Here is a 95,514-nt window from a genome sequence, read left to right on the forward strand (position 1 = left end):
TGGCATGCCTGCAGCGGCGAGCGGCGCCTGGCCAGCGCGCCGGTCGCCATCCTCGCCACCGCCGCCGAGGTGCGCGCCTTCCCCGGCGCGGCCGGCCTGCCGCTCAAGCGCATCCGCGGGCAGATCAGCCGCCTGCCGGCCACCGCCGCCAGCGCGGCGCTGCGCACCGTGGTCTGCGCCGAGGGCTACGTCGCCCCGCCGCGCCTGGGCGAGCACACCCTGGGCGCCAGCTTCGACTTCCACAGCGACGACCTGCAGCCCACCGTCGCCGAGCACCAGGGCAACCTCGACCTGCTGCGGGAAATCTCCCCCGACCTGCTGCAGCGCCTGGGCCCGCAGGACCCGGCGGCCCTCGAAGGCCGCGCCGCGTTCCGCTGCACCACCCCGGACTACCTGCCGCTGATCGGCCCGCTGGCCGCGCGCGACGCCTTCGCCGAGGCCTACGCCGTGCTGGCCAAGGATGCCCGCCAGGTGCCGGCCACTCCCTGCCCCTGGCTCGACGGCCTGTACCTGAACAGCGCCCACGGCTCCCGCGGGCTGATCAGCGCGCCGCTGTCCGGCGAACTGCTGGCGGCCTGGCTGGACGACGAGCCGCTGCCCCTGCCCCGTGCCGTGGCCGAGGCCTGCCATCCCAACCGCTTCTTCCTGCGCGAGCTGGTGCGCGGCCAGAAGGCCTGAGCGACGGCGCCTCTGCGTCATGGTCGGGCCTGACGCAGGGCGCATAACGCCTACGGCGTTATCCGCCGTTTGACCGTGACCTTCGACGGCTCGGGGTTGAGCTGGGCATTGGCCGTGGCCCCTCACTCCTCTTCTTCCTCCTCCGGCAACTCGAACAGTTCCGCCGCCCGCAGCAGCCCCGCCAGCACCGAGTAGCGCTCCCACTCGGGCAGCTCGGCGAAGCGCGCCAGCACGTATTCCGGCAGCAGCGGCGGCGCCGACTGCAGCGCGTCGCGGCCGGCGTCTTCCAGCAGCAGCCACTGCTTGCGCCTGTCCTGCTCGTCGCGCCGGCGGGCCAGCAGGCCGCGGCTCTCCAGGCGGTCGAGGACGCCGGAGAGCGAGGCCTGGGACAGGCTCACGCGCTTGGCCAGGCGGCTGGCGGTGATCTCCCGCTCCACCAGCAGCACCTGCAGGATCAGCAGTTGCAGCGGCGTCAGCCCGCCGTAGCGGCCCAGGCGCTTGGCATGCACCTCGCTACCCTGCTGCAGCCGCCGCAGGGCCTGGAACATGGACAGCGCGTAGGCGTCCTCCGTGGACACATTCCTTTCAGCCATAATCAATTATCCGAACTCATCAGGCATTTTTTCATAAAAAAATCATAGAACTACTTTCACATGAAACAGTCTTTCTGTTAACACGAAAAAAGGGCCCCGGCCTGACCCCCCATTCATCCCCAACGGAGAACCGGTAAGGAAAATGTGCGGCATAGCAGGAGAACTACGTTTCGACGAGCAACCGGCCGACCTCGCGGCGGTCGAACGCATCACCCACCATCTCGCCCCCCGCGGCCCGGACGCCTGGGGGTTCCACAGCGAAGGGCCGGTGGCCCTCGGCCACCGCCGGCTGAAGATCATGGACCTGGCCGAAGCCTCCGGCCAGCCGATGATCGACACCACCCTGGGCCTGTCCCTGGTGTTCAACGGCGCCATCTACAACTACCCCGAGCTGCGCAAGGAACTGGAAGCGCTGGGCTACCGCTTCTTCTCCGGCGGCGACACCGAGGTGCTGCTCAAGGGATACCACGCCTGGGGCAAGGACCTGTTGCCCAGGCTCAATGGCATGTTCGCCTTCGCCATCTGGGAGCGTGACGCCCGCCGGCTGTTCATCGCCCGCGACCGCCTGGGCATCAAGCCGCTGTACCTCGCCCGCGACGGCCAGCGCCTGCGCTTCGCCTCCAGCCTGCCGGCGCTGCTGCAGGGCGGCGGCGTCGACACCCGCCTGGATGCCGAGGCGCTCAACCTCTACCTGAACTTCCACGCCGTGGTGCCCGCCCCGCGCACCCTCCTCAACGGCGTGCGCAAGCTGCCGCCGGCGACCTGGATGAGCATCGACGCCGACGGCCGCAGCGAGCAGCACTGCTGGTGGCGCCTGGAATACGGCTGCCGCGAGGACGAGCGCGAACTGCGCCTGGAGGACTGGGAAGACCGCGTGCTGGACAGCCTGCGCGAAGCCGTCGGCATCCGCCAGCGCGCGGCCCGCGAGGTGGGCGTGCTGCTCTCCGGCGGGGTGGACTCCAGCCTGCTGGTCGGCCTGCTGCACGAGGCCGGGGTGGAAGACCTGCTGACCTTCTCCATCGGCTTCGAGGACGCCGGCGGCGAGCGCGGCGACGAGTTCCACTACTCCGACCTCATCGCCCGCCGCTACGGCACGCGCCACCACCAGTTGCGCATCGCCGAGCACGAGGTGATCGAGCAGTTGCCGGCGGCCTTCCGCGCCATGAGCGAGCCCATGGTCAGCCACGACTGCATCGCCTTCTACCTGCTCGCCCGCGAGGTGTCGAAGCACTGCAAGGTGGTGCAGAGCGGCCAGGGCGCCGACGAGCTCTTCGCCGGCTACCACTGGTACCCGCCCATGGTCGGCGCCGCCTCGCCGCTGCACGCCTACCGCGAGGCCTTCTTCGACCGCAGCCATGGCGAATACGAAAACACCGTGCGCCCGGCCATGCGCGTGGAGGACGTGGCCCAGGCCTTCGTCGCCGAGCACTTCGCCATGCCCGGCGCCAGCGACGCGGTGGACAAGGCGCTGCGCCTGGACAGCACCATCATGCTGGTGGACGACCCGGTCAAGCGCGTCGACAACATGACCATGGCCTGGGGCCTGGAAGCCCGCGTGCCCTTCCTCGACTACCGCCTGGCCGAGCTCTCGGCGCGCATCCCGGCGCGCTTCAAGCTCGGCGACGGCGGCAAGCAGGTGCTCAAGGCCGCGGCGCGGCGGGTGATCCCGAGCGAGGTGATCGACCGGCCCAAGGGCTACTTCCCGGTGCCGGGGCTCAAACACCTGCAGGGCAACACCCGGGCCTGGGTCAGCGAGCTGCTGCTGGACCCCAGCCAGGACCGCGGCCTGTTCGAGCCGGCGCAGATCGACCGCCTGCTCGGCAGCCCGCAGGACGACCTCACCCCGTTGCGCGGCTCCAAGCTCTGGCAGCTGGCCGCCCTCAATCTCTGGCTGACCGAACAGGGAATCTGACCCAGCCAGCAGCGCGGGCCGCCGGCACCGTACCGGCGGCCCGCCCACCAGGGAGCGAACCATGAAAAGCCATTTCAACCTGCCCCATCCGCACAACCAGCGCCTGCTGCGCGGCCAGGTGCCGACCTACCAGCGCCTGCAGGCGCGCTTCGCCGAGGACCACGAGCAGCCCGGCTGCGAGCCCCACAGCCTGCACTGCGGCTGGGGCCGGCTGCTGATCGGGCACACCTTCGCCGAACCCGACGCGCTGGCCGCCGAGCTGCTCAACGAGCGCCCCGGCGAGCGCGACATCGCGCTCTACGTGGCGGCGCCGCAGCAGGTGCTGGCCCATGCCCCGCAGCAGCTGTTCCTCGACCCCTCCGACACCCTGCGCCTGTGGTTCACCGACTACCGGCCGGCGCACCGCTCCTTCCGCGGCTTCCGCATCCGCCGGGTGCACGGCGAGGACGACTGGGCGGCGGTCAACCGCCTGTACCTGGCGCGGGGCATGCTGCCGGTGGACGCCGAGCGGCTCACCCCGCACTACCAGGGCGGCCCCACCTATTGGCTGGCCGAGGACAGCGCCACCGGCAACGCCGTGGGCGCGGTCATGGGCCTGAACCACACCAAGGCCTTCCACGACCCCGAGCGCGGCTCCAGCCTCTGGTGCCTGGCGGTGGACCCGCAGTGCAGCCGCCCGGGCGTCGGCGAGGCGCTGGTGCGCCACCTGATCGAGCACTTCATGAGCCGCGAGCTGGCCTACCTCGACCTGTCGGTGCTGCACAGCAACCAGCAGGCGAAGGCGCTGTACCGCAAGCTCGGCTTCCGCGAGCTGGCGACCTTCGCCATCAAGCGCAAGAACGGCATCAACCAGCCGCTGTTCCTCGGCCCCGGCCCCGAGCAGGGCCTGAACCCCTACGCCCGGATCATCGTCGACGAGGCCCATCGCCGCGGCATCGAGGTGCAGGTGCAGGACGCCGCCGCCGGCCTCTTCAGCCTGACCCAGGGCGGCCGGCGCATCCGCTGCCGCGAGTCGCTGTGCGACCTGACCAGCGCGGTGAGCATGACCCTCTGCCAGGACAAGCGCCTGACCCACCGTGCCCTCGCCCGCGCCGGGCTGGAGCAGCCGCAGCAGCGCCTGGCCGGCGGCACCGGGGACAACGCCGCGTTCCTCGCCGAGCACGGAGCGCTGGTGGTCAAGCCGGTGGACGGCGAACAGGGCCAGGGCGTGGCGGTGAACCTGACGACGATCGAGGAGGTCGAGGTGGCCATCGAGCATGCCCGCCAGTTCGACGGCCGCGTGCTGCTGGAGAGCTACCACCCCGGCCTGGACCTGCGCGTGCTGGTGATCGGCTACGAAGTGGTGGCCGCGGCGGTGCGCCACCCGGCCACGGTGATCGGCGACGGCCGCCACAGCATCCGCCAGTTGATCGAGGCGCAGAGCCGCCGGCGCCAGGCCGCCACCGGCGGCGAAAGCCGCATCCCGCTGGACGGCGAGACCGAGCGCACCCTGCACGCCGCCGGCTTCGGCTACGACGACGTGCTGCCCGAAGGTCGCAGCCTGGCCGTGCGCGGCACCGCCAACCTGCACACCGGCGGCACCCTGGAAGACGTCACCGACAAGCTCCACCCGGCCCTGCGCGAGGCCGCCATCCGCGCCGCGCGGGCGCTGGAGATCCCGGTCACCGGGCTGGACCTGCTGGTGCCCGACGTGGAAGGCGAGGCCTACGTGATCATCGAGGCCAACGAGCGCCCGGGCCTGGCCAACCACGAGCCGCAACCCACCGCCGAGCGCTTCCTCGACCTGCTCTTCCCGCTCAGCCGCGACCCCCTGGAACGCGAGGTGCCCGCATGAGCCGACTGCCGCAACCGGACCTCAACTACCTGCAGCGGGTGCTGCTGGAGATGCTCGCCATCCCCAGCCCCACCGGCTTCACCGACACCATCGTGCGCTACGTGGCCGAGCGCCTGGAGGAGATCGGCATCCCCTTCGAGATGACCCGCCGCGGAACCATCCGCGCGACCCTCGCCGGCCGGCGCAACAGCCCGGACCGCGCGGTCTCGGCGCACCTGGACACCATCGGCGCCATCGTCCGCGAGATCAAGCCCAACGGCCGCCTGGCCCTGGCCCCGGTGGGCTGCTGGTCGAGCCGCTTCGCCGAGGGCAGCCGCGTCACCGTGTTCTGCGACAACGGCGTGCTGCGCGGCAGCGTGCTGCCGCTGATGGCCTCCGGGCACGCCTTCAACACCGCGGTGGACAGCCTGCCGATCAGCTGGGACCACGTCGAGCTGCGCCTGGACGCCTACAGCGTGAGCCCGGCCGACAGCGCCGCGCTGGGCGTGTCCATCGGCGACTTCGTGGCCTTCGACCCGCTGCCGGAGTTCACCGACAGCGGCCACATCAGCGCCCGCCACCTGGACGACAAGGCCGGCGTGGCGGCGCTGCTGGCGGCGCTCAAGGCGGTGGTGGAAAGCGGCCAGGAACCGCCCATCGACTGCCACCCGCTGTTCACCATCACCGAGGAGATCGGCTCCGGCGCGGCCGGCGCCCTGCCCTGGGACGTCAGCGAGTTCGTCGGCATCGACATCGCCCCGGTGGCCGAGGGGCAGAACTCCAGCGAGCACGCGGTGAGCGTGGCCCTGCAGGACTCCGGCGGCCCCTACGACTACCACCTCTCCCGGCACCTGCTGCGCCTGGCCGAGCGCCACGAGGTGGCGGTGCGCCGCGACCTGTTCCGCTACTACCACAGCGATGCCCAGTCGGCGATCGAGGCCGGCCACGACATCCGCACCGCCCTGCTGGCCTTCGGCTGCGACGCCACCCACGGCTACGAGCGCACCCACATCGACAGCCTGGCCAACCTGGCCCGGCTGCTCTGCGCCTACCTGCTCAGCCCGCCGGTGTTCGACAGCGACGCCGAGCCCCAGGAAGGCGCCATCGAGCGCTTCAGCAAGCAGCTGGAACACCCGGTGCACATGGAGAGCACCACCCACGTGCAACCGGTGGGCGAACTGCTGGACAACGGCAAGGACGACGAAAAGGGGCGCCACTGAGGCGCCCCGGGCTCGCCGGCAAGCCCACGCGCGACTAGAATCGCCGCCTGTTCCGCCGAGTGCCTGCCATGCTGATCCCCCACGACCTGCTCGAAGCCGAGACCCTCAACAACCTGCTGGAAGACTTCGTCACCCGCGAAGGCACCGACAACGGCGACGACACGCCCCTGGCCACCCGCGTCGAACGCGCCCGCCACGCGCTCAGGCGCGGCGAGGCGGTGATCGTGTTCGATCCGGAGAGCCAGCAGTGCCAGCTGATGCTCAAGGTGGAAGTGCCCAAGGAGTGGCTGGAGGATTGAGGGGGGCTGCTTTTCGTAGGAGCGAGCTTGCTCGCGAACCTGGCTCCTGGTGCTCAGCTGACCCTTGCAACCCTCTCCCCCCGCCCTCTCCCTGAAGGGAGAGGGAGCTATCCGTGCATACCGAAACGACAGTGCTTGCCGGCAACTCCAGCATTGCCGGCGGGCATAGAAACCACCCCAGACACCGAACGGCCCCCTCTCCCTTCAGGGAGAGGGCTGGGGAGAGGGTGCTCTAAAGCCCAGCACCTGAAATCCCCAGCAAACACCATTCGCGAGCAAGCTCGCTCCTACGAAAAGCCAGCCTCCATCAAGGCGCCAGCTTCGGCCCCAGCAGCACCACGCTCGCCCCCACGATGCACAGCGCCACACCCAGCCAATCGCTCCACAGCGGCCGGCTCTTCTCCACATACGCCAGCCAGAACAGCGACGCGGCCACGTAGATGCCGCCGTAGGCCGCGTAGGAGCGCCCGGCATAGGCCGCCTCGACGCGGGTCAGCAGCAGGGCGAAGCACAGCAGGCTGAACAAGCCGGGGATTATCCACAGGGGCGTGCGGTCCAGGCGCAGCCAAAGGTAGAAGGCGTAGCAGCCGGCGATCTCGCAGAAGGCGGCGAGGAGGAACCAGAGGTAGTTGAGCATCTCGCTTTCCTTGGGGCTCAGCCGCGCAGGCCGCCCTCGCGTTCCCAGGCGCAGCGTACCCGCAGGTCGCCTTCCCGGGGGCTGTGGAAGCCGCGTTCGGATTCCCAGCGGAAGGTGTGGCAGCCGTTGAGTTCGGTTTCCAGGTGGACCACCGCGCTGGCCCAGTACAGGCGCTTGAGCAGCGCCTCGAACTGTTCCACCCACAGGTTCCATTCGTATTCGATGGCCGGGTAGCTGGCGCCGAAGTGGATCACCTGCGACTGGTACAGGCCGGCGCCTTCCTGCTCGCAGCGGCTGAACATCTCGCGGCCGAGGAACGGCCAGGCCTCGCCCACCGGCAGGCTGTCCAGCACCTTGCGGTTGGCCGCGCGGCGCAGGCGCCGCTCCATGGAGTCGCCGGGCCAGTCGCGGATGCAACCATAGACGATGGATTCGGACTGCAAGACGCTGAGACTCCCCTGTGGACGACGCTGCCTTCTAGCACAGGCGCCGGCGCCGGGAAAGCAGCAGGCGGCAATGTTGCGTGGCCGGCCCGGAAAAGCGAAAGCCCCGCGATGGAGGCGGGGCTTTCACTGGGGTCCAACATACATCGGCAGGCAGGCCGGTGAAGCAAAACTACGCTTTTGCACCGCCCTGGGCAAGCGCTGTTTTCGCTTGCACCGAAGCGGTGCGGAAACTCAGGCCAGGCTGCGCTGCTTGGCCTTCATCTTCTGCGCCATGCGCGTCATCTCGTCGTAGATCGCCTGCGGGTTCTGCTGCTTGACCTGCCAGGCGAGGCGGCCCTGCTCGTGGGGCAGGATCATGAAGCTGCCGCGCCCGACTTCCTGGTGGATGTAGTCGGCGATGTCGGCGGCGCTGATCGGCGAGCCTTCCAGCAGCTTGCCCACCTGGCTCTTCATTTCCGGGCTGGGGCCGCGGAAGGAATCCAGCAGGTTGGTCTGGAAGAACGACGGGCAGACCACGTGGACCTTCACGTCCACCAGGCTCAGCTCGGCCAGCAGGCTCTCCGAGAGCGCCACCACGCCGGCCTTGGCCACGTTGTAGTTGCTCATCGCCGGACCCTGCATCAGCGCCGCCATCGAGGCGATGTTGACGATCCGCCCGTGGCTGCGCTCCAGCAGCGGCAGGAAGGCCTTGCAGCCCTTGACCACGCCCATCAGGTTGATGGAGATCTGCCAGTCCCAGTCCTCCAGCGACAGCTCCTCGAAGAAGCCGCCGGAGGCCACGCCGGCGTTGTTGACGATGATGTCGATGCCGCCGAGCTTCTCGTCGCAGGCCTGGGCCAGGGCGGTGAGCTGGCTGTAGTCGCGCACGTCGCAGCGCTGGGTGAAGCCGTCGCCGCCGGCCTCGCGCACCAGGCGCAGGGTTTCGGCCAGGCCTTCGTCGTTGATGTCGGCCAGGGCCAGGCGCCAGCCTTCGCGGGCCCAGCGCAGGGCGATTTCGCGGCCCAGGCCGGAACCGGCGCCGGTGATCATCATGCGGTTTTGCATAGGGGGTTGCCTTGTCTTGTCCGGGGAATTGTCCGGCAGTGTAGCCAAGGGCCCACCCGTACTGCGCTTTAATCAGGCTGCTGAATGGCGCCGGCAAACCGGCGCCACAGCCAGGGCGGACGCGGCCTTCAGAACAATGGAAGAAGCAGGCAGGAAAGCTTCCCGAGGACCAGGGCGACGCCCGCGAAGATCAGCAGGAAGGTCGCGCAATTGACCTTCTCGCGGCGCAGGCCGGCGAACGAGTGCACGCGGTAGCGCAGCAGGAAGGCCCCCAGCGCCAGCAACAGGGCGGGGGCGAAGTAGACGAACTGCCAGTAGCGTTGCGGATCGCTCTCCCGCGCCAGCCAGTCCGCCGCCGGCAGCGCCACCAGGCCGCTGAACAACTGGCCGAGCAGCCACAGGCTGCCCAGGGCGACCAGTACGACTCCGAGCATTCCCTTTCCCCCGTCCCCCAAAAGGCCATCATGGTAGGACGTGGAGGAATGCCCGGCTGTGTCCTGGATCACTTTGCGCCCCACCGGCCTGCGGTGAACCGCGAAGGGTTCACGCTACACGTAGCCCAGCAACAGCATGACCAGCAACACCACCAGGACCACGCCGAGAATCCCCGAGGGCCCGTAGCCCCAGCTGCGTGAATAGGGATACACCGGCAGGCCGCCGATGAGCAGAAGGATGAGGATGACCAGCAGAATGGTTCCCATGGTGCGCCTCCCGTAGGCAGTCGGGCGGCGGGCCTGCGCTGCTGGCCCGCGTCCGCGGAACGGGCAGCGCACGGGGCTGCCCACCTGCTATTGGGACTGGCGCCGCTGCGCCGGGATTCAGTTTTTCTGCGCCGCGGGCCCGGCGCTCAGTGCTGCAGGTCGGGCAGCGAGCCCTTGCGCAGGCGCAGGAACATCAGCGCCACGCTGCGCGCATCGCCCAGCGCCGTATGGCGGCCTTCCACGGGGATGCCCAGGGTGCGCGCCAGGGTGTCGAAGCGCAGGTCCAGGTGCAGGTCCGGGTAGCGCCGCGCCATCTTGCGCTGGTACAGCGCGGAAACCTCGATGCGCGGGTTGACCAGGGCCTCGCCCAGGCGCTCGCGCAGGTGGCGGCGCAGCACGGCGACGTCGAACGACAGGTAGTAGCCCAGCAGCGGGCGGTCGCCGATGAAGGCCTGCGTCCGGCGCAGCGCCTCGTCCAGCGGCAACTGGCCTTCGAGGTCGGCGCGGCGCAGCTTGTGGATGCGGATCGATTCGCCGTCGAGGCTGGCCGGCGGCTCCACCAGCAGTTCCAGGCGCTCGCCGAGCACCAGCTTGCCGCGGCGGATGAGCACCGCGCCTATGCTCAGGATGTCCGCCTTGCGCGGGTCGAGGCTGGTGGTCTCCAGGTCCAGGGAGACGATTTCCTCGGCCTCCTCCGGGGCATGCAGGTACCAGTACAGCCGGCGGCGCCAGCCGGACCAGTGCTGGTCGGGAATCTTCACCAGGGCGTTCATCGGCTCTCCAGGTGGAACTGCCTTTCCAGGCTCTGCTTGAATTTCTTCACCGCGTGCAGGCCGAAGCGCAGCATGTCGCGCTCGTGGCGGCTCAGGCGGGCCACGTCCAGGCCCTGCTGGCGGCCGTCGCGCTCGCCGGCCAGTTGCTGGGTCAGGCGCAGTTGCAGGAACAGTTCGAAGGCCTCGGCGAGATTCTCCGCCAGGCCCTCGTCGAGCACCCCGCGCGCCTGCAGCGCCTCCAGCCGGGCCAGGCTGCCGCGGACCTCCAGGCCCTCGCGCAGGGCCAGCACGCGGCAGCCATGGACGATGGGGAAGATGCCGCCGCGCTTGATGTCCAGGTGTTCCTCGCGGGTCTTCAACTGGCCGAGGAAGGTCAGCGGCGTGTCGAACTGCAGGGCCGCCACGGCGATGTCCGCCAGCCAGCGCTCGCCGTCCGCGGCGAAGCCCAGCAGGCCCTGGCGCAGGCTCTCGAACAGTTGGCGGTTGCCGGCCACCGGCCAGGCGTCGGCGAGGATCGACAGGCGCAGCAATTGCTCCGGGCGCCCCTCCAGGGCCGCGGTGTTCAGCTCGCGCTGCCAGGCCGCCAGCGGCTTGCACCAGTCCGCATGGCTGGCCATGACGCCGCCGGGGCACGGCGGGTAGCCGCAGGCCAGCAGGGCATCGCTGAAGCGCTGCATCAGCGCCAGGGCCTGCTCCCGGGGGAAGTCGTCGGCGAGGATCAGGGCGTTGTCCTGGTCGGTCTTGAGCAACTGCTCGCCGCGGCCTTCGCTGCCCATCACCACCAGGCAGCAGCGGCTGCGCAACGGCGGCGGTATCAATAGTTCGAAGAGACGTTCGAGCAACTGCTCGTTGAGCGCACCGACCAGCTGCATGATGAAGCGCAGGCGGATGCCGTTGCCGGCCAGGGTGGCGATCAGGGTGTGCAGGGTCTCGGCGGCGGCGCGCAGCTCCTCCTCGGTCTCGGCGCGGGCGATGCGCAGCGCCAGCACGTGGGAGTGGGTGGAGAACAGGCTGAGCACCTGGGTCAGGTGCAGCAGGCCGACCACCTCGCCGTCCTCGCGCACCGCGACGCGCTCGATGCGCAGGCGCGTCATGAGGATCATGGCGTCGAACAGGAAGTCGCCCAGCTCGACGCTGGCCAGCGGGCCGTGGGCGAGCGGGCCTATGGCCTCGTCCTCGGCGCGGCCGTCGCGGAAGTGCGCGCGCATCAGGTCGGTGCGGGTGACGATGCCCAGCTCGCCGGCGCTGCGCACCAGCAGGGCGTCGGCGCCGTGGCTGAGCTGCAGGCGCGCGGCGTCGCCCAGGGGCAGCCCGGCGTCCACCTCGAGGGCCGGCAGCAGGTGCTCGCGGGCGATGCGGGTGAGGATGAATTCGGCCAGGTTCTGCCCGTCGCGCCGCGCCAGCTGGCGCTTGGCCGCGAGGTCGGCCTGGAAGAAGCGGGCGAAGCCGGGGTTGTCGCCGCACAGCTGGTGGAAGGTGCTGGCCGGCAGTTCGTAGAGGATGCTCTCCTCCACCGCGCGGTAGGCGTGCTTGCTGCTGCCGGAGAACAGCCCGCGGATGTCGAAGAGGTCGTCGCCGGCGTACTGGGCGAACAGCTTGCCGTCCTCGCCGCGTTCCTCCACCACGCCCTTGAGCACGATGAACAGGCAGGGCACCGCGGCGCCGGCTTCGAGCACGGTCTCGCCACTGGTGTAGTAGGCGACGCTCAGGGCCTCGGCGAAGGCCTGGCGCTCGCTCGCGCGCAGCTGGTCGAACGGCGGCGCGGAGAAGTTGAAGCTCTCGGGCATCGCGAGCCCCTTGTGGCAGTGCGTAAAAGGCGAAGCCGGAGGCGGGCCTCCGGCTTCGTCAGGGTCAGCCGCGAGGCATCAGTGGGCTACCGCGCCACTGGCGCCCAGGCCGGTCTGCGAGCGGATGAACTGCGGGAAGAAGCGTGCGCGCTCCTCGTCCGCCGCCGCCGACTTGTCGGTGATGGAGAAGAACCAGATGCCGACGAAGGCCACGGCCATGGAGAACAGCGCCGGGTATTCGAACGGGTAGATGGGCTTCTCGTGGCCGAGGATCTGCACCCAGATGGTCGGGCCGAGGATCATCAGCACCACCGCGGTGATCAGTCCCATCCAGCCGCCGATCATGGCGCCGCGGGTGGTCAGCTTCTTCCAGTACATCGAGAGCAGCAGCACCGGGAAATTGCAGCTGGCGGCGATGGAGAAGGCCAGGCCGACCATGAAGGCGATGTTCTGCTTCTCGAACAGCACGCCGAGGACGATCGCGACCACGCCCAGGGCGACGGTGGTGATCTTCGACACGCGCAACTCGTCCTTCTCGTTGGCCTTGCCGCCCTTGATCACGCTGGCGTACAGGTCGTGGGACACCGCCGAGGCACCGGCCAGGGTCAGGCCGGCGACCACCGCGAGGATGGTGGCGAAGGCCACCGCGGAGATGAAGCCCAGGAACAGGCTGCCGCCCACGGCGTCGGCCAGGTGCACGGCGGCCATGTTGTTGCCGCCGATCAGGGCGCCGGCGGCGTCCTTGAAGGCCGGGTTGGTGCTCACCAGCACGATGGCGCCGAAGCCGATGATGAAGGTCAGGATGTAGAAGTAGCCGATGAAGCCGGTGGCGAAGAACACCGACTTGCGGGCTTCCTTGGCGTCACTGACGGTGAAGAAGCGCATCAGGATGTGCGGCAGGCCGGCGGTGCCGAACATCAGCGCGAAGCCCAGGGAGAAGGCCGAGATCGGGTCCTTCACCAGGCCGCCGGGGCTCATGATGGCCTCGCCCTTGGGGTGCACCTTGATGGCTTCGGAGAACAGCGCGCTGATGTCGAAGTTGACGTGCTTGAGCACCATGATCGCCATGAAGGAGGCGCCGCACAGCAGCAGCACGGCCTTGATGATCTGTACCCAGGTGGTGGCGAGCATGCCGCCGAACAGCACGTAGAGCACCATCAGGATGCCGACCAGGACCACCGCGACGTGATAGTTCAGGCCGAACAGCAGCTCGATCAGCTTGCCGGCGCCGACCATCTGCGCGATCAGGTAGAAGGCCACCACCACCAGCGAGCCGCAGGCGGACAGGGTGCGGATGTCCTTCTGCTTCAGGCGGTAGGACGCCACGTCGGCGAAGGTGTACTTGCCGAGGTTGCGCAGGCGCTCGGCGATCAGGAAGAGGATGATCGGCCAGCCCACGAGGAAGCCGATGGAGTAGATCAGGCCGTCGTAGCCCGAGGCGAACACCAGCGCGGAAATCCCCAGGAAGGACGCGGCGGACATGTAGTCGCCGGCGATCGCCAGGCCGTTCTGGAAGCCGGTGATGCTGCCGCCGGCGGTGTAGAAGTCGGCAGCCGACTTGCTGCGCTTGGACGCCCAGTAGGTGATGCACAGGGTCAGGCCGACGAAGGCGACGAACATGACGATCGCCGAGACGTTGATCGGCTGGCGCTGCACGTCGCCGGTCAGGGCGTCGGCCCAGAGGGCGGGGGCGAAGGCGGCCAGGCCGAGGGCCGCGAACAGGCGGGCGATCATTGCTGGATCTCCTTCAGGACTTCCTGGTTCAGGCGGTCGAACTCGCCATTGGCGCGGCGCACGTAGATGCCGGTGAGGACGAAGGCGGACACGATCAGCCCGACGCCGATGGGAATGCCCCAGGTCACCGAGGAATCGGGGCTCACCTTGGCGCCCAGCACTTGCGGTTCGAATGCGATCAGCAGGATGAAGGCCACGTACAGGCCCAGCATGATCAGTGAGAGCAGCCAGGCGAATCGCTCGCGTTTGGCCACCAGTTCCTTGAAGCGCGGATTGGTATCAATCCGCTGGTAGATGCTGTCGTTCATTTTGTTCTTGTCCTCACAGCGGGGGATGACGCGGATGTCGTCGATCCCCACTTTAGGACTCTGGTGCAAGGCCTCCAGACGACTTTAGTCGTAGCGGGCTGGAAGGTGCGGGATAGAGCCTTCGGCCACGGCGCGAAGGCAATGTCGGACAGGTAGGGCGCATAACGCCTACGGCGTTATCCGCCATTGCCCTCGACTCCGGCGCTGGAGCCTGCGGCGGATAACCGCGAACGGTTATTCGCCCTACGGTCGGGTGCAGGCGTAGGAGCAACTGTCTTGCCGGCTGCGCCGATGTGCTCTTCGTAGGAGCGAGCAGTGCCCCCCGGCAGGGTAGGACTCCGTCCGCGATTGGACTCACCGGCCGCGCCGAACGCCCAGACAGAAAAGCCGCTTCCCCCTTGGAGGAAAGCGGCTTTCGTCATACCCCGGATCGAACCGGGCAACAGCCCCGGAACGACCCGCGCCAGCTTACTGCGTCCACTCCTTGACCCGTTCCGGGTTGCTGGCCACCCACTGCTTGGCAGCCTCCTCGGGCTTGGCGCCGTCCTGGATGGCGAGCATCACCTGGCCGATCTCGGCGCCGTCCTTCCACTGCAGTTTCTTCAGCAGCGCCCAGACTTCCGGGGCCTTCTTCTCCAGTGCCGGGTTGGCCACGCTGTCGACGTGCTCCTCCTCGCCGTAGACCTTCTTCGGGTCCTCGAGGAACTTCAGCTTCCACTTGGCGAACATCCAGTGCGGGATCCAGCCGGTCACCGCCACCGCCTTCTTGTCGTTCTCGGCGCGGGTCAGCTCGGCGATCATGCCGCTGCCGGAGCTGGCCACCAGCTTGTAGTCCAGGCCGTAGTCCTTGATCGCCTGGTCGGTCTTGAGCATCACCCCGGCGCCGGCGTCGATGCCGACGATGCGGCCGCCGAAGTCGTCCTTCATCGCCTTGAGGTCTTCGATGCTGTTGGCCTTGACGTACTCCGGCACGATCAGGCCGATCTTCGCCCCCGGGTAGTTCACGCCCAGGTCGACCACCTGGTCCTTCATCTTCGCGTAGTAGGCGCCGTGGGTCACCGGCAGCCAGGCCGAGAGCATGGCGTCGAGCTTGCCGCGGGCCACGCCCTGCCACATGATCCCGGCCGCCACCGGCATCAGCTTGACCGGGTAGCCGAGCTTCTCGCGGATCACCTCGGCGGCCACATGGGTGGTGGCCACGCTGTCCGACCAGCCATCGACGTAGCCGATGGTGATCTCCGGCTTGGCCGCCGCACCGGCCAGGCCCGCTGCCGCCGACAGCACGAGCCCCGCACCCAGGCCCAACAGTCGTCGCATCATTCGCATAAAGAGTCTCCCCTTGTTCTAGGTTCACCGGAACGAGCGCTCCGGGACGGTCTTGGCCGCCCCTCCATCATCTGCGCGAGGGGCCGGCGGGCTGCTCCGAGAACGACGCGCAACCTGCCGGTACGCGACAACGACTGCCTGATTGCGACAACCACGGAGCATTTGCGACATGCTCGCGTCCACCCTTGATGCCAGAGAGCCATCCCACGCTCGTCTGCGCAGACGCCGGAGCCGGGGCATTGCTAAGATGCGCGACCTGCTCGAAAGCACCGCGCCCATGCCCAGATTCCAGCGCCATCCTTTTTCAGCCTACTGTCTCGGCCTGCTCCTGGCCACCCTGGCCCTCTGCGCCACCTGGTACCTGCAGGGCCGCGCCATCGTCCTGCCCGACGCGGCCGGCCCCGCGCACAAGCTGCAGTGCGCCTCCTACAGCCCCTTCGGCAAGGACCAGTCGCCCTTCGACCAGCCCTTCACCCTGCGCCCGGCGCAGATGGACGCCGACCTGGCGCTGCTGGCGACGCGTTTCGGCTGCGTGCGCACCTATTCCATGAGCGGCCTGGAAGGCATTCCCGAACTGGCGCGCAAGCACGGCCTGAAGCTGATCCTCGGCGCCTGGATCAACGCCATCCCCGCCGACAGCGAGCGCGAGGTGCAGAAGCTGGTGGCGGCGGCCAACGCCTACCCCGACGTGGTCCAGGCGGTGATCGTCGGCAACGAGACGCTGCTGCGCCAGGAGGTCACCAGCAGGTACCTCGAGGGCCTGCTGGCGCGGGTGAAGAGCCAGGTGCGCCAGCCGGTGTCCTATGCCGAGGTCTGGGAGTACTGGCTGAAGCACCCGCAGCTGGCCGCCGGCGTCGACTTCATCACCCTGCACCTGCTGCCCTACTGGGACAACCAGCCCAGCGGCATCGACGGCGCCCTGGAGCACGTCGCGGACATCCGCCGGCGCTTCGACCACGCCTTCCCCGGCAAGGCCATCCTGATCGGCGAGACCGGCTGGCCCAGCGAGGGCCGCCAGCGCCAGACCGCCCTGCCCAGCCGCGTCAACGAGGCCCGTTACATCCGCGGCTTCGTGCGCCTGGCCGAGGAGCACGGCTGGCGCTACAACCTGATCGAGGCCTTCGACCAGCCGTGGAAGCGCCGCATCGAGGGCGCGGTGGGCGGCTACTGGGGCCTGTTCGACGCCGACCGGCAGGACAAGAACGTGCTCGCCGGGCCGGTTTCCAACCAGCCGGACTGGCCGCGCTGGCTGGGCCTGTCGCTGGCCCTGTGGGGCGCCGCGCTGTTGCTCGGCGGCCGCCCGGCCCGCGCCCGCGACGCCCTGCTGCAGCCCCTGGCCGCCGCCCTCGGCGCCGCCTGCGTCGGCCTGTGGGGCGCCCAGGCCCAGGTGATCTGCACCTTCCTCGACGAGTGGCTGTGGGCGGCCTACCTGGCGCTGCTCAACCTGCTGGTGCTGGCGCACCTCTCCCTGGCGCTGGGCGCCGGCGCCGGCTGGCGTGCACGCCTGCAGGCCTGGCTGGAGGCGCGCGGCGGCTGGTGGTTGCTGGCCAGCGGCTTCGCCGGCGCGGTGTGGATGCTGGCCCTGGTGTTCGACGCGCGCTACCGCAACTTCCCCAACGCGGCGCTGCTGTTCCCGGCGCTGGTCTACCTCTGCCGCCCCGTGGCGGCGGCGCGCCGCGAGGCCGGCCTGCTGGCGCTGCTGGTAGTCGCCGGCATCGTCCCGCAGCTGCTGCTGGAAGGGCTGGACAACCGCCAGGCGCTGACCTGGGCGGGGGTCGCGCTGCTGCTCGGCGCGGCCCTGTGGCGCGGCCTGCGCCAGGAAAACACCCTGGCCGCCGCGGCCCCGGCACCGGCCGCCTGATTCAGGCCCGCGCCGGGCGCGGCTGGCGCACCAGGCGCAGCCCGGCGAGCACCACGGCGAACACCGCCATGCTCACGCTGTAGAACACCAGCGCCAGCAGGCCGACGAACAGCGCCAGCGCCGCCAGCCACCAACCGATGCGCCCGGGAACCAGGAAGGCCGGCACCGACGCCGCCAGCGCCGCCTGGCCGAACACCCCGAAATGAATCAGCAGGCCCAGCCCGGAGCGCGCCTGGCAGGCCCGCAGCGACGCGTCCTCGGCGCACACGTCCACCCAGCCGGCGTTCTCCAGCAGGCCGAAGCGCACGCCATAGCAGGCGGCCAGCCAGAGGGCGGCGAGGCAGAGCAGGATCAGCGACGAACGATGGGGCATGGCGCCACTTCCGCAGGCGAAGGGCGCCCAGCATAACCAGCGCGGGGGCCGATGCAAGGGGCGCGGGGCATGCCGCCGCGAGGGCGGCGGCGGCGGTTCCTGCGAGCGGGCGCGGGCCGAGCGGTTGCGCAGCGACGGCCGCCGAGGTTGCCAGCCCCCCGGCCGGCACGGCATGCTCGGCGGTCCGCTTCACCAGGAGATGAGCATGCCCCGCATCCAGCTGCGCCCCGCCCGCCCCGACGACGTCCCGCTGATCCTCGAGCTGATCGCCGAGCTGGCCGACTACGAGCGCCTGTCCCACGAGAACAAGGCCGACGCCGGGCGCATGCACGAACACCTGTTCGGCCCGCGCCCCTACGCCGAGGTGCTGATCGGCGAGGTGGACGGCGTCGGCGCCGGCTTCGCGCTGTTCTTCCACAACTACTCCACCTGGCTCAGCCAGCCCGGCATCTACCTCGAAGACCTCTACGTGCGCCCCAGCGCCCGCGGCCTGGGCCTGGGCAAGGCGCTGCTGAGCGAGCTGGCGCGCCTGGCGGTGGAGCGCAAGTGCGGGCGCCTGGAGTGGTCGGTGCTGGACTGGAACGAACCGGCCATCGGCTTCTACCGCAGCCTGGGCGCCGAGCCCATGGACGAATGGACCGTCTACCGCCTGGCCGGTGACGCCCTCGCCCGCCTCGGCCGGCGCGACTGAACGACCGCCGGAGTGGATTTCTGACTCGTCCTACAGCACTTGAAGCACTTGCGCTTGTCAGAGTGCTCGGTTTCACTGCATTTCGCGTCCCCCTGAAAGGAATCCACCCCATGCCTCTGCTTACGCGCGTGGCTGCCCTGCTCGGCAGCCTCGTCATGGGCTTCGCAGGCCCGGCGCTCGCCAGGGATGTCGACCCGGCCAGCTACGGCTACCCCCTGGGCAACCCCTTCGAAGCGACCATCGCCACCACCCCGGTGGAGCTGCGCCCGCAGCTGCCGGACCCCGCCGACATCGACCAGCAGGACTACGCCCTCAAGCTGCGCCCGGAGCGCGAGTTCGAGCTGCCGGACAACTTCTGGCCGGTGAAGAAGCTGCACTACCGGCTGGCCCGCCAGGACCACCCGGCGCCGCTGGTGTTCATCATCGCCGGCACCGGCGCCAGCTACCTCAGCAACACGCCCGAGTACCTCAAGCGCCTGTTCTACGGCGCCGGCTACCACGTGGTGCAGATTTCCTCGCCGACCAGCTGGGACTTCATGGCCGGCGCCTCGATGCGCGCCACCCCCGGCTACAGCCCCGACGACGCCGACGACCTGTACCGGGTGATGCAGGCGGTGCGCGCCCAGCACCCGAGCCTGCCGGTGACCGACTACTACCTCACCGGCTACAGCCTCGGCGCCCTGCACGCGGCCTTCGTCAGCCACCTCGACGAAACCCGCCGCAGCTTCAACTTCAAGCGCGTGCTGCTGCTCAACCCGCCAGTGAACCTCTACACCTCGGTGAGCAACCTGGACCGCCTGGTGCAGACCCAGGTCAAGGGCATCACCGACTCCCGGACCTACTACCAGCTGGTGCTCGGCAAGCTGACGCGCTATTTCCAGCAGAAGGGCTACATCGACCTCAACGATGCCTTCCTCTACGACTTCCAGCACTCCAGGCAACACCTGACCAACGAAGAGATGGCCATGCTGATCGGCACGGTGTTCCGCTTCTCCTCGGCCGACATCGCCTTCACCTCGGACCTGATCAACCAGCGCGGGCTGGTCACCCCGCCGCACTACCCGATCAACGAGGGCACCAGCCTGGAGCCCTTCTTCAAGCGCGCCCTGCAATGCGACTTCGACTGCTACATGGTCGAGCAGCTGATCCCCATGTGGCGCAAGCGCCATGGCGGCGGCAGCCTGCCGCAGCTGATCCAGCAGACCAGCCTGTACGCCCTGCAGCAGTACCTGCACGACAGCCCGAAGATCGCCGTGATGCACAACGCCGACGACGTCATCCTCGGCCCCGGCGACATCGGCTTCCTGCGCCGCACCTTCGGCGACCGGCTGACGCTGTACCCGCTGGGCGGCCACTGCGGCAACCTCAACTACCGGGTCAACGCCCAGGACATGCTGAACTTCTTCCGCGGCCAGGACGCCACGCTGCAGGCCGCCGCCGACACAGGAAAGCGCTAGATGACCCGCCGATCCCCCTGGCTGCTCGCCCTGCTGCTGGGCTGCGGCCTGGCCCACGCCGACAACGCCTCCGACCTCGGCCCGGCGCCCGCCGTGCCGCCCTCGGCCGCCAAGCAGGTGCAGCTGGCGCCCGACGACGACGGCTTCAAGCACCCGCTGGACGCCCTCAAGTTCAACCCCGGCCTGGACCAGCGCGAGTTCGAGCGCGCCACCCTCAGCGCACTCAACGTCTACGACCCCTGGGAGTCGTGGAACCGCCGCGTCTACCACTTCAACTACCGCTTCGACGAGTGGGTGTTCCTGCCCGTGGTGCACGGCTACGAATACGTCACCCCGCGCTTCGTGCGCAGCGGCGTGAGCAACTTCTTCAGCAACATCGCCGAGGTGCCGAGCCTGCTCAACAGCCTGCTGCAGCTCAAGGGCAAGCGGGCGATGAACACCACCGCGCGGCTGCTGTTCAACACCACCTTCGGCGTGCTCGGCCTGTGGGACCCGGCCACCCGCATGGGCCTGCCCAGGCAGACCGAGGACTTCGGCCAGACCCTCGGCTTCTACGGCGTGCCCGCCGGCCCCTACCTGATGCTGCCGATCCTCGGCCCGTCCAACCTGCGCGACACCGGCGGGCTGGTCACCGACTTCGTCGCCGGCCAGCAGGTGGACTACCTGGGCGTGGCCAGCGCCAGCGGCGACTACTGGGAAATCCCCACCCTGCAGGTCATCGACCGGCGCTACAGCAACAGCTTCCGCTACGGGCAGATGAACACCCCCTTCGAGTACGAGAAGCTGCGCTACTTCTATACCGAGTCGCGCAAGCTGCAGATCGGCGAATGAGCACGCGGGTTGAATATCGAACAATTCGATATTCAACCCGCAAAACTCGCAACCATCCATCCAGTTCCTGGGACTATCATGGCCTCCATGCCTGAACGAGGAGGTCCACCATGACCCAGCTGCGCAACCTGATCGACCTGCACATCGGCCGCCCCGCTTCCGACGGCGCCGGCGTGCGCCTGACCCGCGTGATCGGCGGCCCGGGCATCGAACGCTTCGATCCCTTCCTGATGCTCGACCAGTTCGACACCCAGAACCCCGACGATTACATCGCCGGCTTCCCCGACCACCCGCACCGCGGCTTCGAGACGGTGACCTACATGCTCGAAGGGCGCATGCGCCACCGCGACCACCTGGGCAACGAGGGCCTGCTCAAGCCCGGCGGCGTGCAGTGGATGACCGCCGCCCACGGCATCATCCACAGCGAGATGCCCGAGCAGGAGCAAGGCGCCATGCGCGGCTTCCAGCTGTGGCTGAACCTGCCCGGCAAGCGCAAGCTCGGCCCGGCCGGCTACCGCGACATCGAGCCGGAAGACGTCCCGCGCACCACCACCGCCGGCGGCGTGGAAGCGACCGTGATCGCCGGGCGCTTCGACGATGGCCAGGTGCAGCTCGACGGCGCCGTGCAGCGCCCGGACACCGAGCCGCACTACTACGACCTGAAGCTGCCGGCCGGCGCCGACATCGGCCTCAACCTGCCGGGCAGCCACCAGGCGCTGCTGTACGTCTACGAAGGCAGCCTGCAGGTGCAGGCCGAGCGCGGCGGCGAAGTCGGTACCAACCGCCTGGCGCGCCTGGGCGAGGGCGACGCGGTGAAGCTGCACAGCGAGCAGGGCGCGCGCGTGCTGGTGCTGGCCGGCAAGCCGCTGCGCGAACCCATCGTGCAGTACGGGCCCTTCGTGATGAACAGCCGCGAGGAAATCGAACAGGCCCTGCGCGATTACCGCGACGGGGTGCTGGCGGTCTGAGCCGCGGGATAGCGGATGGAATCCGCGCCCTGCGACGGCGTTTCTCCTGCACCTTGTAGGCGGGTCGTGCCGAGGTGCTCTTCGTAGGAGCGAGCTTGCTCGCGAACCCTGGCTCCCCGCGTTCGCAATAGTTCGTAGGGCGCATAACGCCTACGGCGTTATCCGCCATGATCGCAGACAAAGTCCGCTCCTACGGTTCCAGGAAGCACCGTCGTAGGAGCGGACTCCGTCCGCGATTGGATTCACCGGCCACGCCGGACGCCCCAGTAGCACGGCCAACGGCGGATAACCGCGAACGGTTATTCGCCCTACGGTCGGGCACGCTCGCAGGAGCGGACTCCGTCCGCGATCCTCCCTTACAGGCAATGCTCCTCCAGCCCGAGGAAGCGCACCAGCTCCGCCCGCTTGTCCATGGCGTCCTTGTAGCCCAGGCGGATCAGCTCGTGGCAATAGCCGCGCTCGAACAGCAGGTAGCTCAGCACCCCCGCCCCGCTCGCCCGCGTCGCGCCCGGGCCGCGCAGGAACAGGCGCACCGCCCAGGGCAGCTCCTTGCGGTGGCGGGCGGCGATCTCGTCCAGCGGCCGCGACGGCGATACCAGCAGCACCTCCACCTCGCGCAGCCCGGCCTCGTGGCAGCGGCGCTCCTGCGGCACCAGCGAGCCCAGGTAATTGACGCGCTGCAGCACCTCGATATCCCCTTCCAGGCTGTCGATGAAGGTGCTGTTGAGCAGGTGGATGCCCATCTGCGCCAGGCTCGGCGGGCGCTCGCTGCCCTCGCCGACGGCGCTTTCGTCGGGCCCGTTGCGCGCCGGGTTGCCGCTGACGCCGATCACCAGCACGCGGTTGGCGCCCAGGTGCAGCGCCGGGCTGATCGGCGCCTGCTGGCGCACCGCGCCATCGCCGTAATACTCGCGCTTGATGCGCACCGGGGCGAACAGCAGCGGGATCGCCGAGCTGGCCAGCAGGTGCTCCAGGTGCAGCCGCGTCGGCACCCCGATGCGCCGGTGGCGTAGCCAGGGCTCGATGGTGGCGCGGCCCTGGTAGAAGGTCACCGCCTGCCCGGAGTCGTAGCCGAAGGCGGTCACCGCCACGGCGCGCAGCTTGCGCTGCTGCAGGGCGGCGCTGATGCCGGAGAAGTCCATCTCGCGGGCCAGCAGGTGGCGCAGCGGGGTGCTGTCGAGCAGCGCCACCGGCCGCCGCCGGCCCAGGCCCAGCAGGCTGTGGCCAAGGAAGCGCAGGGCCTGGCCCAGCACCCCGGTGAAGTCGGCGCGGTACACCTGGCCGGTGTGGAAGCCCTTCCACACCCGCGTCAGGCTGTGGATGGCCTCGCGGAAGGACAGCGCGCCGCAGGCCAGGCCCACGGCGTTGATGGCCCCGGCCGAGGTGCCGACGATGACCGGGAAGGGATTGGCCGCCCCCTCCGGCAGCAGTTCGGCGATGGCCGCCAGCACGCCCACCTGGTAGGCGGCGCGGGCACCGCCGCCGGAGAGGATGAGGCCGGTGATGGCACGGTCGGTGCGGGGGTTCGGTTGCGGCTCGGCGGATTCAGTCACGACGGGAGTCCTGGATGCGTCCTGCGCTTTTCAGTATGCAGCGCCGGCCGCCGCGGTAAAGCCCGCCGCCGCACTCAGCGCTTGTCGTAGAGCTTCGGCGCGCCTTCCGGGCGGCTCTTGAAGCGTCGGTGGGCCCACAGGTACTGCTCGGGCTGCTGGCGGATCTCCGCCTCCACCCACCGGTTGATGCGCAGGCAATCGGCCTCCTCGCTCTCGCCGGGGAAGTCCCGCAGCGGCGGGTGGACCACCAGGCGGTAGCCGGAGCCGTCGGCCAGGCGCGTCTGGGTGAACGGCAGGACCTGCGCGCGGCCCAGGCGGGCGAACTTGGTGGTGGCGGTGACGGTGGCGGCCTGGATGCCGAACAGCGGCACGAACAGGCTCTGCTTGGCGCCGTAGTCCTGGTCCGGGGCGTACCAGATGGCGCGCCCGGCGCGCAGCACCTTGAGCATGGCGCGCACGTCCTCGCGCTCGATGGCGGTGGCGTCCAGGTTGTGCCGCTCGCGGCCGCGGCGCTGCACGTAGTCGAACACCGGGTTGTCGTGCTCGCGGTACATGCCGTCGATGGTCTGCACCTGGCCCAGCAGCGCCGCGCCTATCTCCAGGGTGGTGAAGTGCATGGCCATGAGGATCACGCCCTTGCCTTCGGCCTGGGCCTGGCGCAGGTGCTCCAGGCCTTCCATATGGGCGAGCTTCGCCAGGCGCGCCCGCGGCCACCACCAGCTCATGGCCATCTCGAAGAAGGCGATGCCGGTGGAGGCGAAGTTGGCCTTGAGCAGCCGGGTGCGCTCGGCGGCGGACAACTCGGGGAAGCACAGCTCCAGGTTGCGCGCGGCGATCGCCCGGCGGCTGCCGACCACGCGGTACATCACCGCGCCCAGGCCGCGCCCCAGCGCCAGCAGCGCCGGATAGGGCAGCTGCACCACCAGCCACAGCGCGCCCAGGCCCAGCCACAGCGGCCAGTGGCGCGGATGGAGGAAGGCGGTGCGAAAGCGGGGACGGTCCATGAACGATTCCGGAAATGACGGGCAAAGGCGGCATTCTACCGCGAGCGCCGCCTTTGCGCCGCCGCCCCGGTGCCACTATCGCACCTGGCCCCGCGCCAGGCTTGCGGCTGCCGGGAGGGTTCGCTATAAGTCGAGGCCATTTAGCGATGCAGTGCGACCATGAGCCAAGCCGACCTCCTCGACCAAGATCCCGTTTTCCAGCTCAAGGGCAGCATGCTCGCCGTCACCGTGCTGGAACTGGCGCACAACGACCTGTCGCGCCTGGACCGTCAGCTCGCCGACAAGGTCGCCCAGGCTCCCAACTTCTTCCGCGACACCCCCCTGGTCCTGGCCCTGGACAAGCTGCCCGGCGGCGAAGGCCAGCTCGACCTGCAGGGCGTGCTGGACATCTGCCGCCGCCACGGCCTGCGTACCCTGGCCATCCGCGCCAACCGCGAGGAAGACCTGCGCCTGGCGACCATGCTGGACATCCCGGTGCTGCCGCCGTCCGGCTCCCGCGACCGCCCGCTGGAGCCGAAGGACGCCGCCGCTGCCGCCCCGGCCGAGGGCATAGTGCGCCGCCCGCGCAGCGAGAAGCTGGCCGAACCGGTGGTCGAGAAAGCCATCGACAAGGCCAGCGAAAAGACGGCGGACAAGGCGCCTGAAAAAGCCCCTGAAAAGCCTGCCGAGCCCTCCGTCCCGGCCGTCCGTCCGACTAAGCTGGTGACCACCCCGGTGCGCGGCGGCGTGCAGATCTACGCCGCCGGCGGCGACCTCATCGTCCTGGCCCCCGTGAGCCCCGGTGCGGAACTTCTGGCCGACGGCAACATCCACGTATACGGTCCGATGCGCGGCCGTGCCCTGGCCGGCGTCAAGGGCGACACCAGCGCGCGAATCTTCTGTCAGCAGTTGGGCGCCGAACTGGTCTCGATCGCCGGGAATTACAAGGTTGCAGAAGACCTTAGGCGCAGTCCGCAATGGGGGCAGGCGGTACACGTCAGCCTGTCGGGAGACGTGTTGAACATCACCCGCCTTTAACGGATACTGCCGCGAATTTCAGGGACCAGAACTCTTCGTTTTTTCTTTGGGGTGAATCACCTTGGCCAAGATCCTCGTAGTCACTTCCGGTAAGGGTGGCGTCGGTAAAACCACCACCAGCGCCGCCATCGGCACCGGCCTGGCCCTGCGCGGCCACAAGACCGTCATCGTCGACTTCGACGTGGGCCTGCGTAACCTCGACCTGATCATGGGCTGCGAACGCCGCGTGGTTTACGACTTCGTCAACGTCATCAACGGCGAAGCCACGCTGACCCAGGCCCTCATCAAGGACAAGCGCCTCGAGAACCTGTTCGTCCTGGCCGCCAGCCAGACCCGTGACAAGGACGCCCTGACCCAGGAAGGCGTCGGCAAGGTCATGGAAGAACTCAAGCAGAACTTCGAATACATCATCTGCGACTCCCCGGCCGGCATCGAGAAGGGTGCCCACCTGGCCATGTACTTCGCCGACGAGGCGATAGTCGTGACCAACCCGGAAGTCTCCTCGGTACGCGACTCCGACCGCATGCTCGGCCTGCTGGCCAGCAAGTCGGCGCGCTCCGAGAAGGGCGAGGAGCCGATCAAGGAACACCTGCTGCTGACCCGCTACAACCCCGAGCGCGTCACCAAGGGCGAGATGCTCGGCGTGGAAGACGTCGAGGAAATCCTGGCGATCCGCCTGCTGGGCGTGATCCCCGAGTCCCAGGCCGTGCTCAAGGCCTCGAACCAGGGCGTGCCGGTCATCCTCGACGAGCAGAGCGACGCCGGCCAGGCCTACAGCGACGCGGTCGACCGCCTGCTGGGCAAAGAGATGCCACATCGGTTCCTCGATGTGCAGAAGAAAGGATTCCTGCAACGACTGTTCGGAGGACGTGAATGAGCCTTTTAGACTTCTTTCGCAGCCGGAAAGCGCCGAACAGCGCTTCCATCGCGAAGGAAAGACTCCAGATCATAGTCGCCCACGAGCGCGGCAACCGCTCGCAACCGGATTACCTCCCGCAGCTGCAGAAAGACCTGCTGGAAGTCATCCGCAAGTACGTGCCGATCGACCAGGAACAGGTCCAGGTGGAACTGGCCAACCAGGGCAGCTGCTCGATCCTGGAACTCAACATCACGCTGCCGGAACGCTGATCGTTCCGGAGCGAACTGCGGCGGCCTCGGCCGCCGCAGTCATTTCCAGCCGCTGCCGAGGCCCCATGCCGCTGTCGAACATCCAGATCGTCCACCAGGACGCCGCCCTGCTGGTGGTGAACAAGCCCACCCTGCTGCTCTCGGTGCCCGGCCGCGCCGAGGACAACAAGGACTGCCTGGTCACCCGCCTGCAGGACAACGGCTACCCGGAAGCGCGCATCGTCCATCGCCTGGACTGGGAAACCTCCGGCCTGATGGTCCTGGCCCGCGACGCCGACAGCCACCGCGAGCTGTCCCGGCAGTTCCACGACCGCGAGACCGAAAAGGCCTACACCGCGCTGTGCTGGGGCGAGCCGGAGCTGGACAGCGGGCGCATCGAACTGCCGCTGCGCTACGACCCGGAGAACAAGCCGCGGCACATCGTCGACCACGAGCACGGCCGCCACGCCCTGACCTTCTGGCGCGTGGTGGAACGCTGCGGCCAGTACGCCCGGATGGAGCTGACGCCAATCACCGGCCGCTCGCACCAACTGCGCGTGCACATGCTGTCCATCGGCCACCCCCTGCTCGGCGACCGCCTCTACGCCGAAGGCGAAGCCCTCACCCTGCGCGACCGCCTGTGCCTGCACGCCAGCCTGCTGTGCCTGACCCACCCGCAGACCGGCGAGCGCCTGCGCTTCGAGTCGCTGGCGCCTTTCTGAGCAAGGGCAGCCATGGACCGGCAAGACTTCCACCAGGCAACCCGCGGCGCCCCGCCCCATCCGTCGCTGATGCAAGCGTTGGAGCATTGGCACGACGCACCCGGCCTGGCCCTCGACCTGGGTTGCGGCTCCGGGCGCGACACCCATGAACTGCTGCGTCGGGGCTGGCGGGTGCAGGCGGTCGACTGCAACGCCGACGGCCTGCGGCACCTAATGGACGGTTTATCCACAGGCCAGACCGAACGCCTGCAAACCCGCTGCGAACGTTTCCAGGACATCGCCCTGCCCACGGCACAACTGATCAACAGCAGCTTCGCCCTGCCCTTCTGCCCGCCCGCCGATTTTCCGCGCCTGTGGCAAGGCATCGAGGCCGCCCTGGGGCGTGGCGGGTTGTTCGCCGGCCACTTCTTCGGCGAGCGCGACCAGTGGCATGGCCGCGATGGCATGAGCTTCCACACCCGCGCAGCCGCGCATGCCCTTTTCGAAGGCTGGGAAACGCTGCGCTTCGAGGAACACGAGTGGCAAGGCAGGACCGCCGTCGGTGGCGTCAAGCATTGGCATATCTTCGCGGTGGTGGCACAGCGCCCGTAGGAGCGGACTCCGTCCGCGATAGCCGGAGGTTCCGGCGCGGTTCGCGGATAAGATCCGCGCCTACGCTGCCCACCCACACCATTCCCCATGTAGGAGCGCGCCCTGCGCGCGAAATCGCGGGCAGGGCCCGCTCCTACAGTCCGCTGGGATGCACGGCATTTCCCCGTAGGACCTTGTCCGCGATAGCCGGACGTATCAGCACAATTCGCGGATGAGATCCGCTCGCCACCCCACCCACACCATTCCCCTGTAGGAGCGCGCCCTGCGCGCGAATCGCGGACGGAGTCCGCGATGAATCCCCGCTGGCATTGCCACAACCCCGCCGCCCCCACCATTTGCGATAAACTTCCGCCATCGTTGTCCGGAGTTTCCCATGCGTGCAGATCTCAACCAGGGCCTGATCGATTTCCTCGCGGCCTCGCCGACGCCGTTCCACGCCACCGCCAGCCTCGCCCGGCGCCTCGAGGAGGGCGGCTTCCAGCGCCTCGACGAGCGTGACGCCTGGCGCACCGAGGCCGGTGGGCGCTACTACGTGACGCGCAACGACTCCTCGCTGATCGCCTTCAAGCTCGGCCGCAACGCGCCGCTGGAGCATGGCCTGCGCCTGGTCGGCGCGCACACCGACAGCCCCTGCCTGCGCGTCAAGCCGAACCCGGAACTGGCCCGCAAGGGCTACTGGCAGCTGGGCGTCGAGGTCTACGGCGGCGCCCTGTTCGCGCCCTGGTTCGACCGCGACCTGTCCCTGGCCGGCCGCGTCACCTTCCGCCTGGCCGGCAAGGTGGAAAGCCGCCTGGTCGACTTCCGCGCGCCCATCGCGGTGATCCCCAACCTGGCCATCCACCTCAACCGCGAGGCCAACATGGGCTGGGCGATCAACGCCCAGACCGAACTGCCGCCGATCCTTGCCCAACTGGCCGCCGGCGAAACCCGCGACTTCCGCGACCTGCTCGGCGAGCAGTTGCAGAACGAGCACGGCATCATCGCCGACGCCATCCTCGACTACGAACTGAGCTTCTACGACACCCAGCGCGCCGCGGTGGTGGGCCTGGGCGGCGAGTTCATCGCCGGCGCCCGACTGGACAACCTGCTGTCCTGCTACGCCGGCCTGGAGGCCCTGCTGGCCAGCGGCGACGAGCAGAGCGCGGTGCTGGTCTGCACCGACCACGAGGAGGTCGGCTCCTGCTCGGCCTGTGGCGCCGACGGCCCCTTCCTGGAACAGGTGCTGCGCCGCCTGCTGCCCGACGGCGACGCCTTCGTGCGGGTGATCCAGCGCTCGTTGCTGGTCTCCGCCGACAACGCCCACGGCGTGCACCCCAACTACGCCGACAAGCACGATGGCAACCACGGCCCGCTGCTCAACGGCGGCCCGGTGATCAAGGTCAACAGCAACCAGCGCTACGCCACCAGCAGCGAGACCGCCGGCTACTTCCGCCACTTGTGCCTGGAGAACGAGGTGCCGGTGCAGAGCTTCGTGACCCGCAGCGACATGGGCTGCGGCTCCACCATCGGCCCGATCACCGCCAGCCAGCTGGGCGTGCGCACCGTCGACATCGGCCTGCCGACCTTCGCCATGCACAGCATCCGCGAGCTGGCCGGCAGCCATGACCTGCGCTACCTGGCCAAGGTGCTGGGGGCTTTCTATGGCAGTGCCGAGCTGCCTTGAGGAAAAAACCATGAGCCTGAAAGGCAGTTGCCTGTGCGGAGCCATTGGCTACGAGGTCGATGGCCTGGACATGCCGATCGCGCATTGCCACTGCCGTACCTGCCAGAAGGCCCACGCGGCGGCCTACGCCACTACTGCCGGAGTCCTGCGCGAACACTTCCGCTGGACCCGCGGGGAGGAACTGGTCGCCGCCTACGAATCCTCCCCCGGCAAGCTGCGACGCTTCTGCCCGCGCTGCGGCAGCCAACTGGTCGCCGAGCGCGCCGGCCAGCCCCATGTCATCCTCCGGGTAGGCACCCTCGACGACGACCCGGGCGCACAACCGGCCCGGCACATCTGGACCTCCCACGACCGTCCCTGGCTGACCGACAGCGCGGAGGTCCCGGCCTATCCGGAGTGGAATCCGGAACGCCAGGGCTGACTTTGGTTCTTCGTAGGAGCGAGCTTGCTCGCTCCTACGAAGAGCCCTTCCCTCAATCCGGCACCTCCACGCTCACGTGAATGGCATCGTGCCGCCAGAACTCCAGGTCGCAGTCGATCACCCGGCCGTGCTGGTCGCGGTTGATGCGGGTGATGCGCAGTGCCGGGCTGCCCTCGGCCACCCGCAGGGCGCTGGCCGCTTCGCCGTGCAGGGCGGTGGGCACCATGTCGAAGCGCACGCGGCCGTAGCGGATGTCATAGCGGCTGGCGTAGAGGTCGGTCAGCGACTGGCGCAGGTCGCAGTCGAGGATGCCGGGGAAGTAGGCCGGGTTCAGGTAGTGCTCCACGTACAGCACCAGGCGCCCGTCCACCCGCCGGGCGCGGCGGATCTGGTAGACGCTGGACAGCGCCGGCAGCTCCAGGTGCGCGCAGATCGCCGGGCTGGCCGGCAACTGGCGCGCCGACAGCACCTCGGTGGCCGGCACCCGGTCCTGGCCGGCGACCATGGCGTGGAAGTGGCTGCGCACCAGCGGGTTGTACAGCAGCCGCGGCGGCGAGACGAACCAGCCGCGGCGCTCCTCGCGGTAGATCAGGCCCTGGGCCTCCAGCTGCGTCAGCGCCTCGCGCAGGGTGATGCGCGTGGTGTCGAACAGCTCGCTCAGGCGCCGCTCCGCCGGCAGCTTGCCGCCGGCCGGCAGCAGGCCGCTGTCGATCTGTTCCAGCAGCGCCCGGCAGATCGCCGTCACCGTCGGTAGCGCCTCGTCGCGCATGCTGTTTCCCTCTCTTGGACTAGACCAGCCCCAACCTGGGGCACTTCACCGCAACCGGTAACCCTTTCCACTGTAGGAATCCACGGTGACCGTCCGGTGACAGTGCCATGGCAAGCAGGCCCCATGCCAGCTCCGCGCCACAGCATAGCCCAGCCGCATCAAGGTCTTGTGCATGGTCTAGGCTGTATCCGGGTGCTGCCTGCCGACCCGCATGCCGGCGCCCGGACACGAAATTGTCATGCCCGCTTCGTAGATTGGCCTGGGTCTTGCTGATCTAGACCAGCGACGCGCCACGCCCGACCGGGGCGCGGCCCCCAATGCCAGAACCCGATGACCGAAGGAGCACCGAATGAAACGCTTGCTTGCTTCACTGCTGGGAACCGCGATTGCCCTGGGCAGCGCGACGACCATGGCCGCCGAGGCCGACCTGCAGGCGCTGGAACAGGCCGCGCGCAAGGAAGGCCAGGTGAACAGCGTGGGCATGCCCGACAGCTGGGCGAACTGGAAGGACACCTGGAAGGACCTGGAGAGCAAGTACGGGCTCAAGCACATGGACACCGACATGAGCTCGGCCCAGGAACTGGCCAAGTTCAAGGCCGAGGGCGAGAACGCCAGCGCCGACATCGGCGACGTCGGCGCCGCCTTCGGCCCCATCGCCGTGCAGCAGGACGTCAGCCAGCCCTACAAGCCCAGCACCTGGGACCAGGTCCCGGAGTGGGCCAGGGACAAGGACGGCCACTGGGCCCTGGCCTACACCGGGACCATCGCCTTCATCGTCAACAAGCAGCTGGTCAAGGACGTGCCGCGCAGCTGGGCCGACCTGCTCAAGGGCAAGTACAAGGTCACCATCGGCGACGTCAGCAGCGCGGCCCAGGCGGTCAACGGCGTGCTCGCCGCGGCCATCGCCAACGGCGGCGACGAGAAGAACGTCAAGCCGGGCCTGGAGTTCTTCGCCCAGCTGGCCAAGCAGGGCCGCCTGTCGCTGACCAACCCGGTGATCAACACCCTGGAGAAGGGCGAGGTGGAAGTCGGCATCGTCTGGGACTTCAACGGCCTGAGCTACCGCGACCAGATCGACCCCGGCCGCTTCGAGGTGCTGATCCCCTCCGACGGCTCGGTGATCTCCGGCTACACCACCATCATCAACAAGTACGCCAGGCACCCCAACGCCGCCAAGCTGGCCCGCGAGTACATCTTCAGCGACGCCGGGCAGATCAACCTGGCCAAGGGCAATGCCCGGCCGATCCGCGCCGAGCACCTGGACCTGCCGGCCGAGGTCAAGGCCAAGCTGCTGCCCAACGAGCAGTACGCCAAGGCCCAGCCGATCAGGGACGGCCAGGCCTGGGAAGCGACCTCCAAGCGCCTGCCGCGCATGTGGCAGGAGAGCGTGATCATCAACATGCAGTGACGCGGCGCCGCCCCCGGCCATGGCCGGGGGCGCCCGTTCCGGTTTCCCCCAGCACAGGCAGCTACGATGTCCCGTCCCGTCATCCTGGTCCTCCTCGACGGCCTCAACTACGGCGTCGCCCATGACTGCATGGGCCACCTGCAGGCGCTCTGCAACGCCGGCCGCGGCCGCCTCTACCGCCTGCAGTGCGAGCTGCCGTCGCTGTCACGGCCGCTCTACGAATGCCTGCTCACCGGCGTCGCGCCGATCGACAGCGGCATCCTGCACAACCAGGTGTCGCGCCTGTCGAAGGAGCGCAGCCTGTTCCACTACGCCCGCGACGCCGGCCTGACCACCGCGGCGGCGGCCTACCACTGGGTCAGCGAGCTGTACAACCGCTCGCCCTTCGACGCGGCCCGCGACCGCCACACCGAGGACGCGGCGCTGCCGATCCAGTACGGCCACTTCTACTGGACCGACCACTACCCCGACTCGCACCTGCTGGCCGACGCCGAGCACCTGCGCCGCCACCACGCCCCCGACGTGCTGCTGGCGCACCCGATGAACATCGACGACGCCGGCCACCGCCACGGCCTGAACAGCGCGCAGTACCGCAACGCCGCGCGCCAGGCCGACATGCTGCTCTCGGAATACCTGCACCAGTGGCTGGCCGCCGGCTACCAGGTGATGGTCACCGCCGACCACGGCATGAACGACGACCGCAGCCACGGCGGCATCCTCCCCGAGGAGCGCGAGGTGCCGCTGTTCGTCTTCGGCGAGGCCTTCAGCCTCGACGACCAGGTGCGCCCGCGCCAGGTGGAGCTGTGCGGCAGCCTCTGCGAAATACTCGGCGCGGCCCACGACAAACCGGTCTGCGACGGGCTGCTGCGGCCATGAGCGCGAACCGCGGAAAGCGCCTCGCCCTGCTCTGCCTGCTGCCCTTCGCGCTGTTCTTCGTCGCCTTCCAGATCGCCCCGCTGCTGTGGGTGGCGGTCAACAGCCTGCGCCGCGAGGACGCCTGGGGCCTGGGCAACTTCGCCGAGATATTCGCCTCGCCCTTCTACCTGCAGGCGATCCGCTACAGCCTGGAGATTTCCCTGTGGTCGAGCCTGATCGGCCTGGCCATCGCCGTGCTCGGCAGCTATTCGCTGCGCCAGGTGGAGAGCCGCCTGCGCGACTTCGTCATGGCCTTCGCCAACATGACCAGCAACTTCGCCGGGGTGCCGCTGGCCTTCGCCTTCATCATCATCCTCGGCTTCAACGGCGCCATCACCCTGCTGCTCAAGCAGGCCGGGCTGATTGAGGACTTCAACCTCTATTCCAAGACCGGCCTGATCATCCTCTACACCTACTTCCAGATTCCCCTGGGGGTGATGCTACTCTACCCGGCCTTCGACGCCCTGCGCGAGGACTGGCGCGAGTCGGCGGCGCTGCTGGGCGCCAACCACTGGCAGTTCTGGCGGCACATCGGCATCCCGGTGCTGACGCCGGCGCTGCTGGGCACCTTCGTGATCCTCCTGGCCAACGCCCTGGGCGCCTACGCCACCGTCTACTCGCTGACCACCGGCAACTTCAACGTGGTGCCGATCCGCATCGCCGGCCTGGTCTCCGGCGACGTCTTCCTCGACCCGAACATGGCCAGCGCCCTGGCGATGATCCTGGTCGGGCTGATGACCGTCATCACCCTGGCCCACCAGTGGCTGCTGCGCCGGAGCTACCATGTCGAGAAACGCTAGCCCGCTGTACCACCGGCTGGTGGTCTACGCGCTGTTCCTGATCCTGCTGCTGCCCCTGGCCGCCACCCTGCTCTATTCCCTGGCCACCCAGTGGTCGGCGAGCGTGCTGCCCGACGGCCTGACGCTGAAGTGGTACCTGGCGCTGTGGACCGACCCGCGCTTCCTCGCCGCCTTCGGCCAGTCGCTGCTGGTGTGCTTCGGCGCGCTGCTGCTGAGCGTGCTGCTGATCCTGCCGCTGATGTTCGTGGTGCACTACCACTACCCGCGCCTGGACGCGCTGATGAACGTGCTCATCCTGCTGCCCTTCGCGGTGCCGCCGGTGGTCTCCTCGGTGGGCCTGCTGCAGCTCTATGCCTCGGGCCCCCTGCCGCTGACCGGCACGCCCTGGATCCTCGTCGGCTGCTACTTCACCATCGCCCTGCCGTTCATGTACCGGGCCATCGGCAACAACCTGCAGGCGATCAACCTGCACGACCTGATGGACGCCGCCCAGTTGCTCGGCGCCAGCACCTGGCAGGCGGCCCTGCTGGTGGTGCTGCCGAACCTGCGCAAGGGCCTGATGGTGGCGCTGTTCCTGTCCTTCAGCTTCCTCATCGGCGAGTTCGTGTTCGCCAACCTGCTGGTCGGCACCCGCTACGAGACGCTGCAGGTCTTCCTCAACAACATGCGCAACAGCAGCGGCCACTACACCAGCGCGGTGGTGGTCTCCTACTTCCTCTTCATCCTGCTGCTGACCTGGGCCGCCAACCGCCTGAACAAGGACCGCACATGAGCTTCCTCAGCGTCGAACGCCTGAACAAGAGCTTCGGGGACACCCGGGTCTTCCAGGACATCGACTTCGCCGCCCGGCGCGGCGAGTTCGTCACCCTGCTCGGCCCCAGCGGCTGCGGCAAGTCCACCCTGCTGCGCTGCATCGCCGGGCTCACCGCGGTGGACAGCGGGCGCATCCTGATCGACGGCCAGGACCTGGTGCCGCTGCCGCCGCAGAAGCGCGGCATCGCCATGGTGTTCCAGAGCTACGCGCTGTTCCCCAACATGACCGTGCAGCAGAACGTCGCCTTCGGCCTGCGCATGCAGAAGGTGCCCTCTGCCGAAGCCGCCACCCGGGTGGCCGAGGTGCTGGAGATGGTCGAACTGGGCCAGTACGCCGCGCGCTACCCGCACCAGCTCTCCGGCGGCCAGTGCCAGCGCGTGGCCCTGGCCCGCTCGCTGGTCACCCGCCCGCGCCTGCTGCTGCTCGACGAGCCGCTGTCGGCCCTGGACGCGCGCATCCGCAAGCACCTGCGCGAGCAGATCCGCCGCATCCAGCAGGAGCTGCAGCTGACCACGGTGTTCGTCACCCACGACCAGGAGGAGGCGCTGACGCTGTCCGACCGCATCGTGCTGATGAACGCCGGGCGCATCGTCCAGAGCGGCGACGCGGAAACCCTCTACACCGCGCCGGCCGACGCCTTCGCCGCCGGCTTCATCGGCAACTACAACCTGCTCGACGCCGAGCAGGCCGGCCGCCTGCTCGGCCGGCCCTTCGCCGGGCAGGTGGCGATCCGCCCGGAATCCCTGCGCCTGAGCCTGGATGCCGGCGACGGCATCGCCGCCCAGGTGCTGTCCCACAGCCTGCTGGGCAACGTCATCCGTTACCGGGTGCGGGCCAACGGCGTCGAACTCACGGTGGACGTGCTCAACCGCAGCGCGGAACGCCTGTATCCGGCCGGCGCCCACCTGGCGCTGGCGATCGACCATGAAAGCATCCGGGAGGTGGCCTGATGGCCCTGGTGATCTTCGACCTTGACGAAACCCTCATCGACGGCGACTGCGCCAGCCTGTGGAGCCGGCGCATGGCCGAGCTGGGCTGGGTCGACGGCGAGTCCTTCATCCGCCGAGATACCGAGCTGATGGCGCGCTACGCCCTGGGCGAGCTGTCCATGGAGGCCTACATGGCCTTCAGCCTGGAGCCCATGGCCGGGCGCAGCGTCGAGGAAGTGGAGCGTGAGGTGGAGGCCTACGTCGAGGACGTCATCGAACCGCTGATCTACAACGACGCCTGCCGCACCCTGGCCCGCCACCGCGCCGCCGGCGACCGGCCGCTGGTGATCTCCGCCTCCGGCGTGCACCTGGTGCAGCCGATCGCCGAGCGCATCGGCATCCAGGACGTGCTGGCCATCGACCTGGAGGTGGTGGACGGCCACTACAGCGGCCGCACCCAGGGCGTGCTGACCTACCGCGACGGCAAGATCATCCGCCTGCTCGACTGGCTCGGCGGCGACGAAAGCGCGCTGGCCAGCACGCACTTCTATTCCGACTCGCGCAACGACCTGCCGCTGCTGCGCCGCGTCGGCAACCCGCACACGGTCAACCCCGACCCGGTGTTGCGCGGCGAGGCGGAAAAACACGGCTGGGAAATCCTCGCCTGGCGTTGAGGCGCGAATCGCGGACGGAGTCCGCTCCTACAGATCGTGCGCGGTCGAATCCGTAGGGCGCATAACGCCTACGGCGTTATCCGCCGCCATTCCCGGGCACCGGCGCCCAGGCCAACGGCGGATAACCGCGAACGGTTATTCGCCCTACGGTGCCATGGAATTACCCGGCAGGGCCGTAAGGCGCATAACGCCTACGGCGTTATCCGCCGCCATTCCCAGGCACTGGCGCCCGGGCCAACGGCGGATGACCGCGAACGGTCATTCGCCCTACGTCGCATGCGGGACCGTGCCTCAGGCCAGGCTCTGGTCGACCAGCAGCACCACCTTGCCCTGCACCTGGTTGCTGGCCAGGGCCTCGAAGGCCTGCTCGGCGTCCTTGGCCACGAACTGGCGCTCCAGCTGGGGCTTCAGCTGGCCGCTGGCGAACAGCGGCCAGACGCGGGTGCCCAGCTCGGCGATCAGTTGCGCCTTGAAGTCGGCGTCGCGGCTGCGCAGCGTCGAGCCGGTCAACTGGATGCGCTTGCCCAGCAGCAGCGCCAGGTCCAGCTCGGCCTTGCGCCCGCCCATCAGGCCGATGACCACCCAGCGGCCGTCCTGGCGCAGCACCTGCAGGTTGAGCGCCGCGTAGTTGGCGCCCACCGGGTCGAGGATCACGTCGAAGGGCGCGAAGTCGCGCAGCGACTCCAGCGCCTCGCCGCGCAGCACCCCGCCCTCGGCGCCGAGGGCCTCGCAGTAGGCCAGGCGCTCGGCGGAGCCGACGCTGACCCAGCAGGGGCTGCCGAAGGCCTTGCACAGCTGGATGGCGGCCGAGCCCACGCCGCTGGCGCCGGCGTGCAGCAGGACCTTCTCGCCCGGCTGCAGGCCCGCCAGCTGGAACAGGTTGAGCCAGGCCGTGGCATAGACCTCCGGCAGCCCCGCCGCCTCGGCCAGCGACAGGCCGTTGGGCACCGGCAGCACGTGGCGGGCGTCGACCACCACCTCCTCGGCCATGCCGCCGCCGGCCAGCAGCGCGCAGACACGGTCGCCCACCTGCCAGGTGGCGCCGGCGCCCACTTCGCTGATCACCCCGGCGCATTCCAGGCCGAGGATGTCGCTGGCCCCCGGCGGCGGCGGGTAGAGCCCGGCGCGCTGCAGCAGGTCGGCGCGGTTGAGCCCGGCGGCGGCCACGCGGATGCGCACCTGCCCCGCCCCACAGGTCGGGGCCGCTCGCTCGGCCCACTCCACCCGCCCTTCGATACCTTGCAATGCGTTCACGCTACCTCCATAGTGCTTGCACGGCCCGCACCACGTCGGTCGGGCCTTTCTCTTCGCTCGTCGCGCCAGAGCCCAATCTCGAGCAGCTTGGAACCCGGCGACGCCAGATACGGCCTAATATGCGTCATAACTCCGCACCCAGTCGATTAAGCATGAAGCGATTTCTGCCCCGCACCGCCCTGCTGCTGGTCCTTGGCGCCAGCGCCCTGTCCGCGTTCGCCGCGCCCTCCGCCGGCCAGAACTCCTGGGACGGCCTGCAGCCGGACCGTGACCAGGTGATCGCCAGCCTGAACATCGTCGAGCTGCTCAAGCGCCATCACTACAGCAAGCCGCCGCTCAACGACGACCGCTCGGCGAAGATCTACGACGCCTACATCAAGGCCCTGGACCCGTCGCGGATGTACTTCACCGCCGGCGACATCGCCCAGTTCACGCCCTGGCGCACCCAGTTCGACGACTTCCTCAAGAGCGGCGAGTTGGACCCCGGCTTCACCATCTACAAGCGTCACCTGGACCGCCTCAAGGAGCGCCTGGACTTCGCCCTGGCGATGCTCGGCAAGGGCGTCGACAAGATCGACTTCAAGGTCGACGAGAGCCTGACCATCGACCGCGAGAAGGCCCCGTGGGCGAAGAACGGCGCCGAGCTCGACGACCTCTGGCGCAAGAAGGTCAAGGACGAGGTGCTGCGCCTGAAGATCACCGGCAAGGACGACAAGGCCATCCAGGAACAGCTGACCAAGCGCTACAAGAACCAGCTGATGCGCCTGGAGCAGACGCGCAGCGAGGACATCTTCCAGGCCTACATCAACGCCTTCGCGCAGACCTACGATCCGCACACCCAGTACCTGTCGCCGGACAGCGCGGAAAACTTCGACATCAACATGAGCCTCTCCCTGGAAGGCATAGGCGCGGTGCTGCAGAGCGACAACGACTACGTCAAGGTCGTGCGCCTGGTGCCGGCGGGCCCGGCGGAGAAGAGCAAGCAGATCGCCACCTCGGACAAGATCATCGGCGTCGCCCAGGGCAAGGGCGAGATGGTCGACGTGGTCGGCTGGCGCCTGGACGAGGTGGTCAAGCTGATCCGCGGGCCGAAGGGCTCGCAGGTGCGCCTGGAGGTCATCCCGGCGAGCAACGCGCCGAACGACCAGACCAGCAAGATCGTCACCATCACCCGCGAGGCGGTGAAGCTCGAAGACCAGGCGGCGAAGAAGTCGGAGATCACCCTCGACCACGACGGCCGCAGCTACAAGCTCGGCGTGATCGACGTGCCGGCCTTCTACCTGGACTTCAAGGCCTACCGGGCGGGCGACCCGAACTACAAGAGCACCACGCGCGACGTGAAGAAGCTCATCGGCGAGCTGCAGAAGGACAAGGTCGACGGCATCGTCATCGACCTGCGCAACAACGGCGGCGGCTCCCTGCAGGAAGCCACCGAGCTGACCGGCCTGTTCATCGACCAGGGCCCCACCGTGCTGGTGCGCAACAGCGACGGCCGCGTCGACGTGCTCAACGATGACGAGGGCCAGGCCTTCTACACCGGGCCGATGACCGTGCTGGTCAACCGCCTGTCGGCCTCGGCCTCGGAGATCTTCGCCGGCGCCATGCAGGACTACCACCGCGCGCTCATCGTCGGCGGCCAGACCTTCGGCAAGGGCACCGTGCAGACCATCCAGCCGCTCAACCACGGCGAGCTGAAGCTGACCCTGGCCAAGTTCTACCGCGTCTCCGGGCAGAGCACCCAGCACCAGGGCGTGATCCCGGACATCAGCTACCCGTCCATCGTCGACGACAAGGAAATCGGCGAGAGCGCCCTGCCCGACTCCATGCCCTGGGACACCATCCGCCCGGTGCTGTCGGCGCAGAGCGACCCGTTCAAGCCGTTCCTCGACCAGTTGAAGATCCAGCACGACGCGCGCACCGAGCACAACGCCGACTTCGTCTACGCCCGCCAGCGCCTGGCCCTGGCCCAGGAGCTGATGAAGGAGAAGACCGTCAGCCTGAACGAGGCCAAGCGCCGCGCCCAGCAGAGCAGCATCGAGGGCCGCCAGCTGGCCATGGAGAACGCGCTGCGCAAGTCCAAGGGCCAGGAGCCGCTGAAGGAGCTCAAGCAGGAAGACGACAACGCCCTGCCGGACGACGACAAGACCAAGCCCCAGGACGACGCCTACCTCACCGAGTCCGGGCACATCCTGCTGGACTACCTGACGCTCAGCTCGGCGGTGGCCAAGCACTGAAAGAGCGGAGTCGTCACGAAACAGTCATGACTCAGTAGTGAAATGCGCAAGGGCCGGGAGACCGGCCCTTCGTCTTTTCACCCACAGAGAACCGTCATGACCGTCACCGAGCAGTTGAGCGCGCTGGCCCAGATCCTCGCTCACGGCGACCTGCATTGTCTGTTCCAACCCATAGTGTCGCTCTCCGAGCGGCGCCTGGTGGGCTACGAGGCCCTCACCCGCGGCCCCTCCAACAGCCCGCTGCACTCGCCCCTCACCCTGTTCAGCACCGCGCGCCACGCCGGCCGCCTGAGCGAGCTCGACGTGCTCTGCCGGCGCCGCGCCTGCCAGCGCTTCCACGAGCTGGGGCTGGCCGGCAAGCTGTTCCTCAACGTCGCCCCCGAGTCGCTGCTGGACCCCAACCACCAGCCCGGCCGCACCCTGCAGTTGCTGCAGACCCTCGGCATAGCGCCGGGCGACGTGGTCATCGAGCTCACCGAACAGGCGCCCATCGAGGATTTCGGCCTGCTCGACACCGCCCTGCACCACTACCGCGCCATGGGCTTCTGCATCGCCCTGGACGACCTCGGCGCCGGCTATTCCAGCCTGCGCCTGTGGTCGGAGCTGCGCCCGGACTACGTGAAGATCGACCGCCACTTCATCGACGGCATCCACCAGGACGGCGTCAAGCGCGAGTTCGTCGGCTCCATCCTGAAGATGGCCCACGCCTCCCGCGCCCAGGTGATAGCCGAGGGCATCGAACTGCCGGAGGAGCTGGCGGTGCTCTCGGAAATGGGCGTCGACCTGGTCCAGGGCTACCTCATCGGCCGCCCGCAGGAACAGCCGGCGCGCGAGGTGCGCGGCCTGCTGCCGGACCTCGACCGCGCGGAAGCCCTGCACGGCGAGGAACAGGCCGACCTGCGCCCGCTGTTGCTGGAACAGCCGGCGGTGGGCCGCGACACGCCGATCGCCGAGGTGCTCGAAGCCTTCCGCGCCCAGGCCAACCTGAACGCCCTGGCGGTGCTGGACGAGCACCAGCAACCGGTGGGCATCGTCCACCGCCATGCGCTCTCCGATGCCCTGCTCAAGCCCTTCGGCACCGAGCTGTACGCGCGCAAGCCGATCAGCCGGCTGATGAGCGAGGACTTCCTCGCGGTGGAGCGCAGCCAGTCGCTGCAGCAGGTCAGCCGCCTGCTCACCAGCCGCGCGCGGCAGCGCATCGAGGAAGACTTCATCATCACCCAGGGCGGCCGCTACCTCGGCCTGGGCCGGGTGATCGACGTGCTCAAGCTGATCACCGAACTGAAGATCCGCCAGGCCCGCTACGCCAACCCGCTGACCCTGCTGCCGGGCAACGTGCCCATCCAGCAGTGCCTGGCGCGCCTGCTGCAGCAGGACCGCGAGGCGGCGGTGTGCTACGTCGACATCGACAGCTTCAAGCCCTTCAACGACCTCTACGGCTACGCCCGCGGCGACGAGGTGCTGCTGTGCCTGGCGCAATGCCTGAGCGACCGGGTGGACCCCGGCGGCGACTTCGTCGGCCACATCGGCGGCGACGACTTCATGCTGGTGTTCACCTCCGAGGACTGGCGCAACCGCCTCAACCACCTGCTGGAGGATTTCCAGGGCCAGTGCCGGCGCTTCTACAATCAAGAGCACCTGCAGGCCGGCTGCTTCGTCGCCTACAACCGCCGCGGCCAGCGCCAGGAATTCCCGCTGCTGTCGCTATCGATCGGCGTGGTGCACCTGAAGCCCGGCGCCGGCGAGCGCCTGGACGCGGCGCAACTGGCGGGCATCGCCTCGGAGGCCAAGCGCCACGCCAAGGAAGTCCCCGGCTACAGCCGGCACGTCATCACCCTGGAATAGGCGCCGTTCAGAGCCCCAGCTGCGCCGCCAGGGCCTGGTAGCGCGCGGCCTGCTCGGGATCCGCGGCGAGGCCTTCGGCCCCGTCGCGGTAGAGCTCGGCCAGGCGCCGCGCGGCCAGCGGGTGCCCGGCCTCGGCGGCGCGGGCCCAGTGGCGCGCCGCGGCGGCGCCGTCCGGCTGCCGCTGCGCGCTGCCCTGCAGGGCCTGCACACCCAGTTGGTAGGCGGCCTTGGCATCGCCGCCGGCGGCCGCCAGGGATAGAAGCTCTGGGCCGGCACGTCGCCCAGGTTGGCCATGCGCGAGAACTGCCCCTGCATCCACTGCCAGGCGCGCGGCTGGCGGACCAGCCAGGGCCAGCCCATCAGGCGTCGCGCCACGGCGTAGGCCAGGCGGGCGCGCAGGCGCCAGACGAATTCGCGGCTCACGGCTCTTCCGGGTAGTCGAACTCGAACACCCGCACCACCTCGGCGGCGTGCCAGCCCGCCGCCGCGGGGCCATCCGAGGCGCCGGAGAAGCGCCCCAGGCGCTCCACGCACTCGAAGAAGCCGGTGCGCGGCAGGCGGCTGGCGCCCTGGCTGATCACCAGCGAGCTGCGCAGCGGCCGGCCGGCGCGGGCGTCGAGCTGCGCCAGGTGCTCCAGGGCCGCGGTCAGGGTGGTCATGGCCGGCGTGGGCAGTTGCAGGCGCTCGATCAGCGCCCGGTAGGTCAACAGGTGGCGTTGGCGGCGCGCGTCTTCCAGTTCGTCCAGCAAGCCCTGCCAATGCTTGCGGCTGATATGCACGCTCAAGACGCCGACTCCGACTTCGCTGCGCCCAGCGCGCGACGCAGGCCATGCTCGATGGCTTCGCTGGCCTCGCGCTCGCCGCTTTCGATCATCCCCAGGTAGGACGGGCTGATGCCCACCTCGCGGGCCACGCTCTCCAGGGACAGGCCGCGCGCCTCGCGCAGCTCGCGCCAGGAGGCGGCCGGCGCGGCAACCGTGGCGACAGTTGCGGGGGGCTGGGCGGCGCGGGCGCCGGCAGCGGCCAGCAGCGCCTGGTAGTCGGCCCAGGGAAGCACGGCGTACTCCGCTTCGCCGTCTCGCGTGATCACTTGCACATTCATCGACAACACTCCTTGCATGCCGGCATTTCAACGGGCAAAGACGGCAACCCCTGGCCTGCCCGGCATTCCGACCTTTCTCAGTATCGCCCATGAAACGCCGCTCGGCCTCATCGGGCGCATCACCACGCGCGGCATCGCGAAGCCGCGCACGCTTCGCTGGCCAGCGCCTCAGCCGCGGCTCGGCCGCTCCGGCCCCGGCAACAGCGCCAGGGACTGGCGTATCTCGCGGCTCTGCGCGTCGCGCCAGACCTTGAAGGCATCCAGCTCGACCTGCCAGTGGCGCACCACCCAGGCCAGCACCGCCAGGTCGTCCAGCAGGCCCACGCCGGGCAGCCAGTCGGGGATCATGTCCAGCGGCGAGAGGAAATACAGCAGCGCCGCCACCACCGCCAGCAGCGCCCTGGGGTTGAGCTGGCGATACTGCCCGCGCACGGTGGCCAGGGCCAGCTCCTGCAGCAGGCGCAGGTCGGCCTTGACCAGTTTCAGCCGCGCGCTCTTGCGCGCCACGGCGAACAGCAGGGCCGGTACCCGGCCCCGGGCGAGAAAGCGTTCGGCCAGGGCCAGATAACGGTCGAAACCGGCGGGTTTCTTCATCGGGCACCTCGTCCCGGCGATGTCGCCGGGGGTCGTTTGGGTTATCCACCTTTCCTGTGGATAACTCTGTTGAAAGTATCCGGTCTCCACGCCGGAAAGCCCGTCGCCAGCGGCCTACAGACAGATCGGCGATTTTTTGTTCAGCTCAGGAAACCTTATAAAAATCATACAGTTGCGGCTATTCGATATCACCCTTCGCTGTCAAGCACCGGCCGTAACCACGGCTGCGGCATATATGTGCATAAGGGTAACATCCCGCACCAGACTACGCCCTTTCCGACCGACCGGTCAGCCGCAGAGCAGCGCGATCTTCCTGCAGAAACAGGAACGCCCCGCACGGGCGGGGCGTCCTTCTGGTACGAATGTACTCAGTTCTTCGCCGGCGCTTGCGGCTGCTCGCCACCGGCCTGGTTGGCATCCTTGATGCCCAGCAGTTCCAGGTCGAACACCAGCACCGAGTTGGCCGGGATGGTCGGGCTCGGGCTCTGCGAGCCGTAGGCCAGTTCGCTGGGGATGAAGAGCTTGATCTTCTCGCCCACGTGCATCAATTGCAGGGCCTCGACCCAACCCGGGATCACGCCGTTGACCGGCAGGTCGATGGGGCTGCCGCGCTGGATGGAGCTGTCGAACACGGTGCCGTCGGTCAGCTTGCCCTCGTAGTGCACGGTGACCACGTCGGTGGCCTTGGGCTGCGGGCCGTCGGCCTTCTTCACCACTTCGTACTGCAGGCCGGACTTGGTGGTGACCACGCCTTCGCGCTTGCCGTTGTCCTCGAGGAACTTCTTGCCGGCCTTGAGGGTTTCCTCGCTCAGCTTGGCCATGCGCTCCTCGGAACGCTTCTGCAGGTCGGTGAACGCCTGGGTCAGCTCTTCATCGGTGACGCGCTGCGGCTTCTTGCCAATGGCATCCTCGATGCCCTGGGCCACGGCCTTGGAGTCCAGATCGTTCATGCCTTCCTGGGCCAGGCTCTTGCCCATGTTCAGGCCGATGCCGTAGGAAGCCTTCTGCGCCGACGTCTTGAGCTCCACATTGGCAGCCTGCTGATCGCAGCCCGCGAGAACCAGGCCGACCAGTGCGATCGCTGCCGCCAACCGATGTTGTTTCATGCTGATTCCTTGTCTGATTGCCATGCTGGCATTTCGATGAAACCGCGAGCTTATCAGGGCGCCGCGGCCAATGGCTATGGGCAATAGGAACCGCCACCGGGGGATAAGTTCCCACGGCAAACTTATAGAAAAATTAAGAGGATAGGCGTTGCGAACGGCATCGCGCGGGGCGGTTTTCCCGGGGCCGGGAAAGACAAAGCCCCCAGGCATTTCTGCCTGAGGGCTTGGAATATGGCGCAGCGGACGGGACTCGAACCCGCGACCCCCGGCGTGACAGGCCGGTATTCTAACCGACTGAACTACCGCTGCGTCGGACCTCGAGAGTGGTGGGTGGTGACGGGATCGAACCGCCGACCCTCTGCTTGTAAGGCAGATGCTCTCCCAGCTGAGCTAACCACCCTTCGTCTCGAAGTGGGGCGCATTCTACGGAGGCATTCGCACCCTGGCAAGCCCCCGCGTGAAAAATTTTTTCTGCCGTTCCAAAGGCTTAGGAAACGCCGGCGAAACGCCATGGGCTTGGCCTGGACCGCCGCTGTGGGAATAATGCAGACCTTTGTGTCCGGGAGTTTGACCCTCATGTGGTTCCGTAACCTGCTCGTCTACCGCCTCACCCAGGATCTGCAGATCGATGCCGATGCCCTCGAGAAAGCCCTGGCCAGCAAGCCGGCGCGCCCCTGCGCCAGCCAGGAACTGACCACCTACGGCTTCACCGCCCCCTTCGGCAAGGGCCCCGACGCGCCCCTGGCCCATGCCAGCCAGGGCTTCTACCTGATCAGCGCGCGCAAGGAGGAACGCATCCTCCCCGGCAGCGTGGTGCGCGACGCGCTGAAGGACAAGGTGGACGAGATCGAGACCGCGCAGATGCGCAAGGTCTACAAGAAGGAGCGCGACCAGCTCAAGGACGAGATCGTCCAGAGCCTGCTGCCGCGCGCCTTCATCCGCCGTTCCTCGACCTTCGCCGCGATCGCCCCCGAGCTGGGCCTGATCCTGGTCGACAGCGCCAGCGCGAAGAAGGCCGAGGACCTGCTCTCCACCCTGCGCGAGGCCCTCGGCTCGCTGCCGGTGCGCCCGCTCAGCGTCAAGGTCGCGCCCAGCGCCACCCTCACCGACTGGGTCAAGACCCAGGAAGCCGCCGGCGACTTCTTCGTCCTCGACGAGTGCGAGCTGCGCGACACCCACGAGGACGGCGGCGTGGTGCGCTGCAAGCGCCAGGACCTGACCAGCGACGAGATCCAGCTGCACCTGTCCTCCGGCAAGCTGGTCACCCAGCTGGCCCTGGCCTGGTCGGACAAGCTCAGCTTCGTGCTCGACGACAAGCTGGCGATCAAGCGCCTGCGCTTCGAGGAACTGCTGCAGGAACAGGCCGAGAAGGACGGCGGCGACGACGCCCTCGGCCAGCTCGACGCCAGCTTCATCCTGATGATGCTGACCTTCGGCCAGTTCCTGCCGGCGCTGTTCGAGGCGCTGGGCGGCGAGGAAATCCCCCAGGGCATCTAGGAACCCGTCCACGATCTGCTGCGCGTCGGCATGACTGCGTTGAAAACAGGCGAGTGATGCTCATCTAGCGGACTAGACTGCGCTCCCTCGCCCATTTGACTCGCTGCGCTCGCCCTTCGGCTGTTACTCCAGTGGGTCGTCGCGCCTTGTTCTGCTCCAGCTCGCGAGATCGTGAACAGGTTCTACCGAAGGCCGGCGCCCCCAGGCGCCGGCCCCGAACGGAACAATGACGACAAGGACCCCCGCCCATGCGTGCCCTCACCCTGCTCAGTCGCTTCGCCGGCGCCAGCTTCCCCTTCTGGGTGCTGGCCTTCGCCGTGCTCGCCTTCTTCCAGCCCGCCTGGTTCAAGGGCCTGACCGGCGCCATCGTGCCGCTGCTCGGCCTGGTCATGTTCGGCATGGGCCTGACGCTCAAGCCCGAAGACTTCGGTGAGGTGATCCGCCGCCCGGGGCGGGTGCTGATCGGCGTGCTGGCGCAGTTCATCATCATGCCCGGCCTGGCCTGGTTGCTGTGCCGCCTGCTCGGCCTGCCCGACGAGATAGCGGTGGGCGTGATCCTGGTGGGCTGCTGCCCCGGCGGCACGGCGTCCAACGTGATGACCTGGCTCGCGCGCGGCGACGTCGCCCTCTCGGTGGCGATCACCTCGGTGACCACCCTGGTCGCGCCACTGGTGACGCCGGCGCTGGTCTGGCTGCTGGCCTCGGCCTGGCTGCCGGTCTCCTACAGCGCCATGTTCCTGTCGATCCTGCAGGTGGTGCTGGTGCCCATCGCCCTGGGCTTCCTCGCCCAGCGCCTGCTGGGCGAGCGCGTGCGCCTGGCCGTGGACGTCCTGCCGCTGGTCTCGGTGGTAAGCATCGTCGTGATCGTGGCCGCCGTGGTCGCCGCCAGCCAGGCGAAGATCGCCGAGTCCGGCCTGCTGATCATGGCCGTAGTCATGCTGCACAATGGCCTCGGCCTGCTGCTGGGCTACCTCACCGGGCGCTTCTGCGGCCTTCCGCTGGCCCAGCGCAAGGCCCTCTCCATCGAGGTGGGCATGCAGAACTCGGGGCTCGGCGCGGCCCTAGCCAATGCCCACTTCTCGCCGCTGGCGGCGGTGCCCAGCGCGGTGTTCAGCGTCTGGCACAACCTCTCGGGCTCGGTGCTGGCCGCCGTCTTCCGGCGCATGGAGGAGCCACGCGGCGATTGAGGCACGACTTGCCGCCCCGGCGGCACTTGTGCAACATATTGCCCATCGTGAGGACGACCTCACCACCGCCAGGTGCACCGACGGGGACGGCCCTGCCCATCAGTCGTCCCGGAGGTCCCCATGTCCTGGTTCATCCTTTTCCTCGCCGGCCTGTTCGAAGTGGCCTGGGCCGTCGGTCTGAAATACACCGAAGGTTTCACCCGCCCGTGGCCCAGCGTGCTGACCGCGCTGGCCATGGCCGCCAGCATCGGCCTGCTGGGCCTTGCCATGAAACAGCTGCCGCTGGGCACCGCCTACGCCATCTGGACCGGCATCGGCGCGCTGGGCACCGTGACCCTCGGCATCCTGCTGTTCGGCGAATCCGTAGCCCCGCTACGCCTGCTCAGCATCGCGCTGATCCTCTGCGGCCTGGTCGGGTTGAAGCTCAGTCATTGAAATCGGCACGTCCGTCCTGTCGCTTTCCCGGAAAAGTCCCGGTATGCTGCGGCGACTGTGCTTGCCAGGATCGTCACGGCTGATGACCTGAAGGCGGCGACGCCCTTCGTCCGGCCCGGCCCACACCTTGCAACTCAGAACAGGCGGCGGTAACGCCGTGCAGCAGCAATCCACAACGTTCAAGGTGTAATTCCATGTCGAATCGTCAGACCGGCACCGTCAAATGGTTCAACGATGCCAAGGGCTTTGGCTTCATCACCCAGGAAAACGGTGGCGACCTGTTCGTTCACTTCCGTTCCATCCAGGGCAATGGCTTCAAGTCGCTGCAGGAAGGCCAGAAGGTCTCCTTCATCGTTGTAGAAGGCCAGAAAGGCCTGCAGGCGGACGAAGTTCAGGTCATCTGAACCTCGCGCCCCTGTGAAAAAGCCCCGGCAGTGCCGGGGCTTTTTCGTTTCAGCGGGCGTTGCCGCGCAGGTCCGCCACCAGCGCCTGCAGGTGCTCGCGCCGGGCCTGCTGCGGCGGCAGCGGCTGCCCCGCCACCAGGCGCACGCGCGACCAGATGCGCCTGAAGAAGCCCTTGCCCGGGTCGCGGCTGAAGAAGCTGCCCCACAGGCCCTGCAGCGCCATGGGGATCACCGGCACCGGGGTCTGTTCGATGATCCGCTCCACCCCGCCGCGGAACTCGTTCATCTCGCCGTCGGCGGTCAGCTTGCCCTCGGGGAAGATGCACACCACCTCGCCGTCCTCCAGGTACTGCGCCACCCGGCGGAAGGCCTCCTCGTAGATGCGCTCGTCCTCGTGGCGCGCGGCGATGGGCACGGCGCCGGCGGTGCGGAAGATGAAGTTGAGCACCGGCAGGCGGAAGATCTTGTAGTACATCACGAAGCGCACCGGGCGGCGGATGGAGCCGGCGATGAGCAGCGCGTCGACGAAGGACACGTGGTTGCACACCAGCACCACCGGGCCCTCGTCGGGGATGGCCTCGAGGTTCTGGTGGTCGACGCGGTACATGGAGTGGCTGAGCAGCCAGACCAGGAAGCGCATGGTGAACTCGGGCACGATCCTGAAGATGTAGACGTTCACCGCGACGTTCATCAGCGACAGCACCAGGAACAGCTGCGGGATGCTCAGCCTGGCCACCGACAGCAGCAGGATGGACACGATGGCGGCCACCACCATGAACAGCGCGTTGAGGATGTTGTTCGCGGCTATCACCCGGGCCCGCTTGTCCTCCTCGGTGCGCGCCTGGATCAGCGCGTACAGCGGCACTATGTAGAAGCCGCCGAAGATGCCGATGCCGAGGATGTCGCCGAGCACCGCCCAGCTTTGCGGGTGCTCCAGCACCTGCAGCCAGGTGTAGGGCGCGGCGCCGACGGGGAAGCCGCCGCTGTGCCACCACAGCAGGATGCCGAACAGGCTCAGGCCGATGGAGCCGAAGGGCACCAGGCCGATCTCCACCTTCTTGCCCGAGAGCTTCTCGCAGAGCATCGAGCCCAGCGCGATGCCCACCGAGAACACCGTGAGGATCAGCGTCACCACGCTCTCGTCGCCGTGCAGCAGCTCCTTGGCGTAGGTGGGGATCTGCGTCAGGTAGACCGCGCCGAGGAACCAGAACCAGGAATTGCCCACCAGCGAGCGCGACACCGCCGGGCGCTGGCCGAGGCCCAGGCGCAGGATGCTCCAGGACTGCCGGAAGATGTTCCAGTCCAGTTGCAGCTGCGGCAGCGCGGCGGCGGCGCGGGGAATCCCGCGGCTGGCCAGGTAGCCGCAGGCGGCCACCAGCACCACGGCGATGCCCACCGCCGGGGCGTAGGCCTGGCGCGACATGAGCACACCGGCGCCGATGGTGCCGGCGAGGATGGCCAGGAAGGTGCCCATCTCCACCAGGGCGTTGCCGCCGACCAGCTCGTCGTCGCGCAGGTGCTGCGGCAGGATGGAGTACTTCACCGGGCCGAACAGCGCCGAGTGGGTGCCCATGGCGAACAGCGCGAGGAACAGCAGCGGCAGGCTGCCGAGCAGGAAGCCCGCGGCGCCCACCAGCATGATGACCACCTCGGCCAGCTTCAGGGCGCGCATCAGCGCGTCCTTGTTGAACTTCTCGCCGAACTGCCCGCCCAGGGCGGAGAACAGGAAGAACGGCAGGATGAACAGCAGCGCGCAGAGGTTGACCAGCAGGTTGCGGTCACCGCCGATGCTCAGGTGGTAGAGGATCGCCAGGATCAGCGACTGCTTGAAGATGTTGTCGTTGAAGGCGCCGAGCAGCTGGGTGACGAAGAACGGCAGGAAGCGCCGGGTGCCCAGCAGGGCGAATTGCGAGTGTTGGCTCATCGTCCATGTGTACCTGGTCAGGCGACCCCGAAAGCGGGCCGGGAGGACGCCGCGGCGTCCGTCGCAGATTTGACTGCAACTGCGGGGCCTCTGGCCACATCCGCAAGCAAAAATTCCGAATTGCCTCCCGCGTGGCCGGACAGGCCGGGGCGAAATCGCGGACGGAGTGCGTTGCCGGAAAGCAGCGCATTTCTCCCCCGAAGGAGCAACTGCCTTACAGACCGCGCCGATGTGCCCTTCGTAGGAGCGAGCTTGCTCGCGAACAGACTCCGCTGCGGGGCTCATTCGCGAGCAAGCTCGCTCCTACGAGAAGCCGTGCCCACCGGAATGGTAGGAGGATCTTGTCCGCGATAGCCGGAACCCCCGGCGCGATTCGCGGATAAGATCCGCTCCTACGCCGCCCCACCCGCACCATTCCATGTAGGAGCGCGCCCTGCGCGCGAATCGCGGGCAGGGCCCGCTCCTACGGGTTGCCGGGTGGCAGGCCGGAGCGCCCGCACGCCAGGCGGTATTCCCCCGGCGCCACGCCGTAGGCCTGCTTGAACTGGCGGCTGAGGTGGCTCTGGTCGGCATAGCCCAGCTGCGCCGCCACCGAGGCCGGCGCGCAGCCGCCCTTGAGCAGGGCGCGGGCCTGTTCCAGGCGGCGCTGCTTGACCCAGGCATGGGGCGGCAGGCCGGTGGCCTTGCGGAACACCCGGGCGAAATGGAAGGGCGACAGGTTCACCGCCGCCGCCAGCGCTTCCAGCGATGGCGGCTCGACCAGCTGGGCGGCCAGCAGTTCGCGGGCGCGGGCCACCGCCAGCGGTTCCTGGCCGGCCGGGCGCGCCTCGGGCACCCGCGCATGGCGCTGGAACAGCAACAGCAGCGCCTCGCGCCAGCAGGTCTGGCGCTCCAGGCTGCTGGCATTGGACTCCAGCAGGCGGTGCACATGCAGGAAGGCGCGGCTCAGCTCCGCGTCGTGCAGCACGCTGGCATCGAAGGTGGGCAGGCCCCGGCCGCCCAGCTCCAGCTCGTCGAGCACGCTGCCGACCTGCTCGACCTCCGGGTAGAAGCCCCGGTACAGCCAGCCCGCCTCGTGGGCCTTGGAGCCGGTATGGACCTCGTCGGGGTTGATCAGCACCAGGCTGCCGGTCGGCGCCAGGTGCTCGGCGCCGCGGTGGCGGAAGCGCTGGGCGCCCTGCTCGATCAGCACCAGGGCGAAGCCTTCGTGGACGTGAGGGGCGAAGCGCTGTTCGATGAAGCGTGCGTGCAGCAGCTCCAGGCCGCCCAGTTCCTGGGCCCGCCAGAAGCGCGTCTGCTCGCCGTGGGCGCTGTCGAGGGGCATGCCGGGTGCTCAGCCGATGAAGCCGGCTTCCAGGGCCGCCTTCACCTGCGGCCACTCCAGGTCGGTGATGCTGTAGAGGACGGTGTCGTCCAGGCGCCCGCCGGCCAGGCGCCGGTGGTTGCGCAGCACGCCCTCGCGCAGCGCGCCGAGCTTCTCGATGGCGCGCTGCGAGCGCAGGTTGCTGGCGGCGGTCTTGAGCTGCACGCGGACCATCTTCCAGTTGTCGAAGGCCTGGCGCAGCATCAGGTACTTGATGCTGGCGTTCAGCCCGGTGCCGTGCTGCGCCGCGTCCAGCCAGGTGCCGCCGATCTCGCAGGCCGGCAGCGCCGGGAGGAAGTCCATGAAGCGGGTGGTGCCCACCAGCTGGTTGCCCAGGCGCACCACCAGCGGCAAGGCGCGGCCCTCGCGCTGCTCGGCGAGGCTGTTGCGGTACCAGTCCGGGCGCTGCGGCGCGCTCATGAACCTGAGCGCCTCGCGGTTGGCCTCGGCCAGGGCCACCAGCTCGGGCACGTCGGCCTCGACCATGGGTTCCAGGCGCAGCGCACCGCGCTGCAGGGTGATGGGTGACGGTCTGAACATGGCCCCTCCTCGTACCTCGGCGTTCCGCCAGCCCCTATCGGAACCCGGCGCCCGGCAATAGTGCCACAGCGGCGCCAGGGCGCGACGGACGGGCCCGGGGCGAAACGGCCGGCAAAGCTACCAGCGCTTTCCCGCTGCGGCAAGCGGCCTCTGAGACCTTGGTCGCAGGGGTTCTGACAGCATCGGACTTTGGTGCGAAACTGCATCCCAGCAGCTCCTGCGGGGGAGCGCGTCGATTTCTCGGAGTTCACATGTCGTTGTCCAGCGGGCTGATCGCCACGGTCGCCCTTCTCTACATGGCCATCCTGTTCGCCATCGCCTTCTATGGCGACCGCCGCCGCGCGCCCCTGTCGCCGCGCCTGCGCGCCTGGGTCTACAGCCTGTCCCTGGCGGTGTACTGCACCAGCTGGACCTTCTTCGGCGCCGTCGGCCAGGCCGCCGGCCAGCTCTGGTCGTTCCTGCCGATCTACATCGGTCCCGTGCTGCTGATGCTCTTCGCGCCCTGGGTGCTGCAGAAGATGATCATGATCAGCAAGCAGGAGAACATCACCTCCATCGCCGACTTCATCGCCGCGCGCTACGGCAAGTCCCAGGCCCTGGCGGTGGTGGTGGCGCTGATCTGCGTGGTCTGCGTGCTGCCCTACATCGCCCTGCAGCTCAAGGGCATCGTCCTGGGCGTGAACCTCTTGATCGGCGCCGGCGCCGACTCCGGCGGCAGCCGCGCCCAGGACACGGCGCTGATCGTCTCGCTGGTGCTGGCGCTGTTCACCATCGTCTTCGGCACCCGCAGCCTGGACGTCACCGAGCACCACCGCGGCATGGTGCTGGCCATCGCCTTCGAGTCGCTGGTCAAGCTGGCCGCCTTCCTCGCCGTGGGCATCTTCGTCACCTTCGGCCTCTACGACGGCTTCGGCGACCTGCTGGACAAGGCCCGCGACGCCCCGCAGTTGGCCGAGTACTGGCAGGAGACCGTGCACTGGCCGGCCATGCTGCTGCAGACCGGCGTGGCCATGACCGCCATCATGTGCCTGCCGCGGCAGTTCCACGTGCTGGTGGTGGAGAACATCGAGCCGCGCGACCTCAACCTGGCGCGCTGGGTGTTCCCCGCCTACCTGGTGCTGGCCGCGCTCTTCGTGGTGCCCATCGCCCTGGCCGGGCAGATGCAGCTGCCGCCGGGGGTCATCCCCGACTCCTTCGTGATCAGCCTGCCGCTGGCCGAGGCACACCCGGCGCTGGCGCTGCTGGCCTTCATCGGCGGCGCCTCGGCGGCCACCGGCATGGTCATCGTGGCCAGCGTGGCGCTGTCCACCATGGTCTCCAACGACATGCTGCTGCCCTGGCTGCTGCGCCGCCGCGGCGGCAACGACGAACAGCCCTTCGAGGTGTTCCGCCACTGGCTGCTCACCGTGCGCCGGGTCAGCATCGCCCTGATCCTCCTGCTGGCCTACGTCAGCTACCGCCTGCTGGGCTCCACCGCGAGCCTTGCGACCATCGGCCAGATCGCCTTCGCCGCCATCGCCCAGCTGGGCCCGGCGATGATAGGCGCGCTGTACTGGAAGCAGGCCAACCGCCGCGGCGTGTTCGCGGGCCTGGCCGCCGGCTCCGCGCTCTGGGCCTACACCCTGGTGCTGCCGGTGATCGCCCGCAGCCTGGGCTGGCCGCTGGAGCACTTCCCCGGGCTGACCTGGCTGGCCGGCCACCCCTTCGGCGTCAACATCGAGCCGCTGACCCTCGGCGTGCTGCTCTCGCTGATCGGCAACTTCGCCCTGTTCGGCCTGGTCTCGGTGTTCTCCCGCACCCGCGTCTCCGAGCACTGGCAGGCCAGCCGCTTCATCGGCCAGGAAATCTCCCAGCGGCTCAGCTCGCGCTCGATGCTGGCGGTGCAACTGGAAGACCTGCTGATGCTCGCCGCGCGCTTCGTCGGAGAGGAACGCGCGCGGCAGAGCTTCATCCGCTTCGCCTACCGCCAGGGCAAGGGCTTCGTGCCCAGCCAGAACGCCAACGACGAGTGGATCGCCCACACCGAGCGCCTGCTCGCCGGCGTGCTCGGCGCCTCCTCGGCGCGCGCGGTGGTCAAGGCCGCCATCGAGGGCCGCGAGATGCAGGTGGAGGACGTGGTGAAGATCGCCGACGAAGCCTCCGAGGTGCTGCAGTTCAACCGCGCCCTGCTGCAGGGCGCCATCGAGAACATCACCCAGGGCATCAGCGTGGTCGACCAGTCGCTGCGCCTGGTGGCCTGGAACCACCGCTACATCGAGCTGTTCGAGTACCCCGACGGGCTGATCCACGTCGGCCGGCCGATCGCCGACATCATCCGCTACAACGCCGAGCGCGGCCTGTGCGGGCCCGGCGACCCCGACCTGCACGTGGCCAAGCGCCTGTACTGGATGCGCCAGGGCACCCCGCACACCTCCGAGCGGCTGTTCCCCAACGGCCGCGTCATCGAGCTGATCGGCAACCCCATGCCCGGCGGCGGCTTCGTCATGAGCTTCACCGACATCACCGCGTTCCGCGACGCCGAGCACGGCCTCAAGGAAGCCAACGAGAGCCTGGAGCAGCGCGTCGAGGAACGCACCCAGGAGCTCTCGCAGCTGAACCAGGCGCTGACCGAGGCCAAGGGCACCGCCGAGGCCGCCAACCAGTCGAAGACGCGCTTCCTCGCCGCGGTCAGCCACGACCTGATGCAGCCGCTGAACGCCGCGCGGCTGTTCTCCGCGGCGCTGGCGCACCAAGGCGGGATGTCCGGCGAGGCCAGCGACCTGGTGCGCCACCTGGATTCCTCGCTGCGTTCGGCCGAGGACCTGATCACCGACCTGCTGGACATCTCGCGCCTGGAAAGCGGCCGCGTCAGCGCCGAGCGCGCGGCCTTCCCGCTCAGCGCCCTGCTCGACCCGCTGGGCGCCGAGTTCCGCGCCCTGGCCCAGGAACAGGGCATCGACTTCCACCTGCGCGGCAGCAAGCTGCGGGTGGACAGCGACATCAAGCTGCTGCGCCGGGTGCTGCAGAACTTCCTGACCAATGCCTTCCGCTACGCCAAGGGCCGCGTGCTGCTGGGCGTGCGCCGCGAGGACGGGCACCTGCGCCTGGAGGTCTGGGACCGCGGCCCGGGCATCCCGGAGGACAAGCTCAGCGTGATCTTCGAGGAATTCAAGCGCCTGGACAGCCACCAGACCCGCGCCGAGAAAGGCCTGGGCCTGGGCCTGGCGATCGCCGACCGGCTGTGCAAGGTGCTCGGCCACCGCCTGCAGGTGCGCTCCTGGCCGGGCAAGGGCAGCGTGTTCAGCGTCAGCGTGCCGCTGGCGCGGCAGCCGGCGCCGGCCGAGCTCAACGGCCACAAGGCCGAGGTGCCCACCGAGCTGAACGGCGCCCAGGTGCTGTGCGTGGACAACGAGGACAGCATCCTGGTCGGCATGAACAGCCTGCTCAGCCGCTGGGGCTGCCGCGTGCTCACCGCGCGCAGCAAGGCCGAGTGCGAGCAGTTGCTGGACAGCGACGCGCGCCCGGAGCTGGCGCTGATCGACTACCACCTGGACAACGGCGAGACCGGCGCCGAGCTGATGGCCTGGCTGCGCGCCCGCCTGGGCGAGCCGGTGCCGGGCGTGGTGATCAGCGCCGACGCCCGCCCCGAGCTGGTGGCGCAGATCCACGCCGCCGGCCTGGAATTCCTCGCCAAGCCGGTGAAGCCGGCGGCGCTGCGGGCGCTGCTGAGCCGGCACCTGAGCCTGCGCTGACCGGACGTCGTAGGGCGCATAACGCCTACGGCGTTATCCGCCGCTTGGCCTTGCTTGCCGGCGGCTCCGGGGTTGACCTTGGCGTTGGCTGTGACCCCGGTGTATCGGCGGATAACCGCGAACGGTTATCCGCCCTACGGTTCCGGGAGGCACGGTATTCCTCCCCCGTAGGAGCAACTGTCTTGCAGTCCGCGCCGGGGTGCCCTTTGTAGGAGCGGGCCCTGCCCGCGATTTCGCGCGCAGGGCGCGCTCCTACAGGGGAATGGCATCCCCGGCTTGACCTGGAACACCTCCTCCACACCACCAGCTTCTAGACTCCCAGCATCCCCGCACGGAGCCCACCCACGATGCTGGACCACATGGAACTCGTCCTCGACCTCACCACCGCCCTGGCCATCGGCCTGCTGGTCGGCACCGAGCGCGGCTGGCGCGAGCGCGACTTCGAGGACATCCGCCAGGTCGCCGGCATCCGCACCTTCACCCTGGCCGGCCTGCTGGGCGGCCTGAGCGCCTTGCTGGCCGGGCACTTCGGCGTCTGGGCCTGGGTGGTGATGGCGCTGCTGGTGGGCCTGCTGGCGGTGGCCGGCTACCTGGCCGACGTGGGCCGCAGCGGCGACCAGGGCATGACCAGCGAGGTGGCCCTGCTCGCCACCTTCCTGCTGGGCAGCCTGGCGGTGGCCGACAGCCGCCTGCTGGCCGCCGGCGGCGGCGTGGTGGTGGCGCTGCTGCTGAGCCTGAAGGAGTCCCTGCACGCGGTACTGAAGCACCTGGATGCCCGCGAACTGTCGGCGGCCTTCAAGCTGCTGTTCATCTCGGTGGTGATGCTGCCGGTGCTGCCCAACCAGGGCTACGGCCCCTGGCAGGTGTTCAACCCCTACGCCAGCTGGTGGATGGTGGTGCTGATCGCCGGCCTGGGCTTCGCCGCCTACGTCGCCGTGCGCCTCACCGGGACCCGCCACGGCCTGCTGATCACCGCGCTGCTCGGCGGCCTGGTGTCGTCCACGGCGATGACCCTCACCCTTGCCGGCATGCACGAGCAGCGCCGCCTGCAACCCTTGCTGGCCGCCGGCCTGCTGGCCACCTCGGCGCTGATGTTCCCGCGGGTGGCGCTGGAGGTGGGCCTGGTCAACGCCGAGCTGCTGCCGAACCTACTGCCGCCGCTGATCGTCGCCACCCTGGTCTACGCCGGCGGCGCGCTGCTGTATTGGCGCCGCGCCAGCCGGGACGAGGCGCCCGCCGCCAGCGAACCGCCGCTGAAGAACCCCTTCGAGCTGGGCCCGGCCCTGCGCTTCGCCGCCCTGCTGGCGCTGATCCTGTTCCTGGTCGAGGCCGGGCACCGCTACCTGGGCGACGTCGGCGTGTACCTGGTGGCGCTGCTCTCGGGCCTGGCCGACGTCGACGCCATCACCCTGTCCCTGGCCAGCAACGCCCTGGGCGGGCTGGACGCCGAAGTGGCCGGGCGCGGCATCGTCCTCGCGGTGGCCAGCAACAGCCTGGTCAAGGCCGTCCTGATCGCCCTGGTCGGCGGCGGCCAACTGGCCCTGCGCAGCGTGCCGGTGATGGTCGCGGGCCTGGCCGCGGGGGCGCTGACGCTGTTCCTCATGTGACTCAGGCGAGCCGCCCGCGCCATTGCAGCAGGAGCACCCCGGCCACGATCAGCAGCAGCGCCAGCACGCCCTCGGCGCTCAGCCGGCGCACCGGGAAGCCGATCCAGCCGAACTGGTCGCACAGCGCCGACACCAGCATCTGCCCGGCCACCACGCAGGCCAGGAAGGTCGCCCCGCCCAGGCGCGGCGCCAGCATCACCGCCACCGTCAGGTAGGCCGCGCCGAACAGCCCGCCGAGCCAGCTCCACCAGGGCGTAGCCGCCACCCCGGCGCCGGCCGGCAGGGGCACGCGCATGATCACCAGGGCCAGCACCACCACGCCCAGGCTGACGCCGAGCGAGGCCAGGCTGGCGCTCAGCGGGTGGCCCAGCTGGCGGCCGAGGAAGGCGTTGCTGCCGGCCTGCAGGGCGACCAGGCCGCCGACCGAGATGGCCAGGCTGATGAGCAGGATCTTCGACATGGATGGACTCCGTTGCTTGTGGACGGGCCCATCCTTTGCTATCCACTGCACGAATGGAAATGCACATTCGATACAGCCCATATGCATGACATTCATGACCTGCGCCGCCTGGACCTCAACCTGCTGGTGATCCTCGACGCCCTCCTCGCCGAACGCCACGTGTCCCGCGCCGCCGAGCGCCTGGCCATGTCGCAGCCGGCGGTGAGCCATGCCCTGGCGCGCCTGCGCGAGCAGCTCGGCGACCCGCTGCTGGTGCGGGTGAAGAACGAGATGCGGCTCACTGCCCGCGCCCTGGAGCTGGCGCCGCGCCTGGTCCAGGTGCTCGACGGCGTGCGCGGCCTGCTGGGCGGGCCGGCGTTCGAGGCGGCCTCCAGCCACCGCCATTTCCGCCTAGGCATGTCCGACTACGGCGCCTGGGTGCTGCTGCCGCGCCTGCTGCGCGACCTGCGCCAATGCGCGCCGCAGGTCAGCCTCGGCGTCAGCCAGGAATCGCGCCTGGAGATGGCCCGGCAGGTCGCCGAAGGCGAGCTGGACGGCGCCCTCGGCGTGTTCCCGGTGCTGCCGGCCGGGGTGCGCGCCTGGCGCCTGTTCGAGGAACGCTTCGTTTGCGTGTGCCGGCGCGACCTGCTGGACCGCGCCGACGGCCTGTCGCTGCCGGCCTACCTGGCGGCGGCCCACGTGCGGGTGGCGCTGCAGGACTCGCTGGAGGAAATCGACGGCGCCCTCGGCAAGCTCGGCCTGCGCCGCCAGGTGGCGCTAGCCCTGCCGCACTTCACCGTGGCCCCGGCGCTGCTGGAAGGCACCGACCTGGTCCTGACCATAGCCGCGCGCTGCCTGGAACGCCTGGAACTGCCCGCCTCCCTGGCGGTGTTCGAACCGCCGCTGGCGCTGCCGCGCTTCGACTTCGTGCAGATCTGGCGCGAGGACGCCGAACGCGACCCGGCTCGCGCCTGGCTGCGCGACCGCCTGCAGCACGCGGCACAAGGTTCTTCGTAGGGCGAATGACCGTTCGCGGTCATCCGCCGCCTGGCCTCGGCCCCAGGCGCGCCGCGGATTCGACCACGAAGCGCCTGTTCAAGATGCAGCGTAACGGCGTACTACCGCGAACGGTCATACGCCCTGCATCAGGTACGCGGCTGCTCGAACTGCCGGAGGATCTCCCCCACCCGCTCGCCGAGCATCTCGTTGGCCGACAGCTTCAGGCCCCGCGCCAGCTCCACCAGCACCACCTGCTCGGCCAGCGGGCGCAGGCGCATGAACACCTCGGCCAGCTGCTCCAGGTCGGCCGCGCCGGGCAGCAGCTCGGCGCCGCGCTTGTCCACCAGGTGGGTGACCACCAGGCGCACGATGCCCGCGGCCAGGTGCTCGGTGTCGCTGCGCAGCACCGCCAGGTGTTCCAGCAGCGCGGCCAGGGGAATGCCCGAGCGGTACAGCTCGACGCCGGCGTTGAACAGCCGCGGGCTGGGAATGCCGATGCGTTCGCCGTCGAACTGCAGCAGGCCCTGTTGCAGGGCGCGGTCGATGACCTCGTCGTCCAGTTCGTCGCCGAAGATCGCCTGCAGTTCGTCGAAGCCGATCTGCCCCGGCGTCTCCAGGTTCCAGGCGCCGAGGATGGCCTGGTCCAGGCCCAGCACGTGGTCCAGGTCGTGGCCGCGCTCCCAGCTTTCCAGCAGCTCCTTGATGTTCGACAGGCCGTAGCCACGCTCCAGCAGGCCGCCGATCAGGCGCAGGCGGCGCAGGTGGCTGGCGAAGTAGACGCCGCTGCGGCCGCGCCGCTCGGGCGGCGGCAGCAGGCCGCGGTCCTGGTAGGCGCGCACGTTGCGCACGGTGCTGCCGGCCTCGCGGGCCAGCTCGTCGACGCTGAATTCGCGCTCGTCCTCCAGCGCCCGCGGGCTTTGCTCGGGGCGCTGGAGCAGGCGCTGCAGGAGGCTCAGGGGCGTGCTCATGGCGGCGATCATAGCCAGCGCCCGGCGCCGGCCACAACCGGAAAGCATCGATACGAAAGCGCAGCCGCGGCGGGCCGGTGCGCCCAACCAAAGGCGGGACTTCAGTTTCCCGCCCCACCCACCCCAGGCGCCGAACCCGCATGGCGCCTGGGCCACAGGCCTCTGCCCGCATCGGTAACACCGCCGCCGGGCATGGCGCGGGTGATGCGAATCGGTCAGCATCGATCATGACATCGAACGATGTCACGGTCGCTCCACACAACAACAATGGCCTGGAGAACGTCATGCCCCGAGGCACCCCGTCCGCCCATCCGCTCCCGCCGCCAGCACGGGAGGCCGCATGAACGCCATGCTCGAGAACCCCGGCCTGCCGCCGGCCGAACGCCTCGACGTGCAGTCCGGCGCGGTGCGCCTGGCGGTGTACCGCTGGGGCGAGGCGAACAAGCCGATGCTGCTGTTCGTCCACGGCTACCCGGACAACCATGAGGTCTGGCTGCCGCTGATCGCCCGCCTGCTCGGCCGCTACCAGGTGGTGGCCTACGACGTGCGCGGCGCCGGCGAGTCGGACAAGCCGCGGCGCACCCGCGACTACCGCCTGGAGCTGCTCAGCCAGGACCTCAAGGCCGTGCTCGACGCCGTCAGCCCCGGGCGCCCGGTGCATCTTGTAGCCCACGACTGGGGTTCGATCCAGACCTGGGAGAGCGTCACCGACCCGGCGCTGCGCCAGCGCATCGCCTCCTACACCAGCATCTCCGGGCCCTGCCTGGACCACGTCGGCCACTGGATGCGCGACCGCCTTCGGCGCAGGCGCCCGGCCGCGCTGCTGCAGGTGCTCAGCCAGCTGCTGCACTCCTGGTACATCTACTACTTCCACCTGCCGCTGCTGCCGGCGCTGTCCTGGCGCCTGGGCGCCGCGCGCCTGTGGCCGCGGTACCTGCGCAAGGTCGAGGGCATCCGCAACCCCGGGCGCAACCCGCACCAGGCCAGCGACGGCGAGCACGGCGTGAAGCTGTACCGGGCCAACTTCATCGGTTCGATCTTCAAGCCGCGCAAGCGCCACACCGAGGTGCCGGTGCAACTGGTGGTGCCGACCCGCGACCGCTACGTCGGCCAGCAGCTGTTCCAGCAGCTCTCGCTGTGGGCGCCGCGGCTGTGGCGCCGCGAGGTGACCGCCGGGCACTGGCAACTGCTCGCCGAGCCGGAGCAGTTGGCCGGCTGGATCGACGAATTCGCCCACCACATCGACGGCGGCGAGGCCAGCCAGCCGCTGCAGCGCGCCCTGCAGAAGCCCGGCGCCGGGCCTTTCGCCGGCAAGCTGGTGGTGGTCACCGGCGCCGGCGGCGGCATCGGCCGCGCCACCCTGCTGCGCTTCGCCGGACAGGGCGCCAGCGTGCTCGCCGCGGACATCGACCCGGCCGCCGCCGAAGCCAGCGCCGCCCAGGCCCGCCACCTCGGCGCCACGGCCTTCAGCTATTGCGTGGACGTCGGCGACAGCGCCGCCATGGAGCGCTTCGCCGCCTGGGTGAAAAGCAGCCTGGGCGTGCCCGACGTGGTGGTCAGCAACGCCGGCATCGGCCTGGCCGGCGCCATGCTCGACACCAGCGCGCAGGACTGGGAACGCCTGCTGCGCGTCAACCTGTGGAGCGTCATCGACGGCTGCCGCCTGTTCGGCCGGCAGATGGTCGAGGCCGGCAAGCCCGGGCACCTGGTCAACGTCGCCTCCGGCGTGGCCTTCGCGCCCTCGCGCAACTACCCGGCCTACGCCACCAGCAAGGCGGCGGTGCTGATGCTCAGCGAATGCCTGCGCGCCGAACTGGCCGGGCACGGCATCGGCGTCAGCGCCGCCTGCCCCGGCTTCGTCGACACCGGCATCGTCCAGGCCACCCGCTTCGCCGGCCTGAGCGAGGAACAGCAGGCCCGCCGCCGGGCCAAGGTGCAGCGCTTCTACCGCCGCCGCCGGCTCGGCCCGGACAGGGTGGGCGAGAGGATCGTCCAGGCCGTGCAGCGCAACCAGCCGGTGGTCGCCGCCGGCGCCGAGGTGCACCTGGCCCGCTGGCAGTGGCGCCTGCTGCCCGGCCTGTCGCGCCTGTTCGCACGTTTCGACCTGACCTCCTGAGGGCTTCGCCATGACCGACCATCATCACCGCCTGGTGCAGCGCAAGGTGCAGTTCGACTACAGCGGCTCGCCGCTGCACTGGATCCCCGGGCAGGCCGAGGCCTCCCACGTCATCAACGTCATCCACATGATGCTGCCGGCCGGCGAGCTGTGGTTCTGCCGCCTGTACAACAAGGCCCTGCCCTTCGTGAAGGACGCGCGCATGCGCGACGACGTGCAGGGCTTCATCCGCCAGGAAGCGATGCACGCCCGCGCCCACTCCGGCGCCGTGGAGCGCTACCTGACGGTGCACGGCATCGACTCCAGCCGCTACCTGAAGGCCATGGACTACCTGTTCGAGCAGTTGCTCAGCGACACCCCGCTGGGGCTGCAGCCGTTCAACGAAAGGCCCTGGCTGCGCCGCTGGTGGATCGGCCAGCGCTGCGCCATAGTCGCCGCGGTCGAGCACTTCACCTGTGTGCTCGGCAAATGGGTGCTGGAGGCCGAGGCGCTGGACCGCGCCGGCTCCGACCCGGTGCTGCTGGACCTGTTCCGCTGGCACGGCGCCGAGGAAGTGGAGCACCGCAACGTCGCCCACGACCTGCACGTGCACCTGGGCGGCAGCTTCGTCAGCCGCCAGCTGTGGATGCTCGTGGTCTGGCCGCTGATCATCTGGCTGTTCGCCTTCGGCACCCGCACCCTCGCCCGCCAGGACCCGAGCCTGGGCAAGCCACGCAGCTTCTGGCGCATCTGGCGCGACAGCGAGAAGCGCGGGTTGCTGCCCAGGATGGCCGCGGTGGGCGCCAGCTTCCTGCGCTACTTCAAGCCCTGGTACCACCCGGACCACGAGGCCAACACCCAGGAGGCCCTGGACTACCTGGCGAGCTCCCCGGCGGCCAGCCGCGCGGCGCGGGCGTGAAGTTGCAGGAGCGAGCAAGCTCGCTCCCACGAAAAGCCAGGGCGTAGGGCGCATAACGCCTACGGCGTTATCCGCCGTGGCCCTCGGGCTCCGGTATTCGGGCCAACGGCGGATAACCGCGAACGGTTATTCGCCCTACGGTTCGCACGGAGAAACGCTGGGACTACTTGTCCTCTTCCACCACCTGCGGCTCGTCGCCCAGCGCCCGCTCCAGCCAGTCGCCCGGCAGGCTCTTGCTGGCCCGGGCGCCGAGCAGCTTGACCTGCTCGGCGCGGCTGATCAGGTTGCCGCGGCCCTCGCAGAGCTTGTTGCGCGCCGCCGCGTAGGCCTTGTCCAGCTGCTGCAGGCGCGAGCCCATCTCGTCCAGGTCCTGGACGAAGAGCACGAACTTGTCGTACAGCGCGCCGGCGCGCTCGGCGATCTCGCGGGCGTTCTGCGTCTGCCGCTCCTGGCGCCAGAGGCTGTCGATCACCCGCAGGGTGGCCAGCAGGGTGGTCGGGCTGACGATCACGATGTTGCGCTCGAAAGCCTCCTGGAACAGGTTCGGCTCGGCCTGCAGGGCCACCGAGAAGGCTGCCTCCACCGGCATGAAGAGCAGCACGAAGTCCAGGCTGTGCAGGCCTTCCAGGCGCCGGTAGTCCTTGCCGGAGAGCCCCTTCACGTGGCTGCGCAGGGACAGCACGTGCTGCTTCAGCGCCTGCTGGCGGATCACCTCGTCCTCGCTGGCGACGAACTGCTGGTAGGCGGTGAGGCTGACCTTGGCGTCCACCACCACCTGCTTGTCGCCGGGCAGGCGGATCAGCACGTCGGGCTGAAAGCGCTCGCCATCGGCGGCGCGCAGGCTCACCTGGGTCTCGTACTCGCGGCCCTTCTCCAGGCCGGCATGCTCCAGCACGCGCTCCAGCACCAGCTCGCCCCAGTTGCCCTGGGTCTTCTGGCCCTTGAGGGCGCGGGTCAGATTGGTCGCCTCCTCGCCCAGGCGCAGGTTGAGCTGCTGCAGGCGCTCCAGTTCCTTGCCCAGGGAGAAGCGCTCGCGAGCCTCTTGTTGATAACTCTCTTCCACGCGCTTCTCGAAGGACTGGATGCGCTCCTTCAACGGGTCGAGCAACTGCCCCAGGCGTTGCTGGCTGGCCTCGGCGAAGCGCTGCTCGCGCTCCTCGAAGATCTTCCCGGCCAGCTCGGCGAACTGCGCGCGCAACTCGTCGCGGGCCGCCTGCAGGTCGCCCAGGCGCTGCTGGTGGCCCTCCTGCTGCTCGCGCAGTTCGGCGGCCAGCGCGGCGCGCTCGGCGGACAGCCGGCGCAGCTCTTCCTCGCGGCCCTCGCGCTCGGCCTGCCAGTTGCGCTCGGCCTGCTGCTGGCGCTCGCGCTCGGCGCGGCCCAGGTCCACCTCGCGGCGCAGGGCCGCGGCCTCGCCGGCCAGTTCGCCATGGCGGCCGCTCAGGCGCTGGAAGGCTTCGCGCTCGGCCTCCAGTTGCGCGCCCAGGCCGTCCTGGGCCAATTGCGCGGTAGCCAGGCGCTCATTCAGCAGTACCAGCTCGCTCTCCTGCCGCGCCGCGCGCTCGCGCAGATGCCAGGCCAACCAGCCCAGCGGCAGCGCAGCGGCCAGCAGTCCGATCAGCAGGTTGGGCAAGTCGATGGGCATGGGCGCTCCAGGGCGGGTGGTCGCAGGAAAATTCGCGCCATGGTAGCAGCCGCGAATCGGAATTCAGTGCGGCTTTTACCGTAATGACTCTTGACAACGCCGAAGGAAAGCAAGCGCTTGGGACAATCCACAGAAGCTGTGGATAACCTCGTGGATAAGGTGATGAAAACGTCTTATACGCCTTGCCCGCTGCGGCTGCCGCTTAGATTGGTGCTTTTTTCACCAATCAAGAAAGTCATTATAAATCAATAATTTACAAACGCTCGACGAAAAATCAAGCGCTTACGGAGGAATGTTTCCGGTGCTTGACAACAACCCCCAACATTGTGCACAAGTCCGCGCCGTACAGGGGCGGACCGCCTCATTTCGGGGCAAGCTGAAGGTGTTTTCAGGCAAGGCTCAGGGGCGAATCAGACGCATTCGCGGGCTCTGCGCCGACGTTCCTGGCGCGGGATGCTGGCCGCCTGGGCGGCAGGCGCGGCCCGGCCCAAGGACTCCAGCACGTGCTCGTACATGCGCTGCGCGGTGGGCCTGTCGGGGTACTGGAAGAAGTACTGGTTGAGGTAGACGCGCCACTGTCGGCGGTCATGGGGATGGGCTTCCAGGCGAATGTCCATGGCGCACTCCGTTGCTTGGCCAGCGCCATAAGCTAGCGCGTTCGTCCCGCCCCGGGCGGGCAGGACGACGGACGGTCAGGCCGGGTGCGGCAGGTCGCCCTCCACCAGGAACCCCGCGCGCGGGAACAGCCGCGGCGCCCCTGGCACCTGGGCGTGCTTGAAGGCCACGTAGTCGGCGGTGGTCTCGCACAGCCAGGGCATGAGGTTGCGCGGGCGCTTGTCGACGAAGGCCGAAGGCACGAAGAGCGCGGCATTCAGCCCCCCTTCCGGGCAGCGCGCCGAGCGGTATTCGAAGGCTTCCACCGCGGCGGCGCGCATGGTGCTGCCCAGCGCCTGGCTCAGGTGGTAGTCCCGCGGGTCCTGCAGGCGCTCGGCGTAGCGGTCGAAGGGCGGCGCCTGCAGGCGGATGCCCCGCTGTACCTGGAAACGCGCCTCGAAGGACGCGTGCTCGGACAGGATGCGCCCGCTGGGCGGCGGGCTGGCCATGCCCTCCCAGAGCACGAAGCGGTAATAGGCTCCCTCGGCCATGGCCGTTTCCAGGCGCAGCGCGGCGTAGAACAGGCTGGGCTCGTGGCGCCGGCCGAAGCGCGAGCCCCAGCGCAGCGGCGGGTAGCGGAACGGTGTCTTCAGCAGGTAGTGCAGGGTTTCGCTGGAAGGCGGCAGGTGCGGCTTGCTGGTCTCGATCAGCTCTTCCAGCAGGGCCTGTTCCTCCAGGGTATCCACCAGTTGCAGGGTGGCGACCTGCTCCTGGCTTTCCACCAGGCGCACCAGCTTGCCCCGCAGCGGAGCGATGGCCTGCTCGCCCCGGCATTCGCGCCACAGCTCGGCGCCGACGTCGGGCGCCATTCAGATCTTGCCCCGGATGGCGTCCAGGTACTCGACCACCTGCACCAGGCCCTGCACCTGCTCCATCCTCTGCAGGGGCACGCCGCTCAGGTGGCGGTTGGGGGTGCGCAGGAAGTGGCGCATGTCTTCCAGGTTGCCGCCGAACAGGGCGAAGAGCGCGCGGTACACCCGCACCAGCAGCAACGCCAGTTCGCCGGTCTTGCTGCCCACCCGCAGGCCGCCGCTCTTCCAGCGGCTCACCGCGCTGCGATCGACGCCGACGATGGCGGCCAGCTCCTGCTGCGTCATGCCCAGTTGCTCACGGGCCGCCAGTACCGCCTTGGCCAGTACCAGGTCGGCCGACGGGGTTTCCCGGATCAGTGCGCTCATGCCGTACCTCTTTCGTGCATTTGATGCAAACATACCATCAAATGTGTGAACCACACAAAGCACCCTTCGCCGCGGCCCACCCCGCGGGAGGCTGCGGGGCGATGTTCGGGCAGCCATGTATCGGCGCCATGACAAAACCGGCGCATTCTTTACCGGACCTTTACCCGGCATTGGCGTTTCCTGACCTGGCCGTGCGGTCTCATGAAGTACCCGAACCGGCTGCGCCCGGTGCCGGGATCGACCGATACGCAGTGCGCGCCGCATCCGGCGGCCGCACCAGGAGAACAGCATGAAGAAGACCGTCGCCCTGCTCTGTGCCGCCCTGATGCTCGGCAGCCCGCTGGCGAGTTTCGCCCAGCCGGGCCCCGGCCCGGACCACGGCCCGAACCGCCCGGACAATCGCCCACAGCAGCACCAGCAATACCAACAGCAGAAAGGCCACCAGGGCGGCCACTACCAGGGCCGCACGGGCCACGCCGACCCGCGCTACTACCGCGACCCGCACTTCCGCCCGCAGGCCGGCATGCCGGTGCCGCATCGCGAATGGCGCCGTGGCGTGGTGGTGCAGCCGGTCTACCGCAGCGACCGCTACTGGGTCACCGACTGGCGCGCCCGTCACCTCTACGCGCCGCCGCGCGACCATCGCTGGCTGTACGTCAACGGCGACTACGTGCTGGTGGCCATCGCCACTGGGGTGATCGTCAACATCCTGGCCGGCTATTGAGGCCGGCCCGGGGCCTCAGGCGCTGGTGCTGAGCAAGGCACCGGCGCCACCGCCACCATTGCGGATCGCCTCGGCCAGCGCCGCCGCCGTGGCCTGCAGGGCGGCGCTGGTACTGGCGATGCGGCTCTGCAGGGCCATGATGGTCGCGGTGCGCTCGTTTTCCGACGAATATTCCCGCGCCTGCGCCGCCGCCAGTTCCCGCTGCTCCTGCTGCAACTGCTTCTGCAGCTGTTGCAGGCGCTTCTGCAACTGCTCGACGGCGACGCTGGAGCTGCCGCCACTTTCGCCACCGCCGGCGGCCGCGCCCGCGCCCCGCTTGCCGCCCGTGCTTGCGGAGGTGGCGTTGCGGGTGGTCGCGGCACTGTCGTCCTGGGCGGCATCGGCCGCCGTGCCGCCATCGCCGTTGCGGGTCGCTATCCGCAACGAGCCGGCGAAGGTCTGGCTGGAGGGCGTCAGGGAAAGGTTCATGCCCGAGGTTCCTTGTTCCGGGTGTTCTGCCCCTCTATCGACTGCCGTAGGAAAAACTTGAAAGACCATTCGCCGATGCCAGGCAAAGGCCCTAGGATAGGCCCCTTCATGCCCAGGCAGCCGTCACCATGGACAAGCAACGCGCCCACCAGTTGATCCTCCAGCGCCTCGACGCCGACCTCGAAGTCGCCGTCCGCGCCGCGCGCACCGCCCACGAGGCAGCCACCCACGAGGAAAACGTCGCCGAGAACAAGTACGACACCCTCGGCCTCGAGGCGGCCTACCTGGCCGCCGGGCAATCACGCCGGGTAGAGGAGATCCGCCAGGCGCTCGCCTCGTTCCAGGGCCTGGTGCTGCGCGACTTCGACGCCGACCTGGGCATCCAGACCAGCGCCCTGGTCGAGCTAGCCGACCGCGACGACCGCCGCCGCTGGCTGTTCCTCGGCCCGGACGCCGCCGGCCTGAAGATCGCCCTGGACGGCCACGAGGTCCTGGTCATCACCCCGCGCTCGCCGCTGGGTGGCGCCCTGCTCGGCCGCCACCCCGGCGACGAGGTCGAGGTCGGCCAGGGCTCGGCGCGCCAGGCCTACGAGATCGTCGAGGCGTTCTGAGCGGGCCCGCCCGCAGACCGGCGCAACCCGGACTAAGCTGCATGGCCGTCAACCCGAAAAGGAGATGCCGCCATGCTGTTCAACTGGTCCGAATACGTTCCCGCGGTGAAGAAGGCCTTCGGTGCATTGGGCAAGAAGCATCCGAAGATGATCGCCGCCTACCAGGCGCTGGATGCCGCCGCGGCGGACGGCGACGCACTGGACGCCAAGACCCGCGAACTGATCTCCCTGGCGGTGGCCATCACCACCCGCTGCGACGGCTGCATCGGCGTGCATGCCGAGGCCGCGCGCAAGGCCGGCGCCAGCGAGGCCGAAGTGGCCCAGGCGCTGGCCACGGCGATCGCCATGAACGCCGGCGCCGCCTACGTCTACTCGCTGCGCGCCCTGGAAGCCTTCGAACAGCCGCAGGGCTGAGGTGCAGGCGCGGCCGAGGCTTTCTCCGGCGCGGGAATTGGGTTATCCATTGCACTCTCGCCCAATGGAGCCGCCATGTCCTCGCCCAGCCCCAGCTTCTGGAAACTCGCCCTCGGCATCGCCGCCGGCATCTGGCTGGGCTTCGTCGCCGTGGCCCTGAGCTGCGTGCTGCTCCTGCGCTTGTGGCCCGGCGCGCCCCTGCCGTTGCCGGCGCGCCTGTCGCCGGCGCCGGCCACCACCCCGGCGCCCGGCCAGGATACCAATGCGGCGATGTTCCAGCAGTACCTGGAGAACCAGCGCAAGGCCCAGGCCGAGCAAGGCCGGCAGGTCGAGCAGAGCGAGCATGAGCGGCGCTTCAACAGCGCGCCCTGCCAGTTCTGGCGCCAGCAGTACCAGGCCGATCCCAGCGAGAAGAACCGGCTGAAGATGGACGGCTACTGCGGCTGAGGCTCGGCGCCCACCACCTGGTTGCGGCCCTGGTGCTTGGCCCGGTACAGCGCCTTGTCCGCCTCGCCCAGCCAGGCGCTGGCATCCACCTGGTAAGGGCTGTAGGACGCCACGCCGATGCTCAGGCCGACGGACAGGTCCGCCGCCAGCTGGTAGTGCTTCTCGGCGAAGCCCTGGCGCAGGCGCTCCATGATCTCCACCGCCAGCACCTGGGTGGTGCCGGGCAGGATCACGCAGAACTCGTCGCCGCCATAGCGCCCCGGGGTGTCGGTGTCGCGCAGCGAATGGGTGAGCAGGTGGCTGAGCTCGGTGATGACCATGTCGCCCAGCACGTGGCCGAAGCGGTCGTTGATGCCCTTGAAGTGGTCGATGTCGATCAGCGCCACGCTGGCCCGGGTGTGCTGCTGGCGGCATTTCTGGAATTCGCTCTCCAGCTGGTCCATCCAGGAACCATGGTTGAGCAGCCCGGTGAGGCTGTCGGTGCGGCTGACCGCGCGCAACGCCTGCTTGTGCTCGGACAGGCGCCTGGCCAGGCTGTAGCTCACGCCGCCCACCGCCAGCGGGTAGACCACCAGCATCGGCAGGCAGGCGTACACCTGCAGCGGCGTGGCCACGGCGCTGAAGGCGATGCCGAAGCACAGCCAGGCCAGCAGCACGCCCAGCAGCTGCGCCACGCACCCCATCAGGAAGAAACGCAGGCCGCCGGCGGCGACGTTGTCCATCGCCATCATCGACAGGATGGTCACGCTCGGCAGCGGGTTGAGCTGCATGGCCCCGGCCCAGAAGCCGCCGAACAGCGAATCCAGCAGGAGGTTGCGCCGCTCCGCCTGGTACGGCGCCCGCGACAGGCGCGCCAGTTGGTAGGCCAGGTGCGGCCAGAGGAAACCGTTGGCCACCAGCAGCCCCCAGGCCCAGCCCGGCCGCTGCAACGGCGCCAGCGCCGCCGCCACGCAGAAGAAGCCGATGCCCAGGCCGACCATGCGCGGAAGATAGATGCGCCTGGCGAAAGACAACCCCTTACCGACCACAGCACCCATACATCATCCTGATCCAGGCATCTGGTAGATGCACGCTAGCAGATCGGCGGGAAAGCGCCTACGTGCATTGGCGGCAATTTGACATTATTTCTGCCCGGCGCCATCCCCAGGCGGCAACGCCAATCCCATGGCGCATCGGGGATGCGGGCATCGCCCGAATTCCTTCCGCAACCACGCCAACTCCTTACGGATATGCGTCGCCCCGATTGAGGCCCGCCCCGCCTGGGGTATGAGAACCCCAGTCCCGCCGCCACGGCGCGGAGCCACAAGGAACGTCACCATGCCCAATCCAAGAACGACAATCGCCGCAGCCATGCTCTTGCTCGCCGCGCCCTTCCAACTGGCGCTGGCCGACACGGCGAACACCGGCACCGCCTCGCCCAACCTGCTGACCGCCGCCGTCGCCTGGCGGCAGACGGCCGCCGAGTACCGCGCCCTGTACTACCAGGGCTTCAACCTGGCCAAGCTGCGCCTGGACCAGGCGCTGGCCGAACGCAAGCCCGGCGCCAGGCCGCCGGCGATCATCAGCGACCTCGACGACACCATCCTCAGCAGCAACAGCTACTGGGGCGCCCTGATCAGCCAGGGCAAGGACTTCTTCGACGACGCCCTCTGGGACCGCTGGGTAGCCGCCAACGGCCCCACCCTGACGCCCGGCGCGCTGGACTTCCTCGATTATGCGAAGTCCCGGGGCGTGGAAATCTTCTACGTCTCCAGCCGCGACCAGGGCGACAGGACCGACGAATACGCCCTGAACAACCTGCGCAACCTCAAGGTACCCTTCGCCGACAAGGAACACGTCACCATCCTGCGCGAAAGCTCCAACAAGGAACCCGCGCAGAAAGCCATCGCCGAACGCTACGACGTGCTGCTGATGCTGGGCGACAACCTCAACGACTTCAAACGCCGCTACTACGTCGACGACGCCAGCCAGCGCGCCGCCCTGCTGGACGAGGACCGCGCCCAGTTCGGCGACAGATTCATCCTCTTCCCCAACCCCACCGACGGCCACTGGATGAAAGCGATCTTCGGCGAGTCGGAACCCGCCGACACCCCGGCCAACCGCGCCAAGTTCCGCGCGGCGGCGGCTTCGGGGGCGTGGAAGGGGCAGGATTGAGGGCTGCGCGGGAAGCGGTCCAGCACAAGAGCAGGAGTCCTGAGTGTGCGGAACGCGCCTCAGGGCTCAGCTGTTCTGCATACGGATCGAAGCCATGCCTTTCCTACAAATCAACAGGAAGGCGCCTGCATACCGGTCCATTACGCTGAAGAGAAAAGTGCCCATGGGTCGAGGGGTTGTACAGTTTCGAAGTGCACCCGGTATCAGGAACAACCCGGCCTGTATGATCGAACCATGCCGCCAGGCGCATGACGAGCCATGACATGGAGGGCCTACGTGTGAAGGACCGTATCCTGCTGATTCTTGCGAGCCTGCTGGCGGCCGGGCTCGCCTGGGCATTCTTCCATTACCTCGGGCAGAACGCCTGGTCCCTCTTTTCGGCTGCACTCATCATAGCCCTGGGCTGTCAGAACATCCGGTTGCAGCGAAAGCTCAAGGCACTGAGGTCCGATGCGGATTCGCAATCGCGTGACATCTGAATCAATCGCCCCTTCCATCCACTGATAGCACCGGGAACCCCATGAAACCCACAACCCCCCTCGCCTATGTGCAGAGGGCGATCGATCTCACAGCGGAGCGGAACAAGGCCTGCCCGCGCAACCCAATGCATGGAACGTTGCTTGACCAACTCGATTATGTAAAAGCCGTATTCGAAGGGCGGGAACAGGACAAATCCAAACTTCACCAACTCAGCATCGGTGCCATTGCATCGAAGGAATTCGAAGAAAACGATCCAGAACTAGCCAGGGCCCTGAAGGACGCTTATTACGTGGCCATACAGTCGGCCCGCGGCTTGAAGATTCAGCTACCCGATTGACTGGCGATGTTTCAGCCAGGGCGGCACATGAATACAGATAGCCTCAAACACGATTTGCTTCCGACAGGGGTCGAAGGTCAGATCCCGATCAGGCAGTAGCGGATAAGCGCGGCTTCGACATCCTGCTTCTGCCGTAGAACCAGCTCGACGGCAATAGCCTTGTCGCGTTCGAACACCTCGTAGAACACGCGGTATCCGTCGTGGTTGAGTTCTCGGTAACGAGTAATCCCGAAGTCGCTCGCCTGGCGGCTGACCGGATAACCCACGGGAGCGGCCTGCAGCTTCGTCAGGATGGTGTCGATCAATGCATCGATCTTGGCCGCAGCGGTTTCGGCGGCATGGTGCTCCGCCAGGTGGTCTTCCTGGTCTTGGAGACTGAAGGCTGCGGTCTCGGTGAAGCGAACATCGAGTCCCGTCATTGGCGCTTACTGCTGTGCGCGCCTTTTGACCAGGCGGGCCTTCAGCTCATCAACGGAGCAATGCTTGCCTTCGGTGTACTCACGCGAGCCCATGGCAAGCAGCTTGACCAAGGCAATCGCCTGGTCGCGACGCTTGTGCTCCGCGTAGGACTCCACCACCAGGGTGGGCACGCCGTTCTGTGTAACGACCATGGGCTCGTCAAGCTCCAGGTCCGCAGCGTGTCGCTTCAAATAGCTGATTGTCTCGACCCGCATGGGCAGGCCTCCTCACAGAGAGCGCCGAGATATTCGGACTGTGCAGCGCAAATGATGCCTGGCGAGCATGGGAAAACGATCTTCCCAATGAAGCTGGCCGGGATGAAGTGGCAGCGTAGTCTGAATTCAGACCGAATAGCAACCACAGCCAGGCCTGGCGATCATGTCATAGGCCGCCTGGTTTCTCTGGCAATGGGATTCCGAAACTCGGCATGGAGGGATCAGGAGGGATTTGGAACACGAGCCCGTCCTAAAACTGTCCTAAACGGATCCCGGAAAAGACAAAGCCCCTGAAACGCTAAGCATTTCAGGGGCTTCGGCCATATGTAATGGCGGAGAGATAGGGATTTGAACCCTAGGAGCCATTGCTGACTCAACGGATTTCGAATCCGTCCCGTTCGACCACTCCGGCATCTCTCCGTGCGGCGCGCATCATACCAGCTTGATTGGCGAACGCGAAGCCTTCTTTCGAGAAATTTTCGCGTGCTATCAGATGCTTGCGCGCCTGGAACGGGTCAGAGCGGTACGCCCAGGCGCTGCGCCACTTCCTCGTAGGCCTCGATCACGCCGCCCAGGCCCTGGCGGAAGCGGTCCTTGTCCATCTTCTTGCGGGTTTCCTTGTCCCACAGGCGGCAGCCGTCGGGGCTGAATTCGTCGCCCAGGACGATCTGGCCGTGGAACACGCCGAATTCCAGCTTGAAGTCCACCAGCAGCAGGCCGGCGTCGTCGAACAGCTTGCTCAGCACTTCGTTGACCTTGAAGGAGTAGGCTTTCATCTGCGCCAACTGCTCCAGGGTTGCCCAGCCGAAGGCCTGGACGTGGGATTCGTTGATGAAAGGGTCGCCCAGGGCGTCGTTCTTCAGGAACAGCTCGAAGGTCGGCGGGTTGAGCTGCAGGCCCTCTTCCACGCCCAGGCGGCGCACCAGGCTGCCGGCGGCGTAGTTGCGCACCACGCACTCGACCGGGATCATCGCCAGTTTCTTCACCAGCACTTCGTTGTCGGCCAGCAGCTTGTCGAACTGGGTCGGGATGCCCGCCGCTTCCAGCTTCTGCATGATGAAGGCGTTGAACTTGTTGTTCACCATGCCCTTGCGGTCCAGCTGCTCGATGCGCTTGCCGTCGAACGCCGAGGTGTCGTTGCGGAACAGCAGGACGAGGCGGTCGGGGTCGTCGGTGGTGTAAACCGATTTGGCCTTGCCGCGATAGAGTTCTTCGCGTTTTTCCATGATGGGCTCCGCTTGCTAGGTTGGAAGGGGGTCAGGCGATCTCGCGCCAGTCCAGCCCCGAATGCTGATCGGCTACCTGCAGCCAGTCCGGGTCGCACCCGAGGGTGTCGACGAAACATTGCCGGGCCAGCTGCGGCGTGTTGTTCTTTTCGCTGAGGTGGGCCAGCACCAGGTGCTGCAGCCCTTCCCAGCCCAATTCCGCGACGAACTGCGCGGATTGCTGGTTGTTCAGGTGTCCCCACTGGCCGCCCACACGGACCTTCAGCGGGTAGGGATAGGGGCCGCGCGCCAGCATGTCGCTGTCGTGGTTGGCCTCCACCACCAGGGCATCCAGGCCACGATAGCACTCCAGCACCTCGGCGGTGACGCTGCCCAGGTCGGTGAGCTGGCCGAAACGCCGCCGGCCATCGGAAATCACGTATTGCAACGGCTCGCGGGCATCGTGGGCCACGCCCACCGCGGTCACTTCCAGGCCCTTGAGCTGCAGGCGCTGGCCGGCCTTGAGCAGGCCCGCCGGCTGCAGCGGCTTGCGCAGCCCGCGCAGGGTGCCGTCGCTGAGGTACACCGGCGTACCGTAATGCCGAGCCAGCAGTTCGACGCCGTGGACATGATCGGAATGCTCGTGGGTCACCAGGATGGCGTCCAGCTCGCCGGGTTGTACACCCAGGCGAGCCAGTCGTTTCAGGGTTTCACGCAGCGGAAAGCCGCAATCGATCAGTACCCGGGTGTCAGAACTGGTCACCAAGGCCGAATTGCCCCGGCTTCCGCTCCCCAGGACCGCGAAACGCATTGCGCATGCTCTCTTGAAGTTTTTCCAGGACGCTCTGCGCGACGTCGGCCGGCGCGGAGGTGTTGATGTCCTTGTCGAGGGTGACCTGCACCGTGTTGCTCACGGTGGTCAGGCGTACCTGGTAGCGCTGCGCCTTGGCGTCTTCCTCGGCCTTGGCCTTCTCTTCGCTGGCGCCGAACAGGCGGCTGAAGAAGCCGGGCTTCTTCGCTTCCTCGAGCTTCTTCGCGCCCTCGGCGACGTTCACGTAGTAAACGCCCAGGCTGCGGTTGAGGTCGTCGACGCGGATGTCGGCGCGTTCCAGGGCGCGGCCGACGCTGACCCAGGCGCGGTCGAAGTCGGAGTCGAGGGTCAGCATCGGGTTGCCGTTGCCGTCCTTCTCCAGGTTCACGCTGCCGGGGGTGTCGTAGGTGGAATGCGCGGCCAGCAGCGACACCGAACCGCCCTTCTCGGCGCTGGTGGACATGTTGGCGAGCATTTCGTCGAGCAGTGCGGCGTCCAGCGCCGGCACCGCCGGCTTGCTCGGCCAGTCGGCGCTGGCGCTGCTGCCGGCCGGACGGGTTTCGCTGAGGACGTAGACTTCGCTGGTGTTGGTCTGCACGCCCGGCTCGATGCGCACGCGCACGCGTGCCTCGCTGCTCGGGTCGACGCCGGCGACGCGGCTGCCCAGGCGGCGGGCCAGGGGCGCGGAGAGCTGCGTCAGCGGCTGCCAGTTGGTGGAGAACTCGCCGGTCTGCGGGCGCTCGTCGGCGAAGGAGAAGCCGTTGTCCTGGAAGAACTGGTGGGCCACCGGCCAGACTTCCGCCGGCGGGCGCTGGGCGATCAGCCAGCGCGAGTCGCCGCTCTTCTGCAGGCTGTAGTCGCTGGAGCTGGCGGCGTTGGCCAGGGGCACCGGGCGCGGCACCTCGAACTCGCCGGCCTTCTCGTGGCTGTCGGCGATGTTCATCGGGATCGGCAGCAGCGGGTCGAGCTGCTTGCTCTGCAGCCCTTCGGGCACCTTCATCGGCCCGGTCTGCCGGGAATCCAGGTAGTCGGTGCCACGGTCACGGAAATAGCCATCCTTGCCCCACAGCCAGCCGCAGCCGGAAGTGTTGCCGATGACCAGGGCGAGCGCGGTCAGTCCTGCCAGTCGCTTCATGCGCGATGCTCCTCAGGCCAGCACGCCGGTCTGGCGCATGGCCTGACGCAGCGGCTCGTGGCAACGGGGGCTGAGCCAGGTCAGGGGCAGGCGGATGCCCTCGGGGATCAGGCCCATCTCGTGCAGGGCCCATTTCACCGGAATGGGGTTGGATTCGATGAACAGCGCCTTGTGCAGCGGCATCAGGCGGTCGTTGATGGCGCGCGCGGCGGCGGCGTCACCGCGCATGGCGGCGGCGCACAGCTCGCTCATGGCGCGCGGGGCGACGTTGGCGGTCACCGAGATGTTGCCCTTGCCGCCCATCAGCATCAGCTCGACGGCGGTGGCGTCGTCGCCGGAGTAGACCAGGAAGTCCTTGCCGACGCGGTCCAGCACTTCCTTGCCGCGCTGCAGGTCGCCGGTGGCTTCCTTGATGCCGATGATGTTCGGCACCTTGGACAGGCGCTCGACGGTCTCCGGCAGCATGTCGCAGGCGGTGCGGCCGGGCACGTTGTAGAGGATCTGCGGGATGGCCACGGCTTCGGCGATGTGGCGGAAGTGCTGGTACAGGCCTTCCTGGGTCGGCTTGTTGTAGTACGGGGTGACCAGCAGGCAGGCATCGGCGCCGCCGCTCTTGGCCGCCTCGGTCAGCTCGACCGCCTCGCGGGTGGAGTTGGCGCCGGTACCGGCGATCACCGGGATGCGGCCCTTGACCTGGTCGACCACGCGGCGGATGACCTCGAGGTGCTCGGCCACGTCGAGGGTCGCCGACTCACCGGTGGTGCCGACGGCGACTATGGCGTTGGTGCCTTCCTGCAGGTGGAAGTCCACCAGCTTGGCAAGGCTGTCCCAGTCCAGTCGACCCTGAGCATCGAAGGGGGTGACCAGCGCCACCATACTGCCCGCAATCATGCAACCGCTCCTGCCGGAAAAAGAAAGCCGTAATGGTACTGGTGCCACCTGCCTTGCACAAGCTGAGCACGGCGTGCGGCGCACGCCGGACATTCCCCTGGCGGCCGCTTTTCGCTACCCTTTCCCCTTTGTCGACGCGGCCCTCTTGGCCGCCCATCCCAGGAAAGCTGCATGTCCGCCTCACACCCCCGTGAACAATTCCTGCTGATCAGTGCCCTGGGGCCCAACCCCATGGAGCTGACCAGCGTGCTCTGCCGCACCTGCGTGGACAACCGCTGCTCGGTCGTCAGCAGCCGCCTGACCCGCCATGGCGAGTTCAGCGCGCTGGTGCTCCAGGTATCCGGCAGCTGGGACGCCCTGGCCCGCCTCGAGGGCGGCCTGCCGGCACTGGCCAAGCGCCACGCCTTCACCCTCAGCGTCACCCGCAGCAACGCCCACGTCACCCGCGCCCAGGCCCTGCCCTACGTGGCGTACGTCAGCGCGGTGTACCGCCCGGACATCCTCAACGAGCTGTGCCAGTTCTTCATCGACCACAACATCGAGCTGGAGAACCTGACCTGCGACACCTACCAGGCGCCGCACACCAACACCAGCATGCTCAACGCCACCATCACCGTGACGCTGCCGGCCGGCACCCAGATCAGTTGGCTGCGCGACCAGTTCCTCGATTTCGCCGACGCCCTGAACCTGGACGCGCTGATCGAGCCCTGGCGCCCGCAGCACCCGTAAGGCCCCATTGTTTCCAAGGAGAGCCCCATGGCTGTCGAACTCGACAAACCCGTCGCCGATTTCCAGGCCCCGGCCACCAGCGGCCAGCAGGTGCAGCTCTCGGCCCTGAAGGGCCGGCAGGTGGTGCTGTACTTCTACCCCAAGGACAGCACCCCGGGCTGCACCACCGAAGGCCAGGGCTTCCGCGACAAGATCGAGGCCTTCGCCAAGGCCAACACGGTGATCTTCGGCGTGTCCCGCGACGGCCTGAAGTCCCATGAGAACTTCAAGGCCAAGCAGTGCTTCCCCTTCGAGCTGATCAGCGACAAGGACGAGGCGCTGTGCCAGCTGTTCGACGTGATCAAGCTGAAGAAGCTCTACGGCAAGGAATACCTGGGCGTGGACCGCAGCACCTTCCTGATCGACGCCAAGGGCGTGCTGCGCCGCGAGTGGCGCGGGGTCAAGGTGCCCGGCCACGTCGACGAGGTGCTCGGCGCCGCGCAGGAACTGGCCAAGGCCTGATCCCGCCGCCCATGAAAAAGGCCGCTTTCGAGCGTAATGCTGTTCACTTAAGAAAAACGCCGCGACTCCCATGGGAGTCGCGGCGTTTTTCTTGGTCTGTTTTCTAGCTTCTGTGGGTCGATTCTGGTGTCGAGCCCTCTCGGAGTGGCTGAAAAACATACAAACAACCCGCTGCCAGATGACTGGCAGCGGGTTTCTGGAGTAGCCCGCCAAGCGTTAAACGCTTAAGTGAACAGCATTACGCTTTCGAGCGGCCTTTTTCGTTCACATCATCGGGCTGACCTGGGGCTGCGGCTCCGCCTGCCGCGGCCAGGCGTCGAGCACCGCCTTGACCAGGGTGGCCAGGGGGATGGCGAAGAACACCCCCCAGAAGCCCCACAGGCCGCCGAACAGCAGCACCGCGCAGATGATCGCCACCGGGTGCAGGTTCACCGCCTCGGAGAACAGCAGCGGCACCAGCACGTTGCCGTCCAGCGCCTGGATCACCGCGTGGGCGGCCATCAGGTAGATGAACTGGTCGCTCCAGCCCCACTGGAACAGGGCGATCAGCGCCACCGGCACGCTCACCACCACCGCGCCTATGTAGGGCACCACCACCGACAGGCCGACCAGCAGGGCCAGCAGCGCCGCGTAGTTCAGGCCCAGGGCGACGAAGGCCACGTAGGTGACGCCGCCGGTGATGATGATCTCGATCACCTTGCCACGGATGTAGTTGGCGATCTGCTTGTCCATCTCCGCCCACACCTGCTTCATCAGCCCGCGCTCGCGCGGCAGGTAGCTGCGGAACCAGTTGTAGAAGCGCCGGCGGTCCTTGAGGAAGAAGAACACCAGGATCGGCACCAGCACCAGGTAGATCATCACGTTGACCACCACCGGCAGGCCCGACAGGGAAAAGGTCAGCGCCCACTGGCCGAGCTGGCCCAGCTCGCTGCGCGCGGTCTCGATCAGGCGCAGCACCTGTTCCTCGGTGACCATCGCCGGGTAGCGCTCGGGCAGCATCAGCAGCACCGACTGCCATTCGCCGAACATCCGCGGCAGCTCGTTGAACAGGGTGAACAGCTGCTTCCAGACCAGCGGCACCAGCACCAGCAGGAACAGCGCGAGCATGCCCAGGAACAGCGCGTAGACCAGCCACAGGGCGAACAGCCGCGGCACCCGCAGGCGTTCCAGGTGGCCCTGCAGGCCCTTGATCAGGAAGGCGATGACCATGGCCGCGAGCACCGGCGCGAGCATGCTGCCGAAGGCCAGGATGACGGTGAAGCCAAGGGCCAGGATGACCGCCAGCACCACTGCTTCCTCGTCGGAAAAGTAGCGCTGCATCCAGCCTTGCAGAACTTTGAGCATCGGGGTTCCTGCGATCGATGAGGGCGCCGTCCCGGGCGCCCCGGGGCGGGCTATTTCTTGCGCAACCAGTAGCGGTACAGGCCGTCTTCGACCTCTTCGCGCAGCAACTGGTGCCCGGCCAACTGGGCGAAGGCGCGGAAATCGCGCTGCGAGCCGGCGTCGGTGGCCGTCACCTTGAGCACCTGGCCACTGGCCAGGCGGTTGAGTTCCAGCTTGGCCTTGAGCAGGGGCAAGGGACAATTGAGACCGCTGGCGTCCAGTTCCGCGTCACAAGAGATTTCAGCGGACGAGACAGAAGGCATGGCGAACACTCCGCAGTGGGCGCTCAAGAATACCGAATCCGTTGGAAAACTGCCCGGCCCGCGGCGTTAAGCAAACCTTCATGCGCGCGGGCTACAACGAACCATCCGGCCCGCGCCCGGCCGCGCGGCCAGCGCCCGCCAACCTAGGCAGTGGCGACGGCCTGCGGCTAAAGTAGAGGCTTTCCCGGATCGAGCCCTTGTACATGAAAGTACTGCGCCCCGCCCTGCTGTCGCTTGCCTGCCTGCTGGCCATGCCCACCCTGGCCGACGACCTGCCCGCCCTGGGCGACGCCAGCTCGTCCATCGTCTCGCCGGAGCAGGAGTTCCAGCTCGGCCGTGCCTGGCTGAGCATGCTGCGCAACCAGGTCGACTCGATCAATGACACCCAGCTCAAGGACTTCGTCGAAAGCAGCGTCTACCGCCTGGCGGAAACCAGCGACCTGCAGGACCACCGCCTGGCCTTCATCCTGATCAGGGACCCGCAGATCAACGCCTTCGCCGCCCCCGGCGGCGTCATCGGCGTCAACGGCGGCCTGTTCCTCTACGCCCAGACCGAAGGCGAGTACGCCGCGGTGCTGGCCCACGAACTCGGCCACCTGATCCAGCGCCACTTCGCCCGTGGCCTGGAAGCGCAGAAGCAGATGCAGTTGCCGGTGATGGCGGCGATGCTCGCCGGCATCGTGGCCGCCGCGGCGGGCGCCGGGGACGCCGGCATCGCCGCCATCGCCTCGACCCAGGCGGCGGCGATCCAGAACCAACTGCGCTTCTCCCGGCAGAACGAACAGGAAGCCGACCGCGTCGGGGTGACCAACATGGTCCGCGCCGGCTACGACCCGCGCTCCATGCCGACCATGTTCGAGCGCCTGGCGCGGCAGTACCGCTACGACGCCCGGCCGCCGGAATTCCTCCTCACCCACCCGGTGACCGACTCGCGTATCGCCGACACCCGCAACCGCGCCGAGCAGTACCCGCAAGGCGGCAGGGAAGACTCGCTGCGCTACCAGCAGATGCGCGCCCGCGTGCAGCTGCTCTTCGAGGAAACCCCGGGCATCGCCGGCAAGCGCTTCCGCGCCATGCTCGACGACAACCCCAAGCTCGACGCCGCGCGCTACGGCCTGGCGCTGTCGCAGATCCGCGTCGGCCAGCTCAACGATGCCCGCGCCACCCTCCAGCAACTGCTGGCCAAGGCGCCCAACGACGTGCCCTACAACCTGGCCCAGGTCGACCTGGACATCACCGCCAACAAGCTCGGCGACGCCCTCGCCCGGGTGCAGCGCCTGCTCGGCCAGTACCCCGGCAACTACCCGCTGATCCAGGCCCAGGCCGACATCCTGCTCAAGCAGAACAAGGCCGCCGACGCCGAGAAGATCCTGCTCAAGCTGAGCCAGGACCGCCCGCTGGACCCGGACGTCTGGAGCCGCCTGGCCGACGCCCGCACCATCGACGGCAACGCCATCGGCGTGCACCAGGCCCGCGCCGAGTACCTGGCGCTGACCGGCGACTACCCCTCGGCCATCGAGCAGCTGGACTTCGCCAAGCGCCGCGCCGGCGGCAACTTCACCCTGGCGGCCAAGCTGGACGCGCGCCAGCAGGCGTTCCGCGAGCAGGAGAAGATCCTCAAGGAAATGATGCGCGGCTAACCGGCCTGGCGGCCGGGTCGCGGTCGTAGGGGCGATTGCGGGCTCTTCGTAGGAGCGAGCTTGCTCGCGAACAGGCTCCGCTGCGGGGCTTATTCGCGAGCAAGCTCGCTCCTACGAGAAGCAATGCCCGCCGGCAGGGTAGGAGACCTTGTCCGCGATAGCCGGACGTCCCGGCGCGATTCGCGGATGAGATCCGCACCTACGCAACCCCACCCGCGCCATTCCCCTGTAGGAGCGGGCCCTGCCCGCGATTCGCGCGCAGGGCGCGCTCCTACAGTAAAAGAAAAGCCCGGCATCGCCGGGCTTTTTCATGTCCGCTGGAAGGCTCAGGCGTTGCCCGCCACCTTCAGCCTGGCGGCCTGGGTGAACTCCAGCATGCGCTTGAGCGGGCGGATGGCCCGCGGGATCAGCGCCGGGTCGACGAAGATCTCGCCGCTGCCTTCCTTCAGGCAGGCCAGGGTGCGTTCCAGGGTGTTCATGGCCATCCACGGGCAGTGCGCGCAGCTGCGGCAGGCCGCGCCGTTGCCGGCGGTGGGGGCCTCGATGAATTCCTTGTCCGGGCACAGCTGCTGCATCTTGTAGAAGATGCCGCGGTCGGTGGCGACGATGAAGCGCTTGTTCGGCAGGGTCTGCGCGGCCTTGATCAACTGGCTGGTGGAGCCCACCGCGTCGGCCAGCTCGACCACCGCCTCGGGCGACTCGGGGTGGACCAGGATGGCCGCGTCCGGGTACAGCGCCTTGAGGTCTTCCAGCTGCTTGGCCTTGAACTCCTCGTGGACGATGCAGGCGCCGTCCCAGAGCAGCATGTCGGCGCCGGTCTCGCGCTGGATGTAGCGCCCCAGGTGCTGGTCGGGGGCCCAGAGGATGGGCTCGCCGTTGTCCATCAGGTGCTCGACGATCTCCACCGCGCAGCTGGAGGTCACCACCCAGTCGGCGCGCGCCTTCACCGCCGCCGAGGTGTTGGCGTAGACCACCACGGTGCGCTCCGGGTGCTGGTCGCAGAAGGCCGAGAACTCCTCCACCGGGCAGCCCAGGTCCAGCGAGCAGGTGGCGTCCAGGGTCGGCATCAGCACGCGCTTCTCGGGGTTGAGGATCTTCGCCGTCTCGCCCATGAAGCGCACCCCGGCCACCACCACGGTCTGCGCCGGGTGCTGGTTGCCGAAGCGGGCCATCTCCAGGGAGTCGGAGACGCAACCGCCGGTCTCCTCGGCCAGGGCCTGGATCACCGGGTCGCAATAGTAGTGCGCCACCAGCACGGCGTTCTGCGCCTTCAGCTCGGCGGCGATGGCCGCGCGGTACTCGGCCTCTTCCTGCGCGCTCAGCACACGGGGCTGCTTGGCGGCGAGGTGGGCCTGGACCAGGAGGCGTTCGGATATCTGCGTCATGTCTTCACTGCACCTGCGGGGGTACGACCAGCTGTGGGGCGATTTTACATCGCCGCGAAAGCGAGCGCGCGATCTTGCGGGGAAAGCCGCCGGGAGGCAAGCGCCGGCCGGCCGCGGGAACTTGTCGCATTCCATCAAGAGCCCGCGGTTGGGCTCCCCTAGATTGCTCCTCAACGAGCCCCCATCCCGAGGGGCGGTGCCTGGAGGAAACCAGACATGCAATCCGTCGAGCAGATCAAGCACAGCACCTGCGTCGAAGGCTGGGCCGAGCAGCGCCCGGAGGAAGCCTTCACCCTCCCCTCGCGCTATTTCTTCGATCCGGCCATCTTCGCCGCCGAGCGCGACCGCATCTTCATGAGCGCCTGGCACCTGGCCGGGCACCGCAACGAATTCGCCGAGCCCGGGCAGTTCGTGGTCTGCGACATCTTCGACCAGAGCGTGGTGGTGGCCTGCGGCAACGACGGCAAGGTCAACGCCTTCCACAACGTCTGCCAGCACCGCGGCAACCGCCTGCTGGACGTGCGCCGCGGCGCCGACACCCGGGTGCTGCGCTGCGCCTACCACTCCTGGTGCTACGAGATGGACGGCAGCCTGCGCAGCGCGCCGCGCAGCGAGCGGCTGGTCGCCTTCGACAAGCAGCGGTTCAACATCCCGAAACTGCGCGTCGAGGAACTCGGCGGCTTCGTCTACTTCAACTTCGACGCGCAGGCGCCGTCGATGGCCGAGCTGTTCCCCGGCGCCGACCGGGAAATGCGCGAGGTCTTCCCGGACCTTGGCAGGATGCGCCTGATCGAGGAGCAGGACGTGATAGTCCCGGCCAACTGGAAAGTCATCATGGACAACTCCATCGAGGGCTACCACTTCAAGCTCTCCGGGCCCTGCCACATAGATCTGGCCAAACTCATCGACTTCAAGGGCTACCGCTTGACCAAACGCGACAACTGGTGGACCTACATCGCCCCGGCCAACCTCGCCGCCGAGGAGGCCTACGGAGTGAAGCTGACGGGTGCGCGCAACCCCGACGAACGCTTCTTCAACATCGGCCTGTGGCCGAACAACACCTTCTACACCTTCCCGTTCTCCGAGTTCCTCGGCACCTTCATCATGATCCCGCTGGACGCCGAGCGCTCGCTGCTGCGCTTCGGCTACTACAGCCCCCACGAGGAAGCGCCGGCGGTGTCCCGCGCCTGCATGAAGTGGATGAACGAGGAACTGGGCCCGGAAGACATCGAACTCAACGTCAGCGTGCAGAAGGGCCTGCATTCGCTGGGCTACGACCAGGGCCGCTACATGATCGACGCCGAGCGCAGCAACGAGAGCGAGCACCTGGTGCACCACTTCCACAAGCTGGTGTTCGACGGCATCCGCTGAGGAGACAGGCCATGCTCGCCAAGGAGTACGACTACGTCATCGTCGGCGCCGGCTCGGCCGGCTGCGTGCTGGCGCGGCGCCTGGGCGCGGACCCGGCGCTGCGCATCCTGGTCCTGGAGGCCGGCCCGGCGGACCGCAGCTGGACCATCGACATGCCCTCGGCGGTGGGCATAGTGGTCGGCGGCACCCGCTACAACTGGCGCTATGCCAGCGAGCCGGAGCCCTGGCTCGACGGCCGGCGCATCGGCACCCCGCGCGGGCGCACCCTGGGCGGCTCCTCGTCGATCAACGGCATGGTCTACATCCGCGGCCATGCCCGCGACTACGACGGCTGGGCCGCGCGCGGCTGCGAAGGCTGGAGCTACCGCGAGGTGCTGCCCTACTTCCGCCGCGCGCAGAGCCACCGCGACGGCGCCGATGCCTACCGTGGCGGCGACGGGCCGCTGCACGTCACCCCCGGCGACGTCTCGCCGCCGCTGTGCCGGGCCTTCCTCGAAGCCGGCCAGGAAGCCGGCTACGGCTACAGCGCCGACCTCAACGGCGAGCGCCAGGAAGCCTTCGGCCCGGTGGACCGCACCACCCGCGACGGCAGGCGCTGGAGCACCGCGCGCGGCTACCTGGCCGAAGCCCTGGCCGGCGGCAACGTGACGGTGGCGACCTCGGCGCTGAGCCGGCGCATCCTCTTCGACGGCGATGCGGCCTGCGGCGTGGAGTTCGAGATGGACGGCCAGCTGCGGCAGGTCCGCGCGCGCCGCGAGGTGCTGCTGAGCGCCGGGGCGATCAACTCGCCGCAGCTGCTGATGCTCTCCGGCGTCGGCCCGGCCGAGGAGCTGCAGCGCCTGGGCATCCGCCCGCTGCACGACCTGCCCGGCGTCGGCCAGCGCCTCAACGACCACCCGGACACCGTGGTGCAGCACCGCTGCAAGCGCCCGGTGAGCATCTACCCCTGGACCCGCGCGCCGGGCAAATGGCTGGTGGGCGCGCGCTGGTTCGCCCGCCACGACGGCCTGGCGGCGAGCAACCACTTCGAGGCCGGCGCCTTCATCCGCTCGCGGGCCGGCGTCGAGCACCCCGACCTGCAACTGACCTTCATGCCCCTGGCGGTACAGCCGGGCAGCGTCGACCTGGTGCCCGGCCACGCCTTCCAGGTGCACATCGACCTGATGCGCCCCACCAGCCTGGGCAGCGTCGCGCTCGCCAGCGCCGACCCGCGCCAGGCGCCGCGCATCCTCTTCAACTACCTGAAGACCGAGCGCGACCGCGAGGACATGCGCGCCGGCGCCCGCCTGGTGCGCGAGGTGCTGGCGCAGCCGGCGATGCGCGCCTTCGCCGGCGAGGAACTGGTGCCCGGCGCCGACCAGCTCAGCGATGCCCAGCTCGACGCCTGGGCCCGCCGCGTCACGGAAACCGGCTACCACGCCAGCGGCACCTGCAAGATGGGCCCGGCCGGCGACGCCGAGGCGGTGGTCGACCCACAGCTGCGGGTGCACGGCCTGCGCGGCTTGCGGGTGGTGGACGCGTCGATCATGCCGGAGATCGTCAGCGGCAACACCAACGCGCCGACGGTGATGATCGCCGAGAAGGCCAGCGACCTGATCCTCGGCCGCACGCCCCTGCCGCCCAGCGACGCGCCGGTGTGGCTGCACCCGCGCTGGCGAGACTGCCAGCGCTGACGCGGCCCTTGCCAAACCCGGCCCGCTGCCTTTGCATAGAGGCCGCGGGCCTTTCCCCTCCACGAGGCGCCGGCCGAAGCAGCCGCCGCCCAGCACAGTGCCGGATGCAGCCATGATCACCACAGACCGCGCCAACCAGCCCCAGCGCATCGGCATCCTGCTGATGCCGTGCTTCTCCAGCTTCGGCCTGGCGGCGCTGATCGAACCGCTGTCCATCGCCAACTGGCTGGCCCAGCGCAAGCTGTTCGACTGGACGCTGCTGTCGCTCGACGGCAAGCCGGTGCCGGCCAGCAACGGCCTGCTCGCCGCCGCCCAGCAGGGCATCGGCGAGCCGGGCGAGTTCGACGTCTGCGCGGTGATCGCCAGCTTCGACGTGCACCGCCACGCCCGCGACGCCGCGCTCAAGGCCTGGCTCAAGCGCCAGGCGGCGTTCGGCGCGGTGCTGATGGGCGTCGAGACCGGCAGCGAGCTGCTGGCCGCCGCCGGCGTGCTCGACGGCCACCCCGCCGCGGTGCACTGGGACAACCTGCAGGGCTTCCAGGAAAGCTACCCGCGCGTGCAGGCCCGCGCGCAGCTATACAGCGTCGGCCGCAAGCGCCTGACCTGCGCCGGCGCCACCGCGGTGCTGGACATGATGCTGGGCTGGCTGGAGGGCGCGGCCGGCGCCGGCCTGGCCCGCGAGGTGGCGATGCACATGCTGGTGGAACGGGTGCGCGAGCCCCAGGTCGGCCAGGTCAGCGGCTTCCAGCACCGCCTGCACGCCCAGGCCGGGCGCCTGGGGCGGGCCATCGCGCTGATGGAGCAGCACCTGGAGGAACCGCTGAGCTGCGAGGCGCTGGCCAAGCGCGTCGGCCTGTCGCGCCGCCAGCTGGAGCGGCAGTTCATGCAGCACACCGGGCTGACGCCGCTGAAGTACTACCTGGCCCTGCGCCTGGCGCGGGCCCACAACCTGCTGCAGCAGACGCGCATGAGCGTCGCCCAGGTCGCCGCCAGCGCCGGCTTCGGCTCGCTGGAGCACTTCTCCCGCGCCTACCGCGCGCGCTTCGGCTGCGCGCCGAGCAACGACCGCTCGCAGAGCCTGGAGGCGCCGGTCATGCGCCAGCCCCTGGCGCACGACCGGCTGCCCGCTCAGTTGCGGTAGTCCGGCTCCTCCTCGTCGAGGATGCCCTGCAGCGCGGCGAAGTGGCGCTGGGCGAAGTCCGGGTAGTCCTGCCACTGCCGCGCGGTCTTGCGCGCCACCTCGTCGCTGGCGATGCGCAGCGGGCGGCCGGTGGCCAGCGCGGTGAGGTAGAGCTCGCAGGCGCGCTCGAAGTAGTACAGGTCGTCGAAGGCCTGGGCCACGCTGGGCGCCGCCACCAGCACGCCGTGGTTGCCCATCAGCAGGATCGGCTTGTCGCCCAGTTGGCGGCTCACCCGCTCGGCCTCGTCGCCCAGGCCCATGCCGTCGAAACCTTCGTCGATGGCCACGCGCTCGAAGAAGCGCATGGCATTCTGCTCGATGGGCGGCAGCCGCGAGTCCGCCAGGCAGGCCAGCGCGGTGGCGTACTTCGAATGCACGTGGAGGATGCAGCGGGCACGGGGGTGGCGCCGGTGCAGCGCGCCGTGCAGCGCCCAGGCGGTGATGTCGGGGGCGTCGGGGCGCTCCAGCGCCGATGGGTCGTCGGCGTCCAGCAGCAGCAGGTCGCGGGCGCGGATGCGCGAGAAGTGCCGGCCGTAGGGGTTGATCAGGAAGCGCCGGCCGTCCTCGGACACGGCCAGGCTGAAGTGGTTGGCGATGGTCTCGTGCAGACCCAGGCGCGCGGCCCAGCGGAAGGCGCAGGCCAGCTCGGCGCGGGCCGGGGCATGGGCCTCGGGAAAAGCGATGGCTTCGTTGTGCATGGCGGCGGCTCCTCGGGACGGGCGCACCCGGCGGGCGCGCATCCGTTGGCCCCGAGTCTAGGGAGCGGGCCGGCGTCGGCTTGACGCGATGCGACGGCCCCTGTCGCGAAGGCTCTGGAACGGGCCTCGGCGCCCTGCCCTGCGGGCATATTTTTCATGCCGCAAAGGCATGAGGGCATCCGGCGAATCCGCCAAGCCTTAGTGCCACGCCGCCTGCAGCGGTCCGCGCGAATCGCTTATTCCCTAAGGAAATTTAAATAAGGCAAACAATTACTTTAACAGCTAAGGCTCTCCCTCAATCATCCAGTCCGAACCCGGCGCCCCCACGGCGCCGCGCTTTTCCAGGTCGTCGCTAGAAACCCGAGGAGATCGTCCATGGCCAACCCCCAGCCCGCCGTCGCGCAGGACCCGCGCCTGCGCCCAGCGTCCGGTGGCGATAGGGTCGAGCTGGGCCGGCCGCCGCGCCCGCCCCTGCAGCTGGTGCGCCACGTGCCGGCGAAGCACAGCGTGCTGGGCCGCCGCGAAGCGCTGCTGCTCGGCCTGCTGGTCCTGACCCTGCATGGCTCCGTGGCCTACTGGCTGAGCCAGCAACCCACGCCCAGGCTGCCCGAGGTGCCGCCGCAGGTACCGCCCATGACCATCGAATTCAGCGCCCCCACCCCGCCGGTGGTGGAACCGCCGCCGCCCGAGCCAACGCCGCCGGTGGTGGAAGAACCGCCGCCGCCCGTGGTGGACGAGAACGCGGTGAAGCCGCCGCCGCCCAAGCCGGTGCCCAAGCCCAAGCCGAAACCGGTGGCCAAGCCCAAACCCAAGCCGGTGCAGCAGCCGCCCGCGCCGCCCAAGGCGGAAACCCCGCCGGCACCGCCCGCGCCCCCGGCTCCGCCGGCGCCGGCCCCGGTCACCCCGCCCTCGGCCCACGCCGGCTACCTGCACAACCCGGCGCCGGAATACCCGGCCCTGGCGCAGCGCCGCGGCTGGGAAGGCACGGTGCTGCTGCGCGTCCACGTGCTGGCCAGCGGCGGCCCGAGCGAAATCCAGGTGCAGACCTCCAGCGGCCGCGAGGCCCTCGACCAGGCGGCGATCAAGGCCGTGCAGCGCTGGAAGTTCGTGCCCGCCAAACGCGGCGACGTGGCCCAGGACGGCTGGGTCAGCGTGCCCATCGACTTCAAACTGAATTGATCTGCGACCCGTTCGCACAGGAGAGAACCCCATGAGTCTGCCCCTCAACCCCGTGGAATCCGTCGAAGGCGCGGTGATCTGGCTGCTGGCCGGCTTCTCCGTCCTCACCTGGAGCCTGGCCCTGGTCAAGGGCATCCAGTTCGGCCGCCAGAAATCCCAGGACCGTCGCTTCCAGAAGCAGTTCTGGGGCGCCACCAGCCTCGAATCGGCCGGCGAGCAGTCCGCCGGCCAGCCCGGCGCCGGCGCCCGGGTGGCCCAGGCCGGCTTCGCCGCCATCCAGGTGCCCGACGGCAACCAGCACGACCTGGCCCAGTCGATCAACCACCAGGACCGCCTGGAGCGCGCCCTGCGCCAGCAGATCCAGCGCGAGCGCCGCTCCCTGGAATCGGGCCTGGCGGTGCTCGCCTCGATCGGTTCCACCTCGCCCTTCATCGGCCTGTTCGGCACCGTGTGGGGCATCATGGAAGCGCTCAAGGGCATCAGCGCCGCAGGCTCGGCGAGCCTGGAGACCGTGGCCGGCCCCATCGGCTCGGCGCTGATCGCCACCGGCGTGGGCATCGCCGTCGCCGTGCCCGCGGTGCTGGTCTACAACTACTTCCTGCGCCGCCTGAAGCTCACCGCGGCCGACCTCGACGACTTCGCCCATGACTTCTACAGCCTCGCCCAGAAGAGCGCCTTCCGCGTCATCGTCCACCCCGCCGCGGCCAGGAAGCCCGGCGTCGGCAAGAACGTGAAGGAGGCGAGCTGACATGGCCTTCTCGACCCAGGACAGCGACGAGGTTCTCTCCGAGATCAACGTCACCCCGCTGGTGGACGTGATGCTGGTGCTGCTGGTGGTGTTCATCGTCACCGCGCCGCTGCTGACCAACGCCATCCCGATCAACCTGCCCAAGACCGAATCGGTGGCCCCGCCGGAACAGAAGGACCCGCTGGTGGTGAGCATCGACGGCGCCGGCAAGTGGTTCATCAACAAGGACGAGATCCAGCCCGAGCTGCTGCAGGGCAGCCTGGAGGCGGCCAAGGCCAGGGAACCGGAGCTGCGCGTGCAGCTGCAGGCCGACGAGGGCGTGAACTACGGCCAGGTGGCCAAGGCCATGGCCTCGATCGAAAAGGCCGGGATCACCAAGCTGTCGGTGATCACGGCGCGCTAAGGCGTTTCATCGCTGTTCTTCGTTGCAATACCCCATCGAAACATCCGTTCTTCCAGGTCGCTTTCTTCAACTCAGGCAGGGGAAAGCGGCCTTTTTTTATCTTCGCGAAAGAGCCTTGGGGTCGGTCATATCGACCGTAGGGCGCATAACGCCTACGGCGTTATCCGCCGTTCCCAACGACGAATCACCGCGGATATCGCCATTCCCATAGGAGTGCGCCCTGCGCGCGATTCGCGGGCAGGGCCCGCTCCTACAACTGTGCCTCCCTGGTACCGCGGACTACAAAACAAAAACCCCGGGCATCGCTGCCCGGGGCTTTTCGTCGCTCAGCGCATCACTTCACCAGGAACGGCGAAGCCCCCTCCACCACGCCGGTCTCGTTGACGTACTGTTTCCAGTGTTCGATCAACTCGGCCAGCTTGCCCGGCTGCGCCTCGGCCAGGTCGTGGACCTCGCCCGGGTCCTTGGCCAGGTCGTACAGCTGCCAACTGGCCGGGCCCACCGGCGCGGGGATGTACACCGCCTTCCAGTCGCCCTGGCGGATGGCGCGCATGCCGAACAGCTCCCAGCCGGTCACGGTCTTCTCGTCGTGGGCGCGCTCGGTCTCGCCGGACAGCCAGCCCAGCCAGGACTTGCCGCGCGGCTCGGCGACCTCGCGGCCGCGCCAGCGTTTGCCGGGGTGGCGCACGCCGGCCAGGTCGAGAAGGGTCGGGGTGATGTCCATGACCGTGGCGAACTGCTCGCTGATCACGCCCTGGCGCGACAGCTGCGGGTAGCGCACGAAGGCCGGCACGCGGATGCCGCCCTCGGTGGTGAAGGCCTTGAACAGCCGCGACGGCGCGGTGGCCGCCTGGGCCCAGCGCGGGCCGTACCAGACGTAGGAGTTGGCGCGGCCGATGTTGTCCAGGCTGTTGTCGTAGTGCTGGTCGAGGAAACCCAGCAGGTCCGGGCCGAATTTCGGGAAGGCCTCCAGCAGCGCGCCCTCGGCGCCGTTGTCGGACATGAACAGGACGAAGGTGTTGTCCAGCTCGCCCTGCTGGCGCAGGTAGTCGACCACCCTGCCGATGTTCCAGTCCATGCGCTCGACCATGGCCGCGTAGACCTCCATGGCCCGCGCCGACTTGGCCCGTTCCTCGTCGCTCAGCGCCTCCCACTCGCGGCTGATGGCGACCACCGGGTGCGCCTCGACGTCGTGCGCCACCAGGCCCAGCGCCTTGAGCCGGGCCAGGCGCTCCTGGCGCAGCGCCTCGGGGCCGGCGTCGTAGCGCCCGCGGTACTTCTCCACCACCTCCTTGGGCGCCTGCAGCGGCCAGTGTGGCGCGGAGAACGGCAGGTAGGCGAAGAACGGCCGCGCCTGGTCGCGTTGCTTGAGGTACTGCAGCAGCTTGTCGCCGAAGGCGTCGGAGGAATAGAAGCCCTCGGGCAACTGGTCGATGAACTGGTCGTCCTCGATGTAGAGCGCCGGCGTGCCCTTGAGGATGCGCGGCGTGCTTTCGTCGTAGGGCGGCTCGTAGCCGTAGTGGTTGGCGGCGCCGGGCAGCAGCGAGAAGGAGCGCTCGAAGCCGCGCGCGTGGGGCGCCTGCTCGGCCTTCAGGCCCAGGTGCCACTTGCCGGCCATCAGCGTCTGGTAGCCGGCCTCGCGCAGCAGTTCGGGCAGCGCCACCACGCGGTCGTTGAGGTAGCCCTCGTAGCCGGGCTTGCCCTCCAGCTCCGGGGTCAGCGCCTCGGCCATGGTGCCGATACCGGCGATGTGGTGGTCGGTGCCGGTGAGCAGCATCGAGCGCGTCGGCGAGCAGGTCGGCGCGGTGTGGAAGTCGGTCAGGCGCAGGCCGGCGTGGGCCAGGGCGTCGAGGTTGGGCGTGGCGATCTCGCCGCCGAAGGCGCCGATGTCGGAGAAGCCGAGATCGTCGGCGACTATCACCAGGAAGTTGGGGCGTTTGCTCATGTCGAAACTCGGTCGGTGTTTGGGAAGTTTCCTGTAGGAGCGAGCTTGCTCGCGAACCGCATGGCACTGCGTTTGTTCGCGAGCAAGCTCGCTCCTACGAAAAGAAGAGACGCCTCAGCAGGCGATGAACTCGAACGGCAGGTTCTCCACCCGCCTGGGTTGCGGCGCGACGTAGTCGCCATCGCCGGTCAGCTCGTGCAGCAGTTCCTCGCGCAGGCGCAGGAAGTCGAAGCCGCCGCGCTCGCGCGGGTGTGCCAGGGGCACCTCGACGATGCGCTTGATGCGCCCCGGGCGCGGCGCCATGACCACCACGCGGTCGGCCAGGAACAGCGCCTCCTCCACGTCGTGGGTCACCAGCAGGGTGGTGATGCGCTCGCGCTCGCGGATGCGCAGCAGTTCCTCCTGCAGTTGCTGGCGGGTCAGCGCGTCGAGGGCGCCGAAGGGTTCGTCCAGCAGCAGGATGCGCGGGCTGGCCACCAGCCCGCGGGCGATGGCCACGCGCTGGGCCATGCCGCCGGAAAGCTGGTGCGGGTAGGCGCGGTGGAAGGCCGACAGGCCCACCAGTTCCAGGTAGTCGGCGACCTTGCGCGCCTTGCCGGTCTCGCTCAGCGGCTCGTTGACCAGGCCCAGGGCGACGTTCTGCTCCACCGTCAGCCAGGGGAACAGGCGGTGCTCCTGGAACACGATGCCGCGCTCGCCGCCGATGCCGTCGATGGCCTTGTCGCCGATGCGGATCTCGCCGCGATACTCGCGGTCCAGGCCCACCAGCAGGCGCAGCAGGGTGGACTTGCCGCAGCCGCTGGCGCCGACGATGGCGATGAACTCGCCCTCGGCGATGTCCAGGTCGAAGCGCTGGATGGCCTCCAGTTGCCGGCCGTCCACCGGGAAGCTCTTGCCGACCTGGCGGAAGCTCACCAGCGGCGCGGAAGTGAAAGCGTTCATGCGTGTCTCCAGCGCGTGGCGCGCGCTTCGATGCGTTGTCCGAGGGCGCCGAGCAGGGCGCCGGTGAGGCCGACCAGGAGCATCCCGGCGCTGACCAGGTCCATGCGGAACAGCTGCTGGGCGCCGATCATCAGGCTGCCGATGCCGCCATCCGAGGGCATGAAGTACTCGGCGCCGATGGTGCCCAGCCAGGCGTAGATCAGGCCCAGGCGCAGGCCGGCGAAGATCGACGGCGCCGCCCCCGGCAGCACCAGCCGGCGCAGGCGCTGCCAGCTCGACAGGCGCAGCACCCGGGCGGCCTCGCCCAGTTGCGCCGGCAGGCTGGCGATGCCGCGCTGGGTGGCCAGCAGCAGCGGGAAGAAGCTGGCCAGGGCGACGAACACCACCTTGGCCGCCTCGCCCAGGCCGAACCAGGCGGTGAGTAGCGGCACCCAGGCGAAGATCGCCACCTGGCGCAAGGCCGAGAACGACGGGCCGAGCAGGCGCTCCGCCGGGCGCCACAGGCCCAGCGCCAGGCCCAGCAGGAAACCGGCGCCACCGCCCAGCAGCAGGCCCAGCAGCGAACGCTTCAGGCTGGCCAGCAGGGCCGCGGGCAGGCTGCCGTCGAGCAGGCCCTGCCGGGTGGCCTCAACCACCGCGGCGGGGCTGGCGAGGATCGCCGGGTCGACCCATCGGGCGACGCTCGCCGCCTGCCACAGGCCGAGCAGCGCCAGCGGCAGCAGCCAGGGCTGCAGGCGCTGCCAGCCCTGGCCGCGGGCGCCGCGGCGGAACTCGCCGGCGGCCTGCTGCGGCCAGTGCACCAGGCGCCGCTCCAGGGCCTGGATGCCCTGGTCCATGGCCGCGCCCACCAGGCCGACGACGAGGATGCAGACGAACACCACGTCGAGCATGAACAACTGGCGGCTCTGCACCATCAGGTAGCCGATGCCCTCGCTGGAGGCCAGCAGCTCCACCGCCAGCAGCGAGGTCCAGCCCTGGGCCAGGGCCAGGCGCACGCCGGTGAGGAAGGCCGGCAGCGCCGCCGGCAGCAGCAGCCGGCGCACCAGCAGCGGCGTCGGCAGGCGCAGCACGGCGGCGGCCTCGCGCAGCCTGGGCTGGGCATCGCGTACGCCGACCAGGGTGTGCAGCGCCACCGGGACTATCACCGCCTTGACCAGCACCACCAGCTTGAGCAGTTCGCCGATGCCGAAGAACAGCATGAACAGCGGAATCCAGGCGAGCGTGGGAACCTGCGCCAGGGCCAGGAAGGTCGGCAGCACGAAGCGCTCGGCGCTGCGGCTGAAACCCAGCCAGGCACCCAGCGCCGCGCCGCTGGCGATGCCGGCGAGCAGGCCCCAGAACAGCCGCTGCAGGCTGATCCACAGTTGCTGCCAGAGCTCGCCGGCGAACAGCTCGCGGGCGCTCTGCCAGACCAGCGTCGGCGCCGGCAGTATCTGCGCGGACATCCAGTGCTGGGCGGCGGCCAGCCACCAGAGGACGAACAGCGCCAGCGGCAACAGCCAGGGCAGCAGGCGCGGGGCGAGGCGCGCCAGACGCTGCGAGGCGACGGCGCTTGAGGGGCTGGGCACAGGCAAGGCGAGCGCCTTAGAAATATTCTTCATTGGAATATGAAAAAATCTATCAATGCATTTATGAGCTAAGAAGTCCCATTTAAGGGAAGCCTCCCCGGTGCGGCCAATGCATTCGACGAATATTTTTTATGCCTTGCGCGCATTCGCCCGGCAGCGCGGATGGCGGCTGACTTATCTCTTTAAATTATTAAAAAATGAATTTTTATTATTTTATTAATCGGCCGCGACCTGCCTTAGTGCCCCTCCCATTCCCCCGCAGGAGGCAGGCGCCATGAAGGCCCTCACCCACCAGTTGCTGTCGCTCTTCGCCGCCCCGGTGCTCGCCGGGCTGCTCGGCGCCTACGCCCCGTTCACCAGCGCCGCCGAGCCGCTGAAGGAAATCCGCATCGCCGTGCCCGACGTGGGCGCCGGGCAGAACCATTCCGGCGGCGGCATCGTCGACGTGCTCCATACCCGCAAGCTGCTGGAGAAGGAGTTCGCCAACGACGGCATCGAGATCAAGTGGACCTACTTCAAGGGCGCCGGCCCGGTCATCAACGAGGCCTTCGCCAACGGCCAGGTGGACTTCGCCTACCTCGGCGACCTGGCCGCCATCATCGGCAAGGCCAGCGGCCTGGACACCCGCCTGCTGGCCGCCACCGGGCGCGGCGTCAACCACTACCTGGGCGTGCAGCCGGGCTCGGGGATCAAGACCCTGGCCGACCTCAAGGGCAAGCGCGTGGGCATCTTCCGCGGCACCGCCAGCCAGTTGTCGTTCGACAACGCCCTGGCCAGCGTCGGGTTGGGCGAGAAGGACCTGAAGGTCATCAGCCTGGACTTCAACGCCGCCCTGGCGGCCCTCGCGGCCAGGCAGATCGATGCCACCTGGGGCCTGGCCGGCCTCTTCGCCCTGCGCGAGAAGGGCCTGGCGGAAATCCCCCTGAGCACCCGCGACCTCGGCGGCGCCGGCACCCTGCAGGCGGTGCTGGTGGGCAACGGCGCCTTCGTCGACGCCCACCCGGAAATCACCCAGCGCCTGCTCAAGGTGGAACTGCAGGCCCTGGCCTGGGCCGGTGCCGAAGCCAACCACGCGGCCTTCATCGACCTGGTGTCGAACCAGGCCGGCTACCCGCCGATCATCCTGCAGACCGAATACAAGGACCGCCCGCTGGCCGACGCCCTGTCGCCGCAGCTGGACGCCGGCTTCCTCGGCCAGCTCGACGCTTCGATCCAGGCCGCCAAGCAGTACGGCCTGATCCGCCGCGACTTCAAGGCCGCCGACTGGGCCAAGCCGGACTACCTGGCGGCCGCCGCCAGGCTGGCTGCGGCACAGCCGGTGGCGCAGGTGCAGTGATCCAGGTGCCGCCGGGTAGCCCGGGGCAGCCTGCGACCATGCCCGACCGTAGGGCGCATAACCGTTCGCGGTTATCCGCCGTTGGCCGTGCCGACGAGACGTCCGGCGTGGCCGGTGAATCCAATCGCGGACGGAGTCCGCTCCTACATCCGTGCTTCCTGGAACCGTAGGAGCGGACTCTGTCCGCGATTCGGCGGATAACGCCGTAGGCGTTATGCGCCCTACGGGGGAACTCGGGAGCTTCGTGATTCCGCTTCACGCCGAACAGTCCCCTCTCCCGCTTGCGGGGGAGGGTTAGGGAGGGGGAGCGGAGCCAGGGTTCGCGAGCAAGCTCGCTCCTACGAAGAGCACGCCCGCTCTTGCTCTGGTTTTTTGGATTTCCAGAGAAACCTCCGCGCGCACCGGAACGCCCCTTCAGAAGGCCGAGCGAAACCGGCGCTCAGGAGGTCATGCGACATGGATGTCGCGAGAGCCCCGATGGGCTACAGGGACGTACCCTCGGGGCGGGCCTCCGTGGCGGGGGAATTCGCGAGGGTAGCCCGGCTCCATCGGGCCCGTATGTCGGGGCATGTAGAGGACAAGCACATGGGTAACAAATGAGTTCAGTCACATGGGTGACACTCGCATCGTCAGGTATCGATCATTTCGCTCGTGTTCGTCCAG

Annotated in this window: 95 protein-coding genes, 3 tRNA genes and 1 pseudogene (1 of these 99 cut by a window edge); 51 read left to right on the forward strand and 48 right to left on the reverse strand. The window is 68.6% G+C overall.

What is annotated here, in order from left to right:
* A protein-coding gene (gene mnmC / locus CHC02_RS19285; protein WP_089393055.1) for a bifunctional tRNA (5-methylaminomethyl-2-thiouridine)(34)-methyltransferase MnmC2/FAD-dependent 5-carboxymethylaminomethyl-2-thiouridine(34) oxidoreductase MnmC1 crosses the window boundary here: on the forward strand, nucleotides 1-678 show its 3' end. It extends 1,281 nt beyond the left edge of the window; the window shows 678 of its 1,959 coding nt (coding positions 1,282-1,959); the start codon falls outside the window, past its left edge; the stop codon is at nucleotides 676-678.
* 122 nt (nucleotides 679-800) lie between these two features.
* On the opposite strand, the gene CHC02_RS19290 is transcribed toward mnmC, so the two are convergent.
* Nucleotides 801-1,271, reverse strand: a complete 471-nt coding sequence (locus CHC02_RS19290; protein ID WP_089393056.1) for a MarR family winged helix-turn-helix transcriptional regulator — start codon at nucleotides 1,269-1,271, stop codon at nucleotides 801-803.
* Between the two features lie 142 nt (nucleotides 1,272-1,413).
* On the opposite strand from CHC02_RS19290, the gene CHC02_RS19295 reads away from it, so the two are divergent.
* The 4 genes from CHC02_RS19295 (at nucleotide 1,414) to CHC02_RS19310 (ending at nucleotide 6,515) form a co-directional block, all read left to right on the forward strand.
* Complete coding sequence (locus tag CHC02_RS19295; RefSeq protein WP_089393057.1) at nucleotides 1,414-3,183, forward strand: N-acetylglutaminylglutamine amidotransferase; 1,770 nt, start codon at nucleotides 1,414-1,416, stop codon at nucleotides 3,181-3,183.
* A gap of 61 nt (nucleotides 3,184-3,244) precedes the next feature.
* Nucleotides 3,245-5,017: an N-acetylglutaminylglutamine synthetase gene (gene ngg / locus CHC02_RS19300; protein WP_089393058.1), complete on the forward strand. Its 1,773-nt coding sequence runs from the start codon at nucleotides 3,245-3,247 to the stop codon at nucleotides 5,015-5,017.
* The gene (locus CHC02_RS19305; RefSeq protein WP_089393059.1) at nucleotides 5,014-6,216 is read left to right on the forward strand and encodes an osmoprotectant NAGGN system M42 family peptidase; all 1,203 of its coding nucleotides are present in this window, start codon (nucleotides 5,014-5,016) and stop codon (nucleotides 6,214-6,216) included. Before ngg ends, CHC02_RS19305 begins: the two co-directional genes overlap by 4 nt.
* A 68-nt stretch (nucleotides 6,217-6,284) precedes the next feature.
* On the forward strand, nucleotides 6,285-6,515 hold the full coding sequence (locus CHC02_RS19310; RefSeq protein ID WP_089393060.1) for a YheU family protein: 231 nt from the start codon (nucleotides 6,285-6,287) through the stop codon (nucleotides 6,513-6,515).
* A 307-nt stretch (nucleotides 6,516-6,822) separates the two neighbouring features.
* Here the strand turns inward: CHC02_RS19310 and CHC02_RS19315 are convergent, their stop codons facing one another.
* The 10 genes from CHC02_RS19315 to CHC02_RS19360 form a co-directional block, all read right to left on the reverse strand.
* On the reverse strand, nucleotides 6,823-7,152 hold the full coding sequence (locus CHC02_RS19315) for a YnfA family protein (protein ID WP_089393061.1): 330 nt from the start codon (nucleotides 7,150-7,152) through the stop codon (nucleotides 6,823-6,825).
* A gap of 17 nt (nucleotides 7,153-7,169) precedes the next feature.
* A complete protein-coding gene (locus CHC02_RS19320) occupies nucleotides 7,170-7,595 on the reverse strand; it encodes a hypothetical protein (RefSeq protein ID WP_089393062.1) in 426 nt (141 codons plus the stop codon).
* Nucleotides 7,596-7,829: 234 nt separating this feature from the next.
* Nucleotides 7,830-8,642, reverse strand: a complete 813-nt coding sequence (locus CHC02_RS19325) for an SDR family oxidoreductase (RefSeq protein WP_089393063.1) — start codon at nucleotides 8,640-8,642, stop codon at nucleotides 7,830-7,832.
* Between the two features lie 128 nt (nucleotides 8,643-8,770).
* The gene (locus tag CHC02_RS19330) at nucleotides 8,771-9,076 is read right to left on the reverse strand and encodes a hypothetical protein (protein ID WP_089393064.1); all 306 of its coding nucleotides are present in this window, start codon (nucleotides 9,074-9,076) and stop codon (nucleotides 8,771-8,773) included.
* A gap of 114 nt (nucleotides 9,077-9,190) precedes the next feature.
* Nucleotides 9,191-9,343: a DUF3309 family protein gene (locus CHC02_RS19335; protein WP_009620484.1), complete on the reverse strand. Its 153-nt coding sequence runs from the start codon at nucleotides 9,341-9,343 to the stop codon at nucleotides 9,191-9,193.
* A 146-nt stretch (nucleotides 9,344-9,489) separates the two neighbouring features.
* Nucleotides 9,490-10,116: a 3'-5' exonuclease gene (locus tag CHC02_RS19340; protein ID WP_089393065.1), complete on the reverse strand. Its 627-nt coding sequence runs from the start codon at nucleotides 10,114-10,116 to the stop codon at nucleotides 9,490-9,492.
* The gene (locus tag CHC02_RS19345; protein WP_089393066.1) at nucleotides 10,113-11,903 is read right to left on the reverse strand and encodes a DUF294 nucleotidyltransferase-like domain-containing protein; all 1,791 of its coding nucleotides are present in this window, start codon (nucleotides 11,901-11,903) and stop codon (nucleotides 10,113-10,115) included. Before CHC02_RS19345 ends, CHC02_RS19340 begins: the two co-directional genes overlap by 4 nt.
* Before the next feature lie 78 nt (nucleotides 11,904-11,981).
* Nucleotides 11,982-13,637, reverse strand: a complete 1,656-nt coding sequence (locus tag CHC02_RS19350; protein WP_089393067.1) for a cation acetate symporter — start codon at nucleotides 13,635-13,637, stop codon at nucleotides 11,982-11,984.
* The gene (locus CHC02_RS19355) at nucleotides 13,634-13,945 is read right to left on the reverse strand and encodes a DUF485 domain-containing protein (RefSeq protein WP_089393139.1); all 312 of its coding nucleotides are present in this window, start codon (nucleotides 13,943-13,945) and stop codon (nucleotides 13,634-13,636) included. The genes CHC02_RS19350 and CHC02_RS19355 overlap by 4 nt, the downstream gene beginning before the upstream one ends.
* Nucleotides 13,946-14,413: 468 nt before the next feature.
* The gene (locus CHC02_RS19360) at nucleotides 14,414-15,271 is read right to left on the reverse strand and encodes a glycine betaine ABC transporter substrate-binding protein (RefSeq protein ID WP_089393068.1); all 858 of its coding nucleotides are present in this window, start codon (nucleotides 15,269-15,271) and stop codon (nucleotides 14,414-14,416) included.
* Between the two features lie 247 nt (nucleotides 15,272-15,518).
* Here CHC02_RS19360 and CHC02_RS19365 point away from each other — a divergent pair, with 247 nt between their 5' ends.
* Nucleotides 15,519-17,132 (forward strand): glycoside hydrolase family 17 protein, encoded by a 1,614-nt coding sequence (locus tag CHC02_RS19365; RefSeq protein WP_425262411.1) that lies wholly within the window; start codon nucleotides 15,519-15,521, stop codon nucleotides 17,130-17,132.
* A gap of 1 nt (nucleotide 17,133) precedes the next feature.
* On the opposite strand, the gene CHC02_RS19370 is transcribed toward CHC02_RS19365, so the two are convergent.
* On the reverse strand, nucleotides 17,134-17,505 hold the full coding sequence (locus CHC02_RS19370) for a hypothetical protein (protein WP_089393070.1): 372 nt from the start codon (nucleotides 17,503-17,505) through the stop codon (nucleotides 17,134-17,136).
* A 205-nt stretch (nucleotides 17,506-17,710) separates the two neighbouring features.
* Here CHC02_RS19370 and CHC02_RS19375 point away from each other — a divergent pair, with 205 nt between their 5' ends.
* The 4 genes from CHC02_RS19375 to CHC02_RS19390 all read left to right on the forward strand — a co-directional run bounded on the left by CHC02_RS19375 (nucleotide 17,711) and on the right by CHC02_RS19390 (nucleotide 21,452).
* Nucleotides 17,711-18,196: a GNAT family N-acetyltransferase gene (locus tag CHC02_RS19375; protein WP_089393071.1), complete on the forward strand. Its 486-nt coding sequence runs from the start codon at nucleotides 17,711-17,713 to the stop codon at nucleotides 18,194-18,196.
* Between the two features lie 110 nt (nucleotides 18,197-18,306).
* Nucleotides 18,307-19,653: an alpha/beta fold hydrolase family protein gene (locus CHC02_RS19380; RefSeq protein WP_089393072.1), complete on the forward strand. Its 1,347-nt coding sequence runs from the start codon at nucleotides 18,307-18,309 to the stop codon at nucleotides 19,651-19,653.
* Nucleotides 19,654-20,484 (forward strand): MlaA family lipoprotein, encoded by an 831-nt coding sequence (locus CHC02_RS19385; RefSeq protein WP_089393073.1) that lies wholly within the window; start codon nucleotides 19,654-19,656, stop codon nucleotides 20,482-20,484.
* A gap of 110 nt (nucleotides 20,485-20,594) precedes the next feature.
* A complete protein-coding gene (locus tag CHC02_RS19390) occupies nucleotides 20,595-21,452 on the forward strand; it encodes a pirin family protein (RefSeq protein WP_089393074.1) in 858 nt (285 codons plus the stop codon).
* 356 nt (nucleotides 21,453-21,808) lie between these two features.
* Here the strand turns inward: CHC02_RS19390 and CHC02_RS19395 are convergent, their stop codons facing one another.
* Both CHC02_RS19395 and CHC02_RS19400 read right to left on the reverse strand, forming a co-directional pair.
* Nucleotides 21,809-22,957: a patatin-like phospholipase family protein gene (locus tag CHC02_RS19395; RefSeq protein WP_089393140.1), complete on the reverse strand. Its 1,149-nt coding sequence runs from the start codon at nucleotides 22,955-22,957 to the stop codon at nucleotides 21,809-21,811.
* 122 nt (nucleotides 22,958-23,079) lie between these two features.
* Entirely contained in the window at nucleotides 23,080-24,009 is a 930-nt protein-coding gene (locus tag CHC02_RS19400; RefSeq protein WP_089393075.1) for a lipid A biosynthesis lauroyl acyltransferase, read from the reverse strand.
* A 159-nt stretch (nucleotides 24,010-24,168) separates the two neighbouring features.
* Between CHC02_RS19400 and minC the strand changes: the two genes are divergently transcribed.
* The 7 genes from minC (at nucleotide 24,169) to CHC02_RS19435 (ending at nucleotide 29,530) form a co-directional block, all read left to right on the forward strand.
* A complete protein-coding gene (gene minC / locus CHC02_RS19405; RefSeq protein WP_089393076.1) occupies nucleotides 24,169-25,026 on the forward strand; it encodes a septum site-determining protein MinC in 858 nt (285 codons plus the stop codon).
* A 61-nt stretch (nucleotides 25,027-25,087) separates the two neighbouring features.
* Nucleotides 25,088-25,903, forward strand: coding sequence for a septum site-determining protein MinD (minD, locus tag CHC02_RS19410; protein ID WP_009620514.1), 816 nt, complete (start codon nucleotides 25,088-25,090; stop codon nucleotides 25,901-25,903).
* Nucleotides 25,900-26,154 (forward strand): cell division topological specificity factor MinE, encoded by a 255-nt coding sequence (gene minE, locus CHC02_RS19415; RefSeq protein ID WP_009620516.1) that lies wholly within the window; start codon nucleotides 25,900-25,902, stop codon nucleotides 26,152-26,154. Before minD ends, minE begins: the two co-directional genes overlap by 4 nt.
* A 65-nt stretch (nucleotides 26,155-26,219) precedes the next feature.
* Nucleotides 26,220-26,855: an RluA family pseudouridine synthase gene (locus tag CHC02_RS19420; RefSeq protein WP_089393077.1), complete on the forward strand. Its 636-nt coding sequence runs from the start codon at nucleotides 26,220-26,222 to the stop codon at nucleotides 26,853-26,855.
* Nucleotides 26,856-26,867: 12 nt separating this feature from the next.
* Complete coding sequence (locus tag CHC02_RS19425; RefSeq protein ID WP_089393078.1) at nucleotides 26,868-27,446, forward strand: class I SAM-dependent methyltransferase; 579 nt, start codon at nucleotides 26,868-26,870, stop codon at nucleotides 27,444-27,446.
* A gap of 373 nt (nucleotides 27,447-27,819) precedes the next feature.
* The gene (locus tag CHC02_RS19430) at nucleotides 27,820-29,109 is read left to right on the forward strand and encodes a M18 family aminopeptidase (RefSeq protein WP_089393079.1); all 1,290 of its coding nucleotides are present in this window, start codon (nucleotides 27,820-27,822) and stop codon (nucleotides 29,107-29,109) included.
* Nucleotides 29,110-29,119: 10 nt separating this feature from the next.
* Nucleotides 29,120-29,530, forward strand: a complete 411-nt coding sequence (locus CHC02_RS19435) for a GFA family protein (RefSeq protein ID WP_089393080.1) — start codon at nucleotides 29,120-29,122, stop codon at nucleotides 29,528-29,530.
* Between the two features lie 52 nt (nucleotides 29,531-29,582).
* Here the strand turns inward: CHC02_RS19435 and CHC02_RS19440 are convergent, their stop codons facing one another.
* Nucleotides 29,583-30,299 (reverse strand): UTRA domain-containing protein, encoded by a 717-nt coding sequence (locus tag CHC02_RS19440; protein WP_089393081.1) that lies wholly within the window; start codon nucleotides 30,297-30,299, stop codon nucleotides 29,583-29,585.
* A 349-nt stretch (nucleotides 30,300-30,648) separates the two neighbouring features.
* Here CHC02_RS19440 and CHC02_RS19445 point away from each other — a divergent pair, with 349 nt between their 5' ends.
* From CHC02_RS19445 to CHC02_RS19470, 6 genes are all read left to right on the forward strand, one after another.
* Nucleotides 30,649-31,707: an ABC transporter substrate-binding protein gene (locus CHC02_RS19445; protein WP_089393082.1), complete on the forward strand. Its 1,059-nt coding sequence runs from the start codon at nucleotides 30,649-30,651 to the stop codon at nucleotides 31,705-31,707.
* Between the two features lie 66 nt (nucleotides 31,708-31,773).
* Entirely contained in the window at nucleotides 31,774-32,583 is an 810-nt protein-coding gene (locus CHC02_RS19450; protein WP_089393083.1) for an alkaline phosphatase family protein, read from the forward strand.
* Nucleotides 32,580-33,422 (forward strand): ABC transporter permease, encoded by an 843-nt coding sequence (locus tag CHC02_RS19455; RefSeq protein ID WP_089393084.1) that lies wholly within the window; start codon nucleotides 32,580-32,582, stop codon nucleotides 33,420-33,422. The genes CHC02_RS19450 and CHC02_RS19455 overlap by 4 nt, the downstream gene beginning before the upstream one ends.
* On the forward strand, nucleotides 33,406-34,194 hold the full coding sequence (locus CHC02_RS19460; protein WP_089393085.1) for an ABC transporter permease: 789 nt from the start codon (nucleotides 33,406-33,408) through the stop codon (nucleotides 34,192-34,194). Before CHC02_RS19455 ends, CHC02_RS19460 begins: the two co-directional genes overlap by 17 nt.
* Nucleotides 34,191-35,186, forward strand: a complete 996-nt coding sequence (locus CHC02_RS19465; protein ID WP_089393086.1) for an ABC transporter ATP-binding protein — start codon at nucleotides 34,191-34,193, stop codon at nucleotides 35,184-35,186. Before CHC02_RS19460 ends, CHC02_RS19465 begins: the two co-directional genes overlap by 4 nt.
* The gene (locus tag CHC02_RS19470; RefSeq protein WP_089393087.1) at nucleotides 35,186-35,839 is read left to right on the forward strand and encodes an HAD family hydrolase; all 654 of its coding nucleotides are present in this window, start codon (nucleotides 35,186-35,188) and stop codon (nucleotides 35,837-35,839) included. The genes CHC02_RS19465 and CHC02_RS19470 overlap by 1 nt, the downstream gene beginning before the upstream one ends.
* Before the next feature lie 291 nt (nucleotides 35,840-36,130).
* Here CHC02_RS19470 and CHC02_RS19475 read toward each other — a convergent pair whose 3' ends face one another.
* Nucleotides 36,131-37,093 (reverse strand): NAD(P)H-quinone oxidoreductase, encoded by a 963-nt coding sequence (locus tag CHC02_RS19475; protein WP_089393088.1) that lies wholly within the window; start codon nucleotides 37,091-37,093, stop codon nucleotides 36,131-36,133.
* A 152-nt stretch (nucleotides 37,094-37,245) separates the two neighbouring features.
* Here CHC02_RS19475 and CHC02_RS19480 point away from each other — a divergent pair, with 152 nt between their 5' ends.
* Together CHC02_RS19480 and CHC02_RS19485 are read left to right on the forward strand one after the other, a co-directional pair.
* Nucleotides 37,246-39,327 carry a carboxy terminal-processing peptidase gene (locus tag CHC02_RS19480; RefSeq protein WP_089393089.1) on the forward strand — a complete coding sequence of 694 codons (2,082 nt, stop codon included), beginning with the start codon at nucleotides 37,246-37,248 and terminating at the stop codon, nucleotides 39,325-39,327.
* Nucleotides 39,328-39,423: 96 nt separating this feature from the next.
* Nucleotides 39,424-41,172 (forward strand): GGDEF domain-containing protein, encoded by a 1,749-nt coding sequence (locus CHC02_RS19485; protein ID WP_089393090.1) that lies wholly within the window; start codon nucleotides 39,424-39,426, stop codon nucleotides 41,170-41,172.
* A gap of 7 nt (nucleotides 41,173-41,179) precedes the next feature.
* Here the strand turns inward: CHC02_RS19485 and CHC02_RS19490 are convergent.
* The 7 genes and pseudogenes from CHC02_RS19490 to CHC02_RS19520 form a co-directional block, all read right to left on the reverse strand.
* A pseudogene (locus CHC02_RS19490) lies at nucleotides 41,180-41,595 on the reverse strand (sel1 repeat family protein).
* A complete protein-coding gene (locus CHC02_RS19495; RefSeq protein ID WP_009620544.1) occupies nucleotides 41,592-41,957 on the reverse strand; it encodes a hypothetical protein in 366 nt (121 codons plus the stop codon). The pseudogene CHC02_RS19490 and the gene CHC02_RS19495 overlap by 4 nt, the downstream one beginning before the upstream one ends.
* Nucleotides 41,954-42,274, reverse strand: a complete 321-nt coding sequence (locus CHC02_RS19500; RefSeq protein ID WP_089393091.1) for a helix-turn-helix domain-containing protein — start codon at nucleotides 42,272-42,274, stop codon at nucleotides 41,954-41,956. The genes CHC02_RS19495 and CHC02_RS19500 overlap by 4 nt, the downstream gene beginning before the upstream one ends.
* A gap of 168 nt (nucleotides 42,275-42,442) precedes the next feature.
* Nucleotides 42,443-42,868 (reverse strand): YkvA family protein, encoded by a 426-nt coding sequence (locus CHC02_RS19505; protein ID WP_089393092.1) that lies wholly within the window; start codon nucleotides 42,866-42,868, stop codon nucleotides 42,443-42,445.
* Between the two features lie 368 nt (nucleotides 42,869-43,236).
* Nucleotides 43,237-43,974 carry a BamJ family beta-barrel-assembly machinery protein gene (gene bamJ / locus CHC02_RS19510; protein WP_167364825.1) on the reverse strand — a complete coding sequence of 246 codons (738 nt, stop codon included), beginning with the start codon at nucleotides 43,972-43,974 and terminating at the stop codon, nucleotides 43,237-43,239.
* Nucleotides 43,975-44,206: 232 nt separating this feature from the next.
* Nucleotides 44,207-44,283, reverse strand: a tRNA-Asp gene (locus CHC02_RS19515).
* 15 nt (nucleotides 44,284-44,298) lie between these two features.
* Nucleotides 44,299-44,374, reverse strand: a tRNA-Val gene (locus CHC02_RS19520).
* 176 nt (nucleotides 44,375-44,550) lie between these two features.
* Here CHC02_RS19520 and rdgC point away from each other — a divergent pair.
* The 4 genes from rdgC (at nucleotide 44,551) to CHC02_RS19540 (ending at nucleotide 47,497) form a co-directional block, all read left to right on the forward strand.
* Complete coding sequence (rdgC, locus tag CHC02_RS19525) at nucleotides 44,551-45,471, forward strand: recombination-associated protein RdgC (protein ID WP_109936610.1); 921 nt, start codon at nucleotides 44,551-44,553, stop codon at nucleotides 45,469-45,471.
* Between the two features lie 248 nt (nucleotides 45,472-45,719).
* The gene (locus CHC02_RS19530) at nucleotides 45,720-46,658 is read left to right on the forward strand and encodes a bile acid:sodium symporter family protein (protein WP_089393095.1); all 939 of its coding nucleotides are present in this window, start codon (nucleotides 45,720-45,722) and stop codon (nucleotides 46,656-46,658) included.
* A gap of 120 nt (nucleotides 46,659-46,778) precedes the next feature.
* Nucleotides 46,779-47,093, forward strand: coding sequence for a quaternary ammonium compound efflux SMR transporter SugE (gene sugE / locus CHC02_RS19535; protein WP_089393096.1), 315 nt, complete (start codon nucleotides 46,779-46,781; stop codon nucleotides 47,091-47,093).
* Between the two features lie 194 nt (nucleotides 47,094-47,287).
* On the forward strand, nucleotides 47,288-47,497 hold the full coding sequence (locus CHC02_RS19540; RefSeq protein ID WP_009620558.1) for a cold-shock protein: 210 nt from the start codon (nucleotides 47,288-47,290) through the stop codon (nucleotides 47,495-47,497).
* 49 nt (nucleotides 47,498-47,546) lie between these two features.
* Here CHC02_RS19540 and CHC02_RS19545 read toward each other — a convergent pair whose 3' ends face one another.
* The 3 genes from CHC02_RS19545 to CHC02_RS19555 form a co-directional block, all read right to left on the reverse strand.
* A complete protein-coding gene (locus tag CHC02_RS19545) occupies nucleotides 47,547-49,421 on the reverse strand; it encodes an MFS transporter (protein ID WP_089393097.1) in 1,875 nt (624 codons plus the stop codon).
* Between the two features lie 463 nt (nucleotides 49,422-49,884).
* On the reverse strand, nucleotides 49,885-50,745 hold the full coding sequence (locus tag CHC02_RS19550; RefSeq protein ID WP_089393098.1) for an AraC family transcriptional regulator: 861 nt from the start codon (nucleotides 50,743-50,745) through the stop codon (nucleotides 49,885-49,887).
* 9 nt (nucleotides 50,746-50,754) lie between these two features.
* Nucleotides 50,755-51,324 carry a GNAT family N-acetyltransferase gene (locus CHC02_RS19555; protein ID WP_089393099.1) on the reverse strand — a complete coding sequence of 190 codons (570 nt, stop codon included), beginning with the start codon at nucleotides 51,322-51,324 and terminating at the stop codon, nucleotides 50,755-50,757.
* 251 nt (nucleotides 51,325-51,575) lie between these two features.
* On the opposite strand from CHC02_RS19555, the gene CHC02_RS19560 reads away from it, so the two are divergent.
* Together CHC02_RS19560 and CHC02_RS19565 are read left to right on the forward strand one after the other, a co-directional pair.
* A complete protein-coding gene (locus CHC02_RS19560) occupies nucleotides 51,576-55,055 on the forward strand; it encodes a hybrid sensor histidine kinase/response regulator (protein WP_089393100.1) in 3,480 nt (1,159 codons plus the stop codon).
* A 347-nt stretch (nucleotides 55,056-55,402) separates the two neighbouring features.
* Nucleotides 55,403-56,662: an MgtC/SapB family protein gene (locus tag CHC02_RS19565; protein WP_089393101.1), complete on the forward strand. Its 1,260-nt coding sequence runs from the start codon at nucleotides 55,403-55,405 to the stop codon at nucleotides 56,660-56,662.
* 1 nt (nucleotide 56,663) lies between these two features.
* On the opposite strand, the gene CHC02_RS19570 is transcribed toward CHC02_RS19565, so the two are convergent.
* Nucleotides 56,664-57,122, reverse strand: coding sequence for a DMT family transporter (locus CHC02_RS19570; RefSeq protein WP_089393102.1), 459 nt, complete (start codon nucleotides 57,120-57,122; stop codon nucleotides 56,664-56,666).
* A gap of 81 nt (nucleotides 57,123-57,203) precedes the next feature.
* On the opposite strand from CHC02_RS19570, the gene CHC02_RS19575 reads away from it, so the two are divergent.
* Nucleotides 57,204-58,118, forward strand: a complete 915-nt coding sequence (locus CHC02_RS19575; protein ID WP_089393103.1) for a LysR substrate-binding domain-containing protein — start codon at nucleotides 57,204-57,206, stop codon at nucleotides 58,116-58,118.
* A 128-nt stretch (nucleotides 58,119-58,246) separates the two neighbouring features.
* Here CHC02_RS19575 and CHC02_RS19580 read toward each other — a convergent pair whose 3' ends face one another.
* The gene (locus CHC02_RS19580; protein ID WP_279615556.1) at nucleotides 58,247-59,068 is read right to left on the reverse strand and encodes a MerR family transcriptional regulator; all 822 of its coding nucleotides are present in this window, start codon (nucleotides 59,066-59,068) and stop codon (nucleotides 58,247-58,249) included.
* A 340-nt stretch (nucleotides 59,069-59,408) separates the two neighbouring features.
* On the opposite strand from CHC02_RS19580, the gene CHC02_RS19585 reads away from it, so the two are divergent.
* Both CHC02_RS19585 and CHC02_RS19590 read left to right on the forward strand, forming a co-directional pair.
* The gene (locus CHC02_RS19585; protein ID WP_089393104.1) at nucleotides 59,409-61,184 is read left to right on the forward strand and encodes an SDR family oxidoreductase; all 1,776 of its coding nucleotides are present in this window, start codon (nucleotides 59,409-59,411) and stop codon (nucleotides 61,182-61,184) included.
* Nucleotides 61,185-61,194: 10 nt separating this feature from the next.
* Nucleotides 61,195-62,082, forward strand: coding sequence for a metal-dependent hydrolase (locus CHC02_RS19590; protein WP_089393105.1), 888 nt, complete (start codon nucleotides 61,195-61,197; stop codon nucleotides 62,080-62,082).
* 163 nt (nucleotides 62,083-62,245) lie between these two features.
* Here the strand turns inward: CHC02_RS19590 and CHC02_RS19595 are convergent, their stop codons facing one another.
* The 4 genes from CHC02_RS19595 to CHC02_RS19610 all read right to left on the reverse strand — a co-directional run bounded on the left by CHC02_RS19595 (nucleotide 62,246) and on the right by CHC02_RS19610 (nucleotide 65,556).
* Nucleotides 62,246-63,610, reverse strand: coding sequence for a DNA recombination protein RmuC (locus CHC02_RS19595; RefSeq protein ID WP_089393142.1), 1,365 nt, complete (start codon nucleotides 63,608-63,610; stop codon nucleotides 62,246-62,248).
* A 524-nt stretch (nucleotides 63,611-64,134) separates the two neighbouring features.
* Entirely contained in the window at nucleotides 64,135-64,341 is a 207-nt protein-coding gene (locus tag CHC02_RS19600; RefSeq protein ID WP_089393106.1) for a hypothetical protein, read from the reverse strand.
* A 75-nt stretch (nucleotides 64,342-64,416) separates the two neighbouring features.
* Nucleotides 64,417-65,187 (reverse strand): RES family NAD+ phosphorylase, encoded by a 771-nt coding sequence (locus CHC02_RS19605; protein ID WP_089393107.1) that lies wholly within the window; start codon nucleotides 65,185-65,187, stop codon nucleotides 64,417-64,419.
* Entirely contained in the window at nucleotides 65,188-65,556 is a 369-nt protein-coding gene (locus tag CHC02_RS19610; protein WP_043271094.1) for an antitoxin Xre/MbcA/ParS toxin-binding domain-containing protein, read from the reverse strand.
* 289 nt (nucleotides 65,557-65,845) lie between these two features.
* Here CHC02_RS19610 and CHC02_RS19615 point away from each other — a divergent pair, with 289 nt between their 5' ends.
* Nucleotides 65,846-66,280 (forward strand): RcnB family protein, encoded by a 435-nt coding sequence (locus CHC02_RS19615; protein WP_024128552.1) that lies wholly within the window; start codon nucleotides 65,846-65,848, stop codon nucleotides 66,278-66,280.
* Between the two features lie 15 nt (nucleotides 66,281-66,295).
* Here the strand turns inward: CHC02_RS19615 and CHC02_RS19620 are convergent, their stop codons facing one another.
* The gene (locus CHC02_RS19620; protein ID WP_089393108.1) at nucleotides 66,296-66,748 is read right to left on the reverse strand and encodes a hypothetical protein; all 453 of its coding nucleotides are present in this window, start codon (nucleotides 66,746-66,748) and stop codon (nucleotides 66,296-66,298) included.
* Between the two features lie 128 nt (nucleotides 66,749-66,876).
* On the opposite strand from CHC02_RS19620, the gene CHC02_RS19625 reads away from it, so the two are divergent.
* From CHC02_RS19625 to CHC02_RS19635, 3 genes are all read left to right on the forward strand, one after another.
* A complete protein-coding gene (locus CHC02_RS19625) occupies nucleotides 66,877-67,359 on the forward strand; it encodes a GreA/GreB family elongation factor (protein ID WP_089393109.1) in 483 nt (160 codons plus the stop codon).
* Nucleotides 67,360-67,431: 72 nt separating this feature from the next.
* Nucleotides 67,432-67,773, forward strand: coding sequence for a carboxymuconolactone decarboxylase family protein (locus CHC02_RS19630; RefSeq protein WP_089393110.1), 342 nt, complete (start codon nucleotides 67,432-67,434; stop codon nucleotides 67,771-67,773).
* Between the two features lie 75 nt (nucleotides 67,774-67,848).
* Nucleotides 67,849-68,220 (forward strand): hypothetical protein, encoded by a 372-nt coding sequence (locus tag CHC02_RS19635; RefSeq protein ID WP_089393111.1) that lies wholly within the window; start codon nucleotides 67,849-67,851, stop codon nucleotides 68,218-68,220.
* Here CHC02_RS19635 and CHC02_RS19640 read toward each other — a convergent pair.
* Nucleotides 68,208-69,257, reverse strand: a complete 1,050-nt coding sequence (locus CHC02_RS19640; protein WP_089393112.1) for a diguanylate cyclase — start codon at nucleotides 69,255-69,257, stop codon at nucleotides 68,208-68,210. The two genes, CHC02_RS19635 and CHC02_RS19640, sit on opposite strands and share 13 nt — an antisense overlap.
* A gap of 280 nt (nucleotides 69,258-69,537) precedes the next feature.
* Here CHC02_RS19640 and CHC02_RS19645 point away from each other — a divergent pair, with 280 nt between their 5' ends.
* The 3 genes from CHC02_RS19645 to CHC02_RS19655 all read left to right on the forward strand — a co-directional run bounded on the left by CHC02_RS19645 (nucleotide 69,538) and on the right by CHC02_RS19655 (nucleotide 71,191).
* Nucleotides 69,538-70,374, forward strand: coding sequence for a 5'-nucleotidase, lipoprotein e(P4) family (locus CHC02_RS19645; RefSeq protein WP_089393113.1), 837 nt, complete (start codon nucleotides 69,538-69,540; stop codon nucleotides 70,372-70,374).
* 278 nt (nucleotides 70,375-70,652) lie between these two features.
* Nucleotides 70,653-70,853, forward strand: a complete 201-nt coding sequence (locus CHC02_RS19650; RefSeq protein WP_139210215.1) for a hypothetical protein — start codon at nucleotides 70,653-70,655, stop codon at nucleotides 70,851-70,853.
* 41 nt (nucleotides 70,854-70,894) lie between these two features.
* On the forward strand, nucleotides 70,895-71,191 hold the full coding sequence (locus CHC02_RS19655; protein WP_089393115.1) for an immunity protein Tsi6 family protein: 297 nt from the start codon (nucleotides 70,895-70,897) through the stop codon (nucleotides 71,189-71,191).
* Between the two features lie 77 nt (nucleotides 71,192-71,268).
* Here CHC02_RS19655 and CHC02_RS19660 read toward each other — a convergent pair whose 3' ends face one another.
* From CHC02_RS19660 to dapA, 7 genes are all read right to left on the reverse strand, one after another.
* Nucleotides 71,269-71,610, reverse strand: a complete 342-nt coding sequence (locus CHC02_RS19660; RefSeq protein WP_089393116.1) for a type II toxin-antitoxin system RelE/ParE family toxin — start codon at nucleotides 71,608-71,610, stop codon at nucleotides 71,269-71,271.
* 6 nt (nucleotides 71,611-71,616) lie between these two features.
* Nucleotides 71,617-71,865 (reverse strand): type II toxin-antitoxin system Phd/YefM family antitoxin, encoded by a 249-nt coding sequence (locus CHC02_RS19665; RefSeq protein WP_089393117.1) that lies wholly within the window; start codon nucleotides 71,863-71,865, stop codon nucleotides 71,617-71,619.
* Nucleotides 71,866-72,195: 330 nt separating this feature from the next.
* Nucleotides 72,196-72,285: transfer RNA gene (locus CHC02_RS19670), tRNA-Ser, on the reverse strand.
* Between the two features lie 95 nt (nucleotides 72,286-72,380).
* Nucleotides 72,381-73,091, reverse strand: coding sequence for a phosphoribosylaminoimidazolesuccinocarboxamide synthase (gene purC, locus CHC02_RS19675; protein ID WP_009620599.1), 711 nt, complete (start codon nucleotides 73,089-73,091; stop codon nucleotides 72,381-72,383).
* Nucleotides 73,092-73,122: 31 nt separating this feature from the next.
* Nucleotides 73,123-73,881 carry an MBL fold metallo-hydrolase gene (locus CHC02_RS19680; RefSeq protein ID WP_089393118.1) on the reverse strand — a complete coding sequence of 253 codons (759 nt, stop codon included), beginning with the start codon at nucleotides 73,879-73,881 and terminating at the stop codon, nucleotides 73,123-73,125.
* Nucleotides 73,820-75,016: an outer membrane protein assembly factor BamC gene (gene bamC / locus CHC02_RS19685; RefSeq protein WP_089393119.1), complete on the reverse strand. Its 1,197-nt coding sequence runs from the start codon at nucleotides 75,014-75,016 to the stop codon at nucleotides 73,820-73,822. The genes CHC02_RS19680 and bamC overlap by 62 nt, the downstream gene beginning before the upstream one ends.
* Nucleotides 75,017-75,028: 12 nt before the next feature.
* Complete coding sequence (gene dapA / locus CHC02_RS19690) at nucleotides 75,029-75,907, reverse strand: 4-hydroxy-tetrahydrodipicolinate synthase (RefSeq protein WP_089393120.1); 879 nt, start codon at nucleotides 75,905-75,907, stop codon at nucleotides 75,029-75,031.
* 171 nt (nucleotides 75,908-76,078) lie between these two features.
* On the opposite strand from dapA, the gene CHC02_RS19695 reads away from it, so the two are divergent.
* Together CHC02_RS19695 and CHC02_RS19700 are read left to right on the forward strand one after the other, a co-directional pair.
* A complete protein-coding gene (locus CHC02_RS19695; protein ID WP_058072912.1) occupies nucleotides 76,079-76,636 on the forward strand; it encodes a glycine cleavage system transcriptional repressor in 558 nt (185 codons plus the stop codon).
* Between the two features lie 27 nt (nucleotides 76,637-76,663).
* The gene (locus tag CHC02_RS19700; RefSeq protein WP_089393121.1) at nucleotides 76,664-77,137 is read left to right on the forward strand and encodes a peroxiredoxin; all 474 of its coding nucleotides are present in this window, start codon (nucleotides 76,664-76,666) and stop codon (nucleotides 77,135-77,137) included.
* A 264-nt stretch (nucleotides 77,138-77,401) separates the two neighbouring features.
* Here CHC02_RS19700 and CHC02_RS19705 read toward each other — a convergent pair whose 3' ends face one another.
* Both CHC02_RS19705 and CHC02_RS19710 read right to left on the reverse strand, forming a co-directional pair.
* Nucleotides 77,402-78,481, reverse strand: coding sequence for an AI-2E family transporter (locus CHC02_RS19705; RefSeq protein WP_089393122.1), 1,080 nt, complete (start codon nucleotides 78,479-78,481; stop codon nucleotides 77,402-77,404).
* Nucleotides 78,482-78,531: 50 nt separating this feature from the next.
* A complete protein-coding gene (locus CHC02_RS19710) occupies nucleotides 78,532-78,783 on the reverse strand; it encodes a sulfurtransferase TusA family protein (protein WP_089393123.1) in 252 nt (83 codons plus the stop codon).
* Between the two features lie 203 nt (nucleotides 78,784-78,986).
* Here CHC02_RS19710 and CHC02_RS19715 point away from each other — a divergent pair, with 203 nt between their 5' ends.
* On the forward strand, nucleotides 78,987-80,423 hold the full coding sequence (locus tag CHC02_RS19715) for a M48 family metalloprotease (protein ID WP_089393124.1): 1,437 nt from the start codon (nucleotides 78,987-78,989) through the stop codon (nucleotides 80,421-80,423).
* Nucleotides 80,424-80,749: 326 nt separating this feature from the next.
* Here the strand turns inward: CHC02_RS19715 and nadA are convergent, their stop codons facing one another.
* On the reverse strand, nucleotides 80,750-81,808 hold the full coding sequence (gene nadA, locus CHC02_RS19720) for a quinolinate synthase NadA (protein WP_089393125.1): 1,059 nt from the start codon (nucleotides 81,806-81,808) through the stop codon (nucleotides 80,750-80,752).
* A gap of 216 nt (nucleotides 81,809-82,024) precedes the next feature.
* Between nadA and CHC02_RS19725 the strand changes: the two genes are divergently transcribed.
* From CHC02_RS19725 to CHC02_RS19735, 3 genes are all read left to right on the forward strand, one after another.
* Nucleotides 82,025-83,179, forward strand: a complete 1,155-nt coding sequence (locus tag CHC02_RS19725) for an aromatic ring-hydroxylating oxygenase subunit alpha (protein ID WP_089393126.1) — start codon at nucleotides 82,025-82,027, stop codon at nucleotides 83,177-83,179.
* Nucleotides 83,180-83,190: 11 nt separating this feature from the next.
* Nucleotides 83,191-84,852: a choline dehydrogenase gene (locus CHC02_RS19730; RefSeq protein WP_089393127.1), complete on the forward strand. Its 1,662-nt coding sequence runs from the start codon at nucleotides 83,191-83,193 to the stop codon at nucleotides 84,850-84,852.
* A gap of 112 nt (nucleotides 84,853-84,964) precedes the next feature.
* Nucleotides 84,965-85,993, forward strand: coding sequence for a GlxA family transcriptional regulator (locus tag CHC02_RS19735; protein ID WP_089393128.1), 1,029 nt, complete (start codon nucleotides 84,965-84,967; stop codon nucleotides 85,991-85,993).
* Here CHC02_RS19735 and CHC02_RS19740 read toward each other — a convergent pair.
* Entirely contained in the window at nucleotides 85,981-86,730 is a 750-nt protein-coding gene (locus tag CHC02_RS19740; protein WP_089393129.1) for a class II aldolase and adducin N-terminal domain-containing protein, read from the reverse strand. The two genes, CHC02_RS19735 and CHC02_RS19740, sit on opposite strands and share 13 nt — an antisense overlap.
* A gap of 375 nt (nucleotides 86,731-87,105) precedes the next feature.
* On the opposite strand from CHC02_RS19740, the gene CHC02_RS19745 reads away from it, so the two are divergent.
* Genes CHC02_RS19745 through CHC02_RS19755 form a run of 3 tightly spaced genes read left to right on the forward strand, consistent with a single transcriptional unit; the run spans nucleotide 87,106 to nucleotide 89,060 of the window.
* Nucleotides 87,106-87,909: an energy transducer TonB gene (locus tag CHC02_RS19745; RefSeq protein WP_089393130.1), complete on the forward strand. Its 804-nt coding sequence runs from the start codon at nucleotides 87,106-87,108 to the stop codon at nucleotides 87,907-87,909.
* 31 nt (nucleotides 87,910-87,940) lie between these two features.
* Nucleotides 87,941-88,657 (forward strand): MotA/TolQ/ExbB proton channel family protein, encoded by a 717-nt coding sequence (locus tag CHC02_RS19750; RefSeq protein WP_089393131.1) that lies wholly within the window; start codon nucleotides 87,941-87,943, stop codon nucleotides 88,655-88,657.
* A 1-nt stretch (nucleotide 88,658) separates the two neighbouring features.
* Nucleotides 88,659-89,060, forward strand: coding sequence for an ExbD/TolR family protein (locus CHC02_RS19755; RefSeq protein ID WP_089393132.1), 402 nt, complete (start codon nucleotides 88,659-88,661; stop codon nucleotides 89,058-89,060).
* A 334-nt stretch (nucleotides 89,061-89,394) separates the two neighbouring features.
* On the opposite strand, the gene CHC02_RS19760 is transcribed toward CHC02_RS19755, so the two are convergent.
* The 3 genes from CHC02_RS19760 to CHC02_RS19770 all read right to left on the reverse strand — a co-directional run bounded on the left by CHC02_RS19760 (nucleotide 89,395) and on the right by CHC02_RS19770 (nucleotide 93,548).
* Nucleotides 89,395-91,005: an arylsulfatase gene (locus tag CHC02_RS19760; protein ID WP_089393133.1), complete on the reverse strand. Its 1,611-nt coding sequence runs from the start codon at nucleotides 91,003-91,005 to the stop codon at nucleotides 89,395-89,397.
* A gap of 114 nt (nucleotides 91,006-91,119) precedes the next feature.
* The gene (locus tag CHC02_RS19765; protein WP_089393134.1) at nucleotides 91,120-91,947 is read right to left on the reverse strand and encodes an ABC transporter ATP-binding protein; all 828 of its coding nucleotides are present in this window, start codon (nucleotides 91,945-91,947) and stop codon (nucleotides 91,120-91,122) included.
* Entirely contained in the window at nucleotides 91,944-93,548 is a 1,605-nt protein-coding gene (locus tag CHC02_RS19770) for an ABC transporter permease (protein WP_089393135.1), read from the reverse strand. Before CHC02_RS19770 ends, CHC02_RS19765 begins: the two co-directional genes overlap by 4 nt.
* A gap of 241 nt (nucleotides 93,549-93,789) precedes the next feature.
* Here CHC02_RS19770 and CHC02_RS19775 point away from each other — a divergent pair, with 241 nt between their 5' ends.
* A complete protein-coding gene (locus CHC02_RS19775; RefSeq protein ID WP_089393136.1) occupies nucleotides 93,790-94,851 on the forward strand; it encodes an ABC transporter substrate-binding protein in 1,062 nt (353 codons plus the stop codon).
* Nucleotides 94,852-95,514: the final 663 nt, after the last annotated feature.

This window comes from Pseudomonas delhiensis (assembly GCF_900187975.1).
GTDB classification, from domain to species: domain Bacteria; phylum Pseudomonadota; class Gammaproteobacteria; order Pseudomonadales; family Pseudomonadaceae; genus Pseudomonas; species Pseudomonas delhiensis.

Coding starts and splice junctions, on each gene's coding strand:
- CHC02_RS19290 (WP_089393056.1), bottom strand. CDS start 1,271: ATGGCTGAAAGGAATGTGTCCACGGAGGACGCCTACGCGCTGTCCATG.
- CHC02_RS19295 (WP_089393057.1), top strand. CDS start 1,414: ATGTGCGGCATAGCAGGAGAACTACGTTTCGACGAGCAACCGGCCGAC.
- ngg (WP_089393058.1), top strand. CDS start 3,245: ATGAAAAGCCATTTCAACCTGCCCCATCCGCACAACCAGCGCCTGCTG.
- CHC02_RS19305 (WP_089393059.1), top strand. CDS start 5,014: ATGAGCCGACTGCCGCAACCGGACCTCAACTACCTGCAGCGGGTGCTG.
- CHC02_RS19310 (WP_089393060.1), top strand. CDS start 6,285: ATGCTGATCCCCCACGACCTGCTCGAAGCCGAGACCCTCAACAACCTG.
- CHC02_RS19315 (WP_089393061.1), bottom strand. CDS start 7,152: ATGCTCAACTACCTCTGGTTCCTCCTCGCCGCCTTCTGCGAGATCGCC.
- CHC02_RS19325 (WP_089393063.1), bottom strand. CDS start 8,642: ATGCAAAACCGCATGATGATCACCGGCGCCGGTTCCGGCCTGGGCCGC.
- CHC02_RS19330 (WP_089393064.1), bottom strand. CDS start 9,076: ATGCTCGGAGTCGTACTGGTCGCCCTGGGCAGCCTGTGGCTGCTCGGC.
- CHC02_RS19335 (WP_009620484.1), bottom strand. CDS start 9,343: ATGGGAACCATTCTGCTGGTCATCCTCATCCTTCTGCTCATCGGCGGC.
- CHC02_RS19340 (WP_089393065.1), bottom strand. CDS start 10,116: ATGAACGCCCTGGTGAAGATTCCCGACCAGCACTGGTCCGGCTGGCGC.
- CHC02_RS19345 (WP_089393066.1), bottom strand. CDS start 11,903: ATGCCCGAGAGCTTCAACTTCTCCGCGCCGCCGTTCGACCAGCTGCGC.
- CHC02_RS19350 (WP_089393067.1), bottom strand. CDS start 13,637: ATGATCGCCCGCCTGTTCGCGGCCCTCGGCCTGGCCGCCTTCGCCCCC.
- CHC02_RS19355 (WP_089393139.1), bottom strand. CDS start 13,945: ATGAACGACAGCATCTACCAGCGGATTGATACCAATCCGCGCTTCAAG.
- CHC02_RS19360 (WP_089393068.1), bottom strand. CDS start 15,271: ATGCGAATGATGCGACGACTGTTGGGCCTGGGTGCGGGGCTCGTGCTG.
- CHC02_RS19365 (WP_425262411.1), top strand. CDS start 15,519: ATGCGCGACCTGCTCGAAAGCACCGCGCCCATGCCCAGATTCCAGCGC.
- CHC02_RS19370 (WP_089393070.1), bottom strand. CDS start 17,505: ATGCCCCATCGTTCGTCGCTGATCCTGCTCTGCCTCGCCGCCCTCTGG.
- CHC02_RS19375 (WP_089393071.1), top strand. CDS start 17,711: ATGCCCCGCATCCAGCTGCGCCCCGCCCGCCCCGACGACGTCCCGCTG.
- CHC02_RS19380 (WP_089393072.1), top strand. CDS start 18,307: ATGCCTCTGCTTACGCGCGTGGCTGCCCTGCTCGGCAGCCTCGTCATG.
- CHC02_RS19385 (WP_089393073.1), top strand. CDS start 19,654: ATGACCCGCCGATCCCCCTGGCTGCTCGCCCTGCTGCTGGGCTGCGGC.
- CHC02_RS19390 (WP_089393074.1), top strand. CDS start 20,595: ATGACCCAGCTGCGCAACCTGATCGACCTGCACATCGGCCGCCCCGCT.
- CHC02_RS19400 (WP_089393075.1), bottom strand. CDS start 24,009: ATGGACCGTCCCCGCTTTCGCACCGCCTTCCTCCATCCGCGCCACTGG.
- minC (WP_089393076.1), top strand. CDS start 24,169: ATGAGCCAAGCCGACCTCCTCGACCAAGATCCCGTTTTCCAGCTCAAG.
- minE (WP_009620516.1), top strand. CDS start 25,900: ATGAGCCTTTTAGACTTCTTTCGCAGCCGGAAAGCGCCGAACAGCGCT.
- CHC02_RS19420 (WP_089393077.1), top strand. CDS start 26,220: ATGCCGCTGTCGAACATCCAGATCGTCCACCAGGACGCCGCCCTGCTG.
- CHC02_RS19425 (WP_089393078.1), top strand. CDS start 26,868: ATGGACCGGCAAGACTTCCACCAGGCAACCCGCGGCGCCCCGCCCCAT.
- CHC02_RS19430 (WP_089393079.1), top strand. CDS start 27,820: ATGCGTGCAGATCTCAACCAGGGCCTGATCGATTTCCTCGCGGCCTCG.
- CHC02_RS19435 (WP_089393080.1), top strand. CDS start 29,120: ATGAGCCTGAAAGGCAGTTGCCTGTGCGGAGCCATTGGCTACGAGGTC.
- CHC02_RS19440 (WP_089393081.1), bottom strand. CDS start 30,299: ATGCGCGACGAGGCGCTACCGACGGTGACGGCGATCTGCCGGGCGCTG.
- CHC02_RS19445 (WP_089393082.1), top strand. CDS start 30,649: ATGAAACGCTTGCTTGCTTCACTGCTGGGAACCGCGATTGCCCTGGGC.
- CHC02_RS19450 (WP_089393083.1), top strand. CDS start 31,774: ATGTCCCGTCCCGTCATCCTGGTCCTCCTCGACGGCCTCAACTACGGC.
- CHC02_RS19455 (WP_089393084.1), top strand. CDS start 32,580: ATGAGCGCGAACCGCGGAAAGCGCCTCGCCCTGCTCTGCCTGCTGCCC.
- CHC02_RS19460 (WP_089393085.1), top strand. CDS start 33,406: ATGTCGAGAAACGCTAGCCCGCTGTACCACCGGCTGGTGGTCTACGCG.
- CHC02_RS19465 (WP_089393086.1), top strand. CDS start 34,191: ATGAGCTTCCTCAGCGTCGAACGCCTGAACAAGAGCTTCGGGGACACC.
- CHC02_RS19470 (WP_089393087.1), top strand. CDS start 35,186: ATGGCCCTGGTGATCTTCGACCTTGACGAAACCCTCATCGACGGCGAC.
- CHC02_RS19480 (WP_089393089.1), top strand. CDS start 37,246: ATGAAGCGATTTCTGCCCCGCACCGCCCTGCTGCTGGTCCTTGGCGCC.
- CHC02_RS19485 (WP_089393090.1), top strand. CDS start 39,424: ATGACCGTCACCGAGCAGTTGAGCGCGCTGGCCCAGATCCTCGCTCAC.
- CHC02_RS19500 (WP_089393091.1), bottom strand. CDS start 42,274: ATGAATGTGCAAGTGATCACGCGAGACGGCGAAGCGGAGTACGCCGTG.
- CHC02_RS19505 (WP_089393092.1), bottom strand. CDS start 42,868: ATGAAGAAACCCGCCGGTTTCGACCGTTATCTGGCCCTGGCCGAACGC.
- bamJ (WP_167364825.1), bottom strand. CDS start 43,974: ATGAAACAACATCGGTTGGCGGCAGCGATCGCACTGGTCGGCCTGGTT.
- rdgC (WP_109936610.1), top strand. CDS start 44,551: ATGTGGTTCCGTAACCTGCTCGTCTACCGCCTCACCCAGGATCTGCAG.
- CHC02_RS19530 (WP_089393095.1), top strand. CDS start 45,720: ATGCGTGCCCTCACCCTGCTCAGTCGCTTCGCCGGCGCCAGCTTCCCC.
- sugE (WP_089393096.1), top strand. CDS start 46,779: ATGTCCTGGTTCATCCTTTTCCTCGCCGGCCTGTTCGAAGTGGCCTGG.
- CHC02_RS19540 (WP_009620558.1), top strand. CDS start 47,288: ATGTCGAATCGTCAGACCGGCACCGTCAAATGGTTCAACGATGCCAAG.
- CHC02_RS19545 (WP_089393097.1), bottom strand. CDS start 49,421: ATGAGCCAACACTCGCAATTCGCCCTGCTGGGCACCCGGCGCTTCCTG.
- CHC02_RS19550 (WP_089393098.1), bottom strand. CDS start 50,745: ATGCCCCTCGACAGCGCCCACGGCGAGCAGACGCGCTTCTGGCGGGCC.
- CHC02_RS19555 (WP_089393099.1), bottom strand. CDS start 51,324: ATGTTCAGACCGTCACCCATCACCCTGCAGCGCGGTGCGCTGCGCCTG.
- CHC02_RS19560 (WP_089393100.1), top strand. CDS start 51,576: ATGTCGTTGTCCAGCGGGCTGATCGCCACGGTCGCCCTTCTCTACATG.
- CHC02_RS19565 (WP_089393101.1), top strand. CDS start 55,403: ATGCTGGACCACATGGAACTCGTCCTCGACCTCACCACCGCCCTGGCC.
- CHC02_RS19570 (WP_089393102.1), bottom strand. CDS start 57,122: ATGTCGAAGATCCTGCTCATCAGCCTGGCCATCTCGGTCGGCGGCCTG.
- CHC02_RS19575 (WP_089393103.1), top strand. CDS start 57,204: ATGCATGACATTCATGACCTGCGCCGCCTGGACCTCAACCTGCTGGTG.
- CHC02_RS19580 (WP_279615556.1), bottom strand. CDS start 59,068: ATGAGCACGCCCCTGAGCCTCCTGCAGCGCCTGCTCCAGCGCCCCGAG.
- CHC02_RS19585 (WP_089393104.1), top strand. CDS start 59,409: ATGAACGCCATGCTCGAGAACCCCGGCCTGCCGCCGGCCGAACGCCTC.
- CHC02_RS19590 (WP_089393105.1), top strand. CDS start 61,195: ATGACCGACCATCATCACCGCCTGGTGCAGCGCAAGGTGCAGTTCGAC.
- CHC02_RS19600 (WP_089393106.1), bottom strand. CDS start 64,341: ATGGACATTCGCCTGGAAGCCCATCCCCATGACCGCCGACAGTGGCGC.
- CHC02_RS19605 (WP_089393107.1), bottom strand. CDS start 65,187: ATGGCGCCCGACGTCGGCGCCGAGCTGTGGCGCGAATGCCGGGGCGAG.
- CHC02_RS19610 (WP_043271094.1), bottom strand. CDS start 65,556: ATGAGCGCACTGATCCGGGAAACCCCGTCGGCCGACCTGGTACTGGCC.
- CHC02_RS19615 (WP_024128552.1), top strand. CDS start 65,846: ATGAAGAAGACCGTCGCCCTGCTCTGTGCCGCCCTGATGCTCGGCAGC.
- CHC02_RS19620 (WP_089393108.1), bottom strand. CDS start 66,748: ATGAACCTTTCCCTGACGCCCTCCAGCCAGACCTTCGCCGGCTCGTTG.
- CHC02_RS19625 (WP_089393109.1), top strand. CDS start 66,877: ATGGACAAGCAACGCGCCCACCAGTTGATCCTCCAGCGCCTCGACGCC.
- CHC02_RS19630 (WP_089393110.1), top strand. CDS start 67,432: ATGCTGTTCAACTGGTCCGAATACGTTCCCGCGGTGAAGAAGGCCTTC.
- CHC02_RS19635 (WP_089393111.1), top strand. CDS start 67,849: ATGTCCTCGCCCAGCCCCAGCTTCTGGAAACTCGCCCTCGGCATCGCC.
- CHC02_RS19640 (WP_089393112.1), bottom strand. CDS start 69,257: ATGGGTGCTGTGGTCGGTAAGGGGTTGTCTTTCGCCAGGCGCATCTAT.
- CHC02_RS19645 (WP_089393113.1), top strand. CDS start 69,538: ATGCCCAATCCAAGAACGACAATCGCCGCAGCCATGCTCTTGCTCGCC.
- CHC02_RS19655 (WP_089393115.1), top strand. CDS start 70,895: ATGAAACCCACAACCCCCCTCGCCTATGTGCAGAGGGCGATCGATCTC.
- CHC02_RS19660 (WP_089393116.1), bottom strand. CDS start 71,610: ATGACGGGACTCGATGTTCGCTTCACCGAGACCGCAGCCTTCAGTCTC.
- CHC02_RS19665 (WP_089393117.1), bottom strand. CDS start 71,865: ATGCGGGTCGAGACAATCAGCTATTTGAAGCGACACGCTGCGGACCTG.
- purC (WP_009620599.1), bottom strand. CDS start 73,091: ATGGAAAAACGCGAAGAACTCTATCGCGGCAAGGCCAAATCGGTTTAC.
- CHC02_RS19680 (WP_089393118.1), bottom strand. CDS start 73,881: ATGCGTTTCGCGGTCCTGGGGAGCGGAAGCCGGGGCAATTCGGCCTTG.
- bamC (WP_089393119.1), bottom strand. CDS start 75,016: ATGAAGCGACTGGCAGGACTGACCGCGCTCGCCCTGGTCATCGGCAAC.
- dapA (WP_089393120.1), bottom strand. CDS start 75,907: ATGATTGCGGGCAGTATGGTGGCGCTGGTCACCCCCTTCGATGCTCAG.
- CHC02_RS19695 (WP_058072912.1), top strand. CDS start 76,079: ATGTCCGCCTCACACCCCCGTGAACAATTCCTGCTGATCAGTGCCCTG.
- CHC02_RS19700 (WP_089393121.1), top strand. CDS start 76,664: ATGGCTGTCGAACTCGACAAACCCGTCGCCGATTTCCAGGCCCCGGCC.
- CHC02_RS19705 (WP_089393122.1), bottom strand. CDS start 78,481: ATGCTCAAAGTTCTGCAAGGCTGGATGCAGCGCTACTTTTCCGACGAG.
- CHC02_RS19710 (WP_089393123.1), bottom strand. CDS start 78,783: ATGCCTTCTGTCTCGTCCGCTGAAATCTCTTGTGACGCGGAACTGGAC.
- CHC02_RS19715 (WP_089393124.1), top strand. CDS start 78,987: ATGAAAGTACTGCGCCCCGCCCTGCTGTCGCTTGCCTGCCTGCTGGCC.
- nadA (WP_089393125.1), bottom strand. CDS start 81,808: ATGACGCAGATATCCGAACGCCTCCTGGTCCAGGCCCACCTCGCCGCC.
- CHC02_RS19725 (WP_089393126.1), top strand. CDS start 82,025: ATGCAATCCGTCGAGCAGATCAAGCACAGCACCTGCGTCGAAGGCTGG.
- CHC02_RS19730 (WP_089393127.1), top strand. CDS start 83,191: ATGCTCGCCAAGGAGTACGACTACGTCATCGTCGGCGCCGGCTCGGCC.
- CHC02_RS19735 (WP_089393128.1), top strand. CDS start 84,965: ATGATCACCACAGACCGCGCCAACCAGCCCCAGCGCATCGGCATCCTG.
- CHC02_RS19740 (WP_089393129.1), bottom strand. CDS start 86,730: ATGCACAACGAAGCCATCGCTTTTCCCGAGGCCCATGCCCCGGCCCGC.
- CHC02_RS19745 (WP_089393130.1), top strand. CDS start 87,106: ATGGCCAACCCCCAGCCCGCCGTCGCGCAGGACCCGCGCCTGCGCCCA.
- CHC02_RS19750 (WP_089393131.1), top strand. CDS start 87,941: ATGAGTCTGCCCCTCAACCCCGTGGAATCCGTCGAAGGCGCGGTGATC.
- CHC02_RS19755 (WP_089393132.1), top strand. CDS start 88,659: ATGGCCTTCTCGACCCAGGACAGCGACGAGGTTCTCTCCGAGATCAAC.
- CHC02_RS19760 (WP_089393133.1), bottom strand. CDS start 91,005: ATGAGCAAACGCCCCAACTTCCTGGTGATAGTCGCCGACGATCTCGGC.
- CHC02_RS19765 (WP_089393134.1), bottom strand. CDS start 91,947: ATGAACGCTTTCACTTCCGCGCCGCTGGTGAGCTTCCGCCAGGTCGGC.
- CHC02_RS19770 (WP_089393135.1), bottom strand. CDS start 93,548: ATGAAGAATATTTCTAAGGCGCTCGCCTTGCCTGTGCCCAGCCCCTCA.
- CHC02_RS19775 (WP_089393136.1), top strand. CDS start 93,790: ATGAAGGCCCTCACCCACCAGTTGCTGTCGCTCTTCGCCGCCCCGGTG.